The sequence below is a fragment of the Micromonospora olivasterospora genome (assembly GCF_007830265.1).
GTDB lineage: Bacteria > Actinomycetota > Actinomycetes > Mycobacteriales > Micromonosporaceae > Micromonospora > Micromonospora olivasterospora.
On record NZ_VLKE01000001.1, the window covers coordinates 1035192 to 1149655 of the forward strand.

The window sequence follows — 114464 nt, forward strand, 5'->3', positions numbered from 1 at the left end:
GTCGTTTGGACGCGTTGCTTTGGGACAGGTTCAGCTCGGCGGCGACGTGGCCGAGGGGTTCGCCGTCGAGGTAGGTGCGTTGGAGTAGTTCAGCGCTGGTGGGGTCGATCCGGTACGCGGCGGGCATGTTGACGGACTGCCTCACCAACTCCTGTAGGCGGGCTATGACGGCATCCATGCCTCGGGTGTCGGGTCTGGCCTGGCGCTTCTCGTGGTGGGCACTGACTTCCCTGTCGGTGCCCACGGGGACCTCTCGCGGTTCTTCCTCGCGGAGGCGGGCGATGCGGGCTTGGTGTTCGGCTGCGGTTTCGTCGTGGCGACGGGTGAGCTGTTTGCGGCGGTGCTCGGTGCGCCCGCTGGCGTGGTCGTACGCGCCGCCAAGGAGCCGGGAGTAGACGTTGGGCCGGTCGATGTCCATCCGCCACCGGGTGCCGGCCGCGGTGGTCACGGTGGCCTGCATCCTGTCGAGGAAGGCGTACATCAGCTCGTACTGGGCTTTCACGAACCGTTCGGCGGGGTCGTCTTCGTCGGGCATGGCGAGTCGGGCGGCGCGGGCGACCAGGCCGAAAGCGGCGGTGCCGAGGGCGTAGAGGTTCCAGTCCTCGCGGTTGTCGGCGTCGACGCGGACCTGGGCGATGATGTGGCGCCACACCTGGTCGCGTGTTATCGCAAGAGTGGCAAGAAACCCAGGTCAAGCGCGCTTCTTGATGGTGGGGCGGGCGGGACTCGAACCCGCGACCGAGGGATTATGAGTCCCCTGCTCTAACCCGCTGAGCTACCGCCCCGCTTGCCGCGCCGGATCGTAACCCGCCCGATGGATCAGGGGCCAGCACGAAACAGCGCCGCGCGCGCCCCTCGAAACCCCACGATGGGCTACGCGAGGATAACAGTACGCAGCAGCGCACCGCCGTCCCCTTCGTACCCGGTCGGGATGTCCTTCGACCGGTCCGGGCGGCGGCCCGGCGGGGCGACCGGCGCGGGCCGTGAGCCCGGGGCGCGCAACTCGGCGAGGACGGCCGCAGGCCGGCCAGGCCGGCCAGGCCGGCGCCGACGATCACGACGCCGGTCTCAGCGCGCATGCCGGGCCACCCGCCGGGCCGTGCGGCCCAGCCGGCTCGGCCACCACACGGGCGGCCCGATGTCGTACGACAGGGCGGGCACCAGCAGCGAGCGGACGACGACGGTGTCGAGCAGGACCCCGACGGCGACGGCGACGCCCAGCTCGACGAGGACCACCAGTGGCAGCACGGCGAGCGCGGAGAACGTCGCCGCGAGCACGATGCCGGCGGAGGTGATCACGCCGCCGGTGAGGGCGAGGCCGGCGAGCACGCCGGGCCGGGTGCCGCGCCGGACCGACTCCTCCCGGACCCGGCTCATCAGGAAGATGTTGTAGTCGATGCCGAGGGCGACGAGGAAGACGAACGCGAACAGCGGGAACGACTGGTCGACGCCGGGGTAGTCGAGGGCGTACCGGAAGATCAGCCCGCACAGCCCGAGCGTGGCGAGGAACGACAGCACCACGGTCGCGATGAGCAGGACCGGGGCGAGCAGGGCGCGCAGCAGCAGGGCCAGGACGACCGCGATCACCGCGAGCACCGCCGGGATGATCACGTTGCGGTCCCGGGCGGACGCGTCGGCGGTGTCCACGTTGACCGCGGTGAAGCCCCCGACCACGGCGTCGGCGCCGGGCACCCGGTGCACCGCCTCCCGCAGCCTCCGCACGGTCCGCTCGGCGCCGGGGCTGTCGGGCCGGTCGGTCAGGGTGGCCTCCAACTGGACCCGGCCGTCGACCACGACGGGCGGGGCGTTCGCCTCGGGCGGGGCGGCCGATCCGCTCCCGGTGACCGGACGGACGGAGGTCACCCGGGCACCGCCTCGGCGACCTGGGCGACCTGCTGGGCCGTCTCCCGCCTGACGAAGATGGTGGCCGGGCTGCCCGTGCCGGCCGGGTAGTGCCGGGAGATCGCCTCCTGCCCGGCGACGGAGTCGGTGCGCGTGGTGAACACGTCGCTCTGGCCGAGGGTGGTGACGTGCAACTGGGTCAGGCCGACGGTGAGCACGGCCAGCGCGGCGGCGGTGACCAGCCAGACCGGCCGGGCGTGGCGGGCGACGAAGCCGGCCACCCGGGTCCAGGTCCCGTGCTCGGCGCGGGGTCGGCCCGGTCCGCCGCCGGCCGGCGGGCCAGAACGCCCAGCGGCCGCCGAGGAGCAGCAGCGCGGGCAGGAAGGTGAGCATCACCAGCAGCGTGGCGGCGATGCCGACGGCGGCGACCGGGCCGAGGGCCCGGTTGGAGTTGAGGCTGGACAGCAGGAGGCAGAGCAGGCTGACGATGACGGTGCCGCCGGATCCGATGATCGCCGGCGCGGCCCCCTTCCAGGCGGCGCGCATCGCGTCCCACGGGCGCCGGTGCCGGTGCAGTTCCTCCCGGTGGCGGGCGATGAGCAGCAGGGCGTAGTCGGTGCCGGCGCCGAAGACGAGGACGGTGAGGATGCCCTGCGCCTGCCCGTTCAGGGTGACGAGGTCGGCGTCCGCGAGGACGTAGACGAGCAGGGCCGCCAGGGCGTACGACATCCCGGCGGCGAGCAGCGGGAAGATCCACAGCACGGGGCTGCGGTAGACGACCAGCAGGATGACCAGCACCACGAGAAGGGTGACCAGCAGCAGCGGCCCGTCGATGGCCCGGAACACCTCGATCAGGTCGGCGAGCAGGCCGGCGGGGCCGGTGACGTGCACGGCCAGGCCGCCGGAGTCCGCGCCGGCGACGGTGCGCAGGTCGTCGACCACCCGGCCGATGCGTTCCCCCTCGGCGTCGTCGATCGGCACGACGACCTGCAGCGCCTGGCCGTCCCGGCTGGGTATCGGCGGCGGGATCGGTGGGACGACGCCCCGTACCCCGGCGAAGCGCGCGGCGTCGGCGGCGACCCGCCGCCCGTCCGCCTCCGTGATCCCGGTGGCGCGCTCGTAGACGACCAGGGCGGGTGTGATCCGCCGGTCGGCGAAATCGGCGGCGAGGTCCTGCGCCCGGGTCGCCTCGGCGTCGGCGGGCAGGAAGGCGGCGTTGTCGTTGGTGGCGACCTCGCCCAGCCGCCCGGAGTACGGCCCGGCCACCGCCCCGACGACCAGCCAGGCGACCACGACCAGCGCCGCGATCAGCGTGGCGGTGCCACGGCCCCGTCCCGTCGCCATTCGACCATCATGGCGGCCGGACCCGACCCAGGTGGGTGGAAGCGCCCTTGTCAACGCTTCCGGTGGTGAAGGGTCCTCGGGGCGTGGCGGCCAGGCGGGAGGGGCCCGCCCCGGGAAACGACTACGCCCGCCGGCGGGGCCGACGGGCGTGGGGCGGAGCGTGGCTCCCCCGTTTGGACTCGAACCAAAAACCTGCCGGTTAACAGCCGGCTGCTCTGCCAATTGAGCTACGGGGGACCGCATGACGCCTGGCCCGGATCTCTCCGGTGCCCGGCGACGGCACAAGAGTACAGGACTCCCGGGGGGTTCGCGCCAGGGGGTTACCCGCGGATCGACCCGGGCCCACGGCGGGACGAAACGCCGAAGAATCGGACAAATCGTCATCCGGACCCAGTCAGGCATGAGCGCGGAGCAGGATGGGTAGTTAGCTGCTGCGAACGCAGGACGTAGGCGCGAAGGAGTCGTCACCTACGGGGCCCCCACCCCGCAGGGCGGGGATGGCGCGTCGGGTACGGAAGGAGCCGCCATGCGCGGAAAGATCATGTTTCTTGGCGGGCTGGCTGCGGGATTCGTCCTGGGCGCCCGCGCCGGCCGGGAGAAGTACGAGGAGCTGGTCGTCCGGGGCCGCAAGGTGCTCGACCACCCGACCGTCCAGGAGGCGGCGGGGGTCGCGCAGGCCCAGGCCAACCGGCTGTACAGCGAGGGCAAGGACAGGCTGAGCCAGACGAAGCTGGGTGAGAAGCTCGGCGCGAACGGCAAGCAGGACCTGACGCCCGCCGACAACGCGTACGCGGGCACGCCGGCCGCCGTCGGCACCCGAGCGGGCGGCGGCACCACGTCCGGCGGCAGCTCGTCGGGCACCGGGTCGACCTCGGGCGGCAGCAAGTCGTCCGGCACGAGCAACAGCAGCAACCTCTGACCGACGTACGCGACGGGCCGGCCGCCTTCGGGCGACCGGCCCGCAGTCGCTTCTGGACCCGAGCACCTCAAGCAGTACCGGGTCGTCGTCCTCCTGAACACCGCCGGGGAAATCCTCAACGACGCCCAGCAGGCCGCCTTCGAGCGGTACTACCGGGACGGCGGCGGCTTCGTCGGCGTCCACTCCGCGATCGAGGCGGAGCCGGACTGGTCGTTCCTCACCAACGTGCTCGGCACGCGGGCCACCGGCGCCGCGCCGGTCAGCCCGGCCACCGTCACCGTCGCCGACCGGGTCCACCCCGCCTCCGCGACGCTGCCGGAGCGCTGGCGGCACATCGACCGCTGGTACACCTTCGCGGCCAACGTCCGGGGCGTCTCCCACGTCCTGGCCACGGTGGACGAGAAGACGTACGCCGGCGGGAGCATGGGCTTCGACCACCCCGTCACCTGGTGCAAGGACTACCAGGGCGGCCGGTCGTTCTACACCGGACTCGGCGCCACCCGGAGAGCTTCGGCAGCACCGACCTGCGGGCCCACCTGGGCGGCGCGATCCAGTGGGCCGCCGGCGTGACCGACGGCGACTGCGGCGCGACCGTGCTGGCCAACTACGAGATGACGTGGTCGGGGCGCAGCCCAACGTCAACGAGCCGATCGGCTTCGACGTGCTCCCCCGACGGCCGGGTGCTCCAGACCGACCGCCGCGGCGGCGTCCGGCTGCACGACACGAAGACCAACACGACCAAGGTGCTGGCGCAGATCCCGGTCTGCACCCACAGCGAGGACGGGATGTACGGGCCGGCGGTCGACAACGACTTCGCCACCAACAGGTGGGTCTACCTGTAACGCGCCGCCGCTGGACACCCCCACCGGCAGCGCGCCGACGACCAGCACCGACCCGTCGACCTGGGACCAGTGGAAGGGCTACTTCCAGCTCTCCCGGTTCAAGTTCGTCGACGGCGAGAACCCGTCGCTGGACCTGGCCACCGAGCAGAAGATCCTCCAGGTCCCGGTGGACCGGGGCGCCTGCTGTCACGTGGCCGGCGACATCGCCTTCGACTCGAAGAACAACCTGTGGCTGGTAACCGGCGACGACACCCCGTCGGGCGCCGGCGGCTCGGGCGGCTTCTCGCCGCACAACGACTCGGTCAGCGACAGCGGCGTGTACCAGGCGCCGTTCGCCGACGCGCGGCGCAGCTCCGCGAACACCAACGACCTCCGCGGCAAGATCCTGCGGATCACCGTACGCCCCGACGGGTCGTACACCGTGCCGGCGGGCAACATGTTCCCGGAGGCCCAGGACCCCGGTGACAGGACCCGGCCGGAGATCCACGCGATGGGCTTCCGGAACCCGTTCCGGATCACCCTCGACAAGAACGACGTCGCCTACCTCACCGACTACTCCCCCGACTCCTCCACCGCCGCCGTCGGGCGGGGCCGGCCGGCACCGGCCGGATGATGGTGGTCGACAAGCCGGCGAACTACGGCTGGCCGATGTGCGTGCAGCCGAACCTGCCGTACATCGAGATGAACTGGACGACCAACCCGATCTCGTCGGTCGCGCCGTTCGACTGCGCGGCGCCGAAGAACACCTCCCGGCACAACACGGGCCTGACGGACCTGCCGCGGGTGGAGAAGTCCGAGCTGTGGTACTCGTTCCAGGCGCCGACCCCGTGCCCGGAGTCGCACCTGTCGACGCCGACGCAGACCTGCCCCCGGTGTCGCCGCCGGCCCTGCCCGGCTGGCACGGGTTCGGCGTCCGCGACGTGCTCGCCGCCGAGCTGGGCTGTCCGGTGCTGGTCGACAACGACGCGAACGTGATGGCGCTCGGCGAGCAGCACGCCGGCACCGGCCGCGCCTTCGACGACTTCCTCTACCTCAAGCTCGGCACCGCCATCGGCTGCGGCACGGTGCTCGGCGGGACGCTGCACCGGGGCGCCACCAGCGGCGCGGGCGGCATCGCCCACCTGCGCCTCGGCGACGAGGACGGCCCGCTGTGCGGGTGCGGCGAGAGCGGCTGCCTGGAGGCGTACTGCGGGGACGACGCCCTGGTCCGGGACGCCCTGGCCGCCGCCGAGGCCGGACGGTCGCCGGCGCTCGCCGCCCGGTTGGCCGAGGCCGGCGGGCTCACCGTGGCCGACGTGGCCCGCGCGACCACCGCGGGCGACCCGGCCGCGCAGACCCTGGTACGCGAGGCCGCGCGCCACGTCGCCCGCGTCCTGGTCGGCCTGGTGAACTTCGTCAACCCGGGCATCGTGATCATCGGAGGGACGGCGCCCGGCGTGGGCCCGACGATGCTGGCCGAGATCCGGTCGGTGGTCTACCGCCGGTCGCCCCCGCTGGCCACCGGCAGCCTGCCGATCGTTCTGTCCGACCTGGGCGACCGGGCCTGGCGTGGTGGGCGGCGCCCGGTCCCGGCTCGGCCGGGCCCGCGTCCCCGGGCTCACTCCGGTTCGGCGGGCCCCCGTCCCCGGACTCGGCCCGGTTCGGCGGGCCCCGTCCGCTCGGGCTCACTCCGGCTCGGCCGGGCCCGCGTCCCCGGGCTCACTCCGGTTCGGCGGGCCCCCGTCCCCGGACTCGGCCCGGTTCGGCGGGCCCCCGTCCGCTCGGGCTCAGTCCGGTTCGGCGGGCCCGCGTCCCCGGATTCAGTCCGGTTCGGCGGGCCCGCGTCCCTGGATTCACTCCGGTTCGGCGGGCCCCCGTCCGTTCGGGCTCAGTCCCGGCTGCTGCTGAACGCCGCGTCGAAGGCGGCCGTGGGGGCGTCGAAGGCCAGCCGCCGGACGAACTGGAGCGCCTCGGGCGCCCCGACCAGGCGGTCCATCCCGGCGTCCTCCCACTCGATGGAGATCGGACCGGCGTACCCGATGGCGTTGAGCGCCCGGAAGCAGTCCTCCCACGGCACGTCGCCGTGGCCGGTGGAGACGAAGTCCCAGCCGCGGCGCATGTCAGCCCAGGGCAGGTGGGACGACAACCGGCCGCGCCGGCCGTCGCCGGTACGCACCTTCGCGTCCTTGCAGTCGACGTGGTACATCCGGTCGGCGAAGTCGAAGATGAAGTTCACCGGGTCCAGTTCCTGCCACACGAAGTGCGACGGGTCCCAGTTCAGCCCGAACGCGGGCCGGTGCCCGATCGCCTCCAGCGTCCGCTTGGTCGTCCAGTAGTCGTACGCGATCTCGCTGGGGTGGACCTCGTGGGCGAAGCGGACGCCCACCTCGTCGAACACGTCGAGGATCGGGTTCCACCGGTCGGCGAAGTCCTGATAGCCGCGCTCGATCATCGCCGGTGGAACGGGCGGGAACATCGCCAGGGTGTGCCAGATCGACGAGCCGGTGAAGCCGACGACCGTGTCGACGCCCAGCTTCGCCGCCGCCCGGGCGGTGTCCTTGATCTCCTCGGCCGCCCGGCGGCGGACCCCCTCCGGCTCGCCGTCGCCCCAGATCCGGGCCGGCAGGATGTCCTGGTGCCGCTCGTCAATCGGGTGGTCGCAGACGGCCTGGCCGACGAGGTGGTTGGAGATGGCGAAGACCTGCAGGTTGTGCTTCGCCAGGGTCTCCCGCTTCCGGTCGACGTACGACTCGTCGGCGAGCGCCCTGTCGACCTCGAAGTGGTCGCCCCAGCAGGCGATCTCCAGCCCGTCGTAGCCCCACTCGGCGGCGAGCCGGCAGACCTCGTCGAACGGAAGGTCGGCCCACTGGCCGGTGAAGAGCGTGATGGGTCGCGCCATTGTCCTTCTCCCCTGTCGTGCGTGGTGGGGGATTCCGTGCTGCGGGACCGGGGCGAGGGCGACCGGGAGTGCGCGGCGAACCGTCGGGGGCACCGGCGGGCGCGTCCGCGCCTGAACCCAGCGGGTTGCGCCTCCCGCCGAATCACCAGCCACCCCACAGGGCCGCCGCCCTTACTCTATTCACCCCCGCCCCCCACACGGAAGCCCCACACCCCCACCCCCACCCGCCCCGCCCCCGGCCCGCCCCGCCCCACCCCGCCCCGCCCCGCCCCGCCCCGCCCCGCCCCGCCCCGCCCCGGCGATCTTGCACTTTCGGCCCTCATCTCGCGGCCTTTATCCGGATTGTCGGGGCACCAAGTGCAAGATCGCGGGTTTGGGGGGGCGCGGCCGGGGGCGGGGCGGGAGGCCGTCAGGTGAGGGCGGCGCGGATCGTGGTGACTATGTGGTGGGGGCGGCGGTAGAGGTCCTGGTCGGTGAAGTAGCGCATCCGCCAGCCGTTGGCGTCGAGCCAGTTCACCCGCTCGCGGTCGTGCCGCAGGCGTTCCCGGTCCAGGTGGGACAGCCCGTCGTACTCGATGCCGATCCTGCGCTCCCGGTAGCCCAGGTCGAGCCGGTACCGCGGAAGACCGGACGAGTCGTGCACCCACACCTGCGGCTCGGGTGGGGGCAGCTTGCCGTCGATCAGGACCAGCCGCAGCTGGCTCTCCTGGCGGCACTCCGCCCGGCCGTCCGCCAGTGGCACGAGGTCCCGCGCCTGCCGCACGCCCCGCAGGGCTCGGTGCGCGGGCAACTCCGCCAGCAACTCCTCCTGCGTGACCGCGCCCGAGCGAAGGGCCGCGTCGAGCACCGACAGCGCGTCGAGCCGTCGCACACTGCGGGCCAGGTCGACGGCACACCGGGCCGCCGGCACGCACGGCAGCCCGCCGACGAGGACGGGTCGTACGGGCAGGACCGAATGGTGCACGACCAGTCCGGGCAAGCGGGGTCGCGGCACCGTGGCCGGCAACTGAACGTGGACCTGATCCTCCCGCAGCACCCCGAACCCGTGCCGGCGCGCCGCGCTCTGGTGCGTCAGCGCGGCACCCTCAGGCAGACACAGCAGCAACGCCCGCAGTTCGTCCTCGTCGTCGCACGGCGCGGCGGCATAGACGCCCCTCCGCACCCGAAGCAACTCCTCCTTGCTGACCTGGATCCGGAGGCGCTTCATGGTCAGGCTGCGCAGAAGATCCTCGACGCGCCACAGTTGAGTCGTCACGCCGCCACCATGCCGACCCCCGGGACGACCCCGCCCACCCCCTGTGGACACCCGACCCCCTGTGGACAACCCCCCACACCCCACCGCCCTGTGCTACCCCCCTCTCCCCTCCCCCGCTCCCTCTCCCCCTCCCCCTCTCCCCTCCCCCTCCCCCGCGATCTTGCAGTTTCTGCCCTTGATATGTCCGTTATGCGGGTTAGGTCGGGGCGAAAAGTGCAAGATCGCGGGGAGTCGGCGGGGAGGGAGCGGGGAGGGAGCGGGGAAGGAGCGGCTTAGATTAGGGCAGAGCCCAGCGCTGGTTGGGGCGGCGGTGCAGGTCCACAGGTGGACCGGGGTGCCGTCCGTCGAGTTGTTGGCCGAGACGTCCAGGCACTTGCCCGACTGCGGGTTACGGACGGTGCCGTCGGGCTGCGCCGACCAGTTCTGGGCGCCCGTGCCGTTGCACGTCCAGAGCTGGATCTTCGTGCCGTCCGCCGACCCGCCGCCGGAGACGTCCAGACACTTGCCCAACGCCTTCACTGTCGAGTCCGGCGTCACCGTCCAGCTCTGGGCTTACCCGATGCGTCCAGGCTTTCGGGCGGGCGTGCCGAACTTTCGCCCGGCGGGAGAGAAAGTCGCCCCGGAGCCGATCACCGCCGGCCGCCGGGCCGGCCGAGGCGGGCGGGTCAGATCGCCCGGTCCACGGTGCGGGCGGCGAGATCGGCCAGCGCCTTGCGAGCGGCGGGGGCGAGCGGGGCGTCGGACAGGACGCGCAGGGCCACCTCGGCGCGTACCCGGATCATCCGCTCGATCTCCTTCCGGGCGCCGGTGGCCTCGATGATGGCGCGCAACTCGGCCGCGCCGTCGGCGTCCAGGGACGGGTTGCCGAACAGCTCCCGCAGCCGGGCGGTCTGCGCCCGGTCCGCCGCCGCCCTCGCCAGCGCCATCATCACCGTCGGCTTGCCCTCGCGCAGGTCGTCGAGGACGGACTTGCCGGTGACGTTCGGGTCGCCGAAGACGCCGAGCACGTCGTCGCGGAGCTGGAACGCGTCCCCGAGCGGATCGCCGAACTCGGCCAGCGCCGCCAGCAGCTCGGCCGACGCGCCGGCCAGGGCCGCGCCGATCTGCAGCGGCCTGGTCACCGTGTACCGGGCGGCCTTGAGCCGGATCACGGTGAGCGCGCTGGCCACCGACCCGTCGCCGACCCCGGACACCAGGTCCAGGTACTCCCCCGCGATCACCTCCGTGCGCATCAGGGCGAACACCGCGTACCCCCGGTGCACCTCGTCCTGGCTCAGCCCGCACTCGTGGAACATCTGGTCCGACCAGGCCGCGCAGAGGTCCCCGCAGAGCAGCGCGGTGTTCCGCCCGTACGCCTCGGGGTCGCCCCGCCAGGCGGAGCGGGCGTGCAGGTCGGCGAAGAACCGGTGCACCGTGGGCGCGCCCCGCCGCTGGTCGCTGCGGTCGAGGATGTCGTCGTGGATCAGGGCGAAGGCGTGGAACAGCTCCAGCGCCGCCGAGGCGATCACGATGGGCGTGCCGTCCCCGCCGGCGTCGTCCCCGCCGGCGCCCCGCCAGCCCCAGTAGCAGAACTGCGGGCGCAGCCGCTTGCCGCCGGCCAGGACGAACCGGTGCAGCGCGGTGAACACCCCCCGGGGCGTCCCGTCCGGCCACTGCGCCGCCTGCCGGTCGAGGAAGGCGGCCAGCTCGGCGTCGACCCGGGTACGCAGGCCGCTCGCGTCGGTGGGTGTGACCGTCGCGGTCATTCGTCCTCCCTGGTCACTCCGTCGCCACGATAGCGTCTGCCCGACGGGCGGTCGCACCGGCGGGCGGGGTCGCGCCCGGCTGCCCGGCGGACGGGGTCGCGCCCGGCTGTCCGCCCGGCTGCGGCGCCAGGCCGGCCAGCTCCAGCAGCAGCGCCTTCACCTCGGTGGCGGCCACCGCGTCCCGCGCCGGGCCCGGGTCGGAGCAGAGCAGCACGGGGGCGTCGGCCGGGTCGGCCGGCAGCCGACCGTGCGACCCGCGCACCGCCCGCGCGCCCGCGTCCAGCCCCACGACGCTCATCAGGTACCGCATGCCCAGCTTCTTGCGGGCCAGCGCCACGGCGGCCCCCCGCTTCGCCGCGCCGGGGGCGGCCGGGTCGAAGAACAGCTCCGCCGGATCGTACCCGGGCTTGCGGTGGATCTCGACGAGGCGGGCGAAGTCCGGGGCGCGGGCGTCGTCGAGCCAGTAGTAGTACGTGAACCAGGCGTCCGGCTCGGCCACCAGCACCAGTTCGCCGGCGCGCTCGTGGTCCAGCCCGTGCGCCGCCTTGCCGTCGGCGTCCAGCACCTCGGCCACCCCGGGCAGCCCCGCGCACAGCTTCGCCACCGCCGGCACGTCGGCCGGGTTGCGTACGTAGACGTGGGCCACCTGGTGGTCGGCGACCGCGAACGCGCGGGACGTCCACGGGTCCAGGTACTCCATGCCGTCCTGGGTGTGCACCCGCAGCAGCCCCTCGGCGCGCAGCAGCCGGTTGACGTCCACCGGACGGGAGACGTCGGTGATGCTGTACTCGGACAGCGCGACGACCGTGGCGTCGGCGGCGCGGGCGGCGTCCAGCAGCGGCCCGAGCACCGCGTCCAGCTCGGCCGCCGCGGCGGCGGCCCGTGGCGAGGACGGCCCGAAGCGTTGCAGGTCGTAGTCCAGGTGCGGGACGTAGACCAGGGTGAGGTCCGGGGCGTGGTCGGCGACGATCGCCACCGTGTAGCCGGGCTCGACGCGGCGGGCCGCCTGCCACAGCTTCTCCCGCCGACCAGGGCGTTGTGCTGCCGCCAGAGCAACACCTCGCCGAGGTCGCGGAAGTACCAGCCGTTGCCGACGATCCCGTGCCCGCTCGGCGGCTCCCCGGTGAGGAACGTGGACTGCACGGAGCAGGTCACCGCCGGCAGCACCGTGCCGAGGGAGGCGGTGAACCCGCCCTCGGCCACCGCGCGCAGCCGGGGCATGTGTTCCAGCAGGCGCGGGGTCAGCCCGACCAGGTCCAGCACCACCAGTCGTCTACTCATGCCGCTGCCTCGCTTCGCTCGGCATCGCCATGAGACACCAACGCACTGTGCCGATGATTCACTCGCTGACGCTCGCTCATGCCGGTACTCCCGTTCCGAGCGGCGCGAGGCCGATTGCGATCAACTCGTCGCGGGCGAAGGCCAGCTCCGCCGCGATCCCGGCGGCCAGCTCCGCGTCGGTGCGGGGCCGCCGCGCCTCCGGCAGCACCCCCCACGTGTACGTCTCGACGTCCAGGTGGTCGCAACCGGCGACCGGACCGGCGAACAGCGCGGCCAGCGCGGCGCGCAGCACCGGCAGCGTGGCGGTCAGCGGCGGCTCGGGCGGGGCGTGCAGCGGCACGTGGTAGTGCACCCGCAGCGGGCCGGGCAGCCCGGCGTCCAGCGCCGCGTCCAGGTCGTCGGCGGCGTGCGCCGGGTCGGCCGGGTCGGCGGCGTGCGCGCAGCCGGCGCCCCGGGCCTGGTGCAGGAAGCGCGGCTCCACCCAGCGGCGCAGCGCGTCCGTCGCCCCGGCGGGGGCCTCGATGGCGGCGGAGACCTGCACCTTCACCACGGGCAGGCCGGCGGCGGACAGCCGGGCCAGCGCGGCGGCGGGCTCCTCCCAGGCGCAGGCCAGGTGCGCCAGGTCCAGGCAGATCCCGAGCCGGCCCGGGTCGGCCCCGCCCAGCAGGGCGGCGGCCTGGGCGGTGCTCTCCACCGCGCAGCCCGGCTCCGGCTCGAACCCGACCCGGACCGTGCGGCCCGTGTCCCGCTCGACGCCGGCCAGCCCGGCGGCCAGCTCGTCCAGCCGCCGCCGCGCCGCGTCGGCCCGGCCGGCGTCCCACGGGTCGCGCCAGGCCAGCGGCAGGGTGGAGACCGAGCCGCGGGCCGCGTCGTCGGGCAGCAGGTCGGCCAGCACCCGGGCCAGGTCCAGGGTGTACGCCAGCCGCTGCGGCGTCGTCCAGTCGGGGTGGTACACGGCGTGCTTGACCACCGGGGCCTGGAACGCGGCGTACGGGAAGCCGTTGAGCGTCACCACCTCCAGCCCGCGCGCGGTCAGCTCGGCGCGCAGCCCGCGGCGCAGCGCCGGGTCGGCGGCGAGCGCGGCGGCCATCGGGGCGGCCAGCCACAGGCCGAGCCCGAGCAGGTCGCCGCCGAGGGCCCGGCGCACCGGCACCGCGTACGTGTCCAGCTGGGCGAGGATGCCGGCGAGGTTCTCGGCGGGGTGGACGTTGGTGCAGTAGCCGAGGTGGACGGTCTGGCCGCCGGCGTGGCGCAGCCGCATCAGCTGCCGCCGCGCAGGATCGAGTTGCCCTCGTAGGTGCCGCCGACGGTCGCCTCGGCGTCGACCACGCCCGTCAGGTCGAGGCGGCCGGACTGGCCGTAGAACTCGACGGGGTTGCGCCACAGCACCCGGTCGACGTCGTCGTCGGTGAAGCCGGCGAGCAGCATCGCCTCGCCGGTGGCCCGGGTGAGCAGCGGGTCGGAGCGCCCCCAGTCGGCCGCCGAATTCACCAGCATCCGCTCGGTCCCGTACGCCCTGAGCAGCTCGACCATGCGCGGCGGGGACATCTTGGTGTCGGGGTAGATGGAGAAGCCCAGCCAGCAGCCGGTGTCCCGGACCAGCTGCACGGTGACCTCGTTGAGGTGGTCGAGCACCACCCGCCCCGGCTCGATGCCCGACTCGGCGACCACGGCCAGGCTGCGCTCGACGCCCCGGGCCTTGTCCCGGTGCGGGGTGTGCACCAGCGCCGGCAGGTCGTGCGCGACGGCCAGGGCGAGCTGGGCGGCGAACGCCTCGTCCTCCTCCGGCGTCATCGAGTCGTACCCGATCTCGCCGACCGCCACCACGCCGTCCTTGTCCAGGTACCGGGGCAGCAGGTCGAGCACCGGGCGGCAGCGGGGGTCGTTGGCCTCCTTGGGGTTCAGCGCGATCGTGGCATGATGCCGGACGCCGAACTGCCCGGCCCGGAACGGCTCCCAGCCGATCAACGAGTCGAAGTAGTCGGTGAAGCTGGCCGGGCTGGTGCGCGGCTGGCCGAGCCAGAACGCCGGCTCGACGATCGCCTTCACCCCGGCGGCGGCCATCCGCTCGTAGTCGTCGGTGGTGCGGGACGTCATGTGGATGTGCGGGTCGAAGATGCGCATGTCACGCCTTTCCGGTGGCGGGGCGGGCGGCCGGGCCGGCGCCGCCGGGTCGCCGGCGCCGGCGGCGAGCCGGTCGAGCAGGGCGGCGGCGTCGGCAGGGATGTCGCGGCCGGCGGCGTGGCGCTCGGCCGCCAGGCCGGCGAGCATCGCCGCCAGCTCCCCGTCGGCCCGCGCGTCCAGCTCGTGCACGGCGGCCAGCGGGACGCCGGTGAAGACGCACTTGAGCACCGCCTGCCGCCAGGCGGCCGGGTCGAGGTGCCGGGCGTACGGGCCGAGGGCGGCGGCGAGCAGCCGGGTGTCGTTGGTGCGGATCGCGTCGTGCAGCAGCGACACGCCGGCGCCGCCGATCGGCAGCAGCGGCAGGGCCCCCAGCACGGCCCGCTTCTCCGCGGCGTCGCCGTGCCGGTAGACGTCGGCGGCGTGCTCGGCGTGCCCGGCGGGCAGCGCGGCCAGCAGCAGTGCCCGGGCCGCCTCGTCGGCCGTCCAGCCCGGCGCGTCGGGCAGCGGGTCCCGGCCGCAGCGCCGGGCCGCGGCGGCGAACCACCGCGCGATCGTCGCCGGCTCGGCCGCGACGCGTTCCCGCGCCGCGTCCAGCCACTCCGGGTCGGGTACGCCCCGCAGCGCGGCGCGTAGTCGTTCGGGTGTCATCCCGGTCTCCCTTCGGAGAGTGGTGCGGTCGGTGCTCAGCCGCCGCCGTGGTCCCCGGCCCCGGCGGGCACGGGGTCGACCCGTCCGGGCGCGGTCGGTGCGGCGGCCGTGCGGAGGAAGTCGAGGGACCGGGCGGCCACGGCCGGCGCGGCGTGCGAGTGCCGGGCAGCTCCACGGCGACCAGGCCTCGGTAGCCGACGTCGGCGAGGGCCCGCAGCACCGGCGGGAAGTCGATCTCGCCCTGGCCGAACTCCAGGTGCTCGTGCACTCCCCGGCGCATGTCGTCGATCTGCACGTTGACCAGGTGGTCGGCGACCTCGCGGACGCAGTCGGGCACGTCGGCCGGCTCCAGGCAGCGGCAGTGTCCGATGTCGAGCGTGATCCCGAAGACCGCCGGGGCGCCCAGGGCGGCGCGCAGCCGGCGCCAGCCGGCGATGTCCTCGACCAGCATCCCGGGCTCCGGCTCGAAGCCGAGCGGCACGCCCGCCGCGTCGGCCGCGTCGCAGACCACGGCGCAGCCGGCGACGAGCCGGTCCCAGGCGGCGTCCGGCGCGACCCCGGCGGGGCGTACGCCGGCCCAGAACGACACCGCCTCGGCGCCGAGGTCCGCGCCGACCCGGACGGCCCGGCGCAGGAACTCGATCCGCCGGGCGGGATCGTCGTGCAGCAGCGTCGGGGCGTGCTTGTGCCACGGGTCGAGCAGGTACCGGGCGCCGGTCTCGACCACCACCGCGAGGCCGAGCGCGTCGAGCCGGCGGCGCAGGGCGGCGGTGCGGCGGGCCAGCCCGGGGGCGAACGGGTCGAGGTGATCGTGGTCGGGGGTGAGCGCCACGCCCTGGTAGCCGAGGTCGGCGAGGACGGCGAGCGCGTCGTCGAGCCGGTGGTTGGCGAAGCCGTTGGTGCCGTACCCGAAGCGCAGCCCGGCGGGGTCGGCGCTCATGTCGGCGAGACCTTCCGGGCCAGCAGCCGGGCCAGCTGCGCGGCTGCGGCGACCGCGAGGCCGAGCAGCCCGGCCCCGGCGCGGGCGGTGAGCGCGCCCTGCAACGCGGGCAGGCCGGTGATGCCGGCGCCGACGGCGGCGCGGACCCGCCCGGCCGACGGGTCGGCGAGCACCCGGGCCTGGGCGCCGCCGTACCGGGCCAGGTAGCCGGCGGTCAGGGCGACCGGGGCGGCGGCGGGGCGCGGGCCCGACCGCGGCGGCGGCGACGAGGGCGGTCCCGGCGAGCGTGGTACGCGGCAGCCGCCGGTCGGTGCCGGCGACCTCGCGGCGGGACAGCTCGGTGACCGTCCAGGTGTGCGCGGCGACGGTGACCGCCGCCGGTACGGCCCGGAGCAGCCGGCCGCCGGACGCGCCGAGCAGCACGTCCAACCCCCGGCAGGCCGCCATCACGGCGGGGCCGGCGGCGGTGTTCTTGGCCGCGAGGTCGTACCCCCAGACGGCGGCGGCCAGGGGCGCGGCGACGGCGGCGGCGGCGCGCCGGCCGCCCGTGGCCACGGCCAGGGCGACCCCGGCGACGGTGGGGCCGGCGGCGAGGCCGAACGCGGCGGGTGGGCTGACCCGGCCGCTGGGGATCGGCCGCTCCGGGCGCTCGACCGCGTCCAGCCGCCGGTCGGCCCAGTCGTTGGCGGCCATCCCGGCCCAGTAGAGCAGCACCGACGCGGCGGCCAGCCCGGGGGTGCGCCGGCCGAGCGACCCGGCCGCCGCCGCGCCGGCCAGCACGTCCCCGGGTACGGAGAGCGCGGCCGGCGCCCGGACCAGCTCGGCCAGGTCGCGGATCGTGGTCATGCCGCACCGCCGTGCTCGGCGTGCAGCGCCGCGGTGAAGCGGGCCAGCCGGTCCCACTGCTCGGCCAGCGAGTGGGTGGGCGCGGCGAGCGGGTCCTTGAAGAAGAACGCGAGGTCGGCCAGCGGCCCGCGCCGGCCGGCGGCGTGCGCGGCGGCGGTGAGCCGGGCCAGGTCGAGCACGAGCGGGGCGGCCAGCGCCGAGTCGCAGCCGTGCCAGGTGAACTCCATCCGCATCGGCGTGCCGAGGAACCCGGCGAAGGTGACCAGGTCCCAGGCGGTCTTGAAGTCGCCCAGGTCCTCGACGTAGTCGATGCGGGTGTGGCCCTGCGGGACATAGCCGAGGATCTCGCCGAGGAGGCGGTCCTTGCTGCGCACCTTGGCGGCGTTGGCGTCCGGGTCGGCCAGGTTCGCGCCGTCGCCCCCGCCGAGCAGGTTCGCGCCGGACCAGGAGCGCACGGTCAGGTGGCGCATCGCGAACATCGGGGCGAGCACGGACTTGACCAGGGTCTCCCCGGTCTTGCCGTCGTGCCCCGCGTACGGCAGCCCGTGGCGGGCGGCCAGCGTTTCCAGCGCCGGCAGCCGGGCCCCGGTGGACGGGGTGAAGTCGACGTACGGGCAGCCGGCGGTGAACGCCGCGTACGCGTACAGGGAGCTGGCCGGCAGCACCTCGTCGGGGCCGGCGAGCGCGGCGGCGAGGGCGTCCGGGTCGGTGTGCGCCGGGTGCGGCGGGGCGGCCGGCTCGGTGGCGGAGACGTTGACCACCACCACCCGGTCCAGCCGGTGCCGGTCCCGGAACGCGGTGAGGTCGGCGACGACGGCGGCGGCCCGGTCGGCCTGGCTCCCGTCGGCGGGCGCGGGGCGCACCTCGTGGTCGACGGCGGCCAGCTCCGCGCCGAGCGCGGCGACCAGCCGGGCGGGCAGCACCCCGGCGGCGGCGAGCGCGTCGGCCCGCTTGGCCAGCGGCGTGGCCACCGGGTCGTGGCCGCCGAAGACGAGGTCGGCGAAGGACGGCAGGGCGGGGCCCCGCAGCTCGGGCAGTTCGGTGACGCAACCGGTCGGGCCGGTCAGCCCGGCCCGCAGGGCGAGCGCCCCGACGATGCTGGTGGTCGCGACCGAGCCGCGCGCCCCCACCAGCCAGACACCCGTACGCATGGCGCGCTCCTTTCCTGGTCGGGAGGGACCGGTCGTGCGTCGTTTCCACACATATGGAACGTAGTCGATGCGGCACGCCCCGTCCGGCCGTCCGTCCCCCGGTGGCCCCGTCCGGCGTCGAAGGCGGCGTCGACGGCGCCGGACGGAGTCCGGGTCAGGACGGGACGGACGGGGCTGGCAGGCAGGGCCGGTCGGCGTCCCGTCCCTGCCTCCCCCGCAACCGTGATGCCCGGTCCTCCGCAGTCACCCGGAGGACCCGTGGTGCCCGGTCCTCCGCAGTCACCCGGAGGACCCGTGGTGCCCGGTCCTCCGGCTGGGAGGCCGGGAACCGGTGGTGCGCGGCCCTCCGGCGCGACCGGGGAATCCCGGTCCGGCCGCACCGGACGACCGTCCTGCTGTCGTGCGCGCCGGGCCGGGCCCGGCCGCACGCCCCCGGAGCCGACCTCGTCCCCGCCGCGGGGCGCAACCGCGGCGGATCCCTCGCCGGTCGGTCCGGAAAGCCTCTGGATCGGCGGCGAGCCGCGCCGCCGGCCGGGTCAGGCCGCCACCACCTCCAGCGTCGGCTCGACGTCGGTCCACGAGGAGCCCGCCTCCGCGGAGCGGGTCACCGCGTCCAGCACCAGCTGGACCTGGAGCCCGTCGGCGAACGAGGGGGCCGGGTCGGTGCCCGCGGCGATCGCCTCGACGAAGTCCCGCGCCTGGTGGGTGAAGCTGTGCTCGTAGCCGATGATGTGGCCCGGCGGCCACCAGGCCGACATGTACGGATGCTCGCCCTCGGTCACCAGGATGCGGGTGAAGCCCTGCTCGGCGGCGGGCCGCGTCGCGTCGTAGAACTCCAGTTCGTTCATGCGTTCCAGGTCGAAGACCACGGTGCCGAGCGAGCCGTTGATCTCCACCCGCAGCCCGTTCTTGCGCCCGGTGGCGAACCGGGTCGCCTCGTACGTGGCCAGGGCCCCGCCGTCGAGCCGGGCGACGAAGACCGCCGCGTCGTCCACGGTCACGAGACCGGTGGCCGGCCCGTGCGCGTCGACCGAGCCGTGCCCGTCGACCGAGCCGTGGCCGTCGACCGAGCCGTGGCCGTCGACCGAGCCGTGGCCGTCCACGGCGCCGTGGCCGTCGACGTGCGCGCTCAGGCCGCTCGACCCGCCCGGCAGCGGGCGCTCCTTGACGAACGTCTCGGTGATCGCGCTGACCCCGCTGATCCGCTGACCCGTGACGTACTGGGTCAGGTCGATGATGTGCGCGCCGATGTCCCCCAGCGCCCCGGAGCCCGCCTTGTCCCTCTGCAACCGCCAGACCAGCGGGAACTGCGGGTCGACGATCCAGTCCTGGAGGTACGCCGCCCGGACGTGCCGGATGGTGCCGAGCCTTCCCTCGGCGACCAGTTGGCGCATCAGGGTGACCGCGGGGACCCGGCGGTAGGTGAAGCCGCACATGGCCCGTACCCCGGACTCCCGCGCGGTGGCCGCGGCGGCGGTCATCGCTCGGGCCTCGGCCACCGTGTTGGCCAGCGGCTTCTCGCAGAGGACGTGCTTGCCGGCGGCCAGCGCGGCAATCGCGATCTCGGCGTGGCTGTCCCCCGGCGTGCAGATGTCGACCACGTCGATCTCGTCGGACTCGACGAGTCGCCGCCAGTCTGTGGTGTACGCCTCCCAGCCGAGCCGGTCGGCGGCGTCGGCCACCTTCCCGATGTCCCGGCCGCAGATCAGCGCCATCCGGACCCGCGCCGGGAGGTCGTACACCCGGTTCACGGTGCGCCACGCCTGCGAGTGCGCGGCGCCCATGAACGCGTAGCCGACCATGCCGACCCGCAGGTGCGTGTCGTGAGTGGACAAGGTGGGTCTCCCCCCGTGTGTCAGAACCCGAGCTTGAGGTAGTTGCTCGCGTTCTCCTTGGTGATCGTCTCGGAGGCCAGCACGATCTCCTTGGGCACCTGGAGCTCCACCAGGTCGGACATGCCCTTGCCCTGGCCGATGAGGCGGGCGAGCGAGATCGCGGACGAGGCCATCGAGGGGCTGTAGGTGACGTGGCCTTCAGGACGGTGTTGTCGGCCTGGATGTCCTCCATCGCCTTCTTCGAGCCGGCGCCGCCGACCATGAAGAACTCCTTGCGGCCGGTCTGGTTGACCGCGGCGAGTACGCCGATGCCCTGGTCGTCGTCGTGGTTCCAGAGGGCGTCGAGCTTCGGCAGCGCCTGGAACAAGCCCGTGGCGGCCTGCTGGCCGGAGTCGGCGGTGAACTCGGCCGGCCGCCGGTTGGCCACCTTCAGCCCGTACGAGGCGAGGGTGTCCGCGAAGCCCTTCGACCGCTCCTGGGTGAGCTCCAGCGAGTCGATGCCGGGGATCTCGCCGATGACCGGGTTGCTGACCCCCTTGGCCTTGAGCTGCTCGGCGATGTAGGTGGCGGCGGCCACCCCCATGCCGTAGTTGTCGCCCTTGATCTGGAGCCGGTAGGCCCGCGCGTCGGGGAACGCCCGGTCCAGGTTGACCACCGGGATGCCGGCCTTCATGGCCTCCAGGCCGAACGCGTTGAGCTCCTTGCCGTCGTGCGGCAGCAGCACGATCACGTCGGGCTTCTGGGAGAGCAGGGTGGACAGCGCCGCCCGCTGGGCCGCCGCGTCCGCGCCGGCCTCGACGGACTTGAGCTCCACGTCGGAGTACGCGCCGGCCTGCGCCTTCGCGTTGTTGGTGATGGCGGCGATCCAGCCGTGGTCGGCGGCCGGGGCGGAGAAACCGATGGTCACCTTCTTGCCGGGCGCGGCGTTGCCGCCGGAGTCGGTCTCGGCCGCCTTGGTCTGCGCCGCGGTCGGCGCCGCCTCGTTGCTGGTGCACGCGGTGAGCAGGGCACCGGCGCCGAGCGCGGCCCGCCGAACAGCAGCCGGCGGCGCGACAGGTCCCGACTGTGCTGGGTCATTGCGACCTCCTGGTGAGCGATGGTGGGGGAAAGAGGGTGTGGGGGGTCCGGCCACCGTCGGTGCGACGGCGACCGGGGTGCTGCTTCTGGGTGCTGGCGGTGCGGGTGGGTGGTGGTACGGACCGGGTCAGCCGGTGGTGAGCCGGTTGCGGCCCAGGAACTGGGTCAGGCTGCGGAACTTGAACTGCTGGACCAGGACGGCGGCGACGATGATCCCGCCCTTGACCATGTTCTGGGCCTCGGTGGAGAGGCCGTTGATGGCGAACAGGTTGGTGATGGTGGAGAAGATGACCACCCCGAGCAGGGAGCCGACGATCGTCCCCCGCCCGCCGCTGAGCAGCGTCCCGCCGATGATCGCGGCGGCGATCGCGTCCAGCTCGTAGAGGTTGGCCATCGCCGCCTGGGCGGAGGTGGCCTGCGCGGTCAGCATGATCGCGGCGATGCCGCAGCAGAGGCCGGAGAGCGCGTAGAGCAGGACGGTGTGCCGCCGGACGTTGATGCCGGCGAGCCGGGCCGCCTCCGGGTTGCCGCCGACGGCGACCGTGCGCCGGCCGAACGTCGTCCGGTTCAGCAGCACCCAGCCGGCGACGACCACGGCGGCGAGGATGTAGACCAGCAGCGGGATGCCGAGCACGTCCGTGCTGGCGATGCCGTTGATGGTGGTGTTGTTCGACACCTGGGTCTGCTTGTCGGAGATCTCCGCGGCCAGGCCCCGCGCCGCGACCATCATGGCGAGCGTGGCGATGAACGGCACCAGCCGGCCGTACGAGATGAGCAGGCCGTTGACCAGGCCGACCGCCACGCCGACGGTGAGCGCGCTGAAGATCATGCCGCCCGCGCCGTAGCTCTGGGTGGCGACCGTGGTGCACCAGACCCCGGCCAGCGCCACGATCGCGCCGACCGACAGGTCGATGCCGCCACCGATGATCACGACAGTCATGCCGACGGTGACCACGCCGACGACCGAGGCGAGCTTGAGGATGGTGAGGATGTTGCTCCACACCCAGCTCGAATCGCCGTACAGGTCGGGGCGGGTGGCGATGCCGATCAGGATCAGCACCACCAGGACGGCGATCAGGCCGAGGTTGCGCCGGGCGCCCTCGCCGTTGTCGCCGCGCCACCAGGAGAGCCGGCCGGCTCCCTCGGCGGCCGGAGCCTTCGCGGTCGCGGCCGGGTCCACCGGCGGGGACTGGGCCGGCAGCGGCGCCGGCCGGTCCGGTGTGGCGGTGGGGGTGGGGGTGGGGGTGGCGTCGGTCATGCGGGGGCGCCTTCCATCAGCGACCCCGCCATGACGAGGTCGAGCACCGTGTTCTCGTCCAGTTCGCCGGCGGGCGCCTCGCGCACCATCCGGCCCTCGCGCAACACCAGCACCCGGTCGGCCAGGCCGAGCACCTCGGGCACCTCGCTGGAGACCAGCAGCACCCCGACGCCTCGGGCGGCCAGCTCCCGGATCACCTGGTACAGCTCGGCGCGGGCGCCGACGTCGACGCCCCGGGTCGGCTCGTCGAGCAGCAGCAGCCGGGTGTCGCCGAGCAGCCAGCGCCCGACCACCACCTTCTGCTGGTTGCCCCCGGAGAGGGTGCGCACCGGCCGGCGCACGTCGCGGGGGCGCAGCTCCAGGGAGTCGGCGATCCGGTCCGCCTCGGCCCGCTCCCGGCCGGCGTCGGTGAAGCCGAGGCGGGCGTACCGGCCGAAGGTGGCCAGGGTGACGTTGCGGTAGATGGGCTCGCCGAGCAGCAGCGCCTGGCTCTTGCGCTCCTCCGGGGCCATCCCCATGCCGGCCCTTACCGCCGCGCCGACGCTGCCCGGGCGCAGCGCGCGCCCGTTCATCGTGACCGTTCCGGCGTGCGCCCGGCGGGCACCGTAGATGGTCTCCAGCAGCTCGGAGCGGCCGGAGCCGACCAGGCCGGCGACCCCGACGATCTCGCCCGCCCGCACCGACAGCGAGACGTCGGCGAACTCGCCGGCCCGGGTGAGCCCCGCGACCCGCAGCAGCTCGGCGCCGTCGCCGTCGGCGGCCGGGCGGTCCGGGAAGACGTACTCGATCGTGCGGCCCGTCATCCTCGCGACCAGGTCGTGGGTCGGGGTGTCGCGCGCCGGCAGGTTCGCCGCCGTGGTCCGGCCGTCCTTGAGTACGGTCACCCGGTCGCCGATCTCGCGGATCTCCTCCATCCGGTGGGAGATGTAGATGACGGCGATGCCCTGCGCGGTCAGCTCGCGGATGATCCGGAACAGGTTGCCGACCTCGTCGTGGGCCAGCACCGCGCTCGGCTCGTCCATGATGATCAGCCGGGCCTCGTGCGACAGCGCCCGGGCCATGCTGACGATCTGCTTGCCGGCCGCCGGCAGCGCCCGGACCAGCCGCCCGGGCGGGATCTCGCCGTGGCCGAGCCGGCTCAGGATCTGCCGCGTCCGGCGGGCCATGTGGCCCCGGCGGACGAAGCCCGCCCGGCGCGGCTCGTGGCCGAGGAAGGCGTTCTCCGCGACCGACAGGTCCTCGACCAGGTCGAGCTCCTGGTAGATGGTGGCGATGCCGGCGCGCATGGCGGCCTGCGGGTTGGCGAACTCGGCGGGCTGGCCGCGCCACTCGATGTGCCCGGAGTCGGGGCGGTGCACCCCGGAGAGCACCTTGATCAGGGTGGACTTGCCGGCGCCGTTCTGCCCGAGCAGGCAGTGCACCTCGCCGGCCCGCACCTCCAGCTGCACCCCGTCCAGGGCCCGTACGCCGGGGAAGGTCTTCACCACGTCCGTCAGCCGCAGCACCACCTCGCCGGCCACGGCGTCGGCGGGCGCCTCGACCAGCGGCGCTTCCTTCTCGTTCGTCACTGCGCCAACTCGGTTCGCGACTGCGGGGCTCGCAAACCCGGCTCACTCCTCGCGCTCACGATGCCTCCCCGGTTCGCGACTGCGGGGCTCGCAAACCCGGCTCACTCCTCGCGCTCACGATGCCTCCCCGAAGGCCACGTCGCTGGCGAGCACGGCCGCCCCGGCGACCCCGGCGCGCGGGCCCAGCTCGGACAGGACGACCGGCAGGTTTCCGGTGGCCAGCGGCAGCGACCGGCGGTAGACCACACTGCGGATCTCGGCGAGCAGGATGTGCCCGAGCTGGGCCAGCCCGCCGCCAATCACGATCATCGACGGGTTGGTGAAGCTGACCAGGCCGGCCAGCACCCCACCGACCCGGCGGCCGCCGTCGCGGATGAGCTGGATGCAGGTCACGTCCCCCTCGACGGCGCCCTCGGCGACGTCCCGGGCGGTGACCACGCCCTTTGCGGCGAGCCGCTCGGCCAACGCCGGCGACGTCCCGCTGCGGGCGCTGGTGTTCGCCTCCCGGGCCAGCGCGGCGCCGCTGAACAGCGCCTCCAGGCAGCCCACGTTGCCGCAGGAGCACATCGGACCGTGCGAGTCGACCTGGATGTGGCCGATGTCGCCGGCACAGCCGTCGGTGCCCCGGTAGACGTCGCCACTGAGGTAGATCCCGCACCCTATGCCGGTGCCGATCTTGACGAACAGGAAGTCGTCGACCGAGTGGGCGACGCCGCCGTGCCGCTCACCGATCGCCATGATGTTCACGTCGTTGTCGACCACCGCCGGGCAGCCGTGCTCGCGGGTCAGCAGCTCGCGGACGGGGAATCTGTCCCACCCCGGCATGATCGGCGGCGAGACCGGCACCCCGTCACGGAAGCTGACCGGCCCGGGCACGCCGATGCCGACCGCGTGCAGCCGCTCGTACGCCCCGTCGACGCGGGCCTTGTGCAACAGTTCGTTGACCCGCTGGAGGGTCACCTTCGGACCGTTGCGGATGTCGGCCGGCTCCGCGTACGCCGCGACCGGCTCCAGCCGCGCGTTGACCACCTCGACATCGATCGAGCTGGCGCCGAGGTCCACCGCCGCGAAGCGCAGGCTCGGGCTCAGCTCGACGAGGGTGGACCGGCGCCCGCCCCGGGACGCCGCGAGGCCGGCCTCGGCGACGTAGCCGAGGCTGACCAGCCGCTCCAACTCGGCGAGCAGCCGGGGACGCGGCATCTGCAGCCGGTCCCCCAGCTCCGCGCGGGACATCGCCCCCTCGTCGCGGAGCACCCGCAACAGCCGCAGGTGCAGGGGTTCCACGGTCCGCACCGGCACTCACCTCCGCATCGGAGTCGGTCGCGCGTCACATCGACGTAACCGCGATGTGTTGTGTCCGACACAGTAGGAGCCTTCCGCCTCGCCTGTCCAGAGCTTCAGCCAATTTGATCCAAACTTTTGTCCGAATGAACAAAAGCTCGGAGTTGATCTAGGAAAGTCACCGCCGCCCCGCCTCGCTCGGCGGCGAGGCGGGGCGGCGAGGCGGGGCGGGGCGGCGAACGGGTGGGGCAGGCGGGCGGTCAGCCCGTGCGCTTCTTCTTCCTCAGCTTGCGGTCGTCGCGCAGCTCGACGTACGGCTCCGCCTCGGCGGGGTGCCCGGCGGCGACCGCCCGGCCACGCTCCAACTCGGCGTCGAACTCCGCGCCGACCAGGATCGCGAGGTTGGTCAGCCAGAGCCAGACCAGGAAGATGATCACGCCGGCCACCGCGCCGTACGTCTTGTTGTACGAGCCGAAGTTCGCCACGTACACCGCGAACAGGCCGGAGACGACCAGCCAGACCACCACGGCCAGCACGCCGCCCGGGCTGACCCAGCGGAAGCCGCCGTGCCGGGCGTTCGGCGAGGCCCAGTAGAGGATCGAGAAGGTCAGGCTCACCAGCACCACCAGCACCGGCCACTTCACGATGTTCCACACCGTGACCGCGGTCGAGCCGATCCCGATCGCGCCCCCCACGTCCTGGGCGAGCCGGCCGGTGAAGACCACCATCACCGCGCTGACCAGCAGCAGCACGCCGACGGCGGCCGTCACGCCCAGCCGGATCGGCAGCGTCTTCCAGATCGGCCGCCCCTCGGGAACGTCGTAGATGGTGTTGGAGGCGCGCATGAACGCGGCCACGTACCCGGAGGCGGACCAGAACGCGCCCAGCAGACCGAGGACGGCGGCGATGCTGGCCAGCCCGCCCGAGTGGCTCGCCTGGTCGATCGCGCTCACGATGATCTGGCGGATGCTGCCCGCCGGGGCGGCCTGGTTGACGGTGCTCTTGACCCCCTCGGTGGCGCTCGGCCCGAGCAGGCCCAGGACCGAGATGAGCACCAACAGGCCGGGGAAGATCGACAGCACCCCGTAGTACGTCAGCGCCGCCGCCCAGTCCGTCAGGCGGTCGTCCTGGAACTCGCCCCGGGTGCGGCGCAGCGCCGCCTTCCAGCTCGCGCCCGGCAGGTGCGCGGGGCTCTCCGGCCCCTCGTCCGGGCCGACGGGCCGGCTGCCGGCGGCGCCCCGGTCGGGCCCGCCACGCGCGGACGTCTCGTCGGAGGCCATCGCCCCTCCCTCGTGGTCGCAATGTCCTTCCGGACATGCCCGGGGAAAGGTGGCGCTAACCCGTCACTTGTACAGCAGGCGACCCATCCGGCGCGACGCCACGAGCAGCCCGACGCCGATCGCCAGCAGCAGGTACGCCACGTCGAGCAGCCAGGACCAGTCGCCGCCCAGCGCGACGCCCCGGATCAGGTGGACCGAGCGGTACAGCGGCGTCACCTCCACCAGCCACCGCAGCAGGTCCGGGTACGCCGTCGCCGGCACGAACGTGCCGGAGAACAGGAACAGGGTGAACTGGGCCGAGCCCATCAGGTCGAAATCCTGCCAGCTGCGCAGGAACGTCGCCAGCGCCATGCCCAGCGCCCCGAAGGCGAAGCCGACCAGCACCGCCGCCGGGAGCGTCACCAGCGCCCGTACCGGCGTGGTCAGGTCCATCGCCACCATGACCGCCAGGAACGCGGCGGAGTAGGCGCTGCCCCGACCCATCGCCCAGGCCAGCTCGCCGAGGGCGATCTCGAACGGCCGTACCGGGGTGGCGATCACCCCGTCGTACAGCTTCATGTACTTCATCTTGCCGAAGAAGTTGAAGGTGGTCTCCGCCAGCGCGCCCGTCATCGCCGAGGACGCCAACATCGCCGGGGCCACGAACGCCGCGTACGACACGAGCCGGCCGTCGGGAAGGGGAAGGTCGCCGACGAGCGTGCCCACCCCGACGCCGATGGAGAACAGGTACAGCACCGGCTCCACGAAGCCGGAGAGCAGCAGCAGCCAGTAGACGCGCTTCAGCGCCGCCACGTTGCGCTCGGTCACCGAGGCTGCCCGGCGGGACGCGGCGGAGACGTCGACCAGCCGGGGCAGGACGAGACTGACCACGGGCACCCCTTCCTAGACGACGAGCCGGCGACGGAACGCGCGGTGGGCCAGCAGCACGCCGACGAGCGCCCAGGCGGCCAGGTAGAGCAGGTGGCCGGCCACCGACCACTGCGGCGTGACGCCGAGGGTGGCCGCCCGGCACAGGTCGACGGCGTGCCAGAGCGGCGTCGCGTACGCCAGCCAGCGCAGCGCCCCGGGCAGCGACTCCACCGGGAAGAACACCCCGGCGAACAGCGTCATCGGGATCACCCCGAAGCGGAACAGCATGGCCAGCCAACTGTCGCTGCTCACCGAGGCCGTGTACGCGAAGGTCGGCCCGGCGACGGCCAGGCCGAGCAGCGCCACCACCGCCGGCACGACCAGCGCCCACGGTGAGCGCAGCGCCCCGAACAGCGCCGTCACCAGCAGGAACGCGGCGACCGTGGTGAGCACCCGGAACAGCACGAACAGCAGGTGGCCGGCCAGGATGTCGCCCACCCGCGGCGGCGCGGCGCTCTGCGCCAGATAGATCTTGGTCCACTGGAAGTTGCCGAACACCGGCCAGGTCGAGTCGCCGATGGCCACCTGGAGCGCGGTGGAGGCGATCAGGCCGGGCACGATCCAGTCCAGGTAGCGCACCCCGCCGACGCCCTGCTGGATGTAGGCCCCCACGCCGATGCCGAAGCCGACCATGGTCAGCACCGGCAACAGGAACGACGAGAACACTCCCGCCCGCCAGGTGCGCCGGTAGCCGACCAGGAAGTAGTTCAGCACGGCCAGCGCGGGCACCCTGGGCAGCGCCGGCCGGACCCGCTCCTGCCGCGCCACGCTCACGCTCACCACCCCGTCCCGCGCTCGGCGTCCTCCGGCCTTCCTACCCCGGGGGTACGACAGACCGCGGCCACCCTACGACCCACCGCCGCGCGTGTCGCGCCGTTTTGGCTCCGCCCGGTCCGCCCCTTGCGCATCAGCCGAGCGGAGCGCGCTGAAGCCATCGATCCGAATGCATCAGTACAGGTACTCTCGGCACCCCGCCACGAACTCGTCACCGCACGATGAGGAGCCGACGATGAGCGAGAGGCTGACCCACTGCTGTGGCGACGCGGCGGACCAGCCACCGACCGGGATCAGCCGGCGCACCCTGCTGCGCGGCACCGCGTGGGCCACCGGCGCCCTCGCCGTCGGCGGTGTCGTCGGGCTGCCCGGGACCGCCCACGCGGCACCGTCGATCTACAACCCGTTCACCGGCTACCCGATCACCGGGACCTGGCAGGACCACCTGGACAACGGGTCGCTCGGCGGGATCGACTTCGGGCTGGGCGTCGGCACCGCCCTGCCGGCCTGCGGCGCCGGCACGATCCAGAACATCCCCTACAACGGAACGGGCGGGCACACTGTCACGATCCACCACGCGGACGGGTACCGCAGTCAGTACCTGCACCTGTCGCAGTTCCTGCTGGCCAACGGGACCGCGGTCGGCGCCGGGACGATCGTGGGGCGGTCGGGCGGTGCCGTCGGTGCGCCCGGGTCGGGCAGCTCCACCGGCCCACACCTGCACTGGCACATGATCAATCGAGCGGGGTACGCATCAACCCGCTGACCTACATCAGCCAGAACCCGGGTGGCGGTGGCCTGCCCAAGACGACCACCGAGCAGGACGGCATTCCCGGCCCGATCTTCTATCAGCGGATGCAGAACTGGCTCCGGATCACCGCCGGCTACCCGGGCCCGATCGACGGCGTACCGGGGCCGAACACGTACGCCGCGCTGCAACGGGCCATGCGCGCCTACGGCTACACCGGCCCCATCGACGGCGCACCGGGGCCGAACACGTGGAAGGCGGTGCAGCGGCTCGCCTCCGGCTGGGGCTACACCGGACCGATCGACCGGGTGATGGGGCCGAACTCGTGGCGGGGCTTCGCCCGATTCCTCAACCAGGACCGGTGGGACTGACCGTCGATCACCTGCCGCCGTGCTGCGGCGGCCGGAGGACCGTGACCAGCGCCAGGAGCGCGTACGCCCAGAGCAGCAGTCCGGCGCCCACTCCGACGACCAGGCCGGCCGGCACGGCCGAGGCGAGCGCGGTCACCAGCCCGGCGAGCGCGACCAGGCACATCGCGCCGCCGAGCAGCCGCAGCCGGGGATCCTTGAGCACCGGGGTGAGCGGGAGGAAGTGGAGCCCGACCACGCCGCAGACCAGCACCGGGGCGTACTCGGCGAGCCCGGCCGCCGCCAGCAGCGCCGCGCCGACCCCGGCGGCGGCGAACTCGGCGAGCACGATCAGCACGTACCGGCGATCGGCCGCCCGGTCCCGGACGGCTTCGGCGGCCGGCCGACTGCGCGCCGCGACGACGCCGCCGACGGCTGCCGTCGCCAGGGACGCCACGCTCGCGACCATCAGCAGCGCCCGCAGCGGCTGGTGGGCCGCCGGCACGCTGAACCAGATCGTGGCGAAGATGCCGAGGTAGAGGGCGGTCAGCCCGGCCTGGCGCCGGGGGATGGTGAGCACGAGAGGTTCCTTACGGGAGCGGGTCGGTGCGCCACGCCCACGATACGGGTGATCTTGGTGGCTTGGCTCGCCATGTCGGCGGCATGGCGGGGTCCACGCGGCCCCGATCGCGCCATGACGGCGACATGGAGTCGATCACGCAGCCACGCGCGAACGACCCGGCCGCGGGCGAGCACGCAGCGAGCGCAGAGCTGGCATGGCCGTTGGCGCGGCGGTCACCACAGGTCGTCCCCGATGTCGTCTTCGTACACCCTGAGCTGGGAGAAGAGGCCGCGGCACGTGACCAGGACGCCCATCGGTCGACCGTCATGGACGGCCATAGCCGCAATCGGCTCGCGGGGCGGGGTGCATGCTGCCAGGAGCCCAAGCAGCGGGATCGGAATTCCTGGAGCGACCTGGCTGCGCATGGCTGCGTCGTTTCAACGAGACATCACGCACCGGTTCCTCAGTCGTCACGATCGGGTGATCTACGGGTCCGAGAACCGGCGACAGGAACGCGCCCCAGGCGCCGGGGCCGAACGCCAGCACCGGCCCGCTCGGGTCCTTGGAATCGCGTACGGCCACCACGCCGGGAAGGTTGTCGGCCACCTCCACGCAGGCGCCGCCGCTGCCGTTACTGCGGGGGCTCTTGCGCCACCGGGCGCCGGTCAGGTCCATGTCTCCGCACCTCCACTGTCAACGCGCCGTGTGGCAGGGACGAGGTCGCCTCCTGATCGGGTGGGAGGCGACCTCCTACCGGTGCAGGGCCCCTACGGGCGATCGGCGAGCCGCGCGACGAACGCGCGCCACGCGCCGGGGCCGAACGCCAGCACCGGCCCGCTCGGGTCCTTGGAATCGCGTACGGCCACCACGCCGGGAAGGTTGTCGGCCACCTCCACGCAGTTGCCGCCCTGGCCGCTGCTGCGGATGCTCTTGCGCCACCGGGCGCCCGTCAGGTCCATGTCTCCGCCACTTCCGCTATCAGGTCGAGGGACTGCTGGTGCGATACTGCCTCACCGCGGATCGACTCCCAAACCTCGACCATCTGCTGAACGAATTCGGCACGGTCGATCACCTGCCCGTGGCGCTGCCCCTCCAGGTAGACAACGTCCTCTCCCTGTGGAGAGGTGGCGATGACGAAGGGTCCAGCGAGCCCAGGGTAAGCACCGGCGGAGAGTGGAACGACCTGGATACGGAGCCGGGGCAGGGTCGAGCCCAGCTTCACCAGGTGCTGCAACTGCTCGCGCATCACCTCCGGCCCGCCGATCCGGCGGCGCAGCACGTACTCGTCGATGACCATGCTGAGGAGCGGCGGCCGCTCGCGGTTGAGTAACGCTTGACGGTCCAAGCGGTTCGTCACATGCCGCTCGATCTCGTCCCCCGCGAACAACCCGCCGCCGGCGTGGATGGCGCGGGCGTACCCCTCGGTTTGGAGCAGGCCCGGCACGCACAGCGGCTCGAACGTGCGCAGCGCGGTGACCTCCTGCTCCATGCCGGCCCAGTCGCGGAACCACGGCACCACGGTCTCCCGGCCGATGCGCCGCTGGATGCGTTCGAACTTCCCGTCGGTGGCGAACACGATGTCGCAGCGGCGCGCGAAGTCGAGGCTCGGCCGCCGCTCGCAGTTCTCCACCTTCGTCACCAGCGCGGCCGAGTAGCTCAACGCCTCGGCCAGCGCGGCCTGGGACATGCCGTTGGCGGCCCGCGCCAACCGCAACTCCTCGGCGAAGTGCTCCAGCATGGACGAACGTTCCACGGACAGCCTCCATACATCCTCGTACGGCGTGGGATCGGGCCGATGTACGCCCTGGTAGTGACCGCTTACGAGCTATCACCGTAGTCGCGTCCTCACCAGACTGTCACGCAGCGGGACCGCTCACGGGATCGGACGGCGGGCGGAACCAGGCCGGGGCGCGCTGGGGACAACGGGGTCCGCAGGGCGCCCCCATCCACGACGATGGAGGCTCAGATTGCGACTCAGGTTCTGGCGCTGCCGCCCGGCGCTCCCCGCCCCGCTCCCCCGGCGTACGCCGAACGAGCGGCCGGCGTGGGCGACCGCCCCGACGGATGTCTTCCCGACCAGTGATCCCGGCCGCGCCGGGAGGCTGACCCGCGCGCAGGAGTGGCGGGCGAACGGGGGCCGGTTCATCCCCGCGCCGCGTCGGGCCGAGGAGGGCACCCGCTGATGCCCCGGTACCGCCCGCACGTCGCGGCGCGCCCGTCCTGGCGCTGCCGCGTGTGTGGCGCCGCGTGGCCGTGCTCCCCGGCCCGGCTCGCGCTGCTGGGCGAGTATCGCGAGAACCGGACGGGCCTGCTGATCTACCTCGCCACGCTCATGTACGAGGCCGGAACCGACCTCGTCGAGATCAACGGCCAGGCCGCACCGGAGGGGTTGACCGACCGCTTCCTGACCTGGGCGAGGGCCCGTTGAGGGCCGGCCAGCCGGTGAAGGTTGGCAGCTCAGCTACTCGACACGCCGGGGAAGGTGTTGCTGCGCCGTCAACGATCATGGGAGCGCAACGCCGTGGGCGGCAGTGCGCGCGGCGCGAGCCGGTCAGTCGACCAGGGTGCGGCCCGTCAGGTGCAGGAAGACGTCTTCCAGACTGCTGCGCCGCACCAGCACGTTGACCGGGCTCAGGCCGAGGGCGGCCACCTCGGCCACCGCCGCGTCGCCGTCGGCGACGTACAGCAGTACGCGGTCGGGCAGCACCTCGACCCGCTCCCCCAGCCCGGCCAGTTTGCCGGCGAACGCCTCCTGCGAGTCACCGGCGAAGCGCAGCTCGACCACCTCGCGGGTGGCGTGCTGCTCGATCAGCTCGCGGGGCGAGCCGTGGGCGACGATCCGGCCGCCGTCCATCACCACCAGCCGGTCGCACAACTGCTCGGCCTCGTCCATGTAGTGGGTGGTGAGCACCAGCGTGACGCCCTGCTGCTTGAGCCGGAACAGCCGCTCCCAGACCAGGTGCCGGGCCTGCGGGTCGAGCCCGGTGGTGGGCTCGTCGAGCAGCACGATGTCGGGCTCGTTGACGAGCGCGCGGGCGATGGTGAGCCGGCGCTTCATGCCGCCGGAGAGCGGCTCGACCTTGCTGTCGGCCCGCTCGGCGAGCTGGACGAAGTCGAGCAGCTCGCCGGCGCGCTCGCGGGCCACCCGGCGCGGGATGCCGAAGTAGCGGGCGTACGTCGTCAGGTTTTCCCGGACCGTCAGCTCCGGGTCGAGGTTGTCGAGCTGGGGGCAGACGCCGAGGCGGGCCCGGATCGCCGGGCCGTCGCGGACCGGATCCATCCCGAGGATGCGCAGCTCGCCGCCGCTGGGCGGGGAGATGCAGCCGATCATCCGCATGGTGGAGGACTTGCCGGCGCCGTTGGGCCCGAGAAAGCCGAACGCCTCGCCGGCCAGCACCTCGACGTCGATGCCGTCGACCGCCGTGAAGTCGCCGAACCGCTTCACCAGCCCGCGCGCCCGGATCAGTGCCTGCCCCGTCATCACCGCCCGACCCTACCGACCCCCACCGACACTCCCCACCGAGTTTCCCCCCGCCCACCTCCCGCCCCACGCCTCGCCCGGGCGCGCGGAACCGCGCGGAACCGCGCGGTTCCGCGCGCGGCCCGCGCGCGGGCGCGAGGCGCGGGAAGGCGCGGTGATCAAGAGCTTTGCGTCGGATCGAGCGCCAAACCTCGACGCAAACTTCTTGATCACCGGGGCGAGGGCCCGGAGGCCGCCAGGGGTCGGCCGGGGGCCAGGCCCCGGAGGCCGTTAGAGGTCGGCCCGGGGGCGAAGGCCCGGGAGCGTCAGAGGTCGGACGGGGCCGTGGCGGCGCGGGCGGCGGCGACCAGGCGGCCCGTCTCGGCGACGACCGGCTCGTCGTCGGCCGGGTGCCCGGCTCGTACCGGACCGTCCAGGTCAGGCCGTCGACGCCCGGCACCCGCCGCGCCGCGATGCGGCCCGCGCCGCCGGGCACCGGGTGCTCCTGGGTGTACGCGACGGAGCGGGTCACCCGGGCGCGCACCTGGTGCGGCAGGTCGCCCGGATCGAGCAGCAGGTACGTCTCGGCGGGGCGGTCGGCCACCACCAGGTAGCCGTCGCGCTCGGCGACGCGCTCGGCCGGCGTGACGGTCAGCTCCCGCCCGGACCAGACGGCCTTGAGGATGTCGTGCCAGCCGATCCGCTCGCCCCGGCCGGGCAGCCACAGCCCGCGGTTGCTGGCGACGATCACCCCGTCGCCCTCGCCGTTGCCGGCCGTCGCCCAGGCGAGCACCCGCTCGTCGGCGGCCAGCGGCGGGCGGGCCGCCGGGGGCAGCTTCGGCTTGCGGTTGAACAGCCCCATCAGAGCCCTCCCGCGGCCTGCTCGCGCAGCGCCCGCGCGTGCTGCTCCAGCGAGAGCAGTTCCCCGAACAGCGCGAAGTACTCGTCCTTGTTGCTCACCGGGTTGATCCGCTGGATCTTGGACTTGAGGTCCCGGATCCGGCCGGACACCGAGCCCCACTGCAACCCCGCCATGGTTACCGAGACGTACCTCGGGTCGGGCTCGCCGTCGATCCGCAGCGGCTCGACGGACAGCTCGCCGACCAGGGCCTGGGCGGCGAGGTCGGCGCAGGCGTCGCGGACGGCCTCGACCCAGACGACGCCGCCGGCCGCGGTCGCCGCCCCGCCGGCCGCCGCGATCGCCTCCCGCACGGCCACGTGCACCGGGTGGCGGTATTCCGGCGCCTCGACGGCGTCGAACATCGGGCCGGCGAGCACCGGCTCCTGGAGGGCGAGCTTCAGCGCCTCCCGCTCGACCAGGGACTGTGGGCTGTCCACGGTCGGCGCGGCGGGCGCGGAACGGGCCGGGGCGGGCGCCTCCCCCGCCGGCCGGCCGTTGGCGGCGGCGAGCACCGCCCGCTGCACGGGCTCGATCTCCATGCCCAGGTCGCCGGCCAGCTTGCGGACGTACTCCGGGCGCTTCTCCCGGTCCTTGAGCTTGGCGACCAGTGGGGCGGCGCGGCGCATCGCCTCGACCCGGCCGTCGACGGTGTCCAGGTCGTACCGGCTGATGACGTGCCGCAGCGCGAAGTCGACCAGCGGCTCGCGGCGGGCCACCAGGTCGCGTACGGCCAGGTCGCCCTTTGCCAGGCGCAGCTCGCACGGGTCCATGTTGTCGGGGCTGACCGCGATGAAGGTACGGCCGACGAAGCGCTGGTCGTCGTCGAACGCGCGCAGCGCGGCCTTCTGGCCGGCGGCGTCCCCGTCGAAGGTGAAGATGATCTCGCCGGCCACGGCGTCGGTGTCCAGCAGGAGCCGGCGCAGCACCCCGATGTGGTCCGCCCCGAACGCCGTGCCGCAGGTCGCCACGGCCGTGCTGACCCCGGCGAGGTGGCAGGCCATCACGTCGGTGTAGCCCTCGACGACGACCACCTTGCCCTGCTTGGCGATCTCCCGCTTGGCCTGGTCGATGCCGTAGAGGACGTGCGACTTCTTGTAGATCGGCGTCTCGGGGGTGTTCAGGTACTTCGGGCCGTCGTCGTCGTCGAACAGCTTGCGCGCGCCGAAGCCGATGACGTCGCCCGTCAGGTCGCGGATCGGCCAGAGCAGCCGGCGGCGGAACCGGTCGATCAGGGTGCCCGAGCGGGACGGCCGGGACAGCCCGGCGGTGACCAGCTCGTCGTGGGTGAAGCCCTGCTGGCGCAGGTGCTTGGTGAGCAGGTCCCAGGCGTCGGGGGCGAAGCCGCAGCCGTACCGCTCGGCGGCGGCCCGGTCGAAGCCGCGCCGGGCCAGGAACTCCCGGGCCGGGCGGGCGCCGGCCGTGGTGAGCTGCGCCCGGTAGAACTCCACGGCGGCCGCGTGCGCGGCGACCAGGCGCTGCCGCTGCCCCTGCTGGGGGCGGGGGCGCGGGGCCGAGCGGTCGTCCTCGACGTACCGGAGCTGGATGCCGGCGCGGGCGGCGAGCCGCTCGACGGACTCGACGAAGCTGAGGTGGTCGGCGTCCATCAGGAACTTGATCGCGTCGCCGCCGGCGCCGCAGCCGAAGCAGTACCAGACGTTGCGGGCGGGCGAGACGTTGAACGAGGGGCTCTTCTCGTCGTGGAACGGGCACAGCCCCTTGAGGTTGCCGCCGCCGGCCGACTTCAGGGTCACCGTCTCGGAGATGACGTCGGCGATCGAGGTGCGCTCCCGGACCAGCGCGATGTCCTCGTCCCGGATCCGCCCAGCCATCCGCCACCCCCTCGGCCCTACATCCTGCCCTGCCGGGCCGACGTTCCGCCGCCGGGGGCGCGCGGTGTGGCGCGCGCCCCCGCGCACACCCCGTCGGGCGGGCCGTCAGGCGGTACGGCCGACGCCGTCGGCCACGTCCCCGATCCGGGGGAACGGCTCGATCGAGAAGACGACCTCGACCGGGACCTCGAAGTACGCGGCGATCCGCAGGGCGAGGTGCAGGCTCGGCCGGAACTCGCCGCGCTCCAGGTAACCCACCGTCTGGTAGTGCACGCCGAGCGCGTCGGCGAGCTGCCGGCGGGTCACGCCGCGCTCGGCGCGCAGCACGGCGATCCGGTTGTGGACCGTCTCACTCATCGACCAGACCTTCTCACACCGGCCGCCGCAGCGCCTTCTCCCGGCGCAGGGCGACCCGGGACCCCGACTCGCGCCGGGCCATCCGGCGCAGCACGACCGGGGCCAGCAGCAGGCCGAGCACCGCCCAGACGCCGAGCACGCCCACCGTCTCCAGGTGCCGCCACGACCCGCCCAGCTCGACGGCGGACATCGCGTCGGGCAGCAGGGCGGAGCGCATGCCCAGCCCCAGCCAGTAGAGGGGGAAGACCTGGGCGACGGCCTGCAACCAGCCGGGGTAGCCGTTGATCGGGTAGAAGATCCCGGAGAGGGCGACCAGCCCCATGATCGGCAGCACCACCACGCCCATGTTGCGCGGGTTCTCGATCAGCGAGCCGATGACCGCCCCGAGCGGCAGGGTGGCGAGCAGCCCGAGCAGCATCACCCCGGCCAGGACGAGCCACGCCCCGGCGTGGGCGACCCGGAGCCCGTCGAGGAAGAACAGCGCCGGGGTGAGCTGGATGGCCACGCCGATCAGGGTCACCGCGGAGATCATCGTGAGCTTGCCGATCAGGTAGCCGAGCATGCCGTTCGGGGTCGCCTTGGCCCGCAGCAGGGTGCCGTCCTCCCGGTCGACGATGAGCTGCTGGGCCAGGCCGAGCAGCCCGCCGAAGGCCAGCCCCATGGCCAGGGCGCTGGGCAGCGTACGGGCGCCGAGGGAGAACTGGGTGCCCGGCACGGTGGACCCGCGCATGAAGAACATCGCGACCAGCAGCACGAAGGTCGGGAAGAAGTAGTTCCACAGGTCCTGGACGTTGGTGAAGCTGTTGCGCAGCTCGATCCAGCCCCGGCCCAGGCCGGCCCGGATCGCGTCGGTCCTCGCGTTCATCGCCCCGTCCCCTTTCCGAACGCGCGGGCGGCCACCTCGGGCCGCGCCCCGGACTCGTGCGCGTACACGATCGCCATGTAGGTGTCCTCCAGGCTGGGCCGGCGCACCTCCAGCTCCCGCACGGCGTCGCCGTGCTGGCGGAACAGCTCCCGGACGAAGCGGGTGGCGTCGGCGGTCGAGTGGACGTACCGCTCGCCGTCCCGGGTCCACCGGACCTCCGCCTCGCCGGCCGCCCGCCGGGTCAGCTCGTCGGGCGAGCCGTCGGCGACGATCCGGCCGCCGGCCAGCACGAGGATCCGGTCGGCCAGCTTCTCCGCCTCGTCGAGGTCGTGGGTGGTGAGCAGGATGGTGGTCTCGTCCAGGTCGGCGAGGCGGTGCACCAGGTCGTGGAACTCACGCCGGGCCACCGGGTCGAAGCCGACGGTCGGCTCGTCGAGGAAGAGCAGCTCGGGCCGGCCGACGATGCCCACGGCGACGTCGAGCCGCCGGCGCTGGCCGCCGGAGAGCCGGCCGATCCGGACCCCGGCGTGCTCGGCGAGCCCGACGGCGGCCAGCAGGTCGGGCAGCGGCCAGGGGCGGCGCACCCGGTCGGTCGAGTACGCGGCGTAGAACGCGCCGAGGTGGGTGAGCAGGTCTTCCACCCGCCACTTCGCGTGGTCCCGCCAGGACTGGAGCACGACGCCCAGCCGCGCCCGCCACGCCTCGCCGCCCCGGGCCGGGTCCACCCCGAGCACGGAGACGTCGCCGGCCGAGCGCATCCGGAAGCCCTCCAGGATCTCGATGGTCGTGGACTTGCCCGCGCCGTTGGGCCCGAGCAGGACGACCACCTCGCCCCGGCGGGCCTGGAACGTCACCCCGTCGAGGACGTCCACCGAGCCGTAGCGCATCCGCAGGTCGCGCACGTCCAGCACCAGGGAGGCGTCGGGCGGGTCGTCGACACCGGCCCTTCCCCGTTGCGTCACCGAGGTCATCACCCTCCGCCCTCCGTCGTACATGTGCAGCAGAATGTAGCAGATGTACTACATGACGGGGCAAGGAATACGGCCCGCCCCGGGCGACGAATGCCAGGGCGGGCCGCTGGGGGCCGGTGACTCAGACGGCGGCGGTCGCCTCGTCCACCTCGACCTGGCGGTTCCAGTCGGACTTGGTGGCGCGCCAGCCCTCGTCGTCCATGCCCCGGCGCCAGTAGCCGGAAATCGACAGCCACTCCCGGGGCACGGCCCGCTCGACGCGCAGCAGGCGGCGCAGCTCGCGGACGAAGGCCGCCTCGCCGTGGACGAAGGCGTGCACGGCGCCGGGCGGGAAGTCCAGCGCCCGCAGGGCCTCGACCAGCGCCGCGCCGACCGGCCGGTCGCCCCGGTGCAGCCAGGTCAGCTCGACCGCCCCCGGGCTGGGCAGCGGCTGCTCCTCCGCCCCGTCGGCGATCTCGACGAAGACCTTCGCGGGGGCGTCCACGGGAAGCCGCTCCAGCGCGGCGGCGATCGCGGGCAGGGCGCTCTCGTCGCCCGCGAGCAGGTGCCAGTCGGCGTCGGAGCGCGGGGCGTACGCCCCGCCGGGGCCGGTGAAGAGCACCCGGTCGCCGGGACGCAGCGCGGCCGCCCACGGGCCGGCCAGCCCCTCGTCGCCGTGGTGGACCACGTCCACGGTCAACTCCCCGGCCGCCGCGTCCCACCCGCGCACCGTGTAGGCCCGCAGCCGGGGCCACTGCTCGGCCGGGAACTCCCGCTTGATGGTGGCCAGGTCCGTCGGGTGCGGGTAGGCCACGCCGTCGGGCGGGAAGACCAGCTTGATGTAGTGGTCGGTGTACTCGCCCACCGGCAGGCCGGCCAGCTCCTCGCCGCCGAGCACCAGCCGGACCAGGTGCGGGGTGGGCCGCGAGCTCCGCAGGACGCGGGCGGCGGTGACCTTCTTCGGGCGCTCCGTCATGCCACTTAGGCTAACCTAACCAGCGGGGATCTCCCATCCCCCGGAAATCCCATCCCCCGCCCTCATCCCCGCAGCCAGCCGCTCGTGCCACGCCACGGCGGCCGGATCGGTGAGCGACGCCACCTGGTCGATCACCACCCGCAGCCGGGCGGCGTCGTCGGGCGCGGCCCGCCACAGCGGGGCGAACACCTCGTCGAGCGCGTCCGGGGCCCGGCGCGTCAGCGCGGCGACCAGCTCGGCGAGGACCCGCCGCTGCCGCACGTACCGGTCGACCGAGCCGGGGCGGCGCATCACGTACCGCAGGGCGATGCCCTTGAGCAGCGCGCACTCGGCCCGGGCGCGGCGCGGCACGACCAGGTCGGCGGCGTACCGGCGCAGCGGGCCCGGGCCGTGGCGCTCCCGGGTGGCGGCCACCGCGGCCGAGACGAACCGGCCGGTCAGCACGCTGGTGGTGGCCTTGAGCGCGGCCTGGGCGCGGTGGCTGCCGTCGTAGCCGGCGAGCGGGGCGAGCACCGGGTCGGCCAGCAGCTCGACCAGCACCCCGCCCAGGTCGGCCGGGGACTCCCCCGAGTACGCGGCGGCCACGTCGGCGCAGAGCGCGGCCCGCTCGTCGGCGTCGGCCAGCAGCGGGCCGAGGCGGACGTACCCGCCGTGGATGCCGTCCTCGACGTCGTGCACCGAGTACGCCACATCGTCGGCCCAGTCCATCACCTGCGCCTCCAGGCAGCGCCGCCCGCCGGCCGGGGCGCCGGCGCGCAGCCACTCGAAGACCGGCAGGTCGTCGGCGTACACCCCGAACTTGCGCTCGCCCGGGCGGCGCGGCCAGGGGTACTTGCCGGTCGCGTCGAGCGACGCCCGGGTCAGGTTCAGCCCAGCGGACCCGCCCCCGGGCGCGAGCACCTTCGCCTCCAGCCGGGTGAGCACCCGCAGCGTCTGCGCGTTGCCCTCGAATCCGCCGCAGGGGGTGGCGAGCAGGTCCAGCGCCGCCTCGCCGTTGTGGCCGAACGGCGGGTGGCCGAGGTCGTGGGCGAGCCCGGCGGTGTCGACCACGTCCGGGTCGCAGCCCAGCCGGGTGCCCATCTCCCGGGCGATCTGCGCCACCTCCAGCGAGTGGGTCAGCCGGGTACGCAGGAAGTCGTCCGTGCCGGCGGTGTGCACCTGGGTCTTCGCGGCGAGCCGCCGGAACGCGGCCGAGTGCAGCACCCGGGCCCGGTCCCGCTCGTACGGCGAGCGCCCGTGGCCCGTGTCCTTGGGCGGCTCCTCCACCCAACGCGCCGCGTCCGCCAGCGACCCGGGCGGCTGGCCGCTCACCGCGCCACGGCCTATCCCCGCGGCCGCAGCACGCAGAACTCGTTGCCCTCCGGGTCGGCCAGCACCGTCCAGCCCACGTCGTGCTGGCCGATGTCGACGTGCCGGGCACCCATGTCGACCAGCCGCTCGACCTCGGCCTCCAGGTCGGCCGGGCGCAGGTCGATGTGCAGCCGGTTCTTGACCTGCTTGTCGTCGGACACCGGCACGAACACGATGCCCGGAAGCCGGTCGGGGGACTGGCGGATCTCCACCTCGTCCGGCTGCTCGGTGACCAGCTGGTAGCCGATGGCCTCGGCCCACCAGCGCGCGAGTCGGGCCGGGTCCCGCGCGTCCACGGTCAGACTTGCCCACACGCTGGTCATGCGGCCCACCCTCCACCCGGCTACGACGGTTCGCGCGAGCCAAGATTACGCCCGAGCGCGCCCCGCGTCGCGCCGGCGACGAACGCGCCGGCACTTGGCAACAGCCGATCAGTTGAGAGTTGTGGACCGATCGCCCACCGTCACGGGATCGCGGGGCCGGCATGGCGGGGGGTAGCGTTCCCAGAGCAGAACGTGATCGTAGATCCGTACGCGAATCGCACGACGGGGAGAAGCTCGTGGACGCTGACAGGATGCTGGGAACGGAGTTGCGGGGGCTGCGCCGACGGCGGCCGGAGGTCACCGGCACGGTGCTCGCCGGCACCGACGGCCTGCTCATCTCCAGCGACCTGCCGACGACCGATGCCACCCACCTGGCGGCGCTGGCCGCCGCCAGCTTCGGCCTCGGCAGCCGGGTCGCGGACACGGTGCGGCACGGCGAGTTCCAGGAGTCGGTGGTCCGCACGGCCCGGGGCGCCGTGGTGACCTACCCGGCCGGCCGGCACGCCCTGCTGACCCTGGTCACCGCCGCGGCCACCGACCTGGAGACGCTGCACGCGGAGGCCCGGGCGGTGGCCGACCGGACGGGCTCGGTCTTCGACCGCCAGCGCACCACCGTCCGGGCACACCCGGCCCCGCCGCCGAACCCGAGCGCCCCGCTGGCCATGCGTACGCCGATGGCGACCCTGCCCGGGCGCGCCCAGAACGCCCCGCGCGCCACCGGCTGGCGCCGCCCACCGATCTGACCCGCGCGCCATCCGACCAGTGCGCCGGATTGATCAGCGCGCCGGATTGATCAGCGCGCCGGATTGATCAGCGCGCCGATCCGACCCGCCGGCCGGCCCTGGCGTGCCCGCCGCCAGGGCCAGGCGCCGGCGCGTCAGCGGCTGTCGGAGCCCGTGGTCTCGATCGCGGCCCGGCCCGCCTCCAGCCGGGCCACCGGCACCCGGAACGGCGAGCAGGAGACGTAGTCCAAGCCCACCTCGTGGAAGAAGTGGACGGAGTCCGGATCGCCGCCGTGCTCGCCGCAGACGCCGAGCTTCAGCCCCGGCCGGGCGGCCCGGCCCTCCTCGGCGGCGATCCGCACCAGCCGGCCCACGCCCTCCCGGTCGATCGACTCGAAGGGCGAGATGCCGAAGATGCCCAGCTCCAGGTACCGCCAGAAGAACGCCGCCTCGACGTCGTCACGGGAGAAGCCCCAGCCCATCTGGGTCAGGTCGTTGGTGCCGAAGGAGAAGAACTGCGCCGCCTCGGCGATCTGCCCGGCCGTCAGCGCCGCCCGGGGCACCTCGATCATCGTGCCGATCAGCACCTCGACGCCGCTGTCCCCGACCACCTCCTCGATGATCTTCTCGGCCTCGGTCCGTACCGTCTCCAGCTCCTGCACCGCGCCGACCAGCGGCACCATGATCTCCGGGCAGGCCGACCCGCCGTCGCGGGTGACCTGGACCGCGGCCTCCGTGATGGCGCGGACCTGCATGGCGAACAGGCCGGGGATCACCAGACCGAGCCGCACCCCGCGCAGGCCCAGCATCGGGTTCTCCTCGTGCATCCGCCGGACGGCGGCGAGCAGCGCCTCCTCCCGGGCCACGTCCTCGCCGCGCTCCTGGGCGACCGCGACGTTGACCGCGAGCTGCTCCAGCGGGGGCAGGAACTCGTGCAGCGGCGGGTCGATCAGCCGGACGGTGACCGGCAGCCCGTCCATCTCGCGGAAGATCTCCACGAAGTCGTCGCGCTGCAACGGCAGCAGCGCCGCCAGCGCGGCCTCACGCTCGTCGTCGGTGCGGGCCAGGATCAGCCGCTCGACCAGCTCCCGCCGGTCGCCGAGGAACATGTGCTCCGTACGGCACAGGCCGATGCCCTGCGCGCCGAAGCGCCGGGCCCGGGCGGCGTCCGCCCCGGTGTCCGCGTTCGTGCGGACCACCAGCCGCCGCCGCGCGTCCGCGTGGGTCATGATCCGGTGTACGGCCTCGACCAGCGCGTCGTCCGTCCGCTCCGGGTCAAGGGTGCCCTCGAAGTACTGCACCACCTCCGACGGCGTGACCGGCACCTCGCCCAGGTAGACCTTCCCGGTGGTGCCGTCGATGGAGACGATGTCGCCCTCGCCGACCGTCTGCCCGCCGACGGTGAACCTCTTCGCCGGTACGTCGACGTCCAGCTCGTCGGCGCCGGCGACGCAGGTCTTGCCCATGCCCCGGGCCACCACCGCGGCGTGGCTGGTCTTGCCGCCCCGGGAGGTGAGGATGCCGCGCGCCGCGATCATGCCATTGAGGTCGTCCGGGTTGGTCTCCCGGCGTACCAGGATCACCGCCTCGCCCTCCGCGGCCAGCTCGACCGCGCGGGCGGAGGTGAAGACGACCTTTCCGGAAGCGGCGCCCGGCGACGCCCCGACCCCCTTGGCCACCGGTTGGAACTCGTGGTCGAGTTGGAAGCGGGGGAACATCAGCTGGGCGAGCTGCGCGCCGTTGACCCGGTGCAGCGCCTCGTCCAGGTCGATCAGGCCCTCGTCGACGAGCTGCGCGGCGATGACGAACGCCGCCGCGGCGGTCCGCTTGCCGACCCGCGTCTGGAGCATCCAGAGCTTGCCCCGCTCGATGGTGAACTCGATGTCGCAGAGATCCTTGTAGTGCCCCTCCAGCCGGGCCATGTAGTCCAGCAGCTCGTCGTAGGACTTCCTGTCGATCCGCTCCAGCTCCTGCAACGGCACGGTGTTGCGGATGCCGGCGACCACGTCCTCGCCCTGGGCGTTGGCCAGGTAGTCGCCGTAGATGCCCTGCGCGCCGCTGGCCGGGTCCCGGGTGAACGCGACGCCGGTGCCCGAGTCGGGGCCGAGGTTGCCGAACACCATGGCCACCACGTTGACCGCGGTGCCGAGGTCGGCCGGGATGCGCTCCTGCCGCCGGTAGACCACCGCGCGCTCGGCGTTCCACGACTCGAAGACGGCTCGGATCGCCAGGTCCAGCTGCTCGCGCGGCTCCTGCGGGAACTCCCGGCCGGTGTGCTTCGCGAAGATCTTCTTGTACGCGTCGACCAGCCCGCGCAGGTCGTCGGCGTCCAGGTCCAGGTCGTTCTTCGTACCCTTGACGCGCTTGGCGTCGTCCAGGGCCTGCTCGAACTCCTCGCCGGGCACATCGCACACGGTCTTGCCGAACATCTGGATCAGCCGGCGGTACGAGTCCCAGGCGAACCTGTCGTTCCCTCCTGCCTGGGCGCTGAGCCCGACGACGCTGCGGTCGTTGAGGCCCACGTTGAGGACGGTCTCCATCATGCCCGGCATGGAGAACTTGGCGCCCGAGCGGACGGAGACCAGCAGCGGGTCGTCCGGATCCCCGAGCCGGCGGCCCATCTCCCGCTCCAGCGACTCCAGGTGCGCCTCGATCTGGCCGGCCAGTCCCTCCGGCTCCCGGCCGGTGGCGAGGTACGCCTTGCAGGCTTCGGTGGTGATGGTGAAGCCGGGCGGGACCGGCAGGCCGAGGTTGGTCATCTCGGCGAGGTTGGCCCCCTTGCCGCCGAGCAGGTCCTTCAGGTCCTTGTTGCCCTCGGCAAAGTCGTAGACGTACTTGTGATCGACCGTGTCTTGCGCTGCCACCAGAGCCTCCCACACGCGCCGGAATGACACTTAACGAAGGTTCAGCTGCCTCTTACCCCGGGGTCAACCTCAGGTAATCCGAGGTCACCGCCGGTCGGTGGGCGAAGGCTAAGCGAACTTCGGGTGGCCCGGGACCGTTCGGTGACAATCGGCACAGCCATCACCACTATCCGCGTCCGTACCGGTTTTTGGGATCGCTTCCACGCGCACGATCACGCAAACGCGCTGGTCCTCGTACCCTTGATGGCACCGACTCCGCCGAACCTGACCTTTGCCATATCCCTCGCGAACACCCCAGGGAGCCGTCGCCGTGCAGCCCACCCCGTCCCCCACCCCCGCCACCGGCCAGGAGCCCGCCGGCCGGCCCGGGCTCCCCGGCCAACTCGGACTCCCCGGCCAACTCGGGCTTCCCGGCAACGAGCCGGACGCCGCCGACCTGGCTCGGGCCGCCGCGCGGGAGGCCGGCGGCCGGCTCGCGCCCGCGACCCCGGTCCGGCTGGGCGACGTCGTGCCTGCCCCGGAACTGGTCACGCCGGACCCGTCGGCCGACTTCACCCTCCCCGCCGACGCGGCCGTCCGGGTCACCCCGGACCCGGCCGCCCGGGAGGTCGCGGAACAGCTCGCCGACCTGCTCCGCCCCGCCACCGGCTACCCGCTGCCCGTCGCCGACGCCCCGGGGCCGGTCGCCGGCCTCACCCTCACTCTCGGCGGCCCCGCTGCCGCCGGCCCTTCGACGCCCGCCGGCCCTTCGACACCCGCCGGCCCTTCGACACCCGCCGACCCTTCGACACCCGCTGGCCCTTCGACACCCGCCGACCCTTCGACACCCGCTGGCCAGGCGGCACCCGGCGATGTCGCGGACCTCGACGGCAACGCCGCGTTGAGCGAGGCCGGCAACGCCGCGTTGAGCGAGGCCGGCAACGCCGCGTTGAGCGAGGCCGGCAACGCCGCGTTGAGCGAGGCCGGCAACGCCGGCGGCATCCCCGCACCGGGCGGCGTCGCGGACCTCGGGGCGGAGGGCTACCGGCTCGACGTGCGCCCCGACGGGGTACGGATCACCGCCGCCACCGCCGCCGGCCTCTTCCACGGCGTGCAGACCCTGCGCCAACTCCTGCCGGCGTCGGTCGAGAGCCCGGCCCCGGTCGCCGAACGCTGGATGGTGCCCGGCGGGATGGTCGTCGACCGTCCCCGATTCGCCTACCGGGGCGCGATGCTCGACGTGGCCCGCCACTTCTTCGCCGTACCCGACGTGCTCCGGGTGGTCGACCACCTCGCCCGGTACAAGCTGAACCACCTGCACCTGCACCTCAGCGACGACCAGGGCTGGCGGATCGCCGTCGACTCCTGGCCCCGGCTGGCCACCATCGGCGGGGCGACCGAGGTGGGCGGCGGCCCCGGCGGGTACTACACGGCGGCCGACTACCGGCGCATCGTCCGGTACGCCGCCCGGCAGCACGTCACCGTCGTCCCTGAGATCGACCTGCCCGGTCACACCAACGCCGCGCTGACCGCGTACCCCGAGCTGGCGCCGGACAAGGTGGCGCCCCCGCCGTACACCGGCACGGACGTCGGCTTCAGCTACGTCGACCCGGCCGACGAGCGCACGTACGACTTCGTCGCCGACGTGCTCGGCGAGGTGGCGGCGCTCACCCCCGGGCCGTACCTGCACATCGGCGGGGACGAGGCGTTCAAGGTCAAGGCCGACGCGTACGCCCGGTTCGTGCGGCGGGCACAGGAGATCGTCGCCGGCACGGGCAAGACGCTGGTGGGCTGGCACCAGATCGCCCCGGCCGAGCACGCCGACGGGCGGATCCTCCAGTGGTGGGGCACCAAGGAGGACGACCCGGTAATCGCCGACGCGGTCCGGCGCGGGGCGCGGCTGATCCTCTCCCCCGCCAACCACACCTACCTCGACATGAAGTACGCCCCGGACACCCCCATCGGGCACGACTGGGCGGGCCTGATCGACGTGGCCAAGGCGTACGACTGGGACCCGGGCGCGCACCTGGCCGACGTGCCGGCCGAGGCCGTACTCGGCATCGAGGCGCCGCTGTGGACCGAGTACGTCACGTCGCTCACCGAGATCGAGTTCCTGCTGCTGCCCCGACTCCCCGCCGTTGCCGAACTGGCCTGGTCGCCCCGGGCCACGCACGACTGGCCCGGGTTCCGGGACCGTCTGGCCGCCCACGGCCCCCGCTGGGACGCAGCCGGCATCACTTTCCACCGCTCCCCGGAGATCCCCTGGCTGGCCACGCTCCCCGAACACCCCACCGGCCACATCCCGACCCAACGCCCCCATCCGGACACCGCGGACACACCCGCCCCCTGATCTGCCCCACCCCCCTCGGGCGATGATCGACCCCATGTCGCCGACATGGGGGCATCCGACCCGCCCGGACCCTGCTATGTCGGCGACATGGCGCCCACCACCACGCCCCAGCCGGCCTCTCCGGGCCGGTTGACCCATGTCGCCGACATGGGGGCAGCCACGCCCAGCGGACTCCGCCATGTCGGCGACATGGCGCCCACCACCACCCCCGGCCGGCCTCTCCGGGCCGGTTGACCCATGTCGGCGACATGGGGGCAGCCACGCCCAGCGGACTCCGCCATGTCGGCGACATGGCGCCCACCACCACCCCCGGCCGGCCTCTCCGGGCCGGTTGACCCATGTCGGCGACATGGGGGCAGCCACGCCCAGCGGACCCCGCCATGTCGGCAACATCGCGCCCACCACCACCCCCGGCCGGCCTCTCCGGGGCGGTTGACCCCATGTCGGCGACATGGGGGCAGCCACGCCCAGCGGACCCCGCCATGTCGGCGACATCGCGCCCACCACCACCCCCGGCCGAGAGGCCGGTGGAATGGCCCGCCGCCAACGGTCGTTGCACCACCCCGGGCCCACGCACCCCGGATGCCGGCTCCCCGGCCCGGTGGAATGCCCCGGCCCGGTGGAATGCCCCGGCCCGGTGGAATGGCCCGCCGCCCCGGCGCGTTACACCCCCGGGATGCGCCCGAGCATCGGGCCGAACCCAACCCCGGGAAGCCGCGACCCGCGGGAATCACCCGCCGCCCCCGGGCGTTACACCCCCGGGCCACCCGAGCCAGGCACCATCGCCGGGACCCGAGCCCCTCGCGCTCTTCCCCCTTTCCTTCCGCGCGGCGCGCCGCCCCCGGCGTGTTGCCGCGCGCCCCCGATCGAAAGGTTCCCCTCATCATGCGTACCGACCTGATCCGCAAGACCGCCCTGACCGTTGCCGGCATCGCCGCCACCGCCGGCGGCATCGCCGGACCCGCCATCGCCGCCCACGCCGCACCCGCCCACAAGCCCACCCAGGCCACCCAGGCCACCCAGGCCACCCACACCCAGGCCGACCGCAAACCCGCGGGCGAGCGGGAACTCGACGTCCGCTACCAGGCCCAGCCCAACTTCTACTACTGCGGCCCCGCCGCCACCCGCAACGCCCTGTCCGTCCAGGGCAAGAACATCGACGTCGACGCCATGGCCAAGGAAATGGGCACCACCGAGAACGGCACCAACAGCATCAACGACATCACCCCCGTCCTGAACAAGGAAACCGGCGGCAACGTCTACAAATCCGTCGAGATCCGCGACACCAAGGCCACCGACACGCAGACCGACACCCTCCGCGCCGACATCGTCCGCACCATCGACAACGGCAAGGCCGTCGTCGCCAACATCGCCGGCACCACCACCGACACCGACGGCACCACCCACTCCTTCGAAGGCGGCCACTACATCAGCATCGTCGGCTACCACGACAACGGCCACACCGTCACCATCGCCGACTCCGCCAACCCCGACCAAGCCTCCTACCACCTCACCGTCGACAACCTCGCCGACTGGATCGCCACCCGCGGCTACAGCACCACCTCCTGACCGCAAACCCGAACCACAGGAGACAACACGAAGGGCCGACCCCCAGCGAGGGGCCGGCCCTTCGACGTACCCGGGCCGTCGGCGGGGCCGGAGCCGTCAGCCGCCGGAGTCGTCGAGCTCGGCGCCCTCGGGGACGGTGTCGTCGTCCCGGCTGGCGAGCCAGCCGTCGGGGAGGTGAACCTTGCCCGGGGAGTTGGTCCGGCCGCGCGGCTGGCCCAGGGCGGCCACCGGGAACGGCTCGGCCGGGTCGAGCTTGCCGAGCAGGTCGTCGAGCTGGGCCAGGCTCTCGATCATGGCGAGGGAGCGGCGCAGCTCGCTGCCCACCGGGAACCCCTTCAGGTACCAGGCGACGTGCTTGCGGAAGTCGGTGCAGCCGTCCCGCTCGCCCCGGGCCGGGTTCCGGGCGCCCGCCGTGAACTGCTCCACGAGCAGCTCGGCGTGCCGGCGCATGGTGGCCGCCACCTCGCCGAGGGTGGGCAGCTTCCGCTCGGGCCGGCCGTCGAACGCGGCCTCCAGGTCGGCGAACAGCCATGGCCGGCCCAGGCAGCCACGGCCGACGACCACCCCGTCGACGCCGGTGTGCGCCACCATCCGCAGCGCGTCGTCGCCCTCCCAGATGTCGCCGTTGCCGAGCACCGGCACGTCGAGGGCCTGCTTCAGGTTGGCGATGGCGTCCCAGTCGGCGGTGCCCGAGTAGCGCTGGGCGGCCGTACGCCCGTGCAGGGCGACCGCGGCGACGCCGGCGTCCTGGGCGGCGAGCCCCGCCTCGACGTACGTCAGGTGGTCGTCGTCGATGCCCTTGCGCATCTTGACCGTGACCGGCACCCCGGCGGGCGACGCGGCGTCCACCGCGGCCTTCACCAGCCGGGCGAACAGCCGGCGCCGCCAGGGCAGGGCGGACCCGCCGCCCCGGCGGGTCACCTTCGGCACGGGGCAGCCGAAGTTGAGGTCGATGTGGTCCGCGAGATCCTTCTCCACCACGATCCGCGCGGCCGCGGCGGTGATCTCCGGGTCGGTGCCGTAGAGCTGGAGGCTGCGCGGCTTCTCCTCCTCGCCGAAGGCGATCATGCGCAGTGTCTTCGGGTTCCGCTCGACCAGGGCGACAGTCGTGATCATCTCGCACACGTAGATGCCGCCGCCCTGCTCCCGGCAGAGCCGACGGAACCCGACGTTGGTGATCCCGGCCATCGGCGCGAGCACCACCGGCGGCCACACCTCGTGCGGCCCGATGGTCAACGGGCGCACTGCGGGCGGGGTCGGGGCGGTCACCGGACAAGTGTACGGGGCTCCGACCGGCACGTTCCGCGCGCCGGCCGGAGCCCCTTCACGCAGCTCAGCAGCCGGGGAGGCGCTCGATGAGGTAGCGCTCGACCTGGTCCAGCGAGATCCGCTCCTGGGTCATCGTGTCCCGGTTGCGCACCGTCACCGCGTTGTCGTCCAGCGTGTCGAAGTCGACCGTGACGCAGAACGGGGTGCCGATCTCGTCCTGCCGACGGTAGCGGCGGCCGATCGCCTGCGAGTCGTCGAACTCGACCACCCAGCGCCTGCGCAGGTCGGCGGCGAGACCCTTCGCCTTCGGGGAGAGCGCCTCGTTGCGGGACAGCGGCAGCACCGCCACCTTGACCGGGGCCAGCCGCGGGTCGAAGCGCATGACGGTGCGCTTGTCCACCCCGCCCTTGGTGTTCGGCGCCTCGTCCTCGTCGTACGCCTCGAGCAGGAAGGCGAGCACCGCGCGGGTGAGGCCGGCGGCCGGCTCGATCACGTACGGCATCCAGCGCTCGCTCTTGGTCTGGTCGAAGTACGACAGGTCGACGCCGGAGTGCTTGCTGTGCGTGGAGAGGTCGAAGTCGGTGCGGTTGGCGATGCCCTCCAGCTCGGCGAACTCGGTGCCGCCGAAGCGGAACCGGTACTCGATGTCGACCGTGCGCTTCGAGTAGTGGGAGAGCTTCTCCTTCGGGTGCTCGTAGAAGCGCAGGTTCTCCTCGGACAGGCCGAGGTCGACGTACCAGTTCCAGCGCTCCCGCAGCCAGTACTCGTGCCACTCCTCGTCGGTGCCCGGCTCGACGAAGAACTCCATCTCCATCTGCTCGAACTCGCGCGTACGGAAGATGAAGTTGCCGGGGGTGATCTCGTTGCGGAACGACTTGCCGGTCTGCGCGATGCCGAACGGCGGCTTCTTGCGGGCGACCGTCTCCACGTTCTTGTAGTTGACGAAGATGCCCTGCGCGGTCTCCGGGCGCAGGTAGTGCAGGCCCTCGTCGCTCTCCACCGGGCCGAGGTACGTCTTCATCAGGCCGTTGAACATCTTCGGCTCGGTGAAGGTGCCCTTGTTGCCGCAGTTCGGGCAGTTCAGCTCCGTCAGCGAGGTCAGCGGTTTGCCGTGCTTGGCCTCGTACGCCTCCTCCAGGTGGTCGGCGCGGAACCGCTTGTGGCAGGACTGGCACTCGGTCAGCGGGTCGACGAACTCGGCGATGTGGCCGCTGGCCTCCCAGACCTTGCGGGCCAGGATGACGGCCGAGTCCAGGCCCACCACGTCGTCGCGCTGCTGGACCATGGTCTTCCACCACTGCCGGCGGACGTTCTCCTTGAGCTCCACGCCGAGCGGACCGTAGTCCCACGCCGACCGGGTGCCCCCGTAGATCTCGCTGGAGGGGAAGACGAAACCTCGGCGCTTGGCGAGGCTGACGACGGCGTCGATACGGTCGACTGGCATGTTTCCTCCTACGCCGGCTGGCGGTCGGCGGGGGCGTGAATTGGATGGTCCGTTCGGTCCGGGACCCACGGTACGACCGCGGAGGCCCCGAGCCCAGCAGAATACCGGGGGTGGCCTGGCCACCCCCGGCGAGCCTCCGCCGCCCTGCGACCGGGGGCGGGGCCGGGGCCCGGGTCAGCTGACGCCGCAGACCTTCATGGCTCCGGTCTGCCGGTCCGGCGCGAGGGTCACCCGCTGGCTGCCCCGGCTGCCGCCGCTGAAGGTGACGGCGACGGGCACGGTGAGGTTGTTGGTGTCCACCTCGCCCACCCGGAACGAGTCGACCTGCGGCTCGGCGGAGACCCGCCGCTCGAACTCAGGCCGGGACTCGCGCCGCCGCGCGTCGTCGCAGAGCGCGTCGTACGACTTGGCGTACTTCCGCTCCACCAGCCCCTCGTAGTAGTCCTGGGTCACCGCGCGGCCCTGCTCCCGGACGGCCTGCACGTTGCTGACCGCCAGCCCCACCACGGCCGTGCCGCCTCCGCCGCAGCAGAGCAGCACGGCCAGCGCGCCGACCCCGAGGCCGAGCCAGAGCCGGGCGCGGCCGCCCTCGGTCGGCGGTGCGGCGAACGGCGGGGCCACCCCGGGGCCCGCCGGGGCGGGGGCACCGCCGGCTCCGGGGGCGTCGGCGGCACGCCGGGGGCCGGCGGGCCGTCGGGCCCTCCTGCCGCGTGGTACGGGGGTGGACCGGCCGGTCCGGGATCGGTCATACGTGCAGGGTAGTGCCCGCCGGTTCAGCGGTACGGCCCAGCGGCCCGATCACTGGCCCGCTCGACGACCGCCCCGCCGGGGGCGGCGCTGGCCAGCGCCTCGTACGCCGACGGCTCGTCGACCGACTCGGCCAGCAGCGGGGTGGCGTGCACCTTAACGTCGAAGCCGCCGAGCGCCCGCCGGTACGTGCCGACCGACTCCCACTCGGTGACCAGGCACCAGTGGCGGGGCTCGTCGAGCGCCCGGAGCAGTTCCCCACGCAGGTAGCCGGGGCGGGCGGCGAGCGCCGCGAGGGCGGCGTGCGCGCGCTCGGTGAAGGCGGGGGCGGCGTCCTCGTCCACCACGAACCGGTTGGTGACCAGCACCGGGTCCTCCTCGTAGAGTTTGTGGGATGCAGCGTACGCAGAGCCCCCTGCTGGGCCGACTGGCCCGGGCGAACCCGACGGCGGTCTTCCTGGTCACCCTGGTGCTGGTGCTGGTGGCGCTGTTCACCCCGGGCGTGGTCGGCGGGGCGCTGCTGCTGGTGCTCGCCGCCGCCCTGGTGGTGCTGCTCGCGACCACCTGGCCGGTGCAGGCGCCGGCCACCCGGCTGATCCGGCTGGTCATGCTGACCCTGCTGGTCACGGTGGCGCTGGCGAAGCTGCTCTGACCGGCCGCCCGGGCCGGCGGCGCCGTCCGCGGCGCCGGGCCACGCCCCCGCGGGCGCGGCGAGCGGCGAGCGGCGAGCGGCGAATCGGTAGCAGACGAGCCCCGCTCATGCAAGCATGCGTTTTTGACAATCAATTTCGTTGTCGCGGAGAGTTGACCGCATGACGCTCCGCCCCACCGTACGTGCCCTGGTCGCCGTGACCGCCCTGCTCAGCCTGGGCGGCCTCACCGCCTGCTCGGACGACGGCGGCGGCGCCGACCCCCAGCGGGTCGACGTGGCCGCCGCCTTCTACCCGCTCCAGTTCGTCGCCGAGCGGGTCGGCGGCGACGCGGTGCGGGTGACCAACCTGACCAAGCCCGGCGCCGAGCCGCACGACCTGGAGCTGACCCCGGGCCAGGTCGGCGAGGTCAACCAGGCCGAACTGGTCGTCTACCTCAAGGGGTTCCAGCCGGCGGTCGACGAGGCGGTGGAGCAGGCCGGCGGCGACCGGGCCTTCGACGTGGCCGGGGTACAGCCGCTGCTGGACGTGCACGCCGGCGGCCACGAGCACGAGCACGAGGGCGAGGACGAGGCCGGGCATGCCGGGGAGAGCGGCGGCAAGGACCCGCACCTCTGGCTCGACCCGACCCGGCTGGCCACCGTCGCCGACCGGCTCGCCGAGCGGCTCGGCGCGGTCGACCCCGACCGGGCCGCCGACTACACCGCCCGGGCCAGGACGCTGCGCGCCGACCTGGAGAAGCTGGACGCCGAGTTCGCGGCGGGGCTGAAGACCTGCCAGCGCCGGGAGATCGTGGTCAGCCACACCGCGTTCGGCTACCTCACCCAGCGTTACCAACTCGAGCAGGTCGGCATGACGGGGCTCACCCCGGAGACCGAGCCGTCGCCGCAGCGCCTGGCCGAGGTCGCCCGGGAGGCGCGGGAGCACCAGGCCACCACGATCTTCTTCGAGACCCTGGTCAGCCCCAAGGTCGCCGAGACCATCGCCGCCCAGGTCGGCGCGCGGACCGCCGTGCTCGACCCCCTCGAGGGACTGTCCGCCGGCAGCGGCGCGGACTACCTTTCGGTGATGCGTACCAACCTCCAGGCCCTCCGGACGGCGTTGAGCTGCTCGTGACCGCACCTGTCATCACCGTCACGCACGCGGCGGTCGGCTACGACGGCCGCCCCGTGCTGCGGGACGTCTCCCTGGCCGTCGACGCCGGTGAGGTGGTCGCCGTGCTCGGCGCCAACGGCTCCGGCAAGTCCACGCTGATCCGCGCGGTGCTCGGGCTGGTCCCGCTCCACTCCGGCGCGATCTCGCTCTTCGGCACGCCGCTGCGACGGTTCCGGCAGTGGCGGCGCGTCGGGTACGTCCCGCAGCGCCTCGGCGCCGGCGGCGGCGTGCCGGCCACCGTCGGCGAGGTGGTGGCCTCCGGCCGGCTGGCCCGCCGGGGCGTGCTCCGCCCGCCGGGGCGGGCCGACCGGGCGGCGGTGGCCGCCGCGCTCGAAGCGGTCGGGCTGGCCGACCGGGCGCGCGACCCCGTCGCCACCCTCTCCGGCGGCCAGCAGCAGCGCACCCTGATCGCCCGCGCCCTGGCCGGCGAGCCGGAGCTGCTGGTTCTGGACGAGCCGACCGCCGGGGTCGACGCGGTCAGCCAGGAGGCGTTCGCCGGGGCGCTGCGCGGCTTCCTCGGCGGCGGCGGGACGGTACTGCTGGTGGCCCACGAGCTGGGGCCGCTGCGCCCGCTGATCAGCCGCGCCGTGGTGGTGCACGACGGCGGGATCGCACACGACGGCGTGGTGCCCGAACCGGCCGGCCACCACGCCGAGCCCGACCACGACCACGTGCACCCGCACGGACCCGACGAGCCCGTAGGGCTGTGGAGCAGTTGAGCATGGAGCTTTTCCAGTACCCGTACATGCAGCGGGCGCTGATCGCCGCGCTGGTCATCGGCCTGGCCGCCCCGGCGCTCGGCATCTACCTGGTGCAGCGCCGACTGGCCCTGATCGGCGACGGGGTCGGGCACGTCGCGCTCACCGGGGTCGGCGCCGGGCTGCTGCTCAACAGCTCCCCGGTGCTGGTGGCGGTGGTCGTGGCGACGCTCGGCGCGGTCGCCATCGAGCTGGTGCGGGCCCGGGGCCGCACCTCCGGCGACCTCGCGCTGGCGCTGCTGTTCTACGGCGGGATCGCCGGTGGCGTGATGCTGGTCGGGCTCTCCGACGCCACCAGCGCCAGCCTCAACGCGTACCTGTTCGGGTCGCTGACCACCATCTCGCCGCAGGACCTGACGACCATCGTGGTGCTCGGCGCGGCGATCCTGGTCACCATGCTGGCCCTGCGGCCGGCGCTGTTCGCGGTCTGTCACGACGAGGAGTACGCCCGGGTCGCCGGCCTGCCGGTACGCGCGCTCAACCTGCTGCTCGCCGTCGGCACCGCGGTGACCGTCACGATCGCCATGCGGGCCGTCGGGGTGCTGCTGATCAGCGCGCTGATGGTGGTTCCCGTCGCCACGGCCCAGCAGGTCACCCGCGGCTTCCGCGCCACGATGACCGCCGCGATGGCGCTCGGGCTGTTCGCCGCCGGTACGGGAGTCTGGGTGGCCGCCAACGCCGACACCGCCCCGGGCGCGTCCGTGGTGCTGCTCGCGATCGCCTCGTTCCTCGTCGTCGCGGTGGCCGCCGCCGGGCGGCGGGCGCTGCGGCGGCGGCGCGCCCGGGCCGGCGCGCCGGCCATCGAGCCGCACGAACACGAGGTGGTGCTGCGTTGAGCCTGCGCCGGAGCGGGCCGACGGTATTGGTTACCGTTACGGGGTGACCGGCGCATCAGGCTACGAGGCGTACGAGGGCGCGGGCGAGCTGCTGCGGGCCCTCGCGGCCCCCATCCGGCTGGCGATCGTGAGCGAGCTGGCGCAGGGTGAGCGGTGCGTACACGAGCTGGTGGAGAAGCTCGGGGCCGCGCAGCCGCTGGTGTCCCAGCACCTGCGGGTGCTGCGCGGGGCGGGCGTGGTCCGGGGCTCCCGGCGCGGGCGCGAGATCGCGTACGCACTGGTCGACGAGCATGTCGCGCACATCGTGGCCGACGCGGTCAGCCACGCCGGGGAGGCGCCATGAGCGAGCGAATCAGCAGGCTCAGCGCCGTGGTGGCTCACGACGGCGCGCAGCGGAGCGGAGCGCGGGCATGAGCGAGGGCACGGCCGTCCGCAACACCCGGCAGCGTTCGGCGGTGAGCGCCCTTCTCGCCGAGCTGGAGGGCTTCCACAGCGCGCAGGACCTGCACGCCATGCTCCGCGAGCGGGGCGAGCGGGTGGGGCTGACCACCGTCTACCGGACCCTGCAGGGGCTGGCCGACGCGGGCGAGATCGACGTGATGCGCCCGGCCGGCGGCGAGCACCTCTACCGGCGGTGCAGCGAGGGCCACCACCACCACCTGGTGTGCCGGGCCTGTGGGCGCACGGTGGAGGTGGCCGGGCCGGCCGTGGAGACCTGGGCCGAGCGGGTCGCCGCCCGGCACGGCTACTCCGACGTCAGCCACACCCTGGAGATCTTCGGCACCTGCCCGTCCTGCGCCGGCTGACGTCCCCTGCGGGGGCCGTGCCGGGCGGTCGCGGGCGTGGCAGGCTGTCCGGCGTGAAGATCTACGCCGATCGTTTCCCGACCGCCGTCCGCCAGTTCCTCACCGACCTGCTCGTCGTCGTCTGGGTGTACGCCGCCGTCCGGTTCGCGTTGTGGGTGCACGACCTGGTGCAGAAGCTCGCCGTACCCGGGCGGAAGCTGGAGGGAGCCGGCGGCGGCCTGGCCGACAACCTCGCCGAGGCGGGCGGCAAGGTCCGCCGCGTGCCGCTGGTCGGCGACGAGCTGACCGCGCCCTTCACCAAGGCCGCCGACGCCGCGCGGGCGGTGGCCGACGCGGGCCGGGACCAGCAGGAGCTGGTCGGCCAGCTCGCCCTGGCGCTCAGCGTCGCCGTGCTGGTCTTCCCGCTCGGCGTGGTGCTGCTCGGCTGGCTGCCGCTGCGGCTGCGCTGGATGCGCCGGGCCGCCTCCGCGAAGGCGCTGGCCGCCGCCCCGGCCGGGCGTGACCTGCTGGCCCTGCGGGCGCTGGCCGGCCAGCCGCTGGGCCGGCTGACCCGGATCGCCCCGGACGTGGCCGAGGCGTGGCGGCGCGGCGACGACGCCACGGTGGACGCGCTCGCCGCGCTGGAGCTGCGCCGGCTGGGGCTCAGGACCGGCCGCTAGGGTGGGGCGTGCTCTACTTCCTGATCGTCATCGCCGTGCTCCTGCTGGTGTACGCCGGCGTTCTGGTCAACTTCGTCCGCCGGGGCCGCAAGATCCCGCCGGCGGCGTACCTGGTGCTGGCGGTGCTCAACGGGCTGATCCTGGCCGCCGTGCTGGCCTGGGGGATCTCCCGCTGAGCGGAACTGCCGGCTGCGGGCGGGAATGGGTCCCCTGCCACAGGGGACCCTCCCTTCACTCCGGGCGGGGGATGCGGCGGCGGACGTCCTCGGCGGTGGACGGGCCCGGGGTCCAGCGGGCCACCCAGGGCCGGTCAGCCGGCGGGGTGACCACCCCGCCCTCCAGCGCGGCGTACCGGCCGTCGAGGATGCGCCTCGCCGCCGCCACGTCGACCTGGTCGGTGTTGTCCCACAGGGCGGTGAACAGGGCGTCGACCCGCAGCCGGGCCTGCCGGCAGAACAGGTCGGCCAGCTCGACGTTCTCGGGGCGGGAGTCCTGCTCCGCGTACGCCCGGACGCAGACGGCCGACATCGCGAACAGCTCCGCGCCGATGTCCACCACCCGGCCGAGGAACGCCTGCTTGCGCTCCATCTTTCCCTGCCAGCGGGACATCGCGTAGAACGTCGACCGGGCCAGCTTGCGGCAGGCCCGCTCGACGTGCCGCAGATGCCCGGCCAGCGGGCCGAACTCGCCGTACGCCGTCGGGGACTGGCCCCGGCCGACCGCGAGGGTGGGCAGCCACCGCGCGTAGAAGGCCCCCGCCCGCGCGCCGGCCCGCGCCTTGCGGCCGAGCCCGGCGTCGGGGTCGATGATGTCGCCCGCGACGGAGAGGTGGGCGTCCACCGCCTCGCGGGCGATGAGCAGGTGCATGATCTCCGTGGAGCCCTCGAAGATCCGGTTGATCCGCAGGTCCCGCAGCAGCTGCTCCACCGCGACGGGGCGCTCGCCCCGGGCGGCCAGCGAGTCGGCCGTCTCGTAGCCGCGCCCACCCCGGATCTGGATCAGCTCGTCGCCGATCTTCCACGCCATCTCGCTGGCGTAGAGCTTGACGAGCGCGGCCTCGATCCGGATGTCGTTGCGGTCGTCGTCGGCGAGCAGGCAGCAGAGGTCCAGCATGGTCTCCATGCCGTACGTCGTCGCGGCGATGAAGGCCAGCTTCTGGGCGACCGCCTCGTGCTCGCCGACCGGCCGGCCCCACTGGACCCGCTCGGCGGCCCACTCCCGGGCCACGTTCAGCGACCACTTGCCCGCCCCGACGCACATCGCCGGCAGCGAGAGCCGGCCGGTGTTCAGGGTGGTCAGCGCGATCTTCAGCCCCTTGCCCTCGCCGCCGATGACGTTCTCCTTCGGCACGAAGACGTCGTGGAACCGGGTGAGGCTGTTCTCCAGCCCGCGCAGCCCGACGAAGGCGTTGCGCCGCTCCACGGTGATGCCCTCGGCGTCGCCGTCGACCACGAACGCGGTGATCCCGCCGCGCCGGCCCGCGCCGGCCGGCACCCGCGCCATCACCACCAGCAGCGTGGCGACGGTGCCGTTGGTGGCCCAGAGTTTCACCCCGTTGAGCCGGTACCCGGTGCCGTCCGCGGTCGGCTCGGCGGTGGTGGCCAGCCGCGCCGGGTCGGAGCCGACGTCCGGCTCGGTGAGCAGGAACGCCGACACCTCGCCGGCGGCGAGCCGGGGCAGGAAGCGGCGCTTCTGCTCGGCGGTGCCGAACATCTTCAGCGGCTGGGGGACGCCGATCGACTGGTGCGCCGACAGCAGCGCGCTGATCGCGGGACTGACCGAGCCGGCCAGCATCAGGGCGCGGCAGTAGTGCAGGTTGCTCAGCCCGAGCCCGCCGTACGACCGGTCGATCTTCATGCCGAACGCGCCGAGCCGGGCCAGCCCGTGGAACACCTCGTCGGGGATGCTCGCGTCGCGCTCGATCGCCGCGCCGTCCACCTCGGACTCCAGGTACGCCCGCAGCTCGGCCAGGAACTCCTCCGCCCGGGCGTCCTCGGCGGGGTCGCTGCGCGGCCACGGGTCGATCAGGTCGAGCCGGAACCGGCCGAGGAACAGCTCCTTGCCGAAGCTGGGTCGGTCCCAGGTGGACTCCCGGGCCGCCTCGGCGACCTGCCGCGCCTCCTTCTCGGACACCTGCCCGGCCTCGGCGGGCAGGGGGCCGGCGCCGTCGCCGGTCGGCGCGACCCGGCCGGTTGCGTCGATCCGCGCTCCGGTGGGGCCGGCCTCGTCGGTCGGCGCTTCCTTGAGATGGGCCTCGTTGACGGGAGCGACCCGGCCGGTGGGGCGGGCCTCGTCAACGGGAGCAACCCGGCCGGCGGGGCGGGCCTCGTCAACGGGAGCAACCCGGCCGGTGGGGCCGCTCGTCGCGTCGGGGCCGGTCGCGCCGTCGCCCGTCGGGTCGGGCGCGGGTCGACTGTTCTGCGTCGTGGTCACGGCTGCTGCCCCCTCGAACCTCGGTCCGGATGACGTCGACGTGCTCGACAGGAGCCACGCTACTCCCGGGTGTTACCCAGGGGTAGGGCTTCGGCAACCTCGGATTTTCAGGGCGTATGCGCTGGTCCCAGCCAGGCCCGACCCGGCCCGGCAGATCGGTGCGGCGCACGGCCCGGCCGGGCAGATCGGTCGGGGCACGGCCCGGCCGGGCAGATCGGTCGGGCACGGCCCGGCCGGGCAGATCGGTCGGGGCACGGCCCGGCCGGGCAGATCGGTCGGGGCACGGCCCGGCCGGGCAGATCGGTCGGGGCACGGCGGCAGATCGGTCGGGCACGGCCCGACGGGGCAGATCGGTGCTGGCGCGGCCCGGCCCGACAGATCGGTGCGGGGCAAGGCCCGACCCGGCAGATCGGTGCGGGCCCGGCCCGGGCAGCGCGGCGCCGGCCGGCGATCGGTCGCACGGGCCCCCGGCGGGTCAGTCCCCCGGGAGCGCCTGCGGGTCGTCGTCCTCGTCGTCGATGTCGTCGTCGCCCCAGTTGCGCCGGGCGAACGGCAGCACCGCCCAGAGGACCAGGAACCACACCCCGGTGAGCGCGGTCAGCATGACGGCGATCGGCCGGTTGAGGACGAAGTCGGTGATCAGCAGGACCGCGCTGACCATCGAGATCAGCATGAACGCCAGGCCGCCGCTGGCCATCGCGTGGGCGAAGCGGACCAGCTCCGGCTTGCGCCCCTGACGGAACAGGGCCCGGTGGAAGGCGACCGGGGAGATGATCATTGCGGTGGCGGCGGCGGCCGACAGCAGCGAGACGACGTAGACGTCCTTCTGGAACGCGGTGGCCCGGGTGAACCCGTTGCTGAACGGCAGGGTCAGCAGGAACGCGAAGAGGATCTGCACGCCGGTCTGGGCGACCCGCAGTTCCTGGAGCAGATCGGCGAAGTTGCGCTGCCAGCGCTGCTTCTCGGTCTCCCTCGACACGTGCTACCTCCGCGAGGACGTCTGGCCGGCGGGGGCAACCCAGCCGGCAGCATCGCCATTGCCCGGCGGGACGCACGACGAAACCGCCTCGGGGTGCCGGGACCGCCCCGCGCCTCCATGTCGCCGACATCGCGGCATCCGTGTCGCTCGGATACCCCCATGTCTCCGACATGGAGCCGATCACTCAGGAGCCGCGGCGGATGCGGCCGGCGTACCGGGCCTCCAGCTCGTTGTTGTGCTCGTCCCCGCCGGCGATGTTGGCCGACAGGTACACCGGGGGCCGCTCCCCCGCCGCGAGCAGTCGGGCCACCACCTCGACGGTGATCTGCTGGGCGAGCAGGGCGGCGGTGATGGACGAGATCGCGCCGACCGCGCCGCCGCCGGGCAGGGGCAGGGTCGCGTCGCCGTACGGGGCGCCGTTGTCCAGCACCACGTCGGCGAAGTCGGCCAGCTTCCGCCCGGACGGGTGCCGGGACGTCATCCGCGCCGAGTGCTGCGCGGAGGTGATCGCGACCAGCCCGTGGCCGCGCTCCTTCACCAGCCCGGCGAACTCGACGATAGCGCCGTTGACCCCGGAGTTGGAGGCGACCACGAAGACGTCCGACGGGCGGACCGGGGCCAGCTCGTACAGCCGGTGGGCCACCGAGGGGTCCCGCTCCAGCAGCGGCCGAGGACGTCGGCCGGCGCCCCGCCCAGCAGCACCAGGTCGCGCAGCGCGATCCGGTTGGTCGGCACGAGCCCGCCGGCCCGGCCGGCGATCTCCATCGCCAGCGCCTCGGAGTGGCCGGTGCCGAACGCGTGGACCACGCCGTCGGCCCGCAGCGCGTCGGCGATGAGGTCGGCCGCGCGGTGCACCGCCTCCCGCTGGTTGGCGGACACCCGCCCGATCGTCTCCGTCACCACCGCGAGGTAGTCGTCCGCGTTCACCGTCATGCGTCCCTCCGTCTGTCCGCCGCGGCCGGTCGGCCCGCCGCGAGGTCGCCGCCGCGCTGTCGCTCACCGGGTCTCTCCCACCCTGGCGAGGATCGCCTCGGCCAGCGGGCCGGGAGCGACGTCGGGGATCCAGTGCGACACCCCGGGCAGCTCGACGAGGCGGTAGTCCCCGGTGACGTGGGCGGCGCACGCCTCGGCCGCGGCCCGGCCGATCGCGACGTCCCGGTCGCTCCAGACGTACGTCGTCGGCACCGGCACCGGCGCGACCGCCACGAGGTCGGCCGGGACATCGCCCGGTACCAGTTGAGGGCGGCGGTCAGCGCGCCCGGCTCGCGCATCGGCTCGGCGTACCGGGCGACCCGGTCGGCCCCGCCGACCCCGCCGAGCATCCGGCGCAGGGCGGCGGCGTCGAGCGCCAGCAGCGCCTTCTCCGCCGTGCCGGGCCTGCGGAACAGCGCGATGTACGACGAACGGGCCTTCTGCTCCGCGCTTGTCGCCAGCGCGTGGGCCATCGCGGCCGGGTGCGGCACCGACACGGCGGTCAGGGTGCGCACCCGGTCGGGGTGGCCGGCCGCGAGAGCCCAGGCCACGATCGCGCCCCAGTCGTGCCCGACGACGTGCGCCGCGTCCGCGCCCAGTGCGTCGAGCAGGGCCACGGCGTCGGCGACGAGCTCCGGGACGCGGTACGCCGCCACGTCCACCGGGCGGGCGCCGGGCGAGTAGCCCCGCTGGTCCGGCGCGTACGTGCGCAGCCCGGCCGCGTGCAGCGCGGGGACCACCTCGTCCCACTCGCCGCCGTGCTGCGGAAACCCGTGCAGCAGCAGCACCGCCTCGCCGTCGGCGGGCCCGCCCGCGCGTACCTCGAACGTCAGCCCCCGCGCGTCGACCCGCATGATCGCCAGCCTACCGAGGACGCTCACTCGTAGGGGTTCCGCGGCGCGGGCACCCGCCGCCAGGACTCCACGGCCAGGTACGGGATCTCCGCGTCGTCGACCGGATCCCGCCCGACCCGGTCGGTGTAGCGGCCGGTCACCTCGACCCAGGTGTCGTCCGCCAGGCCGTACGGCACGTCGCCGGTGAGCCCGAGCTTTACGGGCCGGCCGTCCGCGGCGCAGCAGGAGAGCACCATCCGGGCCAGGATCGGCTGCCCGTCGGGACCCGGGGCGATGAAGCCGGTGAGCCGGACCCGTCGATCGCCGATCGAGACGCCCTTCTCGAACAGGGCCCGGGAAGCGTAGTCGAGCACGGTGACCGGGGCCGGGTCGCCGGGCGGCAGGGGCGGGTAGTCCGACTGCTGCGCGCCGGCGAGGGCGCTGCCCGCCTGGCCCACGGAATACGAGCCCAGGGCCGGCGGGGCGACCAGTAGCAGGCCGAGCACCGGCAGCAGGAGCAACCAGCCGACCCGTGGCCCGTGGTGCCCGTGGTGCCCGTGCCCGTCGTCGGCGTGCTCGCCCGCCGGGTCGACCTGCTCCGCGGGCGGCCGGTGCTGCCCGACCCGGGGGCGGCCGCGGGCGCGGCGGCGCGCTCCGTCGGCGCTGGTGGCGCTGGTGGCGCTGGTGGCGCTGGTGGCGCTGGTGGCGCTGGTGGCGCTGGTGGCGCTGGTGGCGCTGGTGGCGCTGGTGGCGCTGGTGGCGCTGGTGGCGCTGGTGGCGCGGCGCCCGCGTGCCCGGTCAGGCGCCGCTCACCCGCGCCCGGGCCGCCGCGCGTGCGCTGCTGCCCCGCAGGAGCGAATGCGGGGCGCAGTTCGTACCAGAGGGTCATGACCGCGGCGGCCACCAGCACCAGCCCGGCCGCGATCAGGAACGGGCGCAGCCCTTCCTTGACGTAGCGCAGGTAGAGGTCGGTGACGCTCGCCCGGACGACCGCCCCGCCGAGCAGCAGCAGGACGACCGCCTGCGCCTGCCGGTTCACAGCAGCACCGCCCCGACCCCGGCGGCCACCGTGACGGCGACCGCGAACGTCGCCGGGGCGAACCGGACCGCGAAGCGCCGGCCGAAGACGCCGGCCTGCATCGAGATCAGCTTCAGGTCGACCATCGGCCCGACCACCAGGAAGACGAGGCGGGAGGTGAGGGAGAACTGCGACAGCGACGCGGCGACGAAGGCGTCCGCCTCGGAGCAGATGGACAGCAGCACGGCCAGCCCAGCCAGGGCGAGCACGGACAGCACCGGCTCGTCGGCGAGAGCCCGCAGCCACCGCTCCGGGACCAGCACGTTGATGCTGGCGGCGGCCAGCGCTCCGACGACGAGGAAGCCGCCGGCGTGGACCACGTCGTGCCGGACCGCCGTCCAGAACGCCACGCCCCGCGGCGCGCCGTCCAGCTCGGGCCGGCGCGGCAACCTGATCCAGTCGGCGCGCCCGAGCCGCAGCCAGAGCCAGCCCATCACGACGGCGACGACCAGGCTGGCGGCGGCCCGCGCGAGGACCATCTCGGGCCGGCCGGGGAAGGCGACCGCGGTGGCCACGAGCACGATCGGGTTGACCGCTGGGCGGCGAGCAGGAACGCCAGCGCCGCCGCGGGCGTGACGCCGCGCCGGATCAGCGAGCCGGCGATCGGCACGGAGCCGCACTCGCAGCCCGGCAGGACCACCCCGGCGGCGCTCGCCACGGGCACGGCGAGGGCCGGGTGCCGGGGCAGCGCCCGGGCCCAGAACGAACGCGGCACGAACACCGCGATCACCGCCGAGAGCAGCACCCCGAACACCAGGAACGGCACGGCCTGGACCAGCACCGAGACGAAGACCGTGGTCCACGTCTGCAACCGGGGCGCCGACAGCGCGCGGGCCAGCGGCTCGCGGACGACCACCAGCAGGATCAGCACGCCGGCCAGCACCTCGACCGAGCCGACCCGCGGCGCCCGTCGCTGCCCGCGCCCGGCCGGCTCCCCCGCCGGTACGTCCAGCCCGGCCACGCCGACGGACCCCGCCCCGCCGACAGACCCGGCCACGCCCACGGACCCCGCCCGCCGACGGACCCGGCCCCGCCGACAGACCCGGCCCCCGGGGCCCACCCGTCGCGCTCGACGGGCGGCCCGGCGCTGCCGGTCGATGACGTCACGGGCTCGCCTCCTCGGCGGTGTGCGGTGTGCGGTGTGCGGTGTGCGGTGTGCGGTCTGCGGTCTGCGGTCTGCGGTCTGCGGTCTGCGGTCTGCGGTCTGCGGTCTGCGGTCTGCGGTCTGCGGTCTGCGGTCTGCGGTCTGCGGTCTGCGGTCTGCGGTCTGCGGCGCGACACTATCGTTCCCCGCGGACCGCGTCGATGGACTCCGGTCAGATGGCGGTAACGACCGCGCCGTGTCGTTTCACCCACCCCGCGCACACCGCTTTGCCCGGCGATCTTCCCAGGTGTTAGCGTCGGCGGGACAACTTCATTCCGACAGGGGAGCGCACAGCGCTGAGAGTGCGGGCACGCCGCCCGCAGACCCTCGAACCTGATCTGGGTAATGCCAGCGCAGGGAGTTCGGTCATTCTCCAGCCGCGCCGCCGTCCGGTCCCACCGGGCGCGGCGTGCGTCTTCTCCTGGTTCGTTCCACTGAACTGGGAGCCATCACATGAACCACACGGACAGCCACCGCTGGCGCACCATCGACATCCTGGTCGCCTCGGTGATCGCGGTCGCCTTCGGCGTCATCTTCTGGGCCTGGGGCATGGTCTGGAGCGCCACCGAGGGGGCCTTCGCGTTCTTCCCGCCCGCGCAGACCCTGCTGTACGGCGTCTGGCTGATGCCGGCCGTGCTCGGCGGCCTGGTCATCCGCAAGCCCGGCGCCGCGCTGTACTGCGAGACGGTCGCGGCGGTCCTCTCCGCCCTGCTCGGCAGCCAGTGGGCCGGCACGGTGATCCCGCAGGGCATGATCCAGGGCGCGGGCGCCGAGCTGGCCTTCGCGGCGTTCCGCTACCGCTCGTTCCGGCTGCCGACCGCGCTGCTCGCCGGGGCGCTCACCGGGCTCGGCGCCGCCCTGTTCGACTTCTTCGCCTGGAACGCCAAGTACGACCTGACGAGCTACCGGATCCCGTACGCGCTGCTCACCGTCGTCAGCGCCGCGGTCATCACCGGCGTCGGCGGCTGGGCCCTGACCCGCGCCCTGGCGACCACCGGCGCCCTGGACCGCTTCCCCGCGGCCCGCGACCGCGCCCCCGTCTGACCGCCGACTCGTGTCGATCAAGAGGTTTGCGTCAGCGGAGCCTGTTCTCCTGACGCAAACCTCTTGATCGACGAGCCGGGGGCGGCAGGGCGGGGCGGCGAGCCGGGGCGACGAGCCGGGGCGGCAGGGCGGGGCGGAGGGAGGGGTGAGGGGCGTGGGGGGCGTCAGGCTGCGGGGGTTCGGGTGGCGGCACGCCGGGCGGAGGGCCTGGGCGGTGCGCGGGCTCGACCTGCACGTCGAGGCCGGCGAGCGGGTGCTGCTGCTGGGCCCCTCCGGCGCCGGCAAAAGCACGCTGCTCGCCGCGCTCGCCGGGCTGCTGCCGGCGGACTCCGGCGAGCAGGAGGGGACCGTCGAGGTCGACGGGGTGGAGCCCCGGCAGGCTCGTGAGCAGGTCGGGATCGTCTTCCAGGACCCGGAGACCCAGCTCGTGATGGCCCGCTGCGGCGACGACGTCGCGTTCGGGCTGGAGAACCGGGGCGTGCCCGCCGGCGAGATCTGGCCCCGGGTCGACGAGGCAATGCGGCGGGTCGGCTTCCCGTACCACCGGGACCGGCCGACCGCCGCGCTCTCCGGCGGTGAGCAGCAGCGCCTGGCGCTGGCCGGCGCCCTCGCCCTGCGGCCCCGACTGCTGCTGCTCGACGAGCCGACCGCGAACCTCGACCCGGCCGGCGCGGCGCTGGTCCGGCGGGCGATCACCGGCGCCCTGGACGCGGACACCACCATGATCCTCGTCGAGCACCGGGTCGCCGAGGCGCTGCCGCTGGTCGACCGGGTGGTGGTGCTGGAACCGGGCGGCGGGGTCCGCGCCGACGGGACGCCCGAGGCGGTCTTCGCCACGCACGGCGACGCGCTCGCCGCCGAGGGAGTCTGGGTGCCCGGCCGGACCATGCCGCCCCGACGCGCCGCCGCGCCCGCCGGCGACCTGCTGCTCGCCGCCGACCGGGTCGGCCTGCCGCCGCGCCTCGCCGCCACCGATGTTCGGGTACGCGCCGGCGAGGCGCTCGCCGTGCTCGGCCCGAACGGGGCCGGCAAGTCCACCCTGGCGCTGCTGCTCGGCGGCCTGCTGCGGCCCGGTACGGGTCGGGTGGCGGCGACCGGCGAGCTGGCCGGCCGGGACGCGGGCACTCCCCCGCACCGCTGGCGGGCGCCGGCCCTGGCCCGCCGGATCGGCTCGGTGTTCCAGGACCCGGAACACCAGTTCGTCACCGGCACCGTCTTCGACGAGCTGGCCCTCGGCCCGCGCCGCACCGGCCAGCCCGAGGCGGCGGTACGGGCCACCGTGGACGGCCTGCTGGACCGGCTGCGGTTGGCGGCGCTCGCGCGCGCCAACCCGTACACTCTCTCGGGTGGCGAGGCGCGGCGGCTGAGTGTGGCGACGGCCCTGGCCACCGCGCCCCGGCTGCTGGTCTGCGACGAACCCACCTTCGGCCAGGACCGGCGCACCTGGCGGGAGCTGGTCGACCTGCTCGCCGAGCTGCGCGAGGCCGGGCACGGCGTCGTCGCCGTCACCCACGACACCGACTTCGTCGACGCCCTCGCCGACCGCACCGTCACCCTGGACCGGCCATGACCCACGCCGAACCCGCCGACCGCACCGTCACCCTGGACCGGCCATGACCCACGCCGAACCCGCCGACCGCACCGTCACCCTGGACCGGCCAGGAACCACCGCGGGGCGGCCGTGATCAGCATCGAGCCCGTCGCCGCGCCCGGGGCTCCGCTGGCGCGACGGAACCCGGTGGCGAAGGTCGCCGCGGCGCTGGTCTTCTCGTTCACCCTGCTCGCCACCCTGGACCCGGTGGCTCCGGCGCTCGCCCTCGCCGTCGAGCTGGCCGTGCTGCCGCTGTTCGGCATCCGGTACCGGGTGCTCGCCCGGCGGGCCGCGCCGCTGCTGGCCAGCGCCGCCGGAATCGTGGTCACCCTGGTCCTGTTCGCCGCCGACCGCTCGGGCCGGGTGCTGGTCGAGGCGGGGCCGCTGCTGGTCACGACCGGGGTGCTGGGGACCGCGCTCGGGCTGGCGCTGCGGATGCTGGCGGTCGCGCTGCCCGGCGTCATCGTCTTCGCCACCACCGACCCCACCGACCTGGCCGACGCGCTGGTCCAGAACGCGAAGGCCCCGGCCCGGTTCGCGATCGGCGCGCTGGCCGCGTTCCGGCTGGTGCCGCTGCTCGGGCAGGAGTGGCAGATGATCAGCATGGCGCGGCGGGCGCGCGGCGTCGACGCCGGGCGCAACCCCGTGGCGAAGCTGCGGCTGTTCGTCTCCACCGCCTTCGCCCTGCTGGTGGGCGCGATCCGGCGGGGTACCCGGCTGGCCGTGGCGATGGACGCGCGGGGGTTCGACGCCGGCACCCCGCGCACCGTCGCGCGTCGACAGCGCTTCGGCGCCGCCGACGCCCTGCTGGTGGCAGGGGCCGCGATCCTGGCGGGGGCGGCGCTGGCGGTCAGCGTCGCGCTCGGCACGTTCCGCCCGCTGATCGGCTGACCCGCACGGAGTGTGGACCGGGTGCGGTTGCCGGTGCCGGCGCAACGGCAACCGCACCCGGCGACCGGTCAGCTGCGCCGGAAGGCGTACCGGCGGGCCTGGCCGGCGCGCGGGTTACGGGCGGCGGCGAACCGGGCACCACCGGCCGGCGGGCCGGACTTCGGCGGGGGCGGCGTCTCCACGAACGGCGGCACGGGCGCGGCCGGCGCCACCACGAGGGTGTCGGGATCCGGCGGGGTCAGCTCCACCGGGGACGGACGCGGCGGCGCGCCGCGGGACTTACGGGAACTGCGCTTGGCGGGCATACATGGCCTCCTCGGTGCTGGCGCCTCCGGCGCGACGAGCGGGTACGGCAGCCCCGACGACCGGCACGGGTCGGCCCGACCGGCGAGCGGGGTACGGGATGCCCCGGTGGGCCCGACCACGGGAGGGCGCCGCGCGACGGCGGCAGTGTGGGAATGCGGACGCCCGGGACGCGGCCCGCGGTGACAGCGGCGGGCCGGCTTCGGATGAAGGGCGTCAGATGCGCATGCCCCCACCGTAGCCGCCCGGCCGGGATCCCACAGCCGATTTATTGGCGCCTGCCCCGCTGACGGCGACGCCGGGCCGACGGCACCGACACACGCGCCGGAAGGATCGCGCGCGTCGACGCCGCCTCGCCGAGGAGGGAACGGGGAGGGGTCGCGCGCGTCGAGGCCCGCCTCGCCGAGCGTTGACGCCATTGCGGCGAGGTGAGCGGGGAACCCTGCTATACCGAAGGCGTCAACAGGGGCCCTCCCTTGCCTCGAGAGGTGGCGGGTACGTATGGCGCAGCGGCCGACGGCGCAGATCGGCGTGACCGGGCTGGCGGTGATGGGCCGGAACCTGGCCCGCAACCTGGCCCGCAACGGGTTCACGGTGGCGGTGCACAACCGGTCGCCGGAGCGTACCCGCAGCCTCGTCGCGGAGCACGGCGACGAGGGGGCGTTCGTGCCGTCCGAGTCCCTCGCCGACTTCGTCGCCTCGCTGGAGCGGCCCCGCGCGATCGTCGTCATGGTCAAGGCGGGCGACCCCACCGACGCGGTGCTCGGGGAGCTGGTGCCGCTGCTGGAACCGGGCGACATCGTCGTCGACTGCGGCAACGCGCACTTCGCCGACACCCGCCGGCGGGAGGAGGCGCTGCGGGAGCACGGGCTGCACTTCGTGGGCACCGGCGTCTCCGGCGGCGAGGAGGGCGCACTGCACGGGCCGAGCATCATGCCCGGCGGCTCGGCCGAGTCGTACCGGAAGCTCGGCCCGATCTTCGAGCGGATCGCCGCCCAGGTGGACGGCGTCCCGTGCTGCCGGCACATCGGCCCGGACGGCGCCGGGCACTTCGTGAAGATGGTCCACAACGGCATCGAGTACGCCGACATGCAGCTCATCGCCGAGGCGTACGACCTGCTGCGGGCCGGACTGTCGGCGGGCCCGGCGGAGATCGCGGAGATCTTCCGGGGGTGGAACACCGGCGAGCTGGAGTCGTTCCTCATCGAGATCACCGCCGACGTGCTCGCGCACCCCGACGCGGCGACCGGCCGCCCGTTCGTCGACGTCGTGCGCGACGAGGCCGAGCAGAAGGGCACCGGCCGGTGGACGGTGCAGAACGCCCTCGACCTGGGCATCCCGATCACCGGCATCGCCGAGGCGACGTTCGCCCGGTCGCTGTCCGGGCACGCCGAGCAGCGCGCCGCGGCCCGGCGGGCCTTCGCCGACGCCGGGCAGCCGTGGTGGGTGGAGAACCGGGACACCTTCGTCGAGGACGTCCGGCGCGCGCTGCTGGCCAGCAAGATCGTCGCGTACGCGCAGGGCTTCGACCACATCCGCGCCGGCAGCCGGGAGTACGACTGGGGCATCGACCTCGGCGGCACCGCCACGATCTGGCGGGGCGGGTGCATCATCCGGGCCCGCTTCCTGGACCGCATCCGCGAGGCGTACGACGCGCGGCCGGACCTGCCGACGCTGCTATTGGCGCCGTGGTTCGCCGACCGGGTCTCCGACGGGGTGCCGAGCTGGCGGCGGGTGGTGGCGGACGCGGCCCGGGCGGGGGTTCCCGCGCCGGCGTTCGCGTCGTCGCTGGCGTACTTCGACGCGCTGCGCGCCGAGCGGCTGCCCGCCGCGCTGATCCAGGGCCTGCGGGACAACTTCGGGGCGCACACCTACCACCGGGTCGACCGGGAGGGCACGTTCCACACGCTGTGGGCCGGCGACCGCTCCGAGGTGTCGGCGTAGCCCTGCCGTGTCGGCGTAGCCGCCGGTCAGCCTGCCGTGTCGGCGTAGCCGCCGGTCAGCCTGCCGTGTCGGCGTAGCCGCCGGCCGGTGTCGGCAGCGCCGGTCAGCCGGCGCGGGGGCTGCGCTGCGGCTCGGTCGGGGACCAGGTGATGGCCGGTTCGCCGCCGGCCAGCTCGCCGATCTCGCCGGAGCGGACGGCGGGCACGTGCCCCGCCTCGGCGCAGTGCCGCTCGGCGACGCCGGCGCACAGCTCCACCACCCGCTCGCGCAGCGGACCGTCCAGGTCGGTCGCGGCCAGGGCCACCGTCATCTCGTACCGGAGATCCCGCATCCCCCACCCCCGTGGCGGACGCGACCGGGCGGCGCGCCCGCGCCGATCGTACGTCCGCGCGGGGCGGCGGCCGGCCGGAACGCGTCAGCGCCGCCCCCTGGAGGGGACGGCGCTGACCCGGGCGTCACCAGAGCCGGCGACGCTTCGCCTTGCGCGGGCGCAGCATGTCGGCGCCCCTGGCGAGCAGGCGACTCACCCCGGTCGGGCCGCGGCGGGCCTCCAGCGTGTGGCTGAGCCGGCGCGCGCCGGCCGCCGCCAGCGGCACCGCGACCGCCATGACCGTCCACTGGGCGATGCGCTTCTGGATCATCGTGGTTCACCTCCGTAGCTGCCTGCCGGGGAAGGTACCCAGAGTGACGAGGCGCTATGCGCGGGCCTCACCTCGACGGGGCCACCGGGTTGGGCAGCGCGCCGCCGAACCGGCGGTCCCGCTGGGCGTACAGCTCGCAGGCGTACCAGAGGTGACGGCGGTCGAAGTCCGGCCAGAGGGTGTCGAGGAAGACCAGCTCCGCGTACGCGCTCTGCCAGAGCAGGAAGTTGGAGGTGCGCTGCTCGCCGGAGGGGCGCAGGAAGAGGTCCACCTCGGGGATTTCCGGGTGGTAGAGGTACTTCGCCACCGTCTTCTCGGTGACCTTCGCCGGGTCGAGCCGGCCGGCGGCGACGTCGCGGGCGATCGCGGCGGCGGCGTCGGCGATCTCGGCCTGGCCGCCGTAGTTGACGCAGAACTGCAGCGTCAGCGTCGAGTTGCCCCGGGACATCTCCTCCGCCGTCTGGAGCTCGGAGATGACGCTCTTCCACAGCCGCCCGGTCCGCCCGGACCAGACGACGCGGACACCGAGGTCGACGAGCTGGTCGCGGCGGCGGCGGATGACGTCCCGGTTGAAGCCCAGCAGGAAGCGGACCTCCTCCGGCGAGCGCCGCCAGTTCTCCGTCGAGAACGCGTACGCCGAGAGGTAGGGGATGCCCAGCTCGATGGCTCCCTCGATGGTGTCGAAGAGGCTGTGCTCCCCCGCCTCGTGGCCCTTGGTGCGGGGCAGCCCCCGCTCCTTGGCCCACCGGCCGTTGCCGTCCATCACCACGGCGACGTGCCGGGGCACCGCCGCGGGCGGCAGGGCGGGCGGGCGGGCGCCCGACGGGTGCGGTGTCGGCGGCACCGGCTCGCGGCGGCCGGCCCTCGTCGATCGGATCACTCGGGTCTCTCTCCGTTCAGGTCGGTGCCGCGCCCCGCCGCGGCGCCCTGCGGCGGCGGGACCGGGCCGGCGCCGGGGGCACCCCGGTCGACCAGCGGCAGCGAGCGTAGCGCGCGCTCCAGGTGCCACTGCAGGTGCGCCGCGACCAGGCCGCTGCACTCCCGGCGCACGCCGGCCTCGGTGGCGTCGGCGAGCATCCAGTCGCCGGTGGTGAGGGCGGACATCAGGTCGATGGTGGCCGGGGCGGGGTGGGCGGCGCCGGGCGGGCGGCAGTCCGGGCAGACGGCGCCGCCGGCGGGCACCGAGAAGGCCCGATGCCGGCCGGGCGTGCCGCAGACCGCGCAGGCGGTCAGCGCCGGGGCCCAGCCGGCCAGGGCCATGCCGCGCAGCAGGTACGCGTCGAGCACCAGCGTGGTGGCGTGCTCGCCCCGCGCGAGGGACTTCAGCGCGCCGAGGGTGAGCTGGAACAGCCGCAGCGAGGGCTCCCGCTCCACCGGGGTGAGCCGCTCGGCGGTCTCGGCGACGGCGCTGGCCGCCGTGTAGCGGGGGTAGTCGCCGAGGAACCGCTTGCCGTACAGGTCGATGCCCTCGACCTGGCTGACGGTGTGCAGCGAGCTGCCCTGGTTGCCCTTCGGGTCGCCGGCGAGCTGGAGGTCGACGTGGCCGAACGGCTCCAGCCGGGCGCCGAACCTGCTGGTCGTGCGGCGGACCCCCCGGGCCACCGCGCGGATCCGGCCGTGCCGGCGGGTCAGCAGGGTGATGATCCGGTCGGACTCGCCGAGCTTCTGCACGCGTAACACCACCGCGTCGTCGCGGTAGAGCTGTCGGCGGTACCCGGCCATCCGCTCATTCTCTCTCGGGGTGGGAAATCAGGGTCGGCTCGGGGTGGCCACGCGCACGATCCCCGATGCGCGCCGGTCCACGCCGGCCGTAGCGTGCTCGCCATGGCTCTGCACCGCGCCCTGCCCGTCGGCTCCCTCGCCGCCGGCATCGCCGCCCTGATGGTCCTCTCCGGCTGCGACAACCTGTCGTTCCGCCGGCTCGACTTCGACACCACCGAGGCGGCGACGATCAGGCGGGTGACGCTGCTGCCGGGCGGTGCGGGGGACGTGACGGTCCACGGCAGCGGCTCCGCCGGCGAGGTACGGATCAGGCGGGTCGTGCGGTACCAGGGTGACCAGCCCCCGGCCCGGTACGAGATCCGCGGCGACGAGCTGGTGCTGGACAGCGACTGCGGCCGCCGCTGCACCGTGTCGTACGACCTGACCGTCCCCGCGGGGGTGACGGTGCGCGGCGAGGGCGGCTCGGGGAACGTAAACCTGACCCGGGTCGGGACGGTGGACGTCCGGGTCGGCTCCGGCGATGTCCGGGTCGGCGGCGCCACCGGCGCCGTGCGCGTCGAGACGGGTTCCGGCAACGTGGACGTGGAGGACCTGCGCGGTGCCGTCATCCTGCGAACCGGCTCCGGCGACGTCACGGGCCGGGGCATCGCCGGCCAGGTCGACGCGGAGGCCGGCTCCGGCAACGTCACCGTGGAGCTGTCCGCCCCCGCCTCGGCCCGGGCGCACGCGTCCAGCGGGGACGTGCGGCTCACCGTGCCGGCCGGCCGGTACCGGGTGCGGGCCGGCGGCTCCGGCCACCCGGAGCTGGGCGTCACCGACGACCCGACGGCGTCCATGGTGATCGACGTGGGCGCGGAGAGCGGGAACGTGACCGTCACCGCGCGCTGATCTTGAGCGTCAGCTCCTCGGGGGCGCGCGGCGCGGGAATGGGGCCGGCCGGCGCGGGGCTGACCGGCACGGAGCCCCGCTCGGCCGGCGCGGGGCTGACCGGGGCCGCCGCGGCCACGCCGGCCGGGGCGACACCGCCGGTCGCCGTCCGGCGCCGGCCGCCGGGCACCAGCTCCGGGGGCCGGCGGGCGGCCAGGTCCTCCACCCAGCCGACCAGCGCGATGACCACCCCGACCAGGGCGAAGACCAGCGCGACCCGGATCGCCAGGCCGACCGGGTCCTGGTGGGACCAGCCGACCACGTCGACCAGCGGGGTGAGCGCCACCACGAACGGCATGTGCCAGAGGTAGACGGTGAGCGCCCGCCGGTTCAGCACGGTCACCGCCCGGCTGAACAGGGCGTTGCGGTCCACCCAGACGGCGGTCGCCGGGGCCCGGCCGAGCACCACCAGGATGAACGCGGCCGACCAGAGCGCGTTGCCGAGGTGGTTGTCGTTCAGGTCGTACCCGCGCGGGCCGGGGTGGGTGACGATCCAGGCCCCGCCGACGGCGCCGAGGACGAGCGCGACCGGCACCAGCACCTGGTTCGCCAGCCGCCGCAGCAGGCCGTCGTGGTGGGCGAAGCCCAGCAGCCAGGCGCCGAAGTAGAGGCCGAACTCGCGCAGCGGCACCGGCGCGGCGGGCAGCAGGCCGAACTCGATCGCCGCGAGCAGCGCGTACGGGGCGAGCAGGGTGAGCAGGGGTACGCGGCGGAACAGCCACAGGGCGACCGGCGAGGCGAGCACGAACCACAGGTAGTCGCGCAGGTACCAGATCACGCTGAGCGCGAGCGCGCCCCAGTGGTTGGCCGGTGGGTCGGCGACCGGAAACGCCCAGAGCAGCACCTTCGGCGTCAGCGGCAACCCGGTGAGCAGCATGGCCGGGACGAACACCGCGGCCAGCACCCACAGCGACGGCAGCAGCCGGCGCAGGCGACGGCCCACCGCCGCCGCCCCGCCCCGGTCCAGCGACGCGGCCATGAGCGAGCCGGCGAGGGCGAACATCACCGACATGGCCGGGAAGATCAGGGTCAGCGCCGCCCACCCGGTGACGTGGTAGACGACGACTCGGACGATGGCGAGGAAGCGGAGCAGGTCGAGGTATCGGTTTCGCATCAGCCTGCATCTATGTCGGGGGCGGGGGGACCAACCGATCCCTACCCTCCGATTCGACGCCGCCAAACGGCCAGAGCCCTCAGCGAAAAGTGAAAGATGCCATAAATGCGTCCGCTCCGGGACATCGAACCGCTGGCTCCCGCGGCCAGCGGGGATTCCCGCCGCGCCCACACGGACGCCGGTCCGCGCCAGGGCTCGTCCCCCACCGCCGACCACATCACACGACGGCCGCGTGGCGGGGCGACCCGGCGACCAGGGGTATGGCCACTGTGGAGCTGCCCCACCCGTGCTACCGGCGGCCGGATCGGGCCGGGCGGAGCGGACGGAACGGAACGGGCCGAGGACCGAAACGGCACGCTGCAGGACGGGACGGACCGGAGCAGCACGGTGCAGGACGGGACGGACCGGAGCAGCACGGTGCAGGACGGGACGGACCGGAACAGCACGGTGCAGGACGGGACGGACAGGAACGCACGGCACGGCACGGAATGGCACGGCACCGAACCAGGCGGGCGGAAAGCCGAACGACACGACACCGAACGGGACAGGCGGCGCGGGGCGGGGGCGGGGCGGGGGCGGGGGCGGAACCCCCGGCCACGCCAACCGGCTCGGGACGCGCGGGAGCACGAACGGGGCAGCTCCACAGCGGCGGAGAACACCCCAGTCGCCCTCGGGACCTCAGCTCCGCAGGTGAAGCGACCGCACTTGAGGCACGCGCTTGAGGCACGCGCTTGACGCACTTGGCGCCCCCACCTGAGGTGCCGCGCCGACCCGCCGTCGGGCAGGCCGGCGCGGCGCTCAGAAGCCCAGCTTGCGCAGCTGCTTCGGGTCGCGCTGCCAATCCTTCGCCACGCGGACGTGCAGGTCCAGGTAGACGCGGGTGCCGAGCAGCTCCTCGATCTGCCGGCGGGCCGTGGTGCCGACCTCCTTGAGCCGGCTGCCCCGGTGGCCGATCATGATCGCCTTCTGGCTGGGCCGCTCGACGTACAGGTCGGCGTAGATCTTGGTGATCTGGCCCTCGGGGATCATCTCCTCCACCACCACCGCGATGGAGTGCGGCAGCTCGTCGCGGACGCCCTCCAGCGCCGCCTCGCGGACCAGCTCGGCGACCAGCACCTGCTCGGGGTCGTCGGTGAGCATGTCGTCCGGATAGAGCTGCGGCGACTCGGGCAGGTAGCCGGTCATCACGTCGACCAGGGTGTCGACCTGGTGCCCGGAGACCGCGCTGACCGGGACCACGTCGGCGAACTCGCCCAGCTCGCCGACCGCGAGCAACTGCTCGGCCAGCCGCGCCCGGTCCACCAGGTCGGTCTTGGTCACCACGGCGACGACGGTGGCCTTCAGCCCCGACAGCTCGCCGGTGATGAACCGGTCGCCCCGGCCGACCGGCTCGTCCGCCGGGATGCAGAGGCCGACCACGTCGACCTCGCTCCAGGTCTGCCGGACGAGGTCGTTGAGGCGCTCGCCGAGCAGCGTACGGGGGCGGTGCAGGCCCGGGGTGTCGACGAGGACGAGCTGCGAGTCGGGCCGGTGCAGCACCGCCCGGATGACGTGCCGGGTCGTCTGCGGCTTGTTCGAGGTGATCGCGATCTTCTGCCCGACGATCGCGTTGGTCAGCGTCGACTTGCCCGCGTTCGGCCGGCCCACGAAGCAGGCGAACCCGGCCCGGTAGGGGCGCTCCGCCGGATCGACGGGCCCACCCGCGCGACCGCCGCCCGCGGGGCGGGCGGTCACTCGACCACCGTGCCCAGCACCGTGCCGTCCGGGGCCGCCAGGTGGATCGGCGCGTCGGCGGCGAGGTCGCGGACGGCGGCGTGTCCCGCCCCGTCCAGCGTCGACGCCTCCGTCACCACCACCGCCGCCTCCAGTCGGGTGGCACCGGCCGCCACGGCGGAGGCGACCGCGAGTTGGAGGGCCGTCAGGGTCAGCGAGGGCAGCGAGACGCTCGCCGCCGCGTACGTGCGGCCGTCCTGGTCGCGTACCGCCGCTCCTTCCACGGCGCCCACCCGGCCCCGGGCGCCGCGGGCCAGGATGACCAGCTTGCCGTCCTCGGCGCTCAGCTCGGCCGGCGCGGACGGCGTGGGGCGGGCGGCCGCGGGGGCGGGTGACTCAGGCATCGGCGTGCTGCCTCTCCTCGGATCGGTTCTGGGTGCTCCGGGCCTCGGCGGGCTCGCCGCGCCCCGGGGTGGTGTCGCTGGTGTCGGTCGGCTCGACCCGGCTGACCAGCACCGTGTCGATCCGGTTGCGCCGGCCGGTGGTGCCCTCGGCGACCAGCCGGAGCCTGGCCACCTCGGCCTCGGCGCCCGGGATCGGCACCCGGCCCAGGGCCTGGGCGAGCAGGCCGCCGACGGTCTCCACCTCGTCGGCGGGCAGCTCGACGTCGAACAGCTCGCCCAGGGTCTCGACCGGCAGCCGGGCGGTGACCCGCACCGACCCGTCCTCCAGCCGCTCGACCGGCGGGCGTTCGACATCGTACTCGTCGGTGATCTCCCCGACGATCTCCTCCAGGATGTCCTCGATCGTGACCAGGCCGCCCGTGCCGCCGTACTCGTCGACGACGATGACCAGGTGGTTGCGGGCCGCCTGCATCTCCGACAGCAGGTCGTCGACCGGCTTGGACTCGGGCACGAAGGTCGCCGGGCGCATCAGCTCGGCCACCGGGAGCCGGGCCGCGGCCGGGTCGCCGCCCCGGGTGCGCCGGATGAGGTCCTTGAGGTAGAGCACGCCGAGCACGTCGTCGACGTTCTCCCCGATCACCGGGATGCGGGAGAAGCCGGAGCGCAGGAAGAGCGCCAGGGCCTGGGAGAGCGTCTTGTGCCCCTCGATCCACACCATCTCGGTGCGGGGCACCATCACCTCCCGGGCGATGGTGTCGCCGAGCGCGAACACCGAGTGGATCATCTGCCGCTCGCCGTGCTCGACCACGCCCCGCTGCTCGGCGAGGTCGACCAGTTCGCGCAGCTCCACCTGGGTGGCGAACGGGCCCTCCCGGAAGCCGCGTCCCGGGGTGACCGCGTTGCCGATCAGGATCAGCAGCGACGCCAGGGGGTTGAGCGCCCGCCCGAGCCAGCGCACCAGCGGCGCGACCGAGCGGCCCACCGCGTACGCGTGCTGCCGGCCCAGGGTGCGCGGGCCGACCCCCACGACCACGAAACTGATCACGGTCATCGCGCCGGCGGTGACCAGCGCCGCCCGCCAGCCCGCGCCGAACGTGTCGACGGCGACCAGGGCGACCAGGGTGGTGGCGGTCAGCTCGGCGAGCAGCCGCAGCAGGAGCAGGAGGTTGAGGTGACGGACCACGTCCCCGGCGACCGCCTGGAGCGTACGCGCGCCCCGGACGCCGTCGCGGGCCAGCTCGGCGGCCCGGGCCGGGGAGATCGCGGCCAGCGCGGCCTCGGTCATCGCGATCAGCCCGGCGAGCACCACCAGCCCGGCGGCGAAGACGAGCAGTTGCAGGTCGGGCAGGCCGGCGGTGCCACCGCCGGCCGCCAACAGCGGGGCGGGCATCACCGGGACCGGGTCGACCGCCAGCCGGCGAGCAGCCGGGCCTGGAGCTCGAACATCTCCCGCTCCTCCTCCGGCTCGGCGTGGTCGTACCCGAGCAGGTGCAGCACCCCGTGGACGGTGAGCAGGTGCAGCTCGTCCGCGGCCGAGTGGCCGGCGGTGGCGGCCTGCTTGGCGGCCACCGCCGGGCAGAGCACGATGTCGCCGAGCAGGGCCGGCTCCCCACCCGCGGCGCTGGACTCGCCCGGCCCGTGGTCGACGCTGCCCTCGTCCATGGGGAAGGCGAGCACGTCGGTCGGGCCGTCACCGCCCATCCAGCGGTGGTTCAGCTCGCTCATGTATTCGATGTCGACCAGCAGCACCGACAGCTCGGCGAGCGGGTTGACTCCCATCTCGTCGAGGGCGTAGCGGGCGACGGCGAGCACGGCGTCGGTGTCGACCTCGACACCCGACTCGTTGGCGATCTCGATGGACAACTGGTTTCCCTAGGTCTGGCGGCGCCGGCCGGCCCGGCCGCCCTGGGCGGTCCGCCCCGGCACGGCGTGCACGCCCTGCGCCTGCTGGTTCTCCCGCTCGGCGTCCCAGCGGGCGTACGCGTCGACAATCTCCCCGACCAGCCGGTGGCGCACCACGTCGGAGCTGGACAGCTGCGCGAAGTGCACGTCCTCGACGCTCTCCAGGATCTCCCGGACCACCCGCAGGCCGCTGGTCGTGCCGCCGGGAAGGTCCACCTGGGTGACGTCGCCGGTCACCACGATCTTGGAGCCGAAGCCCAGCCGGGTGAGGAACATCTTCATCTGCTCGGGCGTGGTGTTCTGGGCCTCGTCGAGGATGATGAACGCGTCGTTGAGCGTACGCCCCCGCATGTACGCCAGCGGCGCGACCTCGATCGTCCCGGCGGCCATCAGCTTGGGGATCGACTCCGGGTCGAGCATGTCGTGCAGCGCGTCGTACAGCGGGCGCAGGTAGGGGTCGATCTTCTCGTTCAGCGTGCCGGGCAGGAAGCCCAGCCGCTCCCCCGCCTCGACCGCCGGCCGGGTGAGGATGATGCGGTTGACCTGCTTGGCCTGGAGCGCCTGGACGGCCTTGGCCATCGCCAGGTACGTCTTGCCGGTGCCGGCGGGACCGATGCCGAAGACGATCGTGTTGGCGTCGATCGCGTCGACGTAGCGCTTCTGCCCGAGGGTCTTGGGGCGGATGGTGCGGCCCCGTCGGGAGAGGATGTTGAGGGTCAGGACCTCGGCGGGCCGCTCGGCGCCGCCCTGCTCGAGCATGCCGACGGTACGCCGAACGGCGTCGGTGGTCAGGGTCTCGCCTTTCTCGATGAGTTCGAGCAGCTCGGTGAAGAGGCGCTCGGCGAGGGCGTTGTCCGCAGGCGCGCCGGTGAGCGTGATCTCGTTGCCGCGGACGTGCACGTCGCTGTTGACCGAGCGCTCGACGAGTCGCAGGATCTCGTCGCCAGCGCCGAGCAGGTTGACCATGATCTTCGAGTCCGGGACGGTGATCCTGGTCTGCACCCGTGGCGGGCCGGGAGGTGGGGTGCCGGTCATAGGTCGGGCCGCGGGCCCTGAGCCACCTGCTCTCGATCTCGGCGCCGAGCCCTGCTGGCACGGCGGTCGGTTGCCTCCATCCTATCGTTTCCGCCGCCGCGGCACCTCGCCCATTTGCCCGTCGCCCGACCCGCGAGCAACCTCGTCGATCTTGCACTTTCGGCCCCCAGGATGGGGCAATTGCCGGATTTGCCGGGGCAGAAAGTGCAAGATCGCGGGGGACGGCCGTGGGGTCAGCGGCGGAAGTCGTAGCCGTCGAAGGTCTCCTGGGTGCGGGTGAAGCGGTACGTCGCCCAGTGCAGGCGGATCACCCTGCCCTGCTCGTCGCGGGTGAGGCGGAGCAGCTCGCCGGCCTCCCGCCCGGAGACCGTCCGGAACACGTCCGGCCGCTCCGGCAGCGGAGCGAACACCGCGGACGGCTTCCCCGCCGGGTCGTCGGCGCCCCGGGCCCGCAGCGTCCCGTCGTGCCAGCTGAAGACGTACTCGAAGCCCTCGCCCCACCAGCGGCCCAGCATCCCCCGCAGGTGCGCCGGGGCGGGCTCCCCGGGCCGCCACGGCTCGATGTCGGCCGGGTCGTGCTCGGCGGACGCGGCCAGCAGCTCGTGCGTCAGCTCCAGCACCCGCACCCCGGTCCCGGACGAGCCGAGCACCGCGCAGCCCATCGCGCCGGCGGTGCCGGGCCCGCCGCGCCGGCCGTACACGGCGGCCAGGAAGCCGGGCATCGCCCCGTCGTGCCCGACGTGGATCACCCGCTCGCCCTGCGGCACCAGGATCAGGCCCAGCCCGAAGCCGGCCCCCCAGGACGTCTCGTCGGTGACGGTCAGCGGCCAGCGCATCTCGTCCAGCGTGGCGGGGGCGAGCACCGCGCCGGACGGGTCCAGCGCCGCCGGGTCGGCCAGGAACGCCGCCCACCGGGCCATGTCCGAGGCGGTGCTCCACAGTTGGGCGGCGGGCCCGACCGCGCCGAAGTCGGTCGGGGGCTCCGGGTGGGCCTCGTCCGAGTACGCGTCGACCAGGAAGCCCGTGGCCGCCGCCGGGTCCGGCCGGTCGCCCGTGGCGGTCAGGCCGAGCGGGACGAGCACCCGGTCGGCGAGCACCTCCGCCCAGGTCCCGCCGTGCAGCCGGGCCACCAGCTGCCCGAGCAGGGCCAGGCCCAGGTTCGAGTAGTGGTAGCGGCGGGCCGGGGGCAGCACCCGCTCGGCCCGGGCCAGGTCGGCCAGCAGCCGCTCGACGTCGGGGGCGACCAGGGTGTCCCAGACGTCGCCGTGCGGCTCCCGCTGCAGGCCCGCGGTGTGCGAGAGCAGCCGGCGCACGGTCAGCTCGCCGTGCGCGGGGACGTCGAGGTGCCGGGCGACCGGGTCGTCCAGGTCGAGCAGGCCGGCGTCGCGGCACTGCATGACCAGTACGGCGGTGAAGGTCTTGGTGACCGAGCCGATCCGGAACCTGGTCCGGGGCCCGAGGGGGTGCTCGTTGCCGCTGCCGCCGACCGTGCAGGCCCACAGCGGCCGGTCGGCCCGGTGCAGGGCGGCGGACACGGCCGGCACCCGCCCCTCGGCCTGGGCCCGCCGCACCATCCGCCTGAGGCGCCCGTTGATCGCACTCATGGGCCGGAGTCTAGGCAGGAGCCCGTGCCGCCGGCCCGCGAGGTACGGACGCCGCCGGGACGCTCAGCGGCAGACCATCGGACCCAGCGGCGCGCCGCCGAGCACGTGCGCGTGCACGTGGAAGACCTCCTGGCCGCCGTACGCGCCGGTGTTGAACATCAGCCGGAAGCCGTCGCCGAGCAGTCCCTCGTCCTCGGCCACCGTGGCCGCCGCCGCCAGCAGCTCGCCGGCCAGCGCCGGGTCGCCCTGCGCCAGGCTGGCCACGTCGGCGTAGTGCTCCTTCGGGACGACGAGCACGTGCACCGGGGCCTTCGGGTCGATGTCCCGGAACGCCAGGGTCGTGTCGGTCTCCCGGACGATGGTCGCCGGGATCTCCCCGGCGACGATGCGGCAGAACAGGCAGTCGGATCCCATCGGGGCATCGTAAGCGCTGCCCGGCGGCTCACCTCAAGTCCCCACGCGGCGACGCGATCCGCGCGCAGAGCCCGTTCGACCGGGTCGCCCGGCCGGAGGAGATCGCCGCCGCGGTGCACTGGCTGGCGAGCCCGGAGGCGGAGTGGGCCTCCGGCACGATCGTCGACCTCAACGGGGCGTCCTACCTGCGCACCTGAGCATCGGCAGCAGAACTCACCAGCGGCCGAGCCGGGCCGCCAGGACGCTGAGCGCGGCGACGCCGGCCGTGGAGGTGCGCAGCACCGCGGGGCCGAGGCGGACGGCGCGGGCGCCGGCCGCGCGGAAGGCGTCCAGCTCGGCCGGAGCGATGCCGCCCTCGGGGCCGACCACCAGCACGATCTCCCCGGCGGCGGGCAGCTCGGCGGCGGCCAGCCGCTCCTCGGCCTCCTCGTGCAGGACGAACGCGGCGGCGGCCCCGCCGATCCGGCGGGCCACGGTCGCGGTCGACTCGTCGGGAGCGCCCGCCACCACCGGCAGCCACGGGCGGCGGGCCTGCTTCGCCGCCTCCCGGGCGGTCGCCACCCACTTCTCCCGGGCCCGTACGCCCCGGTCCCCGCGCCACTGCGCCACCGAGCGGGACGCCGCCCACGGGACGATCTCGTCCACCCCGACCTCGGTCATCGCCTGCACGGCCAGCTCACCCCGGTCCCCCTTGGCGATGCCCTGCACCACGACGAGGCGGGGCACGGGCGCGTCCACGTATCCCCGGGAGGTGACGTCGAGCTCCAGGCTGCCCCGGCCGACGGCCCGGACCACCACGGCGGCGGTGCCGCCCCGGCCGTCGGCGAGCAGCAGCTCCTCGCCGACGCGCAGCCGCTGCACGGTGGCGGCGTGGTGGCCCTCGGGGCCGTCGAGCGTCAACTGGCCGGCGGTGGGCAGGGACTCGACCAGGAACAGCGGCGCGGACACGACCAGAAGGCTAGCCGCCCCGGCCGGCGCCGGGGCGGCTGGCCCGCACGGCTCAGGCGTGCCCGTTGAAGGCGTCGCGCATCCGGGAGAAGAAGCCGCCCTGCTTGCTCAGCTCGGCGACCTCCTCGCCCCGGGTCTTGGCGAACTCGCGCAGCATCCGCTCCTGGTCGGCGTCGAGCTTCGTCGGGGTACGCACGTCGAGGTGGACGTAGAGGTCGCCCCGGCCGGTGCCGCGCAGGTGCGGCACGCCCCGGGCGCGCAGCCGCAGCGTGCTGCCCGGCTGCGTGCCCGGCTTGACGTCGACCGTCTCCTCGCTGTCCAGCGTCTTGATGGTCAGCCGGGTGCCGAGGGCGGCGGCGGTCATCGGGACGGTGACCCGGCAGTGCAGGTCGTCGCCCTTGCGGGAGTACACGTCGTGCGGCCGCTCGTGGATCTCCACGTACAGGTCGCCGGCCGTGCCGCCGCCCGGCCCGACCTCGCCCTGCTGGGCCAGCCGGATCCGCATGCCGTCCTCGACGCCGGCCGGGATCTTGACGGTCAGCGAGCGGCGGGTGCGTACCCGGCCGTCCCCGGCGCAGGTCGGGCAGGGGTGCGGGATCGTGGTGCCGTAGCCCTGGCAGACGGTGCACGGCCGGGCCGAGACCACCTGGCCGAGGAAGGTGCGCTGCACCGACTGCACCTCGCCCCGGCCGCCGCACGCCTCACAGGTGGCCAGGTGGGTGCCGGCCGCGGTGCCCGCGCCGGAGCAGGTGGTGCAGAGCACGGCCGTGTCGACGGCGATCGGCGCCTCGACGCCGAACGCCGTCTCGTGCAGGTCCAGCTCCAGCCGCAGGATCGCGTCGGCGCCGGGGCGGGTGCGTGGGCGCGGCCCGCGCGAGCCGCCGGCCGCGCCGCCGAAGAAGGCGTCCATGATGTCCTGGAAGCCGACGAACGGCCCCGCCCCGCCGGCGCCCGGGCCCGCGCCCCCGCCGCCGGGCGCGAGCGGGTCGCCGCCCAGGTCGACGATCTGCCGTTTCCGGTCGTCCGAGAGGACCTCGTACGCGGCGTTGATGTCCTTGAACTTCTCCTGGGCCTCCGGGTCCGGATTCACGTCCGGGTGGAACTGCCGCGCCAGCTTGCGGTAGGCGCGCTTGATCTCGTCGTCGGAGGCGTCCCGGCTCACGCCGAGGATGCCGTAGTAGTCCCTGGCCACTGCGTTCGGTGTCCTCATGTTCGTCTCGCGTTGCGCCGGTTGTCGGTCGGAATCCGGCCGTGTCGGCCCTGACTGGTCAGTTCTGGGCCAGCAGCTCGCCCACGTAGCGTGCCACGGCCCTCACGGTGGCGATGGTGCCGGGGTAGTCCATCCGGGTGGGACCCAGCACGCCCAGGCCGCCGACAATGGTCGCACCGGGGCCGTACCCGGTGCTGACCACGGAGGCGGCGCGCAGGTTGTCGATCTCGTTCTCGTCGCCGATCAGCACCCGCGTCGTGCTCGGCTCGGCCTCGCCGATGAGCTTGAGCAGGACGACCTCCTCCTCCAACGCCTCCAGGATCGGCCGTAGCGAGCCCTGGAAGTCGAGCAGGCCGCCCCGGGTCAGGTTGGCGGTGCCGGCCAGCGCGATGCGCTCCTCGTGCCGCTCGACCAGCGTCTCCAGCAGCACGCTGGAGAGGGTGGCCATGGCCGGGCGCAGGTGCGCCGGCGACTCCTCGACCACCGCCTGCACCAGCGGCGGGGTGTCGGACAGCCGGGTGCCGACCAGCTTCTCGTTGAGCACCCGGCGCATGTCGGTGACGTCGTCGGCGGGCATCGGCGCGGGCAGCTCGACCAGCCGCTGCTCGACCCGGCCGGTGTCGGCGATCATCACGAGCATCAGCCGGGTGGTGGAGATCGGCACCAGCTCCAGGTGGCGTACGGAGGAGCGGGCCAGGCTCGGGTACTGCACGACGGCGACCTGCCGGGTCAGCTGGGCGAGCAGCCGGACGGTGCGGTGCACCACGTCGTCGAGGTCGACCGCGCCGGCCAGGAAGCGCTCGATCGCCCGGCGCTCGGCCGGGCTGAGCGGCTTGACCCGGGAGAGCCGGTCGACGAAGAGGCGGTAGCCGCGGTCGGTCGGGACCCGGCCCGCGCTGGTGTGTGGCTGCCGGATGTAGCCCTCCTCCTCCAGCACCGCCATGTCGTTGCGGACGGTCGCCGGGGACACGCCGAGCTGGTGCCGCTCGACCAGGGCCTTGCTGCCGACCGGCTCCTGGGTGGCGACGTAGTCCTCGACGATCGCGCGGAGCACGGCGAGCTTACGGTCGTCGAGACCCACTTGCCCCCACCTCCTGTCGCACGCCGGGACCGGCGCCGCACGTCCGCCCACCCGGCCGGGGCCGGGCGGCGCTCCTGGCACTCGACTGTAACGAGTGCCAGTCTACGTCGGCGGGGCCGCCGCCGAGAAGATCAACGACGGACGACGTGTGCGCCGCCCGCACCGCCCCGGGGCAGCGCCTGGGCGTTCCTGCCCGATCGTCCGGCCGGACCCGACCAGTGTCGCTCTGGTGTCCCCTTGCCGGCAGCCCCTACCGTGACGTACATGACTGAACCACCTCGCCCTCCCGGAGCGGGCGACCCCGGCGGCTGGCCGCCGGAGCCGACCCCGCCGTCGGCGCCGTACGGCTCGTCGGACGAGCCCCCCACCGCACCACTGTCCGGGGCACCCGGTGCGGCGGGCTATCCCCCGCCCGGGGGCTATCCGCCGCCTCCCGGCGGCCAGCCGCCGTCGGGCGGCTACCCCCCGCCCGGGGGCTACCCCCCGCCGGGTGGCGGCTATCCGAGCGGCGGCGCGTACGGCCCGCCGTCGGGCGGCTACGCGAACAACGAGGACAAGACGTGGGTGCTGGTCGCCCACTTCGGCGGCGCGGCGGGGATGTTCCTCGGCGGCGGCGTGCTCGGCTGGCTCGCGCCGCTGATCGCGCTGCTGGCCCGGGGCAACCAGTCGCCGACCGTCCGCGGGCACGCGGTCGCCGCGCTGAACTTCCAGCTCCTCTGGTCGGTCATCGCGCTGGTGGGCTGGATCCTCACCTGCATCCTGATCGGCGTCCTGGTCGCCCTCGCCGCCATGGCCATCGGCATCATCTTCGGCATCGTCGCCGGGCTGAAGGCCAACGAGGGGCAGCTGTACCGCTACCCGATGTCCGTCAGCTTCATCAAGTGACCCCCCCGGTCGGCCGCTCCCCGGCCGGCCGGGCACCAGGGTCAGGGCAGCAGGTCGCGCACGACCGCGTCGGCCAGCAGCCGCCCGCGCAGGGTCAGCACGGCCCGGCCCGACGCGTACCGGGCCGGGTCGAGCAGGCCGTCGTCGAGGGCCCGCCGCGCGCCGGCCCGCCCGGCGTCGTCCAGTACGTCCAGCGGCAGCCCCGAGGCGAGGCGCAGGCGCAGCATGACGTCCTCCATGTGCGCCTCGCCGGGCGTGAGCACCTCCCGGGCCAGGCCGGGCGACTCCCCCGCGGCGAGCCGCTTCGCGTACGCGCTCGGGTGCCTGACGTTCCACCAGCGCACCCCGCCGACGTGGCTGTGCGCCCCCGGGCCGAGGCCCCACCAGTCCGCGCCAATCCAGTAGAGCAGGTTGTGCCGGCACCGGGCCGCCTCCGACCGGGCCCAGTTCGACACCTCGTACCAGGAGAGGCCGGCCGCGCCGAGGGCGGCCTCCGCGGCCAGGTAGCGGTCCGCCGCCACGTCGTCCGACGGGTACGGCAGCTCGCCGCGCCGCATCCGCGCGGCCAGCCGGGTGCCGTCCTCCACGATCAGGGCGTACGCGCTGACGTGGTCGACCCCGGCGGCCACCACCTGCTCCAGCGAGCCGGCGAAGTCCTCGGCGCTCTCCCCCGGCGTGCCGTAGATCAGGTCGAGGTTGACGTGGTCGAAGCCGGCGTCGCGGGCCTCCGTGGCGGCGGCCGTGGCCCGGCCGGCGGTGTGCCGGCGGTCGAGGACCGCCAGCACGCCCGGCGCCGCGGACTGCATGCCCAGCGAGATCCGGGTGTACCCGGCCGCGCGCAGCGTCTTCAGCGACTCCGGCGTGACCGACTCGGGGTTGGCCTCCGTGGTCACCTCGGCGTCGGCGGCCAGCCCCCAGGTGCGGTCGATGCCGTCGAGGATCCGGGTGAGGTCGTCGGCGGGAAGCAGGGTGGGGGTGCCGCCGCCGACGAAGACGGTGTCGACGCGCGGCGGCGGGGCGTCGGCCAGTACCCGGCGGGCGAGCGCCAACTCGGCCAGCACCGTGTCGGCGTACGACTCGCGCCCGGCCCCGCCGCCCAACTCCTCGGCCGTGTACGTGTTGAAGTCGCAGTAGCCGCAGCGGCTGGCGCAGAACGGCACGTGGACGTACACGCCGAAGCCGCGCGCGCCGACCGCGCGGGTGGCGGCGGCGGGCAGCGAGCCGTCGACGGGGACGGATTCGCCTTCTGGAAGGACGCCGGGCATGGCCACTAGTGTGCCCGGCATGACCTCCTCCGCCGCGCTCGTGCGGGTCGCCACGTCCCGCGGGGTGACCACCCTCACCCTGGACAGCCCGCACAACCGCAACGCGCTCTCCACGCCGCTGATGACCGAGCTGCTGGCCGGGCTGGCCGCCGCGGTGGCCGACGACGCCGTCCGGGTGGTCGTGCTCGACCACACCGGGCCGGTGTTCTGCTCCGGGGCGGACCTGGAGGAGACCGCCGCCGCGTACGCCAGCGGGACCGTGCCCGCCGGGATGCTCGGCGACGTGCTGGCGGCGGTGTGGGAGTGCCCGAAGCCGGTGGTGGCGCGGGTGGCCGGGCCGGCGCGGGCCGGCGGGCTGGGCCTGATCGCGGCGGCCGACCTGGCGCTGTGCGCGCAGGAGGCCACGTTCGCCTTCACCGAGGTGCGGATCGGGGTGATCCCGGCGGTGATCTCGGCGACCGTGCTGCCCCGGCTGCACCCCCGGGCCGCCGCCGAGTTGTATCTCACCGGCGACACGTTCGACGGCCGGCGGGCCGCCGAGATCGGGCTGGTCACCGCCGCCGGGCCGGCGGACGGGCTGGACGCGGCGGTGGAGCGGGCCTGCGCCTCGCTGGTCCGGGGCGCGCCGGGGGCGCTGGCCGGGGCCAAGGACCTGCTGCGCCGCCCGCCGGCCGTCGACCTGCGCGCCGAGATCGCCGAGCTGGCCGCCCTGTCGACCGGGTACTTCCTCTCCGACGAGGGGCGCGAGGGGGTGGCCGCGTTCCGGGAGAAGCGGGACGCCGCCTGGGTGCCGGCGGACTGAGCCGGTCGCCCCGCAGCCGGGTGGGCGGCGCGCCGCCCCGACGCTGTGACCACGCCGCCGCGTCCCCGTGCCGATCGGCGCGGGGACGCGGTGGGGCAACGGTCACCTCTCGGCGGTCGCCTGCCGACGGGCGGCCGGCCGCGGACGGCTACAGGTCGTTGTACACCCAGTTCGACCAGCTGGTGCAGCCGTACACGCCGCAGGAGCGCCAGCGCAGCCGGCTGCCGTAGCCGCCCCAGGCGTTGTGGCTCGAGTCCTCCCAGTAGTCCTTGTTGCAGACGCCCCACCGGCCGTCGCCGAGGCGGTTGTTGCACTCTCCCGAGCGGTACAGGCCCCAGGAGCCGCTTCCGTCGCGGAGGTGGTTCTCCCACAAGACCGCCGCGTACGCGGTCACGTCGCTGGCGGTGTCCTGCACCCACCACTGGTCGCCGTACTTCTTGAAGCAGCCCTGCACTCCCTGCGTAGCCGTGCAGTGCAGGCCGGTGGGCGGTGAGCCGGGCACCGCGTTGTCGGGAGCGTCCATCGTCCCGATCCCGGCGACGGCCGCGCGGGCGGGGACGGTGGTGTCGGCGGACGCCGACGCGGGTGCGGCGCCGCCGACGAGCACAGTGGCGGCCAGCAGCAGGCCGGCGGACAGCAGTCTCGGTGTGCGTGCGGTTCGGGACAACATCCTGCTCCTCGTTCCGTAACGGGTCGTTCAACCGGATCGTCCGATCCGCCTCATGCTGCCGCGCCGCCGGGCGCTCCGTCCGGGATTCCGGACGGTCCTGGACAGTCCTGGACGGTCCTGGACGGCCCCCGCCCCGGCGAGCCGCCGGGCTGTCCCGGAGGGTGGGGCCAGCCGGCGCTTTGGCCACTCTTTCCGCGAATGTGTGGGCATTCTCGGGCTACAGGCTGGCCTGGCGGGGGCGGAGCGAACCGGTCGGACGAGCCGGGCGCGGCAGGAGGGACGTACTCTTGTCGGACGCCGTCGAACGGGGGGGTGCGGGTGCGAAGTCGGGCAGTCGTCGCGGCCGGAGTCGTCGTCGCGGTCCTCGCCGTCGTCGGGATCTGGCTCGTCGTCCGGCAGGTCGGGCAGCACCTGCGGCTCCCCCTGGCCAGCCGCACCTGCACCGTCCAGGCCGACGGCGAGGTGCGCCTGGACGCCGACCAGATGGCCAACGCCGCCACCATCGCGGCGATCGGCACCCAGCGGAAGATGCCGGAGCGGGCCGTGGTGGTCGCGCTCGCGACCGCGTACCAGGAGTCCGGGCTGCGCAACCTCGCCGGCGGCGACCGGGACTCGGTGGGCCTGTTCCAGCAGCGGCCGAGCCAGGGCTGGGGCACCGCGGAGGAGATCCGCGACCCGCGGTACGCGACGAAGAGGTTCTACGCCGCGCTCAAGCGGGTGCGCGGCTGGGAGAAGATGCGGGTCACCGAGGCGGCGCAGAAGGTGCAGCGGTCGGCCTACCCCGAGGCGTACGAGAAGTGGGCGGACGAGTCGCAGGTGCTGACCCGGGCGCTGCTCGGCGACGCCACCGGCGCGGTGGCCTGCACGGTGGGCTCGACGCCGGCGATGCGCGGCGAGGCCGCCGCGACCGCCCTGGTGCGGGGCCTGCGGCTGGACTGGGGGCTGCCCGAGACGACGCCGCCGGCCGACCCGACGGGGCTGGCGGTGCCGGCCGGCGACCAGCGCGTCGGCTGGCGGTACGCGCACTGGCTGGTCTCGCACGCCTCGGACCACGGGGTGAAGAGCGTGCGCTTCGGCGGGCTGGAGTGGACGGCCCGCGGCGGGACGTGGGGCCGGGCGTCCGAGGCCTCCGCCGCGACCGGGCAGGTGCTCGCGGAGGTCTTCGCCGACTCCTGAGGCGGGCCCACGACTCGCCCGACTCGCCCGGGCTCAGGTCGACCCGGTCGGCCAATCAGCGCACACACGGTCACCGCACAATCCGGCATGCGCGGCGATAGCCGCAATTCGCCACGCCTTCATCGCACTCGGTAATCGAATAACTGCGGTTGGTCCGACATGCCCGTTACGCACCCCCGCCAGTCCCCAACCTCGGCGGCTCGCGCAGTACCATCGGCTGCTGTGCCAGAGATGGCTTCTCATCGGGAGGGGTACCACGCGGTGTTCGATTACGACGGCCGGACCGGCTACGAACCGATCAGCGACACCGACCGCAAGGAGTTCCACGAGCAGGGCTTCCTCCTGCTGCGGAACGTGCTGACGGAGGACCACCGGGCCGCCCTGGAGGAGGCCGTCGACCGCGTCTACGCGGAGGAGAAGGCCAAGGGCAACACCACCAAGGACGGCACCCTGCACCTGCTGGGCTTCCTGGAGCGGGACGAGCTCTTCGGCGACCTGCTGACCCACCCGATCGCCTTCCCCTACATGTGGGGCCTGGCCGGGTGGAACATCTACACCCACCACAACCACCTGGACGTCACCCCGCCGGCCCTGGAGCCGGAGAAGCCGTACTGGGGCTGGCACCAGGACGGGTACCGGCAGAACTCCGACCCGGAGACCATGGACCCGAACCTGCCCCGGCCGATGTTCTCGCTGAAGGTGGCGTACGTGCTCTCCGACCTGTCGGAGACCGGCCGCGGCGCCACCAAGGTGATCCCGGGCAGCCACCTGTGGAACTCGCTGCCCCGGCCGGACGACCTGACGGTGCACAACCCGGACCCGGAGGGCACGGTGGAGATCACCGCCAACCCGGGTGACGCGTTCATCTTCGACCGTCGCCAGTGGCACTCCCGGTCGACGAACCTGTCCAACATCACCCGCAAGATGCTCTTCGTCGGGTACACGTACCGGTGGATCCGCCCGCTGGACGAGCTGCACATCGACAAGGACGGCGAGTGGTGGGCCAACCGCACGCCGGTGCAGCGCCAGCTCTGCGGCGAGGGCACCCACACCGCCAACTACTGGGGCATCAACTGGAACGGGTACATCGACGACGAGATCCCGCTGCGTAAGGAGCTGAAGGAGCGCGGCCTGCTCGATCGCAGCATCCCCTGGCTCCGCTGAGCTGTGCGAAAAGGCCCCCTGCCGACGCAGGGGGCCTTTTTCGACCCTCCAGGCGGCCGGGCGGCCCCAGGGTCAGCCCGCGCCCCCGGCGAGCCGGCGGCGGGCCTTGTCCCGGATCGACTCCGGCAGGTCGGGGGCGTCCAGCAGCCGGGGCAGCAGCTCGGGCTCCAGGCTGGTCGCCCGGAACACCTCGCCGATCGTCACCCCGTGCGCCGGCCGCTCCACCACCTCCACCGGGTCGCCCGCGCCCGCCTCCCCGGCGCGCAGCACCCGCAGGTACGCCCCGGGCGCGGCCCGCGCCGTGAACCGCTTGATCAGATCCGGCATTCCCCAGAATCCGGCGAACGTGGTGCACGGGGTACGCGGCTTGGTCACCTGGAGCAGCGCCGAACCGACCAGCCACTGCTCCCCGATCACCGCCCCGGTCACGTCCACCGCGTACGTCGTCAGGTTCTCGCCGAAGGCGCCCGGCCGCAGCTCGCGGCCCAGCTCGGCCACCCACCACGCCGCGTCCTCCTCGGCGTACGCGTACACCGCCTGGTCGGGGCCGCCGTGGTGGGCCCGCTCCCCGATGAAGTCCCCGGCCACGCCGTCGACCCCGAGCGCCACCGGCCCGTCCGCCGGTCGCTTGTCGATCCCGCTGCGGCCGCTCGCGTCGCCGGCCCACTCCGCCTCGGTCACCACGCCGAGGTTCACCGCCACCAGTCTGCCCGTCATGGCGTCCCAGCCTACGGGGACCGGGCGTTCGGCCGGGGGCCGGCGGCGCGCCGGGTACGGGGTCGACCGGCCCGCCGGCCCACCCGGCAGCGGGGTGTCAGAAGGGCCCTTCTCGACGCCAGGCGTCAAGAAGGGCCCTCCTTGCACCTCAGCCCTTGACGGCGCCCGCCACCAGGCCGGAGACCATCCGACGCTGCACGAGCAGGAAGAAGACGAGCACCGGAAGGGTGAACAGCGTCGAGGCGGCCATCACCGGCCCCCACGCCGTGTCGTCCCGGCCGAAGAAGAACGTCATCGCCACCGGCAGGGTGTACCGGTCCTGGTCGTTGACGAAGGTGAGCGCGAAGATCAACTCGTTCCAGGCCGTGATGAACGAGAAGGTGCTGGTCGCCACCAGGCCGGGCGCGACCAGCGGGAACAGGATCCGGCGGAACGTCTGCGCCCGGCTCGCGCCGTCGATGGCCGCGGCCTCCTCCAGCTCCTTGGGTACGGCGGCCACGAAGCCGCGCAGCATCCAGACCGCGAACGGCAGCGAGAAGCCGAGGTACGTCAGGATCAGGCTGGGCAGCGTGTTGTACAGGCCGAGCCGCTGGATCATCAGGAACAGCGGGATGACCAGCGCCTCCAGCGGGATCATCTGCACCACCAGCAGCATGATCAGGAAGCTCGTCCGCAGCTTGAACCGGAACCGGGCCACCGCGGTCGCCGCCAGCAGCGCGACCAGGCCGCTGAGCACCACGGTGGACACCGCCACGAGGGCGCTGTTGACGAAGAAGTCCGCGAACGTGACGCCGGGGATCAGGTTGCCGGTGAGGATCTCCCGGTAGTGTTCGAGCGTCGGCTCCGCCGGCACCGGCCGGGGCGTGGCCGCGAAGATCTCCCGGTTGGGCTTGAGCGACGTCGCGATCATCCAGTAGACCGGGAACGCCGCGAACGCCGCCACCAGCAGGCCGGCGCCGTTGAGGGCGGCCCGCCTCAGCACCGCGCCGCGCCTCATGAATCCTCCTCCTGCTTCAGCACCATGCGTACGTAGATCCCGGTCACCAGCAGCAGGATCAACGTCAGGACGACCGCGATCGCCGCGCCCAGGCCGTACTTGGGCGGCGGGGAGAACGCCTCGGCGTACGAGTAGATCGAGAGCATGAACGTCGGCCGGTCCTGGGTGCCGCCGGCCAGCACGAACTGCTGGGTGAACACCTTGAAGTCCCAGATGGTGGAGAGCACCACCAGGATCCCGAAGACGGGACGCAGCAGCGGGAAGGTGACCTTCCAGAAGACCTTCCACGGCCCGGCGCCGTCGACCCGGGCCGCCTCGTGCAGCTCGCTCGGCACGCTCTTCAGCCCGGCCAGCACGCTGACGGCGATGAACGGGAACGAGTGCCAGACCACCACCAGGGTGAGGATGGCGAAGAACAGCAGCGGCGAGTTGAACCAGCCGTACCCGGTCCAGTCGCTGCGCCCGAACAGGGCCTCGGACAGCCCGTCCGGCAACGCGTTGAACAGCCACGTCACCAGGCCGGAGGTGTCGTCGAACAGCCACTTCCAGACGATCGTGCCGGTCAGCGCCGGGGTGGCCCAGGCCAGCATGACGCAGCTCGCCACGAAGGTGGCCATGCGCCTGCCGAGCCGGTTGAGCAGCAGCCCGACCAGGGTGCCCAGGATCATCGTCAGCACCACGTTGGCCACGGCGAAGAGCACCGTGTTGCGCAGCACCGTGAGGAAGAACGGGTCGCCCAGGATCTCGGCGTAGTTGCCGAACCCGACCCACGGCCACTCCCGGTCGCCGCGCAGCTGCCGGACGTTGTTGAGCCGGTAGAACGACATCACCACGACCTGGCCGAGCGGCCACAGCAGCAGCACGCCGATGATCACCAGGCAGGGCAGGAGCAGCAGGTACGGCAGGCGGTCCACCCGGCGACGCCGCCGCGCGGGGGTCTCCCGCGCGGCGGTCGTCTCCGGCGCCTGGGTCAGCGTGGTCACTTCGCGTTGAGGATGCTTTCCATCTCGGCGGCCGCGTCGGCGGTGGCCTTCTCGACCGTCTTCTGACCCTTGATGACCGAGCTGTTCATGGCCTGGGTCACCGTCTTGGTCCGGCTCACCTCGACCCACCTGGGGGTGAGCGGGGTCAGCTTGGTGTTCTGCACCGCAGGCGATGGGCGCGGGGGCAGTCCACCGCGGGGACGATCCGGGGCGTACCCACGCGAACGGGCGCCCGGCCGTAGGCAGGCCGGGCGCCCGTTCGCGGGAGGTGGAGCTACCGGTGCGTGACACCCCGGCGGCCACCGATGCTCGCCACGATCGCGACCGCGATGGCGGCGACGACCACCTGGACCAGCAGCTCACCCCAGTCGACACCGGGGGTGTCGGTCGAGATGCCGATCGCCTGGGCCAGCACGGTACCGAGCAGGGCGGCGCCGACGCCGACGAGCATGTGCAGCCAGATCGGCATGTCCTGCCGGCCCGGGACGACCAGGCGGCCGAGCGCGCCCACGATCAGACCGACGATGAGCGCGGTGATGATTCCGGTGACGGTCATTGTCGTTCTCCTCAGAAAGCTTCACGGTCATTCTCTGTCGTGACCGCTAAGTTCCCGGGCGCCGGAAAGTCCAAACCGGCCGATCCGGGCGACCAACCCGAGGACGGGCCCAGAGCGGACGTTCTCCCAGGTCGGCGGGGTCCTCTCGGCGGCAGGTCCGCTCCCCCGCGGAATTTGCACAGGAGATGTGGACTGTTTTCCCCACCCTTCCGCGACCCCCATTCACACGGGTGGGGGCGGGACGCGGCCGGGCCGTCGAGAAGGGACGACGATTGGGCAGCGGCGGGACGATTGGGAACCGGCGGAATGCCGGACCGCCGGCCGCCCGGCTCGGGCCACCCGGCGGACACGAGGACGTACCACACGCCGCCGCACGCGGGCGGGCGCCCGACCACTGGTGGTCGGGCGCCCGCCCGCGTACGCGCCTGGCGTCGGTGCCTAACGGTGGGTGATGCTGCGGCGCCGGCCGACGCCGGCGACCAGAGCCACGCCGATCGCGGCCAGCACGACCTGGACCAGCAGTTCGCCCCAGTCGACCCCCGCGGTCTCCGTGGCGATGCCCATGGCGCGGGCGAGCACGGTGCCGAGCAACGCGGCGCCGACGCCGACGAGCATGTGCAGCCACATCGGCATGTCCTGCCGACCCGGGACGACCAGACGGCCCAGAGCACCGACGATGAGACCGACAACGAGCGCGGTGATGATGCCCCAAACGGTGAGCTCCACGTCGCCCTCCTCAGATTCCGTCGCAACGATGGGTTGTTGCTGTCGTTGGCCGACAAGTTCCCGGGCGCCCGAAAATCCAAACCAGAGCCGTTCTTCCGCGGCGCAGGGGCGCTCCACCGGGAGGGCCACCTCGCCCATCAGCGATTCGGGCGCTACCAGCGGTCAGTGCGGACTGTTGGCGCAGAGACACGCTCGGGCGTGAGTGGCCGAGCCGGCCCGGTCTCGCCAGCGGCGGCCAGTGCCGGCGGTGATCCGTACGCCGAGGGGCCCGGCGAGCGGCGGGCGGTACGCAGACGGCCGGCACCCGGGCGTACGCCGTGGGTGCCGGCAGCGCGGCGGAGGGTGACCGGCGCGCGCCGGCCCGGGCTCACTTCTTGCCGGGGGCCTTCCCGTCGCCGCTGTCGGAGGAGAGCGCCGCGATGAAGGCCTCCTGGGGGACCTCGACCCGGCCCACCATCTTCATCCGCTTCTTGCCCTCCTTCTGCTTCTCCAGCAGCTTGCGCTTGCGGCTGATGTCACCGCCGTAGCACTTGGCGAGCACGTCCTTGCGGATCGCCCGGATGGTCTCGCGCGCGATCACCCGGCTGCCGATGGCGGCCTGGATGGGCACCTCGAACTGTTGGCGGGGGATCAGGTTGCGCAGCTTCGCGGCGATGTTGACGCCGTAGTTGTACGCCTTGTCCTTGTGCACGATCGCGCTGAACGCGTCCACCGGCTCGCCGTGCAGGAGGATGTCCACCTTGACGAGGTCGGACGCCTGCTCACCGGAGGGCTCGTAGTCCAGCGAGGCGTAGCCCTTGGTACGGCTCTTGAGCTGGTCGAAGAAGTCGAAGATGATCTCGGCGAGGGGCAGGGTGTAGCGCAGCTCCACCCGGTCGGCGGAGAGGTAGTCCATGCCGAGCAGGCTGCCCCGGCGGCCCTGGCACAGCTCCATGACCGCCCCGACGTAGTCGTTCGGAGTGAGCACGGTGGCCCGCACGGTCGGCTCGTACACCTCGGCGATCTTGCCGGTGGGGTACTCGCTCGGGTTGGTGACCACGACCTCCTCGCCGTCCTCCTGGATCGCCCGGTACACGACGTTCGGCGCGGTCGAGATCAGGTCGAGGTTGAACTCCCGCTCCAGCCGCTCCCGGATGATCTCCAGGTGCAGCAGGCCGAGGAAGCCACAGCGGAAGCCGAAGCCGAGCGCGCCAGAGGTCTCCGGCTCGTAGACCAGCGCGGCGTCGTTGAGCTTGAGCTTGTCGAGCGCGTCCCGGAGGTTCGGGTAGTCGGACCCGTCGATCGGGTAGAGGCCCGAGTAGACCATCGGCTTCGGGTCCTTGTAGCCGCCGAGGGCCTCCTTCGCCGGGTTGGTGTTGATCGTGACCGTGTCGCCGACCCGGGACTGCCGGACGTCCTTCACACCGGTGATCAGGTAGCCGACCTCGCCGACGCCGAGCGCGTCGGCCTTCTGCATCTCCGGGGAGATGACGCCGATCTCCAGAAGTTCGTGGGTGGCGCCGGTCGACATCATCTTGATCCGGTCGCGGGCGCCGATCCGGCCGTCGATCACCCGGACGTACGTGACCACGCCCCGGTAGACGTCGTACACCGAGTCGAAGATCATCGCTCGGGCGGGCGAGGCGGCGTCGCCGACCGGCGGGACGAACTGCCGGACGATCTCGTCGAGCAGGTGCGGCACGCCCTCGCCGGTCTTGCCCGAGACCCTGATGCAGTCCGCCGGGTCGCCGCCGATCAGGTGCGCCAGTTCCTCGGCGTACTTCTCCGGCTGCGCTGCCGGCAGGTCGATCTTGTTGAGCACCGGGATGATGTGCAGGTCGTTCTCGAGCGCGAGGTAGAGGTTCGCCAGGGTCTGCGCCTCGATGCCCTGCGCGGCGTCGACCAGCAGGATCGCGCCCTCGCACGCCGCGAGGGACCGGGACACCTCGTAGGTGAAGTCGACGTGACCCGGGGTGTCGATCATGTTGAGGACGGCCTGCTCGCCGGCCCGGTCGCCCTCCCGGATCGCCCACGGCATCCGCACGGCCTGGCTCTTGATGGTGATGCCGCGCTCGCGCTCGATGTCCATCCGGTCGAGGTACTGCGCGCGCATCTGCCGGGGGTCGACCACGCCGGTGAGCTGCAACATCCGGTCGGCCAGGGTCGACTTCCCGTGGTCGATGTGAGCGATGATGCAGAAGTTCCGGATGCGCGCCGGGTCGGTGGCACCAGGAGCGTTCGCGCCGGAATCGAGCGTCGGTGGCACAGCGGTCCGTTCTGGTCGGCTGACGTGAGCAGGCCGGCGCGACGCCGGCCCCCTCTATGCTCCCACGTCGCCCCGGGCGCGGTCGGATCACTCCTCCCGGCGCCCCGACCGCCCCCGGCGGCCCGCCCCGCGCTCCGCCCGGGCCGGCCCTCGCCGCGCCGGGCCGGCTCACTCCTCCGGCGGCTCGACGAAGAGGGCGGCGAGCCGGGGCAGCCGCCGGGCGGCCTCCGCCTCGTCGTCGAAGTCCCAGAAGTCGTTGAGGTCGGGCACGGGCACCGGGTCACGGCCCGCCGGCAGGTCGGCCGCGGTCGCCTTCCGGTACGCCTCCCAGGGCACCGCCAGCATGTCCTCGCACTCGAACTCCGCGCCGCTGAGCGCGGCGGCCCGGACCGGCGGCAGCTCGGCGAGGGAGTCGGGGTCGGCGACCGCCCGCGCGAACACGGCCCGGCCCTGGGTCATCAGCCAGCCCCGGAAGTACTCGAACCCGTCGTCGGAGGCGCCCCCGTTGATCAGGTACGCCGCGCCCCACAGGTCGACCTTGTAGGAGGCGGCCAGCACCCGCCGCTGGTGGTGGGCGTACCTGACGATCTCCTCCGGGGCCCGCTCGGCCAGCAGGGCGACGGCGCGGGCGGCGACCGCGGCCGGCTCTGCCCCGCCGCCCGCGCGGGCGCGGTCGATCAGCTGCCAGAAGTCGTCGGTCCTCATGGCTCGCCAGTCTGGCAGAGGCCGCCGACAGCCAGCCGCACACCGGGCCGTGGCGCCGGTGGGGCAGCATCGGTGGGGTGCCCGCGATCTCGCTGCCCCCGGTGCCGTACGACGCGACCGCCCAGCGCCCGGCGTGGGCTGAGCTGCCGGCCGGGCTGCGGGCGGCGGTGACCGGGCGGCTGGGCGCGCCCGTGGCGGCGGCCCGGGTCGCGGGGGCCGGCTTCACCCGGGGCTTCGCCGCCGTGCTGGAGACCGCCGACGGCCGGCGCGCGTTCGTCAAGGCGGCGTCGCTGGCCGACCAGCGACACCTCGTCGACTGGTACGCCCGGGAGGCCGCCGTCCTCGACCGGCTCCCCGCCGGCCTGCCGGTCCCTCGCCCGAGGTGGACGGTCACCGCGGCCGGCTGGTTCGCGCTCGGCCTGGACGCCGTCGACGGCCGGACGCCCGCGCTGCCCTGGACGGCGACCGACCTCGACGCCACGCTTGCCGGGTACGCCGAGGTGGCCGCCGCGCTGGCCTGGTCGCCGCCGCAACTCGTCGCGCTCGGCCTGCCCCGGCTCGCCGACCTCGCCCGCGACGACATCCTGTGGTGGGGCGAGGTGGCCGCCGGCCGGGAGCCCGCCCCGGACCTGCCGCCGGCGGCACGGGGCCGGACGGCCGAGTTGGTCGCGCTGGAGTCGCGCCTGCCCGGGTACGCCGCGCGCGGCGGCCTGGCCCACGGCGACCTGCGGCTGGACAACGTGCTGATCGACGGGGCCGGGCGGGCCTGGTTCTGCGACTGGAACTGGCTGTGCCACGGCCCGGCCTGGTTCGACCTGGTCAGTCTGCTGATCACCGCGTACGCGAGTGGCCTGGACGCCGACACGCTCTTCGCCCGGCACCCGGCGGCAGCCGGCGCGCCCCCGGACGCCCTCGACGTGACCCTCGCCGCACTCGCCGGGTACCTGCTCACGTCGGCCGCCGCCGGCCCGACCAGCGCCTCCCCGCACATCCGCGCCCACCAGCGGTGGAGCGGCGAGCAGGCGCTCGACTGGCTCGCCGTCCGCCAGGGGTGGAGGTGAGCGGTTCGGCGCGGGCCGGCCCGCGCGGCGGGCGGTCAGGGCCCGCCGCACTGCCCGGGGCGCTGCCCGGGCGCTGCCCGCCGCGGGCCACCGCGCGGGCCACCGCGCGGGCCACCGCGCGGGCCGGCCGGGCCCGGTCGGCACCGGCCGGCCCGCGCGGTTTTGGCTCGTCGCGGCGGACCTGGTAACCTGGCTTTTCGCGCGGCGATGACTCATGCTCGTCGAGCGTAGAACCAGACCAACCCGAGCTATAGGACGAGGCTGTCGCGTGGCGAACATCAAGTCCCAGATCAAGCGCAACCGGCAGAACGAGAAGCGCCGGCTGCGCAACAAGTCGGTCAAGTCGTCGCTGAAGACCGCCATCCGGAAGTTCCACGAGGCCGCCGAGGCCGGTGAAACCGAGAAGGCGACCGTCCTCATGCGAGACGCCGCCCGTAAGCTGGACAAGGCGGCCAGCAAGGGCGTGATCCACGCGAACCAGGCGGCGAACCGCAAGTCGGCGATCGCCAAGCGCGTGGCCTCGTTCTCCGCCTGAGGCGGCGACCGCAGACCCTAACGAAAAGCCCCGGGATTACCCGGGGCTTTTCCGCGTGTCTACCCCGCGCCACCCCGGTGGCGCTTCCCCGCCACATCGCCGGCGCCTTCCCCGCCACACCGCCGACATCGCGGCAACCCGACCCCGCCGCCCCGCCACACCGCCGACATCGCGGCAACCCGACCCCGCCGACCCGCCACACCGCCGACATGACGGCAACCCGACCCCGCCGACCCCGCCACACGCCGACATGGCGGCAACCCGACCCCGCCGACCCGCCACACCCCGACATGACGGCAACCCGACCCGCCGACCCGCCACACCGCCGACATGACGGCAACCCGACCCGCCGACCCCGCCACACGCCGACATGACGGCAACCCGACCCCGCGACCCCGCCACACCGCCGACATGCGGCAACCCGACCCGCCGACCCCGCCACACCGCCGACATGACGGCAACCCGACCCCGCCGACCCCGCCACACCGCCGACATGACGGCAACCCGACCCCGCCGACCCATGACGGCAACCCGACCCCGCCGACCCCGCCACACCGCCGACATCGCGGCAACCCGACCCCCGACCCCGCCACACCGCCGACATGACGGCAACCCGATCACGCCGACCCCGCCATATCGCCGACATCGCGGGGACAGCAGCGGGGACCGCGCCGGGGGCCGCAGCGGGACCGCGCCGGGGCCGGGCCGCAGCGGGGACCGCGCCGGGCGGCCGCCGTGCGGGCGCTCAGGGCTCGGAACCGTCGGCGCGGGCGCGGCCCGCCAGCCCGCGCGCCTCGGGGACGGCGTACGCGCCGATCCCCCGCACCTGGGCCCGGCCGATCACCGGCTCCATCTGGCGGCGGAACCGGTCCCGTTCCTGCTCCGGCACCAGCGCGGCGGTACGCACCACCGCCGCCGCCACCATGTCGTTGAGCTTCACCATCGCTGCCACGGCGGCGGGCAGGATCAGCACCGCCCACCAGGTGACCAGCTCGGCCAGGGCGAGCAGGACGGCGAGCGCGACGCTGCCCTCGAAGAAGAGGAAGCAGAGGACGCCGCCGGGGTTGACGAACCGCAGTCCGAGGGCCCGGGCATAGAGGGGGCGGTAGCGCTCCTCCTCGGTGGGCACGGTCGCCCACGACGCCGGGATCGGACGGTTCACCGGGTGCCGCCCTGCCTGGCGGCCGCGACGGCGAAGACCGCCCGTTCCAACGCGTACGCCCGGTCGTCCGAGCCGCCCTTGACCGCCGCGTTGCACTCCGCGGCGGCCCTCATCGCCTCCACCAGGCCCTCCGGCGTCCAGCCCCGGGCCCGTTGCTGGGCACTCTTGATCTTCCAGGCGGGCATGCCCAGGGTGCTCGCCAGCTGGTACGGGTCGCCCCGCCCGGCCGCGGCCACCCGGGCGACGGTGCGGACCCCGTCGGCCAGGGCGTCGGCGATCGGGACCGGGTCGACGCCGACGTGCAGCGCCCAGCGCAGCGCCTCGAGCGCCGCCGGCACGTCGCCGATCATGGTCGCGTCGGCGACGGTGAAGCCGGTCACCTCCACCCGCCCCTTGTAGTAGCGGGCCACCGTGTCGGCCCCGATCCGCCCGTCGGTGTCGGCCATCAGCTGCGAGCAGGCGGCGCTCAGCTCGCGCAGGTCGGTGCCGACCGCCGCGATGAGCGCCTCGGCCGCGTCTTCGGTGCACCTGCCGCCGGCCCGGCGGATCTCGTCCCGCACGAAGGCCACCCGCTCGCGGTGACCCTTGAGCTTGGCCGCCGGTACGACCGTCGCGCCCGCCGCCCGCAGCCCGTCGGCGAACGCCTTGCCCTTCGCGGCACCGAGGTGCAGGACGACCAGGTGGACGTCGGGATCGGGGTTCTTCGCGTACGCCAGCAGGGCCGTGACCAGATCCTTGCGGGCGTCCTGGCCGGAGCGCAGCACCAGCACCCGCCGGCCGCCGAACAGCGACGGGCTGAGCATCTCGGCGATCTCGCCGACGGTCAGCGTGCCGGCCTGGTACTCCCGGACGTCCGCGTCGGGGTCGACGGCGCGGGCCCGCGCGACGGCTTCGGCCACCGCGCGCGTGGCGAGCAGCTCCTCGTCGCCGAGGACGAGCAGAATGGGAGCGAGGTCGGCCGAGGTCACGTCGCCCATATTCGCACGCCCGGCTGCGGCTTCGTGCCTGCTCGTCGGGCCCTACGGCGGTGGAGCCCGCACTCAGCGCAAATCCAGACATTTACCTCACTTACCCGTCAATGCCGCCAACGACCTTCGATCCTCACGACCGCCGACCCGGCGGCGTTCCCCGGGCCACCACGGCGAGCCCTTCCCCGTGCCGGACCACGGCGAGGTCCCCGTCGACGTCCGTACGCAGCACCCGGGCCCCGCCCCGGGCGAGCCGGGCGAGGACGGCCGGGTTCGGGTGCGCGTACGAGTTGCCCGTCCCCACCGGCACCAGCGCCACCCTCGGCCGGACCGCGTCCAGGAACGCCGGCTCCTGGTACGCCGACCCGTGGTGGGCGACCTTCAGCACGTCGGCCCGCACCCCGCCGGCCGGCACGCGGTCGAGCAGGGCCCGCTGCTCCTCGGTCTCGGCGTCCCCCATGAGCAGGATGCGCACCCCGGCCACCGTGGCGAGCAGCACCAGCGAGTTGTTGTTCGGGTCGGACCGGGTGCCCCGCATCGGGTACGGCGGCCCGAGCACCACCAGCTCGACGGCGCCCTCGCGGTACGTCCACCCCGCCGACGCCGGAGCCGTCCCCGCCCCGGCCGCCCCGGCCGCCGCGCCCCGGACCAGGTCCCGCCCCGCGGCCGGCTCGGGCCACTGCGGCGTACGCACGCCCGCCACCCGGCGAGCACGGAAGACCCCGGCGACCCCGCCGGTGTGGTCGACATGGAAGTGACTGAACAGCAGCAGCGACACCTCACGTACGCCGAGCCGGCGCAGGCAGCCGTCCACCGCCGCCGGGTCGGGGCCCGCGTCGACGACCACCGCCCGGCCGGGGACCACCGGCAGCACCAGGGCGTCCCCCTGCCCCACCGCGCACGCCACGGCCACCCACCGGGCCGGGGGCCAGCCGCTGGCGACCAACCGCACCGGCAGGGTGCCGACGATCACGGCGACGGCGAGCACCGCCACCAGCCGGCGCACGACCGGGTGCCGGGCGGCGACCAGCAGCGCGACGGTCAGCCCGGCCAGCAGCAACGCACCCGTCAGCCCGCCCGGCCACGGCAGGGTGCCCGCCGGCAGCCGAGCCCCGTACCGGGCCACCACCACCAGCCACCAGGCCGGCCAGCTCGCCAGCCAGGCCGCGAACTCCGCGCCCGCCGGCCAGAATGGCGAGAGCACCGCCGCGGCCACGCCCAGCACCGTGGCGGGCGCGATCGCCGGCACCACGAGCAGGTTCGCCGGTACGGCCACCAGGCTCACCGTCCCGGAGATCCCGGCGACCACCGGGCCGCAGGCGAGCTGCGCGGCGGCCGGCACGGCGAGCGCCTCGGCCAGCCCGGGCGGCACGCCCCGCCGGCGCAGCGCGTCCCGCCAGGCCGGGGCGAGCAGCAGCAGGCCGCCGGTGGCCAGCACGGACAGCGCGAACCCGGGATCCCCGGCCAGGTCCGGGTCGACCAGCACCAGGACGGCCACCGCCGCGGCGAGCGCCGGCAGGGCGGCCGCGGGCGGCCGGCCGCGAGCGCCGCGAGGCCGATCGCGCCCATCGTCGCGGCACGCACCACGCTCGGTGAGGGGCGGACGAGGATGACGAAGCCGACCAGGGCCACCGCGCACAGCCCGGCGGCCAGCCAGGGGCCGGCCCGGCCCCAGCGGGCCAGCAGCAGGACCGCCCCGACGACGATGGCGACATTGGAGCCGGAGACCGCGTTGAGGTGCGTCATCCCGGTCGCCCGGAAGTCCTCCTCCACCGTCGGCGGCAGCCGGCTGGTGTCGCCCACGACGAGGCCGGGCAGCAGGCCTCCCTGCTCGTCGGGCAGTGGTTCGCAGGCCCGTTGCAGGCCGGCGCGGAGTGTGCCGGCCCCGCGCTGCGACCACGGCGGCGGCCCGTGCAGCACCGGCGCGGTGCGGGCGGCGAGCACGGCGGCGGTGAGATCGCCGCCGCGCGGCGCGCCGAGCCGCCCCTCGGCGGTGAGCCGCTGGCCGGGCAGCAGGCCCCGCCAGGCCGGGTCGGTGGCGAGCACCAGGACGCGCAGCGGCGCGGCGACCCGCCGCCCGTCGACGGTGGTCAGGGCGACGAGTTCCGCGCGTACCAGCAGGGTCGCCGGCCCGCCCGTGCTGCCCCGGGCCGGGCGCGGGTCGTCCCGCACGACCAGTTCGGCGTCGACCGCGGCGCGGTCGTCGACGAGGGCGCGGACGGCGGGGGCGTCCCGGACGGCCAGTCGGGCGGCGGTCGCTGTCGCCCCGCACACCACGCCGAGCAGCACCGCGACCGCGATCCACCCGTACCGGCGGACGGTCGGGGCGGGACGCCCGAGCACGGCGAGCAGGTGCGCCGAGCCCAGCGCGGCCAGCCCGGCGGCACCGGCGGCGAGCGCCGCAGCCGTGTGCGCGGCCAGGTGCAGGGAGGTCAGGGCGGCCAGCCAGGCGGCCACCGCCAGCCCGGCCAGCCGCAGGTCGGGGACGGTCGCCGCGCCAACGGCCGGTTCGGCGGGACGACTCACACCGTCACCAGGTCCTTGAGCTGCTCGTACCGGGCGTCGCCGATGCCCTCGACCTGGCGCAGGTCGCCCACCGAGCGGAAACCGCCGTGCTGGTCACGGTGGGTCAGGATCCGTTGGGCAAGCACCGGCCCCACGCCGGGCAGCGCGTCGAGCTGCGCCAGTGTGGCGGTGTTCAGGTTGACCAGGCCGCCGGTGCCGGCCCCGGCGGGGGCGCCAGCGGGCGGCGCCGCGCCGGCGGGGCGGGCTGGCCGGGCGGGGCGGCGACGCCGACCAGGATGAGCTCCCCGTCGGTGACCTTGCGGGCCGGGTTCAGCAGCGCCACGTCCACGCCGGGCAGCGCCCCGCCGGCCGCCTGCACGACGTCGGCGACCCGGGCGCCCGCCGGCACCCGGACCAGCCCCGGTCGGCGTACCTTGCCGGCCACCGCGACCACCAGCTCCCCGCCGGCCGACGCGGTGGGAGCCCCCGGTGCTGTCGGGGCCGCCGGCTGGGACGCCTCGGGGCCGGCGGCGGACGCGACGGCCCGGACCGGCTCGGGCCGCGGGCGCGAGCGCCAGGCCCAGAAGCCGGCCACGAGCACCACCACGGCGGCGACGGCGGCCAGGGCCCGGACGCCCCGCCGGCCGGGGTCGAACGCGCCGGGCCCCGGCAGCCGGGACCGCCTCCGTTCGGACGCCGGTTCCGCGTCGGGTGCCTCCTCGCCGGGCCAGGCCGGGTCGTCGCCGTCCAATGGGTCGTCACCGCGGTGCTGCCGGCCGACCGCCGACGGGTGATCCGGCCAGGACGGATCTTCGCGGGTTCGGGGCTCCTTTCGCCACGGCGGGCCGAGCGGCGGAGCGCCGGGCGGCGGGCGGTCCGCCGGCGCGGCCGACCCGGCGCGCCGGCGGGCGCGGCGGATGCCCGAGCCGGCGGCGGTCTCGCCCGGCCAGGGCACGGGCCGCTCGGTCGGCTCGGCAGCCACCGGCGCCCACCGTTCCTCCGGCGGCACGACCGGCGGCACCGGGACGGCAGCCACCGGCGCCCACCGTTCATCGGGCGGCACGACCGGCGGCACCGGGACGGCAGCCACCGGCGCCCACCGTTCCTCGGGCGGCACGACCGGCGGCACCGGGACGGCAGCCACCGGCCGGACAGCCGGCACCACGTCGGACGGCCCGGCGGCAGCCAACCGCTCCCCGGCCGACCCCGTGCCGCCGTGCCCGGTCGAAGCACCGTGCGGCCCCGCCGCGGGCCCGCTCCCGGGCGAGGACTCCCGCCCAGGCACGCCGGAAACCGCGGCGGCGGAGGGCTCGGCGGGCTGGCCGGGCAGCAGCCGGCCCAGGCGCCGCCGTACGGTCGTCTCCTCGTCGTCTGACACGGCGCGAGGCTAGGCCGGCGATCCGCCTGTACGCGGCCGGGCGAGCGGCACCTGTGGACGGCGGGGCGGCCTGTGGACAACCGCCTGATCATGCACCTGGTGTGCTAAGGGGAGGGCGGACGGGCCTCGGGGTCCAGGCCGAGTGCCGCCCGTCCCCCGTCCACCGGCAGGGTCACCCCGTTGACGAAGCTGGCCTCCGGCGACAGCAGGTACGCCACCGCCGCCGCCACCTCCTCGGCGCGGCCGATCCGACCCACCGGGTGCAGTACCCCCAGCTCCGCCTCGATCCGCGCCGCCGCGGCCGGCTCCTGCCCGGCCAGGAACGCCTCGTACCGCTCGGTGACCACCGAGCCGAGCGCGACCGCGTTGCTACGGATGCCCTGCCGGCCGTGGTCGACCGCCAGGGCGCGGGGTCAGCCCCTCGACGGCCGCCTTCGCCACCGAGTACGGCAGGGCACCGGACACCGGCCCGGCGGGCCTGGCGGGAGGAGACGTGCACGATCGCCCCGCCCGTACCGGCGGCCAGGAACCTGCGTACCGCCGTGGCGGCGCCGACGACGGCGAGGCGCACGTTGAGCCCGATCAGGTCGGCCAGCTCGCCGGGCGCCATGCTGTCGGTCGGCCGACGCCTCCGGGAACACCGCCGCGTTGTTGACCCAGCCGGCCAGCGGGGCGGCCTGCTCGGCGACGTCAGCCGCCCGGGCGGCCACATCCTCGTCGCCCGCGTCCCCGACCACGGTCCGCAGCCGGTCGCCGGCCGGGTGCGAACCCGTCCAGGCCACCGCCGCCGGGTCGTGTTCGAGCACCACCACGGCGTACCCGTCGGCCAGCAGCCGCTCGGCGATCGCCCGGCCGACCCCGCGCCCGCCGCCGGTCACCACGCAGGACCGGCCCGCCCCGCGCCGGACATCAGCGGTGCCGGTGGACGACGACGGAGGCCAGCCCCGGCCCGGCGTGGGCGGCGACCACGGCGCCGGCCTCGGTGACGTACGTGGCGCGCAGCCGGTCGCCGAGCCGTTCGGTCAGCGCGGCGACGAGCTGCTCGGCGCGCTGCGGGGCGGCCAGGTGGTGCACGGCGAGGTCGACCTCGGCGTCGCCGGCCGCCTCGACGGCCAGTTCGACCAGTCGCGCCAGCCCTCGGCTGGCGGTGCGCACCTTGTCCAGCTGCACGATCGCGCCGTCCGGCATGTGCATGATCGGCTTCACCGACAGGGCGGTGCCGAGCAGGGCCTCCGCCGCGTTGATCCGCCCGCCCCGGCGCAGGAACTCCAGCGTGTCGACGTAGAAGAAGATGGTGGTCCTGGTGATCGCGTCGAGCGCCGCCCGGCGTACCCCCGGGAGATCCGTGCCCCGCGCGGCGGCCTCGGCGGCGGCGAGCGCCGGGAAGCCGAGGCCCATCCCGGTGGACCGGCTGTCGACCACCGTGACCCGGCCACCCTGCTCGGCGGCGGCCAGTCGGGCCGCCTCCACCGTGCCGGAGAGCTCGGCCGACAGATGCACCGACACCACCCCGTCGGCGCCGGCGTCGAGCAGCCCCCGGTACGTCTCGGCGAACTGCTCCGGCGCCGGGCGGGAGGTGCTGGCCGAGACCCGCCGCCCGCTCATGGCCCGGGTGGCGTCGTCCGGGTCGGTCTCCACCCCCTCCAGCCCCTCCGCGCCGTTGAGTACGACGGTCAGCGGGACGACGGTGATCCGGTGCGCCCGCACCAGCTCGGGCGGGAAATAGGCGGTGGAGTCGGTGACGACCGCGACGGGCATGCTCGGCACGCTAGCCGATGCGTACGCCGCCCGCCCCTCCGGCGAACGGCCAGCACCGCCGACGGCGACGCATCCGCCCCCGCCCGGTCAGACCGCCTCGGTCACCGGTGCGGACGACAGCGGGCCGACGTTGTGGGCGCGCAGGTGCCAGCCCCGCAGGTCGTCGTGGCGCAGCTCGGTCCAGTGGCAGTTGCTCAACGAGCCGATGGTGCGCAGCACCGCGTGGTCCCAGCCGAGCAACTGCCCGCAGCCCTGCCGCGCCGCGCCACCGTGGGTGGCGACGACGACCGTGCCGCCGGGCGACGCGTCGGCCGCGTCCTGCAACCCCACGCCGAGGCGCTTGGCGAGGTCGTCGAGGCTCTCGACGCCGGCGCCCGGGTCGGGGGCGCCGGCCCGCCAGCGGGCGTACTCGTCGGGGTACCGCTCGGCCACCTCCGTCAGCAGCAGCCCCTGCCACTGCCCGAAGTGCCGCTCGCGCAGCCGGGCGTCGGCGCGGACGGGCAGCCCGGTCAGCGCGGCCAGCGCGGCGGCGGTGTCCGCGGCGCGGCTCAGGTCGCTGGCCACGATCGCGTCGGGGCGCAGCGCGGCGAGCAGCCGCGCCGCGCCGGCCGCCTGCTCCCGGCCGAGGTCGTTGAGCGGCACGTCGGTCTGCCCCTGCATTCGGCCGGTGGCGTTCCAGTCGGTGTTGCCGTGCCGCCAGACGATCAGTCGGGTCATTCGACGCTGGTGCTGCCGGCGTCCGCCTCGACCAGGTCCCGGTCGACGAACGGGATCTGCGGGCAGTCCTTCCACAGCTTGTCGAGGGCGTAGAACTCGCGCTCCTCGCTGTGCTGGACGTGCACCACGATGTCGACGTAGTCGAGCAGCACCCAGCGCCCGCCCCGCTCGCCCTCGCGCCGGACCGGCTTGGCCTTCTCCGGCAGCTCGAGCAGCCGCTCCTCGATCGCGTCGACGATGGCCAGCACCTGACGCTCGTTGGGCGCGGCGGCGAGCAGGAACGCGTCGGTGATGGCGAGCTGGTCACCCACGTCGATGATGACGATGTCCTGCGCCTTCTTGTCGGCCGCGGCCTGGGCGGCGGCCATCGCCAGCTCGTGAGCGCGTTCGGAAACTGTCACCGTACTCCTTCGATCAACCGTGCGACCCTCCAAGCGTCTCACACCCGGGGGCGAGGCCACTTGTCAGTTCTGGTCGATTACCCCGACAAAAGCTCACATAGCCGACGAGATCAGCCCCGATACAGGCCCCGCTTGGCGATGTACTGCACCACACCGTCGGGCACCAGGTACCAGACCGGCTCGCCCCGCCGGACCCGGTCGCGGCAGTTCGTCGACGAGATGGCCATGGCCGGCACCTGCACCAGGCTCACCGTGTCGGCGGGCAGGTGCGCGTCGGAGAGCTCGAACCCGGGCCGGGTCACCCCGATGAAGTGGGCCAGCTCGAACGTCTGGTCCAGGTCCTTCCAGGACAGGATGCGCTCCAGCGCGTCCGCCCCGGTGATGAAGTAGAGCTGCACCTTCGGGCCGTACTCGGCGTGCAGGTCGCGGAGCGTGTCGACCGTGTAGGTGGGCCCACCCCGGTCGATGTCCACCCGGCTGACCTGGAACCGGGGGTTGGAGGCGGTGGCGATCACCGTCATCAGGTAGCGGTCCTCGGCGGGGCTGACCGGCTCGTCGGCCTTCTGCCACGGCTGGCCGGTCGGCACGAACACCACCTCGTCCAGCCCGAACCGGTCCGCCACCTCGCTGGCCGCGACCAGGTGCCCGTGGTGGATCGGGTCGAACGTGCCGCCCATGATCCCGATCCGCCGGATGTCGTCCTCCACCCGTTGATCGTATGCCGCCGTCGGACGCGGCGACCCGGCCCCCGACCAGGGCCCGCCCGCCGAACGCCGGCGGGCGGGCCCTCGTCACGCGGGGACGGCGGGACGCCCCCGTCAGGCGGCGACGGCGGCGGTGGCGGTGCGGGCGACGAGTGCGCGGCGCAGGTCGTCGTCCTCGTCGATCACGACCCGACGCAGGCCGGGCGTGAGGTCGTCGCGGGCGAGCAGCGCCGCGGCCAGGTCCCGGGTGCGTTGCGCCACGGCGTACCGGGGGAAGGCGTCGCGCGCGACCTGGTCGGCCATCCAGGGGGTACGCAGCCGCGCCGCCGCCGGCATCTCGGCGAAGTACCGCGCCACGTACGGCTCGGTCAGCTCGACCTGCTCCGGCTGCCAGAAGCCCAGCGCGGCGGCCTCGACCAGCCGGTTCGACAGTTCGGTGCTGCCCGCCACGATCTCCCACGCCGCCGCCTTGGCCGCCGGGTCGGGCAGCGCGGCCCGGCACCGGGCGGCCCGCTCCGCGCCGGTCGCCGTCGGGTCGGCCGCCACCTCGGCGAGGATCTCGTCCGGCCCGGCCGCGCCGAGCACCACCAGCCGGCCGAGCAACGACCAGCGCAGCTCGGCGTCCACGGCCAGCCCGTCGGGCACGCCCCGGCTCGCCAGCCAGGCGGCGAGCAGGTCGGCGTCGGTGGTCGCACCGATCAGGGCCCGGGCGGCGGCGAGCTGCCGCGACCCGCCCGGCGCGGCGTCGTCGAGCATCCGGCGGCACGCGTCGGCCAGCGCGGCCAGGGCCGCCTTCCGTGCCGCCGGGTCAAGGTACCGGTCGACCAGCGACCGGGTCGCCCGGAGGACGTCCTCGACGATGATCAGTTCGGGCTCGCCGGGCAGGGCGGCGGCGACCAGCGCCACCAGCCCGGCGACCGGCCGCTCCCCGTCGGTGGCCGCGTCCAGCGCCTCGCCCCAGAGCAGGGCGCGGGCCAGCGGGTCGGCCAGCGCCGGCAGCACCTGCGGTACGGCGTCCGCCGAGGCCGGGTCGAGGCGGATCTTGGCGAACGTCAGGTCGCCGTCGTTGGGCAGCAGCAGCCGCGCCGCCGGCCGCCCGGTGAGGCCGGCGAGCACCGTGCGGCCCCCGTCGGCGTCCGGGTCGAGGTCGACCTCGTCGCGCACGACCGTGCCGTCGGCGGAGTACCGACCGACGCCGATGCGGTGCGGGCGCAGCACCGGGTGCGTCACCGGCGCGGTCTGCACGATCGCCGCCTCCGCGTACCGGCCGTCGGCGTCGACGCTCACCTCGACCCGCAGGGTGTTCACCTGGGCCCGGCGCAGCCACCGCTCCGCCCAGCCGGACAGGTCCCGGCCGCTCGCGGCGGAGAGGTTGCCGAGCAGGTCGGCCAGGGTGGCGTTGCCGAACCGGTGCGCCGCGAAGTGCGCGTTCAGCCCGGCCAGGAACGCCTCGTCGCCGAGCCAGGCGACGAGTTGGCGCAGCACGCTCGCGCCCTTGGCGTACGAGATGCCGTCGAAGTTCTGCAGGGCGCCGGCCGCGTCGGCGACCTGCTCCGGCGCCACGGGGTGGGTGGAGGGGCGCTGGTCGGCGGCGTACCCCCAGCCCTTGCGGCGCATGGCGAACGTCGTCCACGCCCGGTCGAACCGGGTCGCCTCGGCGGTGACCCGGGTGCCCAGGTACTCGGCGAACGACTCGTTCAGCCACAGGTCGTCCCACCAACGCATGGTGACCAGGTCGCCGAACCACATGTGGGCCATCTCGTGGGCGACCGTGGTGGCCCGCTGCTCGCGCTGGCTGTCGGTGACGGCGGAGCGGAAGACCAGGTCGTCGCGGAAGGTCACCAGGCCGGGGTTCTCCATCGCGCCGGCGTTGAACTCCGGCACGAACGCCTGGTCGTACTTGCCGAACGGGTAGCGCTCGGCGAACAGCTCGTGGAACCGGTCCAGGCACTGCCGGGTGACGGTGAACAGCTCGTCGACGTCGGCGTCCAGGTGCTCGGCCAGCGACCGGCGGCACCACAGGCCCAGCGGGATGTCCTGGTGCTCGGCGCGGCGGACGTGCCACGGCCCGGCGATCAGCGTGACGAAGTACGGCGCCAGCGGGGCGGTCGGGGCGAACTCCCAGCGGCCCGTCCGGGGCGTGGCGGCCAGCTCGCCGTTGGCCGCGACCGTCCACTCCGGCGGGGCGGTGACCGAGAGCGTGACCGGGGCCTTCAGGTCGGGCTGGTCGAACGCGGCGAAGATCCGCTGGGCATTGTCCAGGAAGGACATCGCGTAGAGGTACGTCTCGCCGTCGGCCGGGTCGACGAACCGGTGCAGCCCCTCGCCGCTGTTCGAGTACGCCATCTCCGCCTCGACCACCAGCGTGTTCGCCTCGGCCAGCCCCGGCAGCGGCAGCCGGTTGTCGGCCAGCGCGGCGGGGTCCAGGTCGCGGTCGTTGAGGCGTACGGTCAGCAGCCTCGCGGGGCGGATCTCGACGAACGTCTCCGCGCCGGGGGTCGCCCGGAAGCGGATCGTGGCGTGCGAGCGGAACGTCTCGCCGCCGCCGGTCAGGTCGAGGTCCACGTGGTAGGACTCGACGGTGATCAGCGCGCCACGCGTGGTCGCCTCTACTCGGCTCAGGCTCGGCATCCGCTTATCCTGCCCGATGGGGGACCGTACGCGTCTCCCGTGACACCTCGCGATGGAGGAAACAACAATGGGTCAGCACCCCAAGGGCGATTTCGACCTGTCCCGGGCGGTTTGGCAGCGGGCCGAGGGCGACACCTCCGAGGGCGCGGTCGAGGTGGCCTTCGTCGACGACCTGATCGGCATGCGCAACTCGGCGGAGCCGGACGGGCCGGTGCTGGTCTTCACCCAGGCCGAGTGGGACGCCTTCGTGGCGGGCGCCCAGGACGGCGAGTTCGACCTGGACTGAACGCCGGGGCCGCGTGGGCCCGCCCGCGGCCGGGCTCCCGAGGCAGCCATGTCGGGGACATTGCGCTATCCCAGCAAGGGGATGGCGCAATGTCCCCGACATGGCGCGGACGCTGGCCGACGGGCGCCGGCCGACGGGCGCCGGCCGACGGGCGCCGGCCGACGGACGCTGGCCGTCAGGCGCGGGTGAGGCCGGCGACGAAGGCGCGCCACGCGTCGGGCGCGAAGGCCAGGGCGCCGCCGTCGCGGTCCTTGGTGTCGCGGACGAGGACGACGCCGGGCAGGTTGTCGGCCACCTCGACGCAGTTGCCGCCGTTGTTGCCGCTGCGGGTGCTCTTGCGCCACCGGGCGCCGGTCAGGTCCATGATGATGCGGCCTCTTTGATCCTGTTCAGGGACTCCTGGCGGGGCAGCGCCTCGGCGCGGATGCGTTCCCACCGATGTTCCAGCGTAGCAACGTCCTCGGGCCGGTCGGTGATCTGCGGTTCGAGCTGGCCGTCGGCGCAGCCGACGCGGCTGCCGTCGGGCAGCCCGGCGATGACGAACGGCCCCCCGAGCCCGCCGTAGATCCCGACGGTGGAGGGCACGACGTGGATCTGCACGTGCGGCAGCTCCGCGCAGGCCAGCAGGTGTTCGAGCTGCGCCGTCATCATGGCGCGCTGGTGCTCGGCCGCCCGCCGGATCACCGCCTCGTCCAGCACCGCGGTCAGCAGCAGCGGCGGGTCGCGGTGCAGCAGCGCCTGCCGGCCCAGCCGCGAGCCCACCAGCCGGTCCACGTCGTCCGGTCGCAGCAGCTCGCCGGCCAGCGTCGTCCGCGCGTACTCCTCGGTCTGGAGGATGCCCGGCACCCAGGCCGGCTCGTACCAGCGCAGCGAGACGGCCCGCTGCTCGTCCTCGATCCACTCCCGCAACCAGATCGGCGCGCCCATCTTCTCGAAGAGTCGCTGGTAGAGCCCGCCCGTCTGCAGCGCCTGGTCGACCGCCTTGACGTAGTCCACCTTGAGCGGTCGCTGCCCGCCCTCGACGTTGCCGACGTGCGTGCCCGAATAGTTGATCAGTTTGCCGAAGTCGTCCTGGCTGAGCCCGCGCGCGATCCGCGCCGCCCGCAGCTCACCGACCAGGAACTCCACGCCGTTCCTCACCGTGCCCTCACCACTCCCTCACTCCTCCTTCAATTCACGCCCGGCCGCCCTCCGCGGCCCGCAGGGCGCCCGGTCACGCACTCAACGTCCCATTTCGGCTTCCGACGGTAACGGCGGGGCGTCCAGGGTGGAAGCACGCGATCCGGCCGGTGGAGGCGACGCCCGGCGGCCGGCTCCGCGCGGTGGTCCCGGCCGACCCGAGCCGGGGCCACCATCCCCGCTCCCCCACCGACAGGAGGAACCCGCATGCCGTTCCGCCTCTGGCGACCGCGCTCCGGCGCGCACCGCAACCAGACCCCGTCCCACCGTTTCCGGCCGCTCGCCACGACTCCGCCACCGGACATCCGACCCGCCCAACCGACCTCCGCCGCCCAACCGACCTCCGCCGCCCAACCGACCTCCGCCGCCCGGCCGCCGGATCCGGCAGTCCGGCGGCCCGACCCGGCAGCGCCGCCCGCCCCGCCGGCCGTGCCGCCCGTGCCCGGCCAGCGGCGGCCGTCCGGCTACTCCCGGAACGGGTGCCCCGCGTGGGCGGGACACCCCACCGTCGCGTTTCCCGTCGTCGGGCGCGCGGGATGGCTCACGGTCGCCCAGGCATGGCGGGCCAACGGGGGCCGCTGGTGACCCGACTCGTGCCCCACCAGCCGATGCGACCGCTCTGGCGGTGCCGCAACTGCGGCGCGGAGTGGCCCTGCCAACCCGCCCGCCTCGTCCTGCTCACCGAGTACCGCAACGACCGCATCGCGCTGCTCGTCTACCTGAGCACCCTGATGGCCGAGGCCGCCGACCATCTCGCCACGCTCAACGGCCACGCCCGCCCCGCCAACCTGCACGACCGCTTCCTCGGCTGGGCCCGCGCCCGCTGAACCCGTGATCGTCTGTCCACCCGGAAGACGGCACGCCGACGGAAGTGTCCGTGCACCGCAGACGGTCATGGGGCGATGTCGCTCAGTCGCCGTCGCCCCAGCCCAGGCCGCCCGGGCCCGGGGCGTGGTGGAAGCCGGGGTGGCCGGCAACGTCGACGCAGCGCTCGCCGTCCGGGCCCCGCGCCCCGCAGAACAGCCGCTCGGCCAGGTGCCAGGCGTCGGCCGGGGAGAGCGCGGCGGCGCCGAGCGCCAGCTCGGGGCGGAGCAGGCTCAACCCCTCGGCGTACGCCACGGCCAGCTCCCGGGCCCGGTCGACGCCGTCGGCCGCGAAGCCGAGGTGCACGGTGAAGTGGCGCGGCGGACGCCGCTGCGGCCGGGGCGGCGCGAGCAGCGCGGCGTCGGGCAGGGCGAGCAGCGGGACGTCCGGCCGCCCGACGCCGTCACCCGCCCGGCCCGCCCCCAGCCCGTCGACCACCAGCCGCTGGCGCCCGTTCACCGACCCGTTCTCCCGCATGTTGGCCTCCCGTTCGCACCCGTCACCTTTGGGCGGGCCGACCGGTGGCCGGCCCACGGGAAGCAGCCAACCAGGCGCGGGCCGCTCTGGGAGGGGCCAGCAGTGGTCGCGCTGGCCCCTCCCAGGGCGAACCGAACCGGGGGAGGATGGAGGGTTTTCAGTCGGCCACGACGAGGGCCTGCGGCGCGGCCTGCTTCATCCGGGTACGCAGCCACTTGAGCTGCGTCGCCGTCTCGCCCTCGCAGGCGCGCACCACGGCCAGCAGTTCCTCGTCCCGGGCCCCGTACGCGGCCTGGCCGATCACCGTCCAGGAGATGTCGCACTCGGCGGCCATCAGGTACACGTCCTGAAGGTCCCGCAGCAGCCCGAGGCCGCCCGTCCGGGTGCCCTTGAACAGCTCGGAGTGCAGCCGGTCCGGCTCGGCCGGGGCGTCCTCGGCGTACCGGCGGGCGAACGGGTCGAGCCGCTGGGCGTGCTGCCGGCACTGGGCGGCCAGCCGTTGGCAGAGGTGGAAGACGTCCGGCTCGTCGCCGTGCGCGGACCCGACCTCGTCGTACGCGTCGGCGAGCCGGAGCTGGGCGCGGTGCAACAGCCCGAGGTAATGCGCCAGGTGCACGTCAGGCCCCTTCCGTCGTCGACGTCGCCTCGGCCGCCGGACCGCCCACCGTCGCCGGCACGTCCGCGCCCGCCACGGGGGCGCTGCCGCCGACCGTGGGCGCGGGGGCGGCACGCCCGCCCGAGTCGCCC

General features: G+C 74.3%; 107 protein-coding genes, 2 tRNA genes, 15 pseudogenes and 1 riboswitch (2 of these 125 cut by a window edge). Of the genes and pseudogenes, 34 read left to right on the top strand and 90 right to left on the bottom strand.

The features are described from left to right. The 4 genes from JD77_RS04445 to JD77_RS04460 all read right to left on the bottom strand — a co-directional run. Positions 1-652, bottom strand: the 5' portion of a protein-coding gene (locus tag JD77_RS04445; protein WP_145773164.1) for a hypothetical protein. 74 nt of this gene lie to the left of the window's left edge; only the first 652 of its 726 coding nucleotides appear in the window; its start codon is at positions 650-652; its stop codon lies off the left edge, out of view. A gap of 56 nt (positions 653-708) precedes the next feature. Next, a tRNA-Ile gene (locus tag JD77_RS04450) sits at positions 709-785 on the bottom strand. Between the two features lie 283 nt (positions 786-1068). Then, positions 1069-3186, bottom strand: coding sequence for an MMPL family transporter (locus tag JD77_RS04455; RefSeq protein WP_246140522.1), 2118 nt, complete (start codon positions 3184-3186; stop codon positions 1069-1071). 161 nt (positions 3187-3347) lie between these two features. Continuing rightward, positions 3348-3423 (bottom strand) — tRNA-Asn (locus JD77_RS04460). A 289-nt stretch (positions 3424-3712) separates the two neighbouring features. On the opposite strand from JD77_RS04460, the gene JD77_RS04465 reads away from it, so the two are divergent. The 4 genes and pseudogenes from JD77_RS04465 (at position 3713) to JD77_RS34645 (ending at position 5560) form a co-directional block, all read left to right on the top strand. Further along, on the top strand, positions 3713-4105 hold the full coding sequence (locus tag JD77_RS04465; protein WP_145773165.1) for a hypothetical protein: 393 nt from the start codon (positions 3713-3715) through the stop codon (positions 4103-4105). Positions 4106-4177: 72 nt separating this feature from the next. Further along, positions 4178-4675: pseudogene (locus tag JD77_RS04470) on the top strand (ThuA domain-containing protein); the annotation flags it as partial. Further along, on the top strand, positions 4672-4947 hold the full coding sequence (locus tag JD77_RS34640) for a PQQ-dependent sugar dehydrogenase (RefSeq protein ID WP_145773167.1): 276 nt from the start codon (positions 4672-4674) through the stop codon (positions 4945-4947). The pseudogene JD77_RS04470 and the gene JD77_RS34640, both read left to right, overlap by 4 nt. 166 nt (positions 4948-5113) lie before the next feature. Next, positions 5114-5560 carry a PQQ-dependent sugar dehydrogenase gene (locus JD77_RS34645; protein ID WP_342799631.1) on the top strand — a complete coding sequence of 149 codons (447 nt, stop codon included), beginning with the start codon at positions 5114-5116 and terminating at the stop codon, positions 5558-5560. Positions 5561-5582: 22 nt separating this feature from the next. On the opposite strand, the gene JD77_RS34650 is transcribed toward JD77_RS34645, so the two are convergent. Beyond that, positions 5583-5708 (bottom strand): hypothetical protein, encoded by a 126-nt coding sequence (locus tag JD77_RS34650; RefSeq protein ID WP_281292079.1) that lies wholly within the window; start codon positions 5706-5708, stop codon positions 5583-5585. A 186-nt stretch (positions 5709-5894) separates the two neighbouring features. Between JD77_RS34650 and JD77_RS33350 the strand changes: the two are divergent. Beyond that, positions 5895-6362: pseudogene (locus tag JD77_RS33350) on the top strand (ROK family protein); the annotation flags it as partial. 452 nt (positions 6363-6814) lie between these two features. Here JD77_RS33350 and JD77_RS04490 read toward each other — a convergent pair. From JD77_RS04490 to JD77_RS04580, 19 genes and pseudogenes are all read right to left on the bottom strand, one after another. Beyond that, positions 6815-7825, bottom strand: coding sequence for a sugar phosphate isomerase/epimerase family protein (locus JD77_RS04490; protein ID WP_145773169.1), 1011 nt, complete (start codon positions 7823-7825; stop codon positions 6815-6817). A 409-nt stretch (positions 7826-8234) separates the two neighbouring features. After that, complete coding sequence (locus JD77_RS04500) at positions 8235-9080, bottom strand: DUF559 domain-containing protein (RefSeq protein WP_246140523.1); 846 nt, start codon at positions 9078-9080, stop codon at positions 8235-8237. A 277-nt stretch (positions 9081-9357) separates the two neighbouring features. After that, positions 9358-9632, bottom strand: a pseudogene (locus tag JD77_RS04505) (RICIN domain-containing protein); the annotation flags it as partial. 113 nt (positions 9633-9745) lie between these two features. Continuing rightward, on the bottom strand, positions 9746-10825 hold the full coding sequence (locus JD77_RS04510; RefSeq protein WP_145773170.1) for a polyprenyl synthetase family protein: 1080 nt from the start codon (positions 10823-10825) through the stop codon (positions 9746-9748). A 13-nt stretch (positions 10826-10838) separates the two neighbouring features. Continuing rightward, entirely contained in the window at positions 10839-11801 is a 963-nt protein-coding gene (locus tag JD77_RS04515) for an alkaline phosphatase family protein (protein ID WP_425463558.1), read from the bottom strand. Beyond that, positions 11789-12106: pseudogene (locus JD77_RS35405) on the bottom strand (alkaline phosphatase family protein); the annotation flags it as partial. The gene JD77_RS04515 and the pseudogene JD77_RS35405, both read right to left, overlap by 13 nt. A gap of 76 nt (positions 12107-12182) precedes the next feature. Next, positions 12183-13367 (bottom strand): metabolite traffic protein EboE, encoded by a 1185-nt coding sequence (gene eboE, locus JD77_RS04520; protein WP_145773171.1) that lies wholly within the window; start codon positions 13365-13367, stop codon positions 12183-12185. Then, entirely contained in the window at positions 13367-14230 is an 864-nt protein-coding gene (locus JD77_RS04525) for a TatD family hydrolase (RefSeq protein ID WP_145777418.1), read from the bottom strand. Before JD77_RS04525 ends, eboE begins: the two co-directional genes overlap by 1 nt. A gap of 66 nt (positions 14231-14296) precedes the next feature. Beyond that, positions 14297-14878 (bottom strand): annotated as a pseudogene (locus tag JD77_RS31870) (EboA domain-containing protein); the annotation flags it as partial. A 205-nt stretch (positions 14879-15083) separates the two neighbouring features. Further along, positions 15084-16664 (bottom strand): annotated as a pseudogene (locus JD77_RS33355) (SCO3242 family prenyltransferase); the annotation flags it as partial. Then, entirely contained in the window at positions 16661-17815 is a 1155-nt protein-coding gene (locus JD77_RS04540; protein ID WP_145773172.1) for an inositol-3-phosphate synthase, read from the bottom strand. The pseudogene JD77_RS33355 and the gene JD77_RS04540, both read right to left, overlap by 4 nt. Positions 17816-18351: 536 nt before the next feature. Continuing rightward, entirely contained in the window at positions 18352-19650 is a 1299-nt protein-coding gene (locus JD77_RS04545; protein ID WP_145773173.1) for a Gfo/Idh/MocA family protein, read from the bottom strand. A gap of 20 nt (positions 19651-19670) precedes the next feature. Beyond that, positions 19671-20727, bottom strand: a pseudogene (locus tag JD77_RS04550) (substrate-binding domain-containing protein). 127 nt (positions 20728-20854) lie between these two features. After that, on the bottom strand, positions 20855-21985 hold the full coding sequence (locus tag JD77_RS04555) for an ABC transporter permease (protein ID WP_145773174.1): 1131 nt from the start codon (positions 21983-21985) through the stop codon (positions 20855-20857). Then, a complete protein-coding gene (locus JD77_RS04560) occupies positions 21982-23553 on the bottom strand; it encodes a sugar ABC transporter ATP-binding protein (RefSeq protein ID WP_145773175.1) in 1572 nt (523 codons plus the stop codon). The genes JD77_RS04555 and JD77_RS04560 overlap by 4 nt, the downstream gene beginning before the upstream one ends. 114 nt (positions 23554-23667) lie before the next feature. Then, a complete protein-coding gene (locus JD77_RS04565; protein WP_145773176.1) occupies positions 23668-24846 on the bottom strand; it encodes an ROK family protein in 1179 nt (392 codons plus the stop codon). A 248-nt stretch (positions 24847-25094) separates the two neighbouring features. Next, positions 25095-26114, bottom strand: coding sequence for a YihY/virulence factor BrkB family protein (locus JD77_RS04570; protein WP_145773177.1), 1020 nt, complete (start codon positions 26112-26114; stop codon positions 25095-25097). 63 nt (positions 26115-26177) lie between these two features. After that, positions 26178-26984, bottom strand: a complete 807-nt coding sequence (locus JD77_RS04575) for an ABC transporter permease (protein WP_145773178.1) — start codon at positions 26982-26984, stop codon at positions 26178-26180. A 12-nt stretch (positions 26985-26996) separates the two neighbouring features. Next, entirely contained in the window at positions 26997-27797 is an 801-nt protein-coding gene (locus JD77_RS04580; RefSeq protein WP_145773179.1) for an ABC transporter permease, read from the bottom strand. A 235-nt stretch (positions 27798-28032) separates the two neighbouring features. Here JD77_RS04580 and JD77_RS32730 point away from each other — a divergent pair, with 235 nt between their 5' ends. Then, a complete protein-coding gene (locus tag JD77_RS32730; protein WP_211372486.1) occupies positions 28033-28563 on the top strand; it encodes a M23 family metallopeptidase in 531 nt (176 codons plus the stop codon). Positions 28564-28652: 89 nt separating this feature from the next. Then, positions 28653-28916 (top strand): peptidoglycan-binding domain-containing protein, encoded by a 264-nt coding sequence (locus JD77_RS32735; RefSeq protein WP_211372487.1) that lies wholly within the window; start codon positions 28653-28655, stop codon positions 28914-28916. A 7-nt stretch (positions 28917-28923) separates the two neighbouring features. Here JD77_RS32735 and JD77_RS04590 read toward each other — a convergent pair whose 3' ends face one another. From JD77_RS04590 to JD77_RS04605, 4 genes and pseudogenes are all read right to left on the bottom strand, one after another. Then, the gene (locus JD77_RS04590) at positions 28924-29472 is read right to left on the bottom strand and encodes a hypothetical protein (protein WP_145773180.1); all 549 of its coding nucleotides are present in this window, start codon (positions 29470-29472) and stop codon (positions 28924-28926) included. Positions 29473-29958: 486 nt separating this feature from the next. After that, positions 29959-30129 (bottom strand): annotated as a pseudogene (locus JD77_RS33360) (DUF397 domain-containing protein); the annotation flags it as partial. A gap of 92 nt (positions 30130-30221) precedes the next feature. Further along, a complete protein-coding gene (locus tag JD77_RS04600; protein ID WP_145773182.1) occupies positions 30222-30413 on the bottom strand; it encodes a DUF397 domain-containing protein in 192 nt (63 codons plus the stop codon). Beyond that, positions 30404-31207, bottom strand: coding sequence for a helix-turn-helix domain-containing protein (locus tag JD77_RS04605; RefSeq protein ID WP_246140524.1), 804 nt, complete (start codon positions 31205-31207; stop codon positions 30404-30406). Before JD77_RS04605 ends, JD77_RS04600 begins: the two co-directional genes overlap by 10 nt. Positions 31208-31421: 214 nt before the next feature. Between JD77_RS04605 and JD77_RS04610 the strand changes: the two genes are divergently transcribed. Next, positions 31422-31637 carry a hypothetical protein gene (locus tag JD77_RS04610; protein ID WP_145773183.1) on the top strand — a complete coding sequence of 72 codons (216 nt, stop codon included), beginning with the start codon at positions 31422-31424 and terminating at the stop codon, positions 31635-31637. Continuing rightward, positions 31637-31882, top strand: coding sequence for a flavin reductase (locus JD77_RS04615; RefSeq protein ID WP_145773184.1), 246 nt, complete (start codon positions 31637-31639; stop codon positions 31880-31882). The genes JD77_RS04610 and JD77_RS04615 overlap by 1 nt, the downstream gene beginning before the upstream one ends. A 123-nt stretch (positions 31883-32005) precedes the next feature. Here JD77_RS04615 and JD77_RS04620 read toward each other — a convergent pair whose 3' ends face one another. From JD77_RS04620 to JD77_RS04660, 9 genes and pseudogenes are all read right to left on the bottom strand, one after another. Then, positions 32006-32938: an ABC transporter ATP-binding protein gene (locus JD77_RS04620; protein ID WP_145773185.1), complete on the bottom strand. Its 933-nt coding sequence runs from the start codon at positions 32936-32938 to the stop codon at positions 32006-32008. A gap of 302 nt (positions 32939-33240) precedes the next feature. After that, positions 33241-33776 (bottom strand): annotated as a pseudogene (locus tag JD77_RS04625) (hypothetical protein). Next, complete coding sequence (gene dnaG / locus JD77_RS04630; RefSeq protein ID WP_145773186.1) at positions 33776-35644, bottom strand: DNA primase; 1869 nt, start codon at positions 35642-35644, stop codon at positions 33776-33778. Before dnaG ends, JD77_RS04625 begins: the two are co-directional and overlap by 1 nt. Before the next feature lie 105 nt (positions 35645-35749). Next, positions 35750-36001 carry a helix-turn-helix transcriptional regulator gene (locus JD77_RS04635; RefSeq protein WP_145773187.1) on the bottom strand — a complete coding sequence of 84 codons (252 nt, stop codon included), beginning with the start codon at positions 35999-36001 and terminating at the stop codon, positions 35750-35752. A 13-nt stretch (positions 36002-36014) separates the two neighbouring features. Further along, positions 36015-36866: an ABC transporter permease gene (locus JD77_RS04640; protein ID WP_145773188.1), complete on the bottom strand. Its 852-nt coding sequence runs from the start codon at positions 36864-36866 to the stop codon at positions 36015-36017. Further along, entirely contained in the window at positions 36863-37837 is a 975-nt protein-coding gene (locus JD77_RS04645; protein WP_387227625.1) for an ABC transporter ATP-binding protein, read from the bottom strand. The genes JD77_RS04640 and JD77_RS04645 overlap by 4 nt, the downstream gene beginning before the upstream one ends. Positions 37838-37958: 121 nt before the next feature. Then, the gene (locus tag JD77_RS04650; RefSeq protein ID WP_145773189.1) at positions 37959-38792 is read right to left on the bottom strand and encodes a siderophore-interacting protein; all 834 of its coding nucleotides are present in this window, start codon (positions 38790-38792) and stop codon (positions 37959-37961) included. A 15-nt stretch (positions 38793-38807) separates the two neighbouring features. Next, a complete protein-coding gene (locus JD77_RS04655) occupies positions 38808-40079 on the bottom strand; it encodes a deoxyguanosinetriphosphate triphosphohydrolase (RefSeq protein WP_145777421.1) in 1272 nt (423 codons plus the stop codon). 35 nt (positions 40080-40114) lie between these two features. Continuing rightward, complete coding sequence (locus JD77_RS04660; protein WP_145773190.1) at positions 40115-40465, bottom strand: VOC family protein; 351 nt, start codon at positions 40463-40465, stop codon at positions 40115-40117. Between the two features lie 236 nt (positions 40466-40701). Here JD77_RS04660 and JD77_RS04665 point away from each other — a divergent pair, with 236 nt between their 5' ends. Further along, a complete protein-coding gene (locus JD77_RS04665) occupies positions 40702-41208 on the top strand; it encodes a roadblock/LC7 domain-containing protein (RefSeq protein ID WP_170286381.1) in 507 nt (168 codons plus the stop codon). A 134-nt stretch (positions 41209-41342) separates the two neighbouring features. Here the strand turns inward: JD77_RS04665 and ppdK are convergent, their stop codons facing one another. Next, complete coding sequence (ppdK, locus tag JD77_RS04670; protein ID WP_145773192.1) at positions 41343-44051, bottom strand: pyruvate, phosphate dikinase; 2709 nt, start codon at positions 44049-44051, stop codon at positions 41343-41345. Positions 44052-44547: 496 nt separating this feature from the next. Here ppdK and JD77_RS04675 point away from each other — a divergent pair, with 496 nt between their 5' ends. Further along, positions 44548-46380, top strand: a complete 1833-nt coding sequence (locus JD77_RS04675) for a family 20 glycosylhydrolase (protein WP_425463589.1) — start codon at positions 44548-44550, stop codon at positions 46378-46380. An 885-nt stretch (positions 46381-47265) separates the two neighbouring features. Next, entirely contained in the window at positions 47266-47949 is a 684-nt protein-coding gene (locus JD77_RS04680; protein ID WP_145773194.1) for a C39 family peptidase, read from the top strand. Between the two features lie 96 nt (positions 47950-48045). Here JD77_RS04680 and dusB read toward each other — a convergent pair whose 3' ends face one another. The 4 genes from dusB to JD77_RS04700 all read right to left on the bottom strand — a co-directional run bounded on the left by dusB (position 48046) and on the right by JD77_RS04700 (position 51777). Next, positions 48046-49218: a tRNA dihydrouridine synthase DusB gene (gene dusB / locus JD77_RS04685; protein WP_145773195.1), complete on the bottom strand. Its 1173-nt coding sequence runs from the start codon at positions 49216-49218 to the stop codon at positions 48046-48048. A 64-nt stretch (positions 49219-49282) separates the two neighbouring features. After that, positions 49283-50662 carry a glycine--tRNA ligase gene (locus JD77_RS04690; RefSeq protein WP_145773196.1) on the bottom strand — a complete coding sequence of 460 codons (1380 nt, stop codon included), beginning with the start codon at positions 50660-50662 and terminating at the stop codon, positions 49283-49285. A 174-nt stretch (positions 50663-50836) separates the two neighbouring features. Then, entirely contained in the window at positions 50837-51283 is a 447-nt protein-coding gene (locus tag JD77_RS04695; RefSeq protein ID WP_145773197.1) for an Rv0361 family membrane protein, read from the bottom strand. Positions 51284-51435: 152 nt separating this feature from the next. Continuing rightward, a complete protein-coding gene (locus JD77_RS04700) occupies positions 51436-51777 on the bottom strand; it encodes an antibiotic biosynthesis monooxygenase family protein (protein WP_145773198.1) in 342 nt (113 codons plus the stop codon). A gap of 26 nt (positions 51778-51803) precedes the next feature. Here JD77_RS04700 and JD77_RS04705 point away from each other — a divergent pair, with 26 nt between their 5' ends. From JD77_RS04705 to JD77_RS31875, 8 genes are all read left to right on the top strand, one after another. Then, complete coding sequence (locus tag JD77_RS04705; RefSeq protein ID WP_145773199.1) at positions 51804-52061, top strand: hypothetical protein; 258 nt, start codon at positions 51804-51806, stop codon at positions 52059-52061. 160 nt (positions 52062-52221) lie between these two features. Continuing rightward, positions 52222-53175: a metal ABC transporter substrate-binding protein gene (locus JD77_RS04710; protein WP_145773200.1), complete on the top strand. Its 954-nt coding sequence runs from the start codon at positions 52222-52224 to the stop codon at positions 53173-53175. Beyond that, positions 53172-53933, top strand: coding sequence for a metal ABC transporter ATP-binding protein (locus tag JD77_RS04715; protein WP_145773201.1), 762 nt, complete (start codon positions 53172-53174; stop codon positions 53931-53933). Before JD77_RS04710 ends, JD77_RS04715 begins: the two co-directional genes overlap by 4 nt. 2 nt (positions 53934-53935) lie before the next feature. Continuing rightward, positions 53936-54808: a metal ABC transporter permease gene (locus JD77_RS04720; protein ID WP_145773202.1), complete on the top strand. Its 873-nt coding sequence runs from the start codon at positions 53936-53938 to the stop codon at positions 54806-54808. A gap of 43 nt (positions 54809-54851) precedes the next feature. Next, positions 54852-55151 (top strand): ArsR/SmtB family transcription factor, encoded by a 300-nt coding sequence (locus JD77_RS04725; protein ID WP_145773203.1) that lies wholly within the window; start codon positions 54852-54854, stop codon positions 55149-55151. A gap of 67 nt (positions 55152-55218) precedes the next feature. Continuing rightward, the gene (locus JD77_RS04730) at positions 55219-55614 is read left to right on the top strand and encodes a Fur family transcriptional regulator (protein WP_145773204.1); all 396 of its coding nucleotides are present in this window, start codon (positions 55219-55221) and stop codon (positions 55612-55614) included. Between the two features lie 53 nt (positions 55615-55667). Further along, the gene (locus JD77_RS04735; RefSeq protein WP_145773205.1) at positions 55668-56273 is read left to right on the top strand and encodes a hypothetical protein; all 606 of its coding nucleotides are present in this window, start codon (positions 55668-55670) and stop codon (positions 56271-56273) included. An 8-nt stretch (positions 56274-56281) separates the two neighbouring features. Next, positions 56282-56449: a hypothetical protein gene (locus JD77_RS31875; RefSeq protein WP_170286382.1), complete on the top strand. Its 168-nt coding sequence runs from the start codon at positions 56282-56284 to the stop codon at positions 56447-56449. 55 nt (positions 56450-56504) lie between these two features. On the opposite strand, the gene JD77_RS04740 is transcribed toward JD77_RS31875, so the two are convergent. The 5 genes and pseudogenes from JD77_RS04740 to JD77_RS32740 all read right to left on the bottom strand — a co-directional run. After that, the gene (locus JD77_RS04740) at positions 56505-58475 is read right to left on the bottom strand and encodes an acyl-CoA dehydrogenase family protein (RefSeq protein WP_145777422.1); all 1971 of its coding nucleotides are present in this window, start codon (positions 58473-58475) and stop codon (positions 56505-56507) included. A 706-nt stretch (positions 58476-59181) separates the two neighbouring features. Then, positions 59182-59685 (bottom strand): DUF6328 family protein, encoded by a 504-nt coding sequence (locus tag JD77_RS04745; RefSeq protein ID WP_145773206.1) that lies wholly within the window; start codon positions 59683-59685, stop codon positions 59182-59184. Positions 59686-59869: 184 nt separating this feature from the next. After that, positions 59870-60618: pseudogene (locus JD77_RS04750) on the bottom strand (sugar isomerase domain-containing protein). 63 nt (positions 60619-60681) lie between these two features. Beyond that, a pseudogene (locus JD77_RS04755) lies at positions 60682-61511 on the bottom strand (alpha/beta fold hydrolase). A gap of 23 nt (positions 61512-61534) precedes the next feature. Then, positions 61535-62056 (bottom strand): annotated as a pseudogene (locus JD77_RS32740) (TIGR03943 family putative permease subunit); the annotation flags it as partial. A gap of 100 nt (positions 62057-62156) precedes the next feature. Between JD77_RS32740 and JD77_RS32745 the strand changes: the two are divergent. Then, positions 62157-62381: a hypothetical protein gene (locus JD77_RS32745; protein WP_211372488.1), complete on the top strand. Its 225-nt coding sequence runs from the start codon at positions 62157-62159 to the stop codon at positions 62379-62381. Positions 62382-62525: 144 nt separating this feature from the next. Here the strand turns inward: JD77_RS32745 and JD77_RS04765 are convergent. Then, positions 62526-63529 (bottom strand): annotated as a pseudogene (locus JD77_RS04765) (permease). Positions 63530-63982: 453 nt separating this feature from the next. After that, a riboswitch (TPP riboswitch) is annotated at positions 63983-64090 on the top strand. Positions 64091-64165: 75 nt separating this feature from the next. Here JD77_RS04765 and JD77_RS04770 point away from each other — a divergent pair. The 3 genes from JD77_RS04770 to JD77_RS04780 all read left to right on the top strand — a co-directional run bounded on the left by JD77_RS04770 (position 64166) and on the right by JD77_RS04780 (position 67238). Then, entirely contained in the window at positions 64166-64756 is a 591-nt protein-coding gene (locus tag JD77_RS04770; RefSeq protein WP_145773207.1) for an ECF transporter S component, read from the top strand. Between the two features lie 154 nt (positions 64757-64910). Further along, positions 64911-66326 (top strand): ABC transporter ATP-binding protein, encoded by a 1416-nt coding sequence (locus JD77_RS04775; RefSeq protein ID WP_145773208.1) that lies wholly within the window; start codon positions 64911-64913, stop codon positions 66324-66326. A 111-nt stretch (positions 66327-66437) separates the two neighbouring features. Continuing rightward, positions 66438-67238 (top strand): energy-coupling factor transporter transmembrane component T family protein, encoded by an 801-nt coding sequence (locus JD77_RS04780; protein WP_145773209.1) that lies wholly within the window; start codon positions 66438-66440, stop codon positions 67236-67238. Positions 67239-67306: 68 nt separating this feature from the next. On the opposite strand, the gene JD77_RS04785 is transcribed toward JD77_RS04780, so the two are convergent. After that, entirely contained in the window at positions 67307-67543 is a 237-nt protein-coding gene (locus JD77_RS04785; RefSeq protein ID WP_145773210.1) for a hypothetical protein, read from the bottom strand. Between the two features lie 499 nt (positions 67544-68042). Between JD77_RS04785 and gndA the strand changes: the two genes are divergently transcribed. Next, the gene (gene gndA, locus JD77_RS04790) at positions 68043-69485 is read left to right on the top strand and encodes an NADP-dependent phosphogluconate dehydrogenase (RefSeq protein ID WP_145773211.1); all 1443 of its coding nucleotides are present in this window, start codon (positions 68043-68045) and stop codon (positions 69483-69485) included. Positions 69486-69588: 103 nt separating this feature from the next. Here the strand turns inward: gndA and JD77_RS04795 are convergent, their stop codons facing one another. From JD77_RS04795 to recO, 4 genes are all read right to left on the bottom strand, one after another. Beyond that, a complete protein-coding gene (locus tag JD77_RS04795; protein ID WP_145773212.1) occupies positions 69589-69816 on the bottom strand; it encodes a thioredoxin reductase in 228 nt (75 codons plus the stop codon). Between the two features lie 124 nt (positions 69817-69940). After that, positions 69941-70126, bottom strand: coding sequence for a hypothetical protein (locus JD77_RS04800; protein ID WP_145773213.1), 186 nt, complete (start codon positions 70124-70126; stop codon positions 69941-69943). Positions 70127-70193: 67 nt separating this feature from the next. Then, positions 70194-70970 (bottom strand): isoprenyl transferase, encoded by a 777-nt coding sequence (locus JD77_RS04805; protein WP_211372776.1) that lies wholly within the window; start codon positions 70968-70970, stop codon positions 70194-70196. 32 nt (positions 70971-71002) lie between these two features. Beyond that, positions 71003-71848: a DNA repair protein RecO gene (gene recO, locus JD77_RS04810; protein WP_145773215.1), complete on the bottom strand. Its 846-nt coding sequence runs from the start codon at positions 71846-71848 to the stop codon at positions 71003-71005. Between the two features lie 102 nt (positions 71849-71950). On the opposite strand from recO, the gene JD77_RS04815 reads away from it, so the two are divergent. After that, positions 71951-72736, top strand: a complete 786-nt coding sequence (locus tag JD77_RS04815; RefSeq protein ID WP_145773216.1) for a DUF4097 family beta strand repeat-containing protein — start codon at positions 71951-71953, stop codon at positions 72734-72736. Here the strand turns inward: JD77_RS04815 and JD77_RS04820 are convergent. From JD77_RS04820 to hrcA, 11 genes are all read right to left on the bottom strand, one after another. After that, positions 72723-73889, bottom strand: coding sequence for an acyltransferase family protein (locus JD77_RS04820; RefSeq protein WP_145773217.1), 1167 nt, complete (start codon positions 73887-73889; stop codon positions 72723-72725). The genes JD77_RS04815 and JD77_RS04820 overlap by 14 nt on opposite strands. A 798-nt stretch (positions 73890-74687) precedes the next feature. Next, complete coding sequence (gene era / locus JD77_RS04825) at positions 74688-75623, bottom strand: GTPase Era (RefSeq protein WP_145773218.1); 936 nt, start codon at positions 75621-75623, stop codon at positions 74688-74690. Next, entirely contained in the window at positions 75620-76006 is a 387-nt protein-coding gene (locus JD77_RS04830) for a cytidine deaminase (RefSeq protein WP_145773219.1), read from the bottom strand. Before JD77_RS04830 ends, era begins: the two co-directional genes overlap by 4 nt. Next, positions 75999-77420 carry a hemolysin family protein gene (locus JD77_RS04835; protein ID WP_145773220.1) on the bottom strand — a complete coding sequence of 474 codons (1422 nt, stop codon included), beginning with the start codon at positions 77418-77420 and terminating at the stop codon, positions 75999-76001. Before JD77_RS04835 ends, JD77_RS04830 begins: the two co-directional genes overlap by 8 nt. Then, on the bottom strand, positions 77396-77869 hold the full coding sequence (gene ybeY / locus JD77_RS04840) for an rRNA maturation RNase YbeY (protein WP_145773221.1): 474 nt from the start codon (positions 77867-77869) through the stop codon (positions 77396-77398). The genes JD77_RS04835 and ybeY overlap by 25 nt, the downstream gene beginning before the upstream one ends. A gap of 9 nt (positions 77870-77878) precedes the next feature. Beyond that, positions 77879-78943, bottom strand: a complete 1065-nt coding sequence (locus tag JD77_RS04845) for a PhoH family protein (RefSeq protein WP_145773222.1) — start codon at positions 78941-78943, stop codon at positions 77879-77881. Positions 78944-79176: 233 nt separating this feature from the next. Next, complete coding sequence (locus tag JD77_RS04850) at positions 79177-80547, bottom strand: serine hydrolase domain-containing protein (RefSeq protein WP_145773223.1); 1371 nt, start codon at positions 80545-80547, stop codon at positions 79177-79179. A 63-nt stretch (positions 80548-80610) separates the two neighbouring features. After that, complete coding sequence (locus JD77_RS04855) at positions 80611-80961, bottom strand: histidine triad nucleotide-binding protein (protein ID WP_145773224.1); 351 nt, start codon at positions 80959-80961, stop codon at positions 80611-80613. A gap of 213 nt (positions 80962-81174) precedes the next feature. Continuing rightward, on the bottom strand, positions 81175-81909 hold the full coding sequence (locus tag JD77_RS04865; RefSeq protein ID WP_145773225.1) for a 16S rRNA (uracil(1498)-N(3))-methyltransferase: 735 nt from the start codon (positions 81907-81909) through the stop codon (positions 81175-81177). A 52-nt stretch (positions 81910-81961) separates the two neighbouring features. Further along, positions 81962-83101, bottom strand: a complete 1140-nt coding sequence (dnaJ, locus tag JD77_RS04870) for a molecular chaperone DnaJ (RefSeq protein WP_211372777.1) — start codon at positions 83099-83101, stop codon at positions 81962-81964. Between the two features lie 76 nt (positions 83102-83177). Further along, on the bottom strand, positions 83178-84200 hold the full coding sequence (gene hrcA, locus JD77_RS04875; protein ID WP_145773227.1) for a heat-inducible transcriptional repressor HrcA: 1023 nt from the start codon (positions 84198-84200) through the stop codon (positions 83178-83180). A gap of 264 nt (positions 84201-84464) precedes the next feature. On the opposite strand from hrcA, the gene JD77_RS04880 reads away from it, so the two are divergent. Beyond that, complete coding sequence (locus JD77_RS04880) at positions 84465-85085, top strand: DUF4870 domain-containing protein (RefSeq protein WP_145773228.1); 621 nt, start codon at positions 84465-84467, stop codon at positions 85083-85085. 41 nt (positions 85086-85126) lie between these two features. On the opposite strand, the gene hemW is transcribed toward JD77_RS04880, so the two are convergent. Continuing rightward, positions 85127-86350: a radical SAM family heme chaperone HemW gene (hemW, locus tag JD77_RS04885; protein ID WP_211372489.1), complete on the bottom strand. Its 1224-nt coding sequence runs from the start codon at positions 86348-86350 to the stop codon at positions 85127-85129. A gap of 19 nt (positions 86351-86369) precedes the next feature. Between hemW and JD77_RS04890 the strand changes: the two genes are divergently transcribed. Further along, entirely contained in the window at positions 86370-87152 is a 783-nt protein-coding gene (locus JD77_RS04890) for an enoyl-CoA hydratase-related protein (RefSeq protein WP_145777423.1), read from the top strand. 148 nt (positions 87153-87300) lie between these two features. On the opposite strand, the gene JD77_RS04895 is transcribed toward JD77_RS04890, so the two are convergent. Then, a complete protein-coding gene (locus JD77_RS04895; protein ID WP_145773230.1) occupies positions 87301-87822 on the bottom strand; it encodes a hypothetical protein in 522 nt (173 codons plus the stop codon). 312 nt (positions 87823-88134) lie between these two features. On the opposite strand from JD77_RS04895, the gene JD77_RS04900 reads away from it, so the two are divergent. Then, on the top strand, positions 88135-88998 hold the full coding sequence (locus tag JD77_RS04900; RefSeq protein WP_170286383.1) for a hypothetical protein: 864 nt from the start codon (positions 88135-88137) through the stop codon (positions 88996-88998). A 261-nt stretch (positions 88999-89259) separates the two neighbouring features. Then, positions 89260-90162, top strand: coding sequence for a phytanoyl-CoA dioxygenase family protein (locus JD77_RS04905; protein WP_246140526.1), 903 nt, complete (start codon positions 89260-89262; stop codon positions 90160-90162). Between the two features lie 72 nt (positions 90163-90234). On the opposite strand, the gene JD77_RS04910 is transcribed toward JD77_RS04905, so the two are convergent. The 8 genes from JD77_RS04910 to JD77_RS04945 form a co-directional block, all read right to left on the bottom strand. After that, on the bottom strand, positions 90235-90879 hold the full coding sequence (locus tag JD77_RS04910; protein ID WP_145773231.1) for an MOSC domain-containing protein: 645 nt from the start codon (positions 90877-90879) through the stop codon (positions 90235-90237). A gap of 148 nt (positions 90880-91027) precedes the next feature. Beyond that, positions 91028-91876, bottom strand: coding sequence for a carbohydrate ABC transporter permease (locus tag JD77_RS04915; RefSeq protein WP_342799632.1), 849 nt, complete (start codon positions 91874-91876; stop codon positions 91028-91030). After that, positions 91873-92859, bottom strand: a complete 987-nt coding sequence (locus JD77_RS04920; RefSeq protein WP_145773232.1) for a carbohydrate ABC transporter permease — start codon at positions 92857-92859, stop codon at positions 91873-91875. The genes JD77_RS04915 and JD77_RS04920 overlap by 4 nt, the downstream gene beginning before the upstream one ends. Then, positions 92856-93023 (bottom strand): hypothetical protein, encoded by a 168-nt coding sequence (locus tag JD77_RS04925; protein WP_246140527.1) that lies wholly within the window; start codon positions 93021-93023, stop codon positions 92856-92858. Before JD77_RS04925 ends, JD77_RS04920 begins: the two co-directional genes overlap by 4 nt. A 110-nt stretch (positions 93024-93133) precedes the next feature. Then, positions 93134-93415, bottom strand: a complete 282-nt coding sequence (locus JD77_RS04930) for a GlsB/YeaQ/YmgE family stress response membrane protein (RefSeq protein ID WP_145773233.1) — start codon at positions 93413-93415, stop codon at positions 93134-93136. A 438-nt stretch (positions 93416-93853) separates the two neighbouring features. After that, a complete protein-coding gene (locus tag JD77_RS04935) occupies positions 93854-94141 on the bottom strand; it encodes a GlsB/YeaQ/YmgE family stress response membrane protein (RefSeq protein ID WP_145773234.1) in 288 nt (95 codons plus the stop codon). Between the two features lie 367 nt (positions 94142-94508). Continuing rightward, on the bottom strand, positions 94509-96386 hold the full coding sequence (lepA, locus tag JD77_RS04940; protein WP_145773235.1) for a translation elongation factor 4: 1878 nt from the start codon (positions 96384-96386) through the stop codon (positions 94509-94511). 168 nt (positions 96387-96554) lie between these two features. After that, positions 96555-97091 (bottom strand): DUF4240 domain-containing protein, encoded by a 537-nt coding sequence (locus JD77_RS04945; protein WP_145773236.1) that lies wholly within the window; start codon positions 97089-97091, stop codon positions 96555-96557. 68 nt (positions 97092-97159) lie between these two features. Here JD77_RS04945 and JD77_RS04950 point away from each other — a divergent pair, with 68 nt between their 5' ends. Further along, complete coding sequence (locus JD77_RS04950; RefSeq protein WP_246141211.1) at positions 97160-98152, top strand: phosphotransferase family protein; 993 nt, start codon at positions 97160-97162, stop codon at positions 98150-98152. 268 nt (positions 98153-98420) lie between these two features. Continuing rightward, complete coding sequence (rpsT, locus tag JD77_RS04955; RefSeq protein WP_145773238.1) at positions 98421-98687, top strand: 30S ribosomal protein S20; 267 nt, start codon at positions 98421-98423, stop codon at positions 98685-98687. 745 nt (positions 98688-99432) lie between these two features. Here the strand turns inward: rpsT and JD77_RS04960 are convergent. From JD77_RS04960 to pepN, 11 genes and pseudogenes are all read right to left on the bottom strand, one after another. Further along, positions 99433-99849 carry a hypothetical protein gene (locus JD77_RS04960; RefSeq protein ID WP_387228593.1) on the bottom strand — a complete coding sequence of 139 codons (417 nt, stop codon included), beginning with the start codon at positions 99847-99849 and terminating at the stop codon, positions 99433-99435. Then, positions 99846-100826 carry a DNA polymerase III subunit delta gene (holA, locus tag JD77_RS04965; protein WP_145773239.1) on the bottom strand — a complete coding sequence of 327 codons (981 nt, stop codon included), beginning with the start codon at positions 100824-100826 and terminating at the stop codon, positions 99846-99848. The genes JD77_RS04960 and holA overlap by 4 nt, the downstream gene beginning before the upstream one ends. Positions 100827-100950: 124 nt before the next feature. Further along, positions 100951-103343, bottom strand: a pseudogene (locus JD77_RS04970) (ComEC/Rec2 family competence protein). Beyond that, positions 103340-104073 (bottom strand): annotated as a pseudogene (locus JD77_RS04975) (ComEA family DNA-binding protein). Before JD77_RS04975 ends, JD77_RS04970 begins: the two co-directional pseudogenes overlap by 4 nt. A 731-nt stretch (positions 104074-104804) precedes the next feature. Next, complete coding sequence (locus tag JD77_RS33365; protein ID WP_281292167.1) at positions 104805-105104, bottom strand: SDR family oxidoreductase; 300 nt, start codon at positions 105102-105104, stop codon at positions 104805-104807. Positions 105105-105113: 9 nt separating this feature from the next. After that, positions 105114-105581: an SDR family NAD(P)-dependent oxidoreductase gene (locus JD77_RS33370; protein WP_342799633.1), complete on the bottom strand. Its 468-nt coding sequence runs from the start codon at positions 105579-105581 to the stop codon at positions 105114-105116. Between the two features lie 28 nt (positions 105582-105609). Next, entirely contained in the window at positions 105610-106458 is an 849-nt protein-coding gene (locus JD77_RS04985) for a DegV family protein (RefSeq protein ID WP_145773240.1), read from the bottom strand. Between the two features lie 87 nt (positions 106459-106545). Beyond that, a complete protein-coding gene (locus tag JD77_RS04990; protein ID WP_145773241.1) occupies positions 106546-107175 on the bottom strand; it encodes a histidine phosphatase family protein in 630 nt (209 codons plus the stop codon). Continuing rightward, complete coding sequence (gene rsfS / locus JD77_RS04995) at positions 107172-107576, bottom strand: ribosome silencing factor (protein WP_145773242.1); 405 nt, start codon at positions 107574-107576, stop codon at positions 107172-107174. The genes JD77_RS04990 and rsfS overlap by 4 nt, the downstream gene beginning before the upstream one ends. Positions 107577-107686: 110 nt before the next feature. After that, positions 107687-108283, bottom strand: coding sequence for a nicotinate-nucleotide adenylyltransferase (gene nadD / locus JD77_RS05000; protein WP_145773243.1), 597 nt, complete (start codon positions 108281-108283; stop codon positions 107687-107689). 111 nt (positions 108284-108394) lie between these two features. After that, on the bottom strand, positions 108395-110911 hold the full coding sequence (pepN, locus tag JD77_RS05005) for an aminopeptidase N (RefSeq protein WP_145773244.1): 2517 nt from the start codon (positions 110909-110911) through the stop codon (positions 108395-108397). A gap of 67 nt (positions 110912-110978) precedes the next feature. Between pepN and JD77_RS05010 the strand changes: the two genes are divergently transcribed. Beyond that, on the top strand, positions 110979-111197 hold the full coding sequence (locus JD77_RS05010) for a DUF397 domain-containing protein (protein WP_013287999.1): 219 nt from the start codon (positions 110979-110981) through the stop codon (positions 111195-111197). A gap of 175 nt (positions 111198-111372) precedes the next feature. On the opposite strand, the gene JD77_RS05015 is transcribed toward JD77_RS05010, so the two are convergent. Both JD77_RS05015 and JD77_RS05020 read right to left on the bottom strand, forming a co-directional pair. Next, positions 111373-111561: a DUF397 domain-containing protein gene (locus JD77_RS05015; RefSeq protein ID WP_145773245.1), complete on the bottom strand. Its 189-nt coding sequence runs from the start codon at positions 111559-111561 to the stop codon at positions 111373-111375. Next, on the bottom strand, positions 111552-112337 hold the full coding sequence (locus tag JD77_RS05020; RefSeq protein WP_145773246.1) for a helix-turn-helix domain-containing protein: 786 nt from the start codon (positions 112335-112337) through the stop codon (positions 111552-111554). The genes JD77_RS05015 and JD77_RS05020 overlap by 10 nt, the downstream gene beginning before the upstream one ends. Positions 112338-112933: 596 nt before the next feature. Here JD77_RS05020 and JD77_RS05030 point away from each other — a divergent pair. After that, a complete protein-coding gene (locus tag JD77_RS05030; protein WP_145773248.1) occupies positions 112934-113203 on the top strand; it encodes a flavin reductase in 270 nt (89 codons plus the stop codon). An 82-nt stretch (positions 113204-113285) separates the two neighbouring features. On the opposite strand, the gene JD77_RS05035 is transcribed toward JD77_RS05030, so the two are convergent. The 3 genes from JD77_RS05035 to JD77_RS05045 form a co-directional block, all read right to left on the bottom strand. Next, positions 113286-113717, bottom strand: a complete 432-nt coding sequence (locus JD77_RS05035; protein WP_145773249.1) for a hypothetical protein — start codon at positions 113715-113717, stop codon at positions 113286-113288. Positions 113718-113874: 157 nt separating this feature from the next. Beyond that, positions 113875-114333 (bottom strand): hypothetical protein, encoded by a 459-nt coding sequence (locus tag JD77_RS05040; RefSeq protein ID WP_145773250.1) that lies wholly within the window; start codon positions 114331-114333, stop codon positions 113875-113877. Position 114334: 1 nt separating this feature from the next. After that, a protein-coding gene (locus JD77_RS05045; RefSeq protein WP_211372490.1) for a molybdopterin oxidoreductase family protein crosses the window boundary here: on the bottom strand, positions 114335-114464 show its 3' end. It continues 2309 nt past the right edge of the window; the window shows 130 of its 2439 coding nt (coding positions 2310-2439); its start codon lies off the right edge, out of view; it ends in the stop codon at positions 114335-114337.

Excerpts from the sequence above, each read along its gene's own strand:
- JD77_RS04455 (WP_246140522.1), bottom strand. The coding sequence starts at position 3,186 with ATGGCGACGGGACGGGGCCGTGGCACCGCCACGCTGATCGCGGCGCTG.
- JD77_RS04465 (WP_145773165.1), top strand. The coding sequence starts at position 3,713 with ATGCGCGGAAAGATCATGTTTCTTGGCGGGCTGGCTGCGGGATTCGTC.
- JD77_RS04490 (WP_145773169.1), bottom strand. The coding sequence starts at position 7,825 with ATGGCGCGACCCATCACGCTCTTCACCGGCCAGTGGGCCGACCTTCCG.
- JD77_RS04510 (WP_145773170.1), bottom strand. The coding sequence starts at position 10,825 with ATGACCGCGACGGTCACACCCACCGACGCGAGCGGCCTGCGTACCCGG.
- eboE (WP_145773171.1), bottom strand. The coding sequence starts at position 13,367 with ATGCGGCTGCGCCACGCCGGCGGCCAGACCGTCCACCTCGGCTACTGC.
- JD77_RS04525 (WP_145777418.1), bottom strand. The coding sequence starts at position 14,230 with ATGCGCATCTTCGACCCGCACATCCACATGACGTCCCGCACCACCGAC.
- JD77_RS04540 (WP_145773172.1), bottom strand. The coding sequence starts at position 17,815 with ATGCGTACGGGTGTCTGGCTGGTGGGGGCGCGCGGCTCGGTCGCGACC.
- JD77_RS04555 (WP_145773174.1), bottom strand. The coding sequence starts at position 21,985 with ATGACCGACGCCACCCCCACCCCCACCCCCACCGCCACACCGGACCGG.
- JD77_RS04570 (WP_145773177.1), bottom strand. The coding sequence starts at position 26,114 with ATGGCCTCCGACGAGACGTCCGCGCGTGGCGGGCCCGACCGGGGCGCC.
- JD77_RS32730 (WP_211372486.1), top strand. The coding sequence starts at position 28,033 with ATGAGCGAGAGGCTGACCCACTGCTGTGGCGACGCGGCGGACCAGCCA.
- JD77_RS32735 (WP_211372487.1), top strand. The coding sequence starts at position 28,653 with ATGCAGAACTGGCTCCGGATCACCGCCGGCTACCCGGGCCCGATCGAC.
- JD77_RS04600 (WP_145773182.1), bottom strand. The coding sequence starts at position 30,413 with ATGGACCTGACGGGCGCCCGGTGGCGCAAGAGCATCCGCAGCAGCGGC.
- JD77_RS04615 (WP_145773184.1), top strand. The coding sequence starts at position 31,637 with ATGCCCCGGTACCGCCCGCACGTCGCGGCGCGCCCGTCCTGGCGCTGC.
- dnaG (WP_145773186.1), bottom strand. The coding sequence starts at position 35,644 with ATGGCTGGGCGGATCCGGGACGAGGACATCGCGCTGGTCCGGGAGCGC.
- JD77_RS04635 (WP_145773187.1), bottom strand. The coding sequence starts at position 36,001 with ATGAGTGAGACGGTCCACAACCGGATCGCCGTGCTGCGCGCCGAGCGC.
- JD77_RS04640 (WP_145773188.1), bottom strand. The coding sequence starts at position 36,866 with ATGAACGCGAGGACCGACGCGATCCGGGCCGGCCTGGGCCGGGGCTGG.
- JD77_RS04645 (WP_387227625.1), bottom strand. The coding sequence starts at position 37,837 with ATGACCTCGGTGACGCAACGGGGAAGGGCCGGTGTCGACGACCCGCCC.
- JD77_RS04650 (WP_145773189.1), bottom strand. The coding sequence starts at position 38,792 with ATGACGGAGCGCCCGAAGAAGGTCACCGCCGCCCGCGTCCTGCGGAGC.
- JD77_RS04660 (WP_145773190.1), bottom strand. The coding sequence starts at position 40,465 with ATGACCAGCGTGTGGGCAAGTCTGACCGTGGACGCGCGGGACCCGGCC.
- JD77_RS04680 (WP_145773194.1), top strand. The coding sequence starts at position 47,266 with ATGCGTACCGACCTGATCCGCAAGACCGCCCTGACCGTTGCCGGCATC.
- JD77_RS04690 (WP_145773196.1), bottom strand. The coding sequence starts at position 50,662 with ATGCCAGTCGACCGTATCGACGCCGTCGTCAGCCTCGCCAAGCGCCGA.
- JD77_RS04705 (WP_145773199.1), top strand. The coding sequence starts at position 51,804 with ATGCAGCGTACGCAGAGCCCCCTGCTGGGCCGACTGGCCCGGGCGAAC.
- JD77_RS04710 (WP_145773200.1), top strand. The coding sequence starts at position 52,222 with ATGACGCTCCGCCCCACCGTACGTGCCCTGGTCGCCGTGACCGCCCTG.
- JD77_RS04720 (WP_145773202.1), top strand. The coding sequence starts at position 53,936 with ATGGAGCTTTTCCAGTACCCGTACATGCAGCGGGCGCTGATCGCCGCG.
- JD77_RS04730 (WP_145773204.1), top strand. The coding sequence starts at position 55,219 with ATGAGCGAGGGCACGGCCGTCCGCAACACCCGGCAGCGTTCGGCGGTG.
- JD77_RS04770 (WP_145773207.1), top strand. The coding sequence starts at position 64,166 with ATGAACCACACGGACAGCCACCGCTGGCGCACCATCGACATCCTGGTC.
- JD77_RS04785 (WP_145773210.1), bottom strand. The coding sequence starts at position 67,543 with ATGCCCGCCAAGCGCAGTTCCCGTAAGTCCCGCGGCGCGCCGCCGCGT.
- gndA (WP_145773211.1), top strand. The coding sequence starts at position 68,043 with ATGGCGCAGCGGCCGACGGCGCAGATCGGCGTGACCGGGCTGGCGGTG.
- JD77_RS04795 (WP_145773212.1), bottom strand. The coding sequence starts at position 69,816 with ATGCGGGATCTCCGGTACGAGATGACGGTGGCCCTGGCCGCGACCGAC.
- JD77_RS04800 (WP_145773213.1), bottom strand. The coding sequence starts at position 70,126 with ATGATCCAGAAGCGCATCGCCCAGTGGACGGTCATGGCGGTCGCGGTG.
- recO (WP_145773215.1), bottom strand. The coding sequence starts at position 71,848 with ATGGCCGGGTACCGCCGACAGCTCTACCGCGACGACGCGGTGGTGTTA.
- JD77_RS04815 (WP_145773216.1), top strand. The coding sequence starts at position 71,951 with ATGGCTCTGCACCGCGCCCTGCCCGTCGGCTCCCTCGCCGCCGGCATC.
- JD77_RS04820 (WP_145773217.1), bottom strand. The coding sequence starts at position 73,889 with ATGCGAAACCGATACCTCGACCTGCTCCGCTTCCTCGCCATCGTCCGA.
- JD77_RS04830 (WP_145773219.1), bottom strand. The coding sequence starts at position 76,006 with ATGCCTGAGTCACCCGCCCCCGCGGCCGCCCGCCCCACGCCGTCCGCG.
- JD77_RS04845 (WP_145773222.1), bottom strand. The coding sequence starts at position 78,943 with ATGACCGGCACCCCACCTCCCGGCCCGCCACGGGTGCAGACCAGGATC.
- JD77_RS04850 (WP_145773223.1), bottom strand. The coding sequence starts at position 80,547 with ATGAGTGCGATCAACGGGCGCCTCAGGCGGATGGTGCGGCGGGCCCAG.
- JD77_RS04855 (WP_145773224.1), bottom strand. The coding sequence starts at position 80,961 with ATGGGATCCGACTGCCTGTTCTGCCGCATCGTCGCCGGGGAGATCCCG.
- JD77_RS04880 (WP_145773228.1), top strand. The coding sequence starts at position 84,465 with ATGACTGAACCACCTCGCCCTCCCGGAGCGGGCGACCCCGGCGGCTGG.
- hemW (WP_211372489.1), bottom strand. The coding sequence starts at position 86,350 with ATGCCCGGCGTCCTTCCAGAAGGCGAATCCGTCCCCGTCGACGGCTCG.
- JD77_RS04890 (WP_145777423.1), top strand. The coding sequence starts at position 86,370 with ATGACCTCCTCCGCCGCGCTCGTGCGGGTCGCCACGTCCCGCGGGGTG.
- JD77_RS04895 (WP_145773230.1), bottom strand. The coding sequence starts at position 87,822 with ATGTTGTCCCGAACCGCACGCACACCGAGACTGCTGTCCGCCGGCCTG.
- JD77_RS04910 (WP_145773231.1), bottom strand. The coding sequence starts at position 90,879 with ATGACGGGCAGACTGGTGGCGGTGAACCTCGGCGTGGTGACCGAGGCG.
- JD77_RS04915 (WP_342799632.1), bottom strand. The coding sequence starts at position 91,876 with ATGAGGCGCGGCGCGGTGCTGAGGCGGGCCGCCCTCAACGGCGCCGGC.
- JD77_RS04930 (WP_145773233.1), bottom strand. The coding sequence starts at position 93,415 with ATGACCGTCACCGGAATCATCACCGCGCTCATCGTCGGTCTGATCGTG.
- JD77_RS04945 (WP_145773236.1), bottom strand. The coding sequence starts at position 97,091 with ATGAGGACCGACGACTTCTGGCAGCTGATCGACCGCGCCCGCGCGGGC.
- holA (WP_145773239.1), bottom strand. The coding sequence starts at position 100,826 with ATGGGCGACGTGACCTCGGCCGACCTCGCTCCCATTCTGCTCGTCCTC.
- JD77_RS04985 (WP_145773240.1), bottom strand. The coding sequence starts at position 106,458 with ATGCCCGTCGCGGTCGTCACCGACTCCACCGCCTATTTCCCGCCCGAG.
- JD77_RS04990 (WP_145773241.1), bottom strand. The coding sequence starts at position 107,175 with ATGACCCGACTGATCGTCTGGCGGCACGGCAACACCGACTGGAACGCC.
- pepN (WP_145773244.1), bottom strand. The coding sequence starts at position 110,911 with ATGCCGAGCCTGAGCCGAGTAGAGGCGACCACGCGTGGCGCGCTGATC.
- JD77_RS05010 (WP_013287999.1), top strand. The coding sequence starts at position 110,979 with ATGGGTCAGCACCCCAAGGGCGATTTCGACCTGTCCCGGGCGGTTTGG.
- JD77_RS05015 (WP_145773245.1), bottom strand. The coding sequence starts at position 111,561 with ATGGACCTGACCGGCGCCCGGTGGCGCAAGAGCACCCGCAGCGGCAAC.
- JD77_RS05030 (WP_145773248.1), top strand. The coding sequence starts at position 112,934 with ATGGCGGGCCAACGGGGGCCGCTGGTGACCCGACTCGTGCCCCACCAG.
- JD77_RS05035 (WP_145773249.1), bottom strand. The coding sequence starts at position 113,717 with ATGCGGGAGAACGGGTCGGTGAACGGGCGCCAGCGGCTGGTGGTCGAC.